Genomic DNA, 101,789 nt, shown 5'->3' on the forward strand with positions numbered 1-101,789 from the left:
TCAGGATGGAATGCCGGATGTACCAATCGAAATGGAACGCCGCTGGCATCAGGTGATGTGAGATTCGGAAATACGCGTAAATTCTGGCGGCAGAAATTTGTTCCGCATCGGTCGCTCCCCAGGACATCGCCGCGGCTGGAATCAGTCCGAATAGCGACAAGGCTCCTCCGAGGAACAAACCTCGGCTGAAGAATGCCGGACGAACGTCATCACCTGTCGCAGTTTCCTGTCCAGACGACCGATCGTCGGCAATCGATTGGGAAACTCGCCAACGTTTCGGACCTCGCTCGGTCAGCCAAAATGCAATTGCGGCAGCGACAACGGACCAGCCTCCGGTCAGCACGTGAAATCCCGCTGCCGCTCCCAGCCAAACCCAACCTCTCGACCATCGGCGTTGGACGATTTCGGCCAAGCCAAATAGCACCAGTCCATAGGCGGGAACCTTGGCCTCAATCCCACCGATGACCCACTCACCCGCCAAGTTGCCGTGCTGGATTCCAAGAATCCAAAGGACCATGACCCAGACGCTGCTCATCGGCGGCATCCGCATCGCTTGCGTCAGTCGAAGCAGCCCCGCAGCCAACAACGACCAGCCAACCAGCCTTCCAATCCAAGCGGTCACGTTCAGCGAGAGAAAGCGGGTCGGCCATCCGAACCACCAGTAGTAAGTTGCATGTGCCTTTCCCGACGAGGCAAAGAGATCGTTCGCGCACCAGTCCGGTTGCCAAAAGTTTTTGGCTTTGACGAAGTAGTGTGCTTCATTGACGCCGGGCGCCGCATCGCCAGCATAAAGAAAGCAAACGCCCATCAACGCCAGCCAGCTCCACGCCAAGGCCGATCGAGAGGGATTGTCCGTGGCTTCCAGTTGCGACGCCGGCGACGTCACGGCACCGCCCACCGAATTGCCGCCAACATGCTATTGATGCTGGCTTTGCCTTGCCAAGCCAGGTCCATGGCCGTCCCGTGGTCGACGCTGGTTCGGATGATGGGCAGTCCAAGCGTCACGTTGACTGCGTCGTCAAACGACAACGCTTTCAATGGAATCAATCCTTGGTCGTGATACATGCAAACGTAAATGTCGATTCGTTCTCGCATCGCGGGCGTGAATGCGGTGTCGGGCGACAGTGGTCCTTCGATCGTCCATCCTGATTGCCTGGCAGCCTCAATCGCCGGCAGGATAATCTGTTCTTCTTCTTGGTGGCTGAACAAGCCGTTTTCACCCGCATGCGGATTCAAACCACAAACAGCAATGCGAGGCGGCAGCAAACTGCCGCGATTTTGGTTGCGACGTTGCACCGTTTCGCCGGCCAAGTTGATCGTGCGAACCAGCGATTCGGTCTCGAGCTGCGAGGCGACATCGGCCAGCGGAATGTGGATCGTTTCAAGAACGCAGGCGATCGTGTCGCTGGCCAGCATCATGCGAACGTCTGCTGGTTTGCCGTGCACTGCCCTGCCCGCTCGATCGGCCAACAACTCGGTGTGACCGGGGAAGTCGATCCCGGCTTGATGCCAGGCTTCCTTCTGGATGGGCCCCGTTACAATCGCGTCGATGTGACCCGACACCGCGGCGTCAATTGCGTCGGTGACGGATTGATAGGAGGCTCGCCCGGTCGCGGCACTGAATTTTCCTGGGGTGAAGTCATCGAGTTCTTCTGCGGTGAGTTTCCCGCAATCGACAATCACCCCGTGCGGTGCGTCACGCGGTATTGATTGCTTTGGCATGACCAGAAACTCGGCCAGAGAGATTGTGCCGGGGCAGTCACAACCGAGTTCTTTCGCGGCCCGTTGGTAGATGGCCGCGTCGCCAAACAGCAGCGGGTAACCCAGTGACTGAACCTCCGGTGAATTCCAGACTCGAAGAGCGATTTCGGGGCCGATTCCGGCGGCGTCCCCCATCGTGATCGCCAGCTTGGGGCGCGAGCGATTCGCGTCCGTCATGGCGACACCGAGGCTTTGCCACGCGGGCCCAGTCGACCAAACATGCGATCGAGTTCATCGCGGCTGAAGAACAACGCGGTTGGCCGACCGTGTGGGCAATGGTGCGTTTCTTGGTACAAGTCCTTCTGTTCCAGCAGGCTGGTGATCTCTTCCGGAGACAGTGGATCGCCCGCTTTGACGGCGGCTTTGCAAGCGACGGTGCTGAGCAAGTGATTCAGCAAATCCTTCGGGTTGGGATCTCGGCCGGCGCCCATTACCGATTCCAAAACGGTTCGCAACATGTCGGCAGGCGGCTTGTTCGGCAGCATCGCTGGGTACGACTGAATCAGAATCGTTTCGCCACCGAAGTCCTCGATTTCCAAACCGATTCGGCTGAGCGTGTCCTTCACCTCGAGAGCCGCAGCTCGCTCGGCCGGAGTCAGCGAAACAGGTTCAGGAACCAACAACTGTTGGGCTTCCAATGAAGCGTCTTCGTGAAGCACTTTTTGGCAAACACGTTCGTAGAGCACACGTTCGTGTAGCGCGTGTTGATCGATCACGACCATGCCTTTCTCGTCTTGCGTGACGAGATAGCGCTGGTGCACTTGGAACCCAAGGTGACTCACGCTCGGTGTGGGAACGCCGGCGGCCAGAGCTGCGTCGTGCGACGAGCCGGCTGTTCCCGGATCATTCGCGTTGGAGCTACCTGAGTTGTCGCCATCCCACGGCGTCATCTCAATGCCTTCGGCGGCTGTCGATGGGCGAGGCGAATCGACACCGGCGACGGATCCCGGTGACCAAGTGTTGGGCGAAGCGAGCGGCGCGGACGGGGCTGCCATGCCTGTGGAGGCGTGCGAGCCATGGCCAATGGAGTTGGAATCGCCGAACGGTCGAAAGTCCGGCGTGCCGCTTGTTCCGCCCAGCATCTGAGTATTGGACGTCGCGGATGATCCCGATGGAGGTCCACCGGTTCGGGCCCATTCGATCACCGATTGGCGTTGCTGGTCGACTTCGTTGGGACGCATGCCCATGACCGATTCAGGCACCGTTTGGCGTTGTTCCTCTTCGCTCATGGGAGCCGGGACCGGGTTGGATCCCACGCGGTGAGTCATGTCGGTCGAAAGGAATCGCTGGCGAAGCGTTTGCAACAACCGGCTGTACACGCGTCCGCTGTCGGTGAAGCGAACCTCCAGTTTCGCGGGGTGCACGTTGACATCGATCATGTCCGCTGGCATTCGCATTCGCAGGAAGCAAACCGGATGGCGGCCGACCATCAGCATGCCTCGGTAGGCTTCTCCAAGAGCATGTTGCAGCGCGCGGTCGCGGATGTGTCGACCGTTGAGAAACAGGTACTGCATTCGGTTGTTGCCACGGCTGACCGATGGGTCGCAGGCATAACCGGTGATCTGAACGGTTTCGTCTTGGTTTTCGATCGGAATCAACGCTTCGGAGATTTCAGTTCCAAAGAAAGACTCAATGCGGTCTGCCCAACGAGGCGTCGGCAACAGGTCGAACATCTCCTTGTCGCCGTTGCGAAGGACAAAGTGAACCTTCGGGTTGGCAAGGGCCAAACGCGTGAAGGCTTCGACGATGTGCCCGCGTTCGGTTTGCGGGGTCTTCAAGAACTTGCGACGAACAGGTGTGTTGAAGAACAGGTTCCGGACTTCGATCACGGTGCCGACCGGGCATCCGCACGGACCGGGTGTTTCGATCACTCCGCCGCGAATATCGATTTGGCAGCCACCGTCTTGGCCTTCGGCGCGGCTGCGGATGGTCATTTGAGAAACGCTAGCGATCGATGCCAGGGCTTCGCCGCGAAAACCGAGGGTGCCGACGTGGAACAGCGATTCGTCGTCGGGCAGTTTGCTGGTCGCGTGGCTGGTCACGGCCAGCGGCAATTGCTCCGCCGTCATCCCGCAGCCATCGTCGCTGATCCGGATCAGCTCGACGCCGCCACCCTCGAGGCTCAGTTCAATCCTCGTCGAACCCGCATCGATGCTGTTTTCGAGCAGTTCTTTAACCACCGAAGCGGGCCGTTCAATCACCTCGCCAGCGGCGATTTGATTGACCAGATGGGCCGGCAATTGGCGGATGATGCGAGGTGGCTGGGCGGTCGTGGCGGTGGGCGTGTTCATGGCCACAACTTACCGCGCGAGCCCTGCATCGCACCAGGATCATCGTTCGGCGAAGCGGCAGATTGACCGGTTCTCGCCATGGAGGAAACGATTCGCCGAAACGGCCGGGAAATCCCTCGCAATCGGCAGCGTTGCCAAAATCGCGGCGTTTTGACTGCCCGTTTGTGGCATGGGCTTCCAGTCTGTGGTCGAGCAGCACGGTCTGGAAGCCTATGCCACATTGGTGGGCTAGGAGAGCCGTCAGTCTGTCGACGGTTTCCATCCTGGTCTGCCTCGGCGGTTGTTTCTTACCGCTTGTTCCCAGGCAAGGTACTTGCCTCTCAGACGGTCCAGCTCACCAGGGTTTTGCGAGGCCAAATCATTCTGTTCGCCGATGTCATCGGTCAGATGGAAGAGCCATTCCTGGATCGTTGTTCGGCCGTCGGTGGTGGCTTTTTCTTGCCGGACATACTTCAGCTTCCCGTCCCGTATGCCGCCCCAGACTTGAGGGTCGCGAGGTTTCCGCCAGTGCAGCGTGCGGGGTTCAGGCGGTTCACCCGAAGCGGCCAGCGACAGGACGTCGATCCCTTCCATCGCGTCTTCTTGGGCGGGAGTGATCCCAGCGGCGGCCAGCATCGATGCGGTCAGATCGAATGTGATCGTGACTTGCTGGCTGACTGTGTCTTCTGGCAAATGGCCGGGCCAACGAGCGATCAACGGAACGCGAATGCCGCCCTCGAAAGTCTGGCCTTTGAATCCTCGCAGCGGTTCGTTGCGACTCGCCGACGTGCCACCATTGTCGCTGGCGAAAATCACCAGCGTGCGATCGGTCATCCCAGATTCCTCGATCGCGTGAAGCACCTTCCCGATGCCTTCGTCCATGTGACGCACCATCGATCGGTAGACACCGGGCGGATCGTCGCTCTGTTTCCAAAGTGGTGAATCCAGCGGCAGCGGATCGACGGGAGACTGACCCGGCGGTTGATAAGGCGTGTGCGGTGCGGTGTAGGGCAAGTACAGGAAGAAAGGCTGCTCACTGTCGTTCCGGTCGCGAACATATTGCACGGCGTGATCGGTGATCGTGTCCGTGAAGTAGCCTTCGCCGCTGATCGGCCGGCCGTTGCGGAACAGGTTGTACGTGGCGACCGAATCGAGGTAGTGGTAGTAATCCATCGCACCGCCGATGCAGTACAACGCTTCCTCAAATCCATGTTGCATCGGTGAGAATTGGGCTTCGTAACCCAGGTGCCATTTTCCGAACAATGCCGTTTCATAACCGACGTCGGACAGACGCTTCGCCAACGTTGGCCTGTCGGCGGGCAAACCCAGTTCGCTGACTAAGTGCAAACGAATCGCATCGTCATAGCGTCCAACATTGCCGACTCCAATTGCACATTCCAAACCGCCCACATGTTGTTGATAGCGACCTGTTAAGAGCGCCGCTCGAGTGGGCGAGCATTCGGGGCCGTTGGCATAGGCCTGCGTCCAGCGAACACCTTGCCTGGCCAGCCGATCCAAGGTCGGCGTTGCTTGCGCGTCGTTGCCATAGCAACCCAGGTCTCCGTAGCCGAGGTCGTCCGCGAGGATCAACACAATGTTCGGGCGGTCGTTGGGATCGGCTCTCAGCGAAGTGGGGACGCAGGCATGAAAGTACAGAGCAGCCATTACCCAAACGGTGAGTGAGACGACCCGTGGATTGATATGAATGGGAGACATGTTGGAGCCTTAATGGAGTCAAACAGGTACGCAGGTGTCATCGGGTATCTGAGCCGTTTGGCGTTAGCCACAGTTTCCACGTACAACCGGGGTTAACGTCCAAACGGCTCACGAGACGGAACCCGATCGTTCGAGATCACGAACCCGGTTGGACGGATTCGCTCGGCAGCATTTCCAATCTTCGAGGCGAAACGTCCGTGGATTTGCCGGCTGGTCGTTGGCCCCGGCCGGGGCGATCTTTGTCACCCAGATCCTGACGAGCTTGTTCGGCCAATGCAGTCAGTTGAGCAACGATCTCAGGACGCGTCTCGGCAATGTTGTGCTGGCAAGCAATGTCATCCACCACGTTGAACAAGAGCGTTGTTGGTTTCTGCGAAGCGTTGAAGTGCGGGTGTCCGGGCGATGCGTCGACGGGCAGGAACATTTTCCAGGGACCGGAACGGATGGCTTGCAGTTGATCTTGATGGTAGTAGTAGAACGCTTCGTACGGCGTCTTGGCGTTGGGTTCACCAAACAGCAGCGGAGCGATGTCGTGGCCATCGAGTTTGCGATCCGACGGCAGTTCACATCCGGCTAGATTTGCAAACGTAGGCAATAAATCCATCGTGGTTGTCAGTTCGTCACACTGAGTTCCGGCGGGCACTTTACCGGGTTGCCAGACGATCGTGGGAACACGAAAGGCACCTTCGCTGGTCGTGTACCCGCGACCGTGAAGCGGCAAGTTGGAACCTCGGCTCAAGTCATCAGGATCGCGGTTGATGGGAGCACCGTTGTCGGAGGTCCAGATCACGAAGGTGTTTTCCGCGATGCCTAGTTCAACGAGCTGGTTCAGTATCTGACCGATCGACCAATCCAATTCTTCGACCGCGTCTCCCCAGGGACCGTTCTGGCTTTTGCCGCGAAAAGCGTCGCTGGAAAACGGTGTCTTGGTGCTGCCAGGCATCGCTTGTGGAAAGTACAGGAAGAACGGTTCCTCCTTGTGCTCGGCAATCCATTGCATCGCTCGTTCGGTGTAACGCTTGGTTAATCCGTCTCGGTTGCACGGGGCTTCGATGACGGTCTCGTTTTCCATGAGAGGCAGAGGTGGCCAGTACGATCCATCTCGCTCCCAAACCCGCTCGGTCATGTCGTCGGAGTATGGCACTCCGAAGAACCAATCAAACCCCTGACGGGTCGGCAGGAATTCCGGTTGATCACCCAGATGCCATTTTCCAACCAATGCGGTGGCGTAGTTCTGTTGTTTGAGAATCTCCGCGATTGTGAATTCGTCGGGATGCAAGCCATAGGGAGAGACAGGACGCAAGACCGCGCCATCGCGATCGTTCAGATGCATTCCAACTCGTTGGGCATAGCATCCGGTCACGATGCTGGCACGCGATGGGGTGCAGACGCCTGCGGTGACGCAGAAGTGAGTGAACGTTCGCCCTTCCCTTGCCATGCGGTTCAGGTTGGGCGTTCGATGCAACGTCGATCCGAAGGGCTCGATGTCGCCGTAACCGAGGTTGTCACAGTAGACGATGATGAAATTCGGTTTGGTCGGCTCGGCTGCCGTTCCGATGCCGAGCAACGGTGACGTTGTAAGCAGCGTCACGATCCATCCAACAAGCCAACGCATCAGTTGTCCTCTAGTTGGCTTTGAAACATCTCCAGCAACGCTGCGACGATTTTGGTGGTTGCTTCCTTCTCGACGTAGTTGGTTCCCAACCAAGTCTCATAGCCGCCCAAGCGATGTTGCTGCGGAGTCGGCAAGTACCCGAAGGAGCCGTTGGCGAGCTCGATTGTGAAGGTGTTTTGAAAGGGGCTGCGGTCTTTCAGTTCCAATCCCGTTTCGGTGAACGTTTCAAACGGGATCGCGGCGATTCCCAAATCGCCAATGCGAAGAGCCTGCAGTTGAATCTCCACTTCCTTGGGCCCCGCCAAAATTTTCGCGATTCGATCGGCATAGATCTCTTCGCGGCGATGGCCGCTTCTTGGATTGTCGTCGTCGCCACGTTTGATTTGCTCAAAGTGCGAGATCATCTCCGAGGTCGGTTGTCTGGTCTTCAGCGTCAACGTCGTGTGCTCGGCGGAAAGTGGCACCCAATCGCGGAAATCGATCTGCTGGTGGGCTTCGAACACGCGGCTGGCGACCTTCTCCGCAACCTCCTGCATCTTCTCGTAGGGATCGTACTTTCGCGGCGATTTGTCAGCGAAGTTGATGTTGTTCACATCGCCGCTGGTGCCATTGGAAAAGATGCCGACAAACGGTGGCGATTGATTGGTTGCCCCAAGTTTCTGTTCGATGAATTTCGCGAAGTAGCCAAAGTAGTCCGCCGAGACTTCTCCGGATCGAACGCCGCCGACGTAGTGCAGCGAATAATTTGCCAGCAGGGCGATCGGCCGGCCGTCGGGGCTCTGCACTGAGACGAAGCTGATTTCGGGATCGGTCGGACCCGCGGGGCGATCCAGTTTGGAGCTGCCGCGAGGTGGATTCATCCGGACTTGATCGGTGCCGCCAAAAGGATTGGCCAACAAGCTGGCGTCGGTGACAAACCAGCGACGGTTGAAGACTTCCGACGGTTCATCCACGCTTCCCCAACCAATTTTGGCCGGTTCCAGATTCGCCATCGCACGACGGATGCCGTCCGAAATCCGATGGGCAACGAAGGTTTGGTAATCCGTCAGTTTGTATTCGTTGGCGGTTTTCAGGTCTCCGCGAGCGGTGGTTGCCGAATGGGTGTGCGTGGATGCCAACAGCATGTTGGAGACTGGCAACCCGGTCGCATCAGACGCTTGCTGTTTGGCGAGATCGAAGACTTCCACGGGGATGCCGACATTGTCGCAAAGGACGATGGCAAGCTTGGTCGTGCCGTCATCCAACACCAGGCAGCGAGCGTGAAGTTCATCATGCACATTGGTGGCCGGGATCGGTTTCCATCCGCCGACAATCATCTCACCCAGTGGCGGCGTGATGTTGCTGGTGGCAGCTCCAGCCCGAAAGACCGGGTTGGAATCCTCGGCATTGAGAATCAATCCGCCGCTGAAAAGAAGACCGGCGACACATAGTGAGAGAAGGACTCTGTAAAAGGCAGGCCGTGGCATGCTTTGATCCTTTTGGTTCAGGGGATGAATTGGGAGGGAAGGATCGATGAACGGGCGGCAATCGATGTGGTTATAATCGAGCAGGCTGCAGGATGAACAAAATGGAGGCGGGGCCAACTTGAGCGACGTGAACTGCTCGATTCAGAGCGACGAGACAAATCCGAAACCTACCAAGCGACAGAAGACGTCGTTCGCTGGGATTCTGAAAGTCTTTTGTATTGGCAGCATCCTGGCCGTTTCTTTATTAGCGTTTCCGAGTGTGCTCCCGTTCGTTGTCGCCGTCTGGATTGTTTGGCATCTCGTTCTAGTTCGATATGATCGCCCAGCCTATTTGCCGCTTGTCGCTGGACTCGTCATCTTGCTCGTGAAGTTTCTGCCTCGCACCCCGGCATCCATAACACTTAGCGGTCTGATGTTGGCGATGGTCGTCATTCGGATGCGTATGAGCATGACGTTGCCAAGGCGTGTAACTCTCTGTACTTCACTTGCACTGATCGCGACTTGGACATGGTTTTGCGTCGAATGGCAAGTCATTCAAAATTGTGGTCGCGAGTTGACCTTTGACCCGTCTCGCTCGATCGTTTGTCTGGGAGACAGCTTAACGGACGGGATGCTACCGGATCACGGTTTCCCTGATCCGCTAAGCAAAATGCTTGAGGTTGAAGTCATCAATCTTGGAACATCCGGGATCGCAACATCCCAAGGACTCGGTCAGATGCAGCGGGTTTTTTCTCACGATCCTCAGCTCGTAATCGTTGAGCTGGGAGGTCATGATTTTTTGCAAGGAAAGAGTCGCGATCAGACCAAGGCAAATCTTTTGCAAATGATCGACCAATGCCGCCTGCAAAATGCTGAGGTGGTTCTAATGGAGATCCCCCGCGGATTTATGTTCGATCCTTTCTGGGCCCTGGAAAGAGAGATCGCCTATGAAACCGATGTTCAATTGGTTTCCGACACTTGGCTGCGGAAAATCGTGCTCATGAGCCCCTACGCTCCGCCCGGTCGATGGATGCCAAATTCTCGACTCAGCGATGATGGTATCCATAGCAATGCTCGTGGAAGCGAGATGATTGCACGACATGTCGCAAGATCGATTCGCCAGATGTACGGTGATTCCATTTTTCAAACTAGCTACCAATGAAGGTGGTTCAGCTAAACTCATTGATCGTTGGTGTCTTCGCCTCTTCCGAGAGAGTCTCGATGAAATTTAATTGCTGCGTTCTGGTCGGTCTCCTGACGACTTGCTGCTGGATCCATTTGGCTGGCCACGCTGTTGCTGGTGAATTCAACACCGTTCTGGACGTCGGCGATCCGGCACCTGAATGGAGTGATTTGCCGACCACGGAAGGCACGAATTCATCCCTGAAGGATCTGTCGGATTCGAAAGTCGTGGTTCTGGCATTCACCTGCAACAGTTGCCCTTACGCGATCGACGCGGAAGAACGCTTGATCGCACTGAGCAAGGACTACGCAGAGAAATCCGTCACGGTGATCGCGGTCAACGTCAACACGATCGAAGAGGACGCGATGCCGGCGATGAAAGAGAAGGCGAAAGAAAAGGGATTCCCATTCGCTTACCTCTACGACGAATCACAACAGATCGCTCGCGACTATGGTGCGAAGTACACGCCGCAGTTCTTTGTGCTCGATGCCGACCAAAAGATCGCTTACATGGGCGCGATGGACGACAGTCCAGATGGCCGCAATGTCACCAAGCCATACCTGCGGAATGCAATCGATGAAATCCTGGCTGGCAAACCAGTGACCGTTTCAGAGACGGTTCCGGTTGGATGCCGGATCCGGATGGAACGTCAACGCCGTTCTCGACGAGGACGCTGAGAGCGTTATTCGCAATAGGGCGTAACTGCCTCGGTTCGAGCTGCTCTCGACGAGGCAGTCGCTCAAGCCTGTGTCGGCGAAGTGAGCGTGAAGTTCAGGCAATCGCAAATGGATGCGTGAACCAGCGACTCCGAGTCGGACGCATCGATGTCTCGAACCAGCCCCTGACACCGATAGTGATCTAGCAACGGTGCGGTGCGATCTTCGTAGATGCGAAAACGCTCTCGAATGAACTCTTCGGCGTCGTCAGCACGCTTCTCGGTCTCGCCCCGTTTGCGGAGACGTTCGATCAGAACATCGGCCGAAACTTGAAGGTGCAACACGTGATCGAGTTTCAATGACGCGGCCACCAGTTGCTTGTCGAATGCACTCGCCTGCACCTGTGTCCGTGGAAATCCGTCGAGCAGATAACCAGTGCGGCTATCCGGTTGAGCAAGTCGTTCCGCAACCATCTGCAGCACGAACTCGTCCGGTGCAAAGTGGCCCCGATCGATTCGAAGATGAATCGCCTCGCCACTATCAGACTCCAAAGCTCTCAACATTCCGCCGGTGCCAATGTGAGGCACCTTGAGAGCTTTGCTTAGCAGTTCACACTGAGTGCCCTTGCCCGCGCCAGGCGGGCCGATAAAGACAATTCGCACAAAACTGCCAGGATCAAACGACGGGTGAAGTGCCGCCGCCGGCACCTTCCAGCAATCCTCGGTAGTTTCGCATCACCAAGTGACTGTCGATCTTTTGCACCAAGTCGAACGCGACGCTCACGGCGATGAGCAGACCCGTGCCACCGTAAAAACCAGCGATCGAGTAAGGAACACCCAGCGAACCGTAAACGATCGTTGGAACAATCGCGATCAAACCCAAGAAAGCAGCACCAACATAGGTGATCCGGACCATTACTTTTTCAAGGTAATCTGTTGTGCGACGACCGGGACGGTAACCGGGAATGAAGGTTCCCGAGTCACGGAGGTTGTCGCTCATTTCTTTCGGGTTGAACGTGATGGCCGTCCAGAAGTAGCAGAAGAAGAAGATCAAGCCGACGTACAACAGGTTGAAGAAGTACGAGGTCTGATCACTCATCGTCAAGCTAATCAAATTGAATCCGCGGAACAGAGCACCATCGGATGCGAACTGGCCGGCCAAGAAGCCGAACAGGACGCCAGGAATCATCAACAGCGAGCTGGCAAAAATGATGGGCATCACGCCGGCTTGGTTGATTCGCAGTGGCAAGTGTTGACGGGTGCCACCGTAGACGCGTCGACCGCGAGTGAACTTGGCGGATTGAGTGGGGATCTTGCGTTGTCCCAAGGTGATGAACACCACACCGAAGACGACAACAACAAACAGCACGACCAAGATGATCAGTGTCTCGATCCCGACCTGTCCTTTGGCCAGACCAGTCAGTTCGGTCTTCATGCCCAGCACCAATTCGTAGAGTGCCTTTGGCATCTGAGCCAGAATGCCGGCCATGATCAGCAAGCTGATCCCGTTGCCGATACCGTACTCATCAATTTGTTCACCCAGCCACATCAGGAACACGGTTCCTGTTGTCATGACCAGAACAGCCACAATCTGCCAGCCGAAGAACAATTGTTCGTTCGCATTCATGAAGTTCGGGTTGATGCTGCTTTGACCATTGGAGCCAGCCATCAGCATGAACTTCAGATACATGTAGCTCTGCACCAAGCAGATTACCACTGTCAAATAACGTGTGTATTCGTTGAGCTTCTTCCGACCAGCTTCACCTTCCTTCTTCAGCTCTTCCAGCGGTTTGTAAACGCTACCAAGCAATTGGAAGATGATCGACGCCGAAATGTACGGCATGATTCCGAGGCCGAAGATCGTCGCTTGACGAAGATCGCTGGCCGCGAAAACGCTGACCTTTTCGAAGAAGTCGGCTGCTCCGCCGCCGGCACCACTGTCCAGGTTGGTAGCGATCATCGGCAACGGGATGTGAAACCCGATCCGGTAGATGGCAAGCAGCCCGATCGTCAGCATGACCTTCTTGCGAAGTTCAGGGATCGAGAAAATGATTCGCAGCTTTTCAAACATCGATCCGTCCGTCGTCGATCGTGCAGGGTGAATTCATGTCGTCCCGCCAAGCAAAAATGGCGAGCACGCAAAGGTTGTTCTGGGCTTGGCGAAGGAAATTACCATCGCCAAGGCAATCAAACTAGCAACCAAAGCCAAATCACGGAAGAACGATTGCCGCGAAGCTTTTTCAACTGGTGCCAATTCAAAGAAAACAGGCCCGACGAAATCGCCAAGGCCTGTTGTTTTGTCGGTTAGGTGGATAGTCACAGCCACAATCGGCTGTGGCCTCTCCGGCTTACTTTTCGCTTTTGAGGGCTTCGACGCGCTCATCGGGAGTACGTTTTGGAGCCAGCTTCTCTGCTGTTCCGCCGGCAGCCGAGATCTTTTCTTCGGCTGACTTGCTGAAGCGGTGAGCTTGAATGGTCAGCTTCTTTGTCAACTCACCGTCGCCGAGAACCTTCAATTCGTCAAAGTTGCCCTTGGCGAGGTTCTTAGCAGCGAGTGCTTCGAGGGTGACGGTTTCGCCATCGTTGAAAGCATCGTTTAGCTTGCCAACGTTGACAGCGAAGATGGTCAACGCCCAGCGGTTGTTGAAACCACGCTTTGGCACGCGACGGAACATTGGCATCGCACCGCCCTGGAAGTTGGGCTTGCGGCTGTAACCGCTGCGGCTCTTGTGTCCCTTGTGCCCACGACCCGACGTTTTGCCGGTGCCGCTACCAGGACCACGACCGATGCGTTTTCGAGGGCGGTGTTTCGTAATACCGCGATGAACGTCGTTGAGTTGCATAGTAGTGATGGAATGGCTGGGGGCGGGAAACTGATCTCTAACCGTCAGTCATGCTGCCCGAGTGTTTGAATGAGTGTCTTTGCCAAAGGTATCCAAAGTCAGTCGCTTCAAAGCGATGGGATCCAAGCAATGTCTTCTTGGCGGAGGCTTTCCGCCGGCCTTGTTAGGCTTCGATCAAATCGTCTGGGTTCAAACCACGCAACGCAGCGATTTGCTCGCGAGTTCGCAGTTTGCTCATCGCGTCGAGGGTCGCTTTGACCAGCGTGACGGGATTATTGGTTCCGTAGGATTTGGTCAAAATGTCGTGGATCCCGCAGGCTTCGCAAACAGCACGAACGGCTTGTCCGGCGATGATACCCGTACCAGCACCGGCTGGAATCAAGACAACGCGAGCGGCACCGTAGCGGCCCCAAACTTGGTGAGGAATGCTGCCCTCAACCAACGGGACGTGGATCATGCTGCGTGAAGCTTGCTTTTGTGCTTTTTGCACACTTGGTGGAACTTCGTTGGCTTTGCCATAGCCCCAACCAACCTGCCCGCTGCCGTTTCCGACGACGACCATCGCAGCAAAGCTGAAACGGCGACCGCCCTTAACGACAGCCGCACAACGTTTGATTTTGACGACACGGTCCAGAAGACCGGCTTCCAAACCTTGCTCTTCGTTCTTGTTGTTGCGTTTGTTTCGTGCGTTGCTCATGGCGGACTATGTTGATTCGTTGCGATGAATGTCGCGGGATGGGAAAATTAAAACTGCAAACCAGCTTCGCGAGCGGCGTCTGCGAATGCTTTGACTCGGCCGTGGTACTTGTTGTGACCACGATCAAGCTTGACGGTTTTCACACCCGCCTCAGCAGCCTTTTCTGCGACCAGCTTACCAACCAACGCCGCGGCGTCACAGTTGCCACCAGCCTTCACTTGGTCGCGGACGCTCTTGTCACGCGTACTCGCACTGAAAATGGTCTTGCCAGCTTGGTCATCAACGACCTGGCAAGCGAAGTGCTTCAGCGTACGCTGAATGCACAAACGCGGTTGGTCGGCACTGCCTCGCAACTTGTTGCGAACATGGCGCCGGCGACGCAGGCGTTTGCTTTGGAGTTTTTTGTTCTTGTCCATAGTGACGACCCACGATGATCGTTGTGAACGGATGAAATGAATGGAAACAGCGGAGCGACGCCCCGCCAACTGCGACGGCAAACCTACTTGGTGGCCGACTTACCTGGTTTGATCTTGACCTGTTCGCCTTGGTATCGAATCCCTTTGCCCTTGTAAGGCTCAGGTTTACGAAGCGAGCGAATCTCAGCAGCGAATTGTCCGACGCTTTGCTTGTCGCAGCCCTGGATCACAACGTGAGTCTGGTCGGGGCAAGTGACCGTCAGGTCAGTTGGGATTTTGCGGTGCAGTTCGTTGGCGTAGCCGACGCGAAGTTGCAATGTGTCACCGCTGATCGATGCCAAGTAGCCGACGCCGACGATTTCCAACTTCTTTTCGTATCCGTCTTTCACACCAACAATCATGTTGGCGATGATCGCACGGGTCAGACCATGAAATTCACGCGAGGGACGATCGTCACCATCACGCGAGATGATCACTTGGTTGGTGTCACTGTCAACGGCGACCTTCACTTCAGGACGATGTTTGAACGACAGTTTGCCCTTGGGACCTTCCACATCAATGTTGCGGTCAGCAATGCTGACTTTCACACCGGAGGGGATCGCGACTGGCTTGTTACCAATGCGGCTCATGGCTGATTACAAATGTACGGGGGAATATAAATGGTTTGGCAATTGGGGCGTCAGCGACGGTCGATCACGAAACTTCGCAGAGGACTTCGCCGCCGATTTTGTCACGGCGTGCTTCGCGATCGCTGATCACACCCTTGCTGGTGCTGATGATTCGGATTCCCAAACCGCCCAACACAGGCTTGAGTTCTTTGCTGCGGCTGTACAAACGACGGCCTGGTTTACTGATTCGTCGGATGGACTGAATCACTCGTTCTCCGTTGGGACCGTATTTCAGTTCCAAACGAAGGTAGCCGACTGGTTCTTCTTCCAGCTTCTCTTCTTTCCAGTCCCAGATGAATCCTTCTCGCTTGAGAACATCGGCCAAGCCACGTTTTACGCGGCTGGCGGGGATGTCAACGAACGGACGCTCGACGCGTACGGCGTTGCGGATTCGGGTGAGCATGTCGGCAATGGGGTCGGTCATCATGGCTGTGGTTTCCCTTTAATTATCCAAGCTCACCAGCTGCTCTTACGAACGCCTGGGATCAATCCCGCATTGGCATTCTCACGGAAGCAAATTCGGCACAAGCCAAACTTGCGATACACCGAACGTGGACGACCGCAAAACTTGCAACGGTTTTCTTTTCGAGTTGAAAATTTAGGCGTGCGAAGCGCCTTGGCGACCTTGGATTTGCTTGCCACGAAAGGACCTGCGGTGTACGGATCGGGGAGCGTCTCAAGCGAGAGACATGTGACGAATTGAAATATAACGATTGGTTGGTTCCGGGAGGGGAACCGAATCAGGCCGCGCCGGCCTGCTCTTTTTCTTTGGGTTGCTTGAACGGCATGCCGAACAACCGCAACATCTCACGAGCTTCGTCGTCGGTTTTGGCCGAGGTGACGAACGTGATGTTCATCCCTTGGGGACGAACGAATTTGTCTGGGTTGAGTTCTGGAAAAACCAGTTGCTCGTTCAAGCCAAGTGTGTAGTTGCCGTTGCCATCGAAGGCTTTTCGGCTGATACCGCGAAAGTCACGGACACGAGGAAGAACGATCGAAACCAAACGGTCCAGGAACTCATACATCCGTTGGCGACGCATGGTGACCATGCAGCCGATTGGCATGCCTTCACGCAAACGGAAGCCTGCGATCGACTTGCGAGCGATGGTAGTGACTGGTTTTTGGCCAGTGATTTGGGTCATCGAATCGATGGCCAAGTCAAGGACCTTCTTGTCGCCAACAGCGGCTCCAACACCCATGTTCATGCTGATCTTCAGCAGACGTGGCACTTGGTGCACGTTCTTGTAGCCGTAAGTTTCTGTCAGAGCGGCACGAACGGATTCGTCGTAACGCTGTTGCATTCGTGGAATGTTGCTGGACATGTTAGGCACTGTGCCGCCGAGGAAGTAACGGCCAATAGGGTAAGGTGTGTGTGGTGGTAGTCGTCAATCAGCTAGCTGCTTTGGACGCCTTCGCCGGTGCGATTTGGCCGAGGCTTTCGCCGCTTGCCTTCGCGAATCGTTCTTTGCTTCCATCATCCAGGTAGCGAACGCCGATGCGAGTTGGTTTGCCGGTCGATGGATCGACCAACATCACGTTGCTCGCACTCATGGGCATCTCTTTGTTCAAGCGACCGCCCTGAGGGTTTTTTTGGCTCTGGCGAACGTGCTTCCACACGCGTGCAGCACCTTCGACGACAACCTTGTCTTTGTCGCGATCGACTTTCAGAATTTTGCCACGGTGACCTTTGTCAGCTCCGGCAATCACAATGACTTCATCGTCAACGCGAAATTTCATGGTAGTAACTTTGATCGGTAATTTGTTTGCAAATGGTGGTTGGGTTCGACGTCTCGGTGGGTGTCACCGAGCAACCGAATCAGACCACTTCGTTGGCCAGGCTGACGATTTTCATGAAGTTGTTTTCACGCAACTCACGAGCGACCGCACCGAAGATGCGAGTGCCGCGTGGGTTACGGTCTTTGTCAACCAACACAACCGCGTTGGAATCGAATCGGATGTAGCTTCCGTCAGGACGACGGGTTGGTTGCTTCACCCGAACGATGACAGCACGCACAACGGCCTTCTTCTTCACTTCGCTGCCAGGAATCACACTCTTGACGCTGCATACGATCACGTCGCCAACGGTGGCGAAACGACGCCGACTGCCGCCGAGCACCTTGATGCACATGACTTCTCGAGCACCGGTGTTGTCGGCGACATCGAGGCGGGATTCTTGTTGGATCATATCTGTTTACTTCAACGACAAAAACGTTGGACGATTGTGTGGAGGAGGTTGCGATTAAGCGTCCGTGGCGGCCGATTCAGATTCGGGTTCACCAGCGTGAGCTGCGGCCAAGCCTTCAGCCTCGGCATTCTTGCGAGCGGCACGCAAAGCAACAACGTCGACTGCGGTGCTCTTTTCAAGCACGCGGACCAAACGCCAACGTTTGAGTTTGCTCAATGGTTCCGATTCAATGATCTCGACCTTGTCGCCTACGCCCGATTCATTGTTCTCGTCGTGAACGTGACACACCGTGCGGCGGCGAATGTACTTCTTGTATTTTGGATGCTTGACCAAACGAGCGATCTCGACGCGACGCGTCTTGCTCATTTTGTCGCTGGTCACAATTCCGGCTACGACGCGTTTGGGCATGGTGCTAGTTGGACGTGCAGTGAATGAATGGGTGAGGTTGAGTCGTCAATTAAGCTTGCGGTTGTGCAAGCTGACGTTCTGTTTGGATCGTCTTGACACGAGCGATCGTTTTTCGGTTCTTCTTGATCTCGCTGGGCGTATTCAAACGCTCGGACTGAGATTGGAAACGCAAGCGAAACAATGTTTCGGCGGCTTCCTTCGCAGTCGCATCGAGCTGTTCGTCGCTCATTTCGCGAAGTTCGGTCAGTTTGGTCATCGAATTAGACAAAGGTCAAAGGGGATGAATCGTACATAGGGTCAGAATGGTTTGGATTGTTTACCAGTCGACTTCTCAACCCCAACGAACGGAACAATCGATGTTTCGATCGTTCCCGTTGTTGACGTATGTTGAAGTGTCGCGGGCAATCCTTCTCATCGACCCGCCAATCAGTCGGACCGCTAAGCGATCACGCAGAGCGGCGTTCGACAAATCGGACTTTGACCGGCATCTTGCTCGCCAGACGTGCAAAGCACACCTTGGCTTGTTGTTCGGTCACGCCACTGAGTTCGTATAAAATGGTTCCCGGCTTCACAACCGCGGCCCAAAAGTCAGGCTCCCCTTTACCTTTACCCATCCGTGTTTCCAGCGGTGTGCTAGTCACAGACTTGTCGGGAAAGATTCGGATATAGAGCTTGCCTTGGCCGCGAACGTATTGCTGGGCAGCGATCCGTCCGGCTTCGATCGTCGTAGCTTTGATCCAGCCAGCATCCAGTGATTGGATACCGTAGTCACCAAAGACGACCGTATTGCCGCGAGTCGCGTTACCTTTTATACGACCTCTTTGGCTTTTTCGATGCTTGACCCGTTTGGGCATCAGCGCCATCGTTGTCGTCTCCGTAAGTACCTTGGTTAATCCACACTTGAATCCCGATGTGCCCCTGTGGCGTCATCGCTTCGGTGAATCCGTAATCAATCTTGGCTTGTAGCGTGCTCAATGGAATCGAGCCAGCACTTTGCTTTTCGCGACGGGCCATTTCGGCACCGCCCAGTCGACCGGCCATTTGGATTTTGATGCCCTTTGCACCAGCGTCCATCGTCTGTTCGAGCATTCGTTTCATTGTGCGGCGGAAGCTGGATCGCTTTGCCAATTGCTGCGAGATGTCCTCAGCAACCAGTTGAGCTTGCAGTTCAGGGCGTCCAACTTCTTCCACTTTCAGGTTGATGCGACGTCCGACCAGGTTCTGCAGTTCGGCTTGCAGGATCTCAATTTCCTGTCCCTTCTTGCCGATGATCAGACCTGGGCGAGCAACGTAAAGCATCACCCGAACTTCATCGCGAGTACGTTCGATCTCGATACGATCGATTCCCGCGCTCTTGTATTGTGACTTCTTGGGGTGCTTGGTGATGAATTCGCGAATCTTGCGATCTTCCACCAGCAGGTCCGCAAAATCCTGCTTCGAGGCATACCAACGACTTCCCCAACCACGGGTGACGCCGGTACGAAACGCAATCGGATTGACTTTTTGACCCATGGGAGAGTGCTGAGTGCTGAAGGCAGGGAGTTAAATAAACGGTGTTGTGTTTGGTGTCGTTTGGATGCTTGAGGATTCCCTCAGGCGATCATCAACTAAACATTTTCGATGTGTGTCAGGCCCACACGAATGTGGCTGGAACGTTTTTTGATCATGAACGCCATGCCACGAGCACGAGGCTGAATGCGTTTGAACATGGGGCCGCCGTCGACGCGAACGTCGGTGATGACCAGTTCTTCGATGCGATGGCTGCGTCCGCTGTTTTGATCAGGGTCCTGTGCGTTTCCGACAGCACTTTTGATCACCTTCTCAAGCATGCGAGCACCACGTTGGGGCTGATACTTCAGGGTGTCCAATGCTTCGTCGGCAAACATGCCACGAACCAAATCGGCAACCAGACGCACCTTTTGGGCGCTGATGCGGGCGTTCTTATGATATGCGTTGAATTGAGACATGTCTGTCGCTAAATCGTTTGACTCGTGAAATTCACCAACCGTATGGTGGGACGCTAGTGATTAGCGTTTGCCCTTGCCGCCGTGACCCTTGAAGGTCCGCGTGGGAGCAAACTCACCGAGTTTGTGACCCACCATGTCTTCGGTCACCAACACTTTGATGTGCTGGCGGCCGTTGTGAACCATGAACGTGACGTTCACGAATTCTGGGACGATCGTGCATGATCGTGCCCATGTCTTGATCGGTTCTTTCGAGCCTGTTTCGGCTGCCTTCTGAACTTTGAAAAAGACTTTCGGGTCAACAAAGGGACCCTTCTTACTGCTTCGACTCATGATTTTTTACCGGAGTTGCCGCTGAAAGGGTGGCCTACTTGTGGAGTTTCAACTGACCGTAGCGACGACTCTTGCGTCGGCGAACGATCGACGAGTTGCTTGGTTTACGTTTTTGACGTGTACGGCCGCCCTTAGCACTCTTGCCCGATGGGCTGACTGGGTGACGTCCACCTTTGGTTCGGCCTTCACCACCACCGTGCGGGTGATCGATTGGGTTCATGGCGGTACCACGAACGTGAGGTCGACGACCCAACCAACGTGAACGACCAGCTTTACCGAGCACAACATTCATGTGGTCGCTGTTTCCGACCTGTCCGATTGTTGCACGGCAAGCACTTGGAACGCGACGAACTTCGCCGGATGGAAGCAACAACTGAGCCCAGTCAGCTTCGCGAGCTTGAAGGGTCGCTTGTGTTCCGGCCGAGCGGCACATCACTGCTCCGCGGCCAGCACGCATTTCAATGCAGCAAACCGAGGTTCCCAGTGGGATGTTTTTCAGTGGCAAGCAGTTGCCGACCACTGGAGGTGCGTCAGGTCCGTTTTGTAGTTTGTCGCCCGCGGCAACTCCCGAAGGAGCGATCACGTAGTGCTTTTCGCCATCGGGGTACTTCAGCAGTGCGATACGTGCGGTGCGGTTCGGGTCGTATTGAACCGAATCGACCGTTGCAACGGCACCGTCTTTGACACGACGGAAGTCGATGACGCGGTATTTCTGTTTGTGTCCGCCACCACGGTGACGCGAAGTGATTTTGCCCTGGTTGTTCCGTCCGCCGGTCTTGGTCTTTGGACGCAGCAAGGAACGTTCTGGCTTGTAGCCAGGCGTCAGTTCCTTGAAGTCGCTAACCGACGCGTTGCGTCGGCCGGCGCTGGTCGGCTTGTAGATTCGGATGCCCATGAGTATCGCTTTTTCTTGCGAGCTGTTTCTGTGCGGGGAAGTGTTGCGTTGAGATTGGTGTCAGATCTTTGGCGAACCAAGAGATCTTCACAGTGTCCTAGAAGAAGTCGATGCGATGGTCTTCGTGAAGCGAGACGATTGCTTTCTTCCAGTCGCTGGTTCGTCCAATCTTGTATTTGAACCGGCGGGCTTTCCCTTTGCGGGTCTGGGTGCGGACTTTCAGGACTTTGACGTCGAACAAATGTTCAACAGCCTTTTTGACATCCAGTTTGGTGGCGTCGCGGTGGATTTGGAACGCGTATTGGTTGTTCCGTGTGGCGCGGTGCACACCTTTTTCGGTGACGAGCGGTTTCAGCAAGACCTGGTGGGGTTCCAGTTCAATCTTGCGTTCAACAGGTTTGGGTGGTTGGATCGCAGACATATCAGGCCGCTGCCTCCGCTTCGTTGGTGTTCTGGGTGGAACCGGCGAATGTGCCGTCTTTGACTCGGTCCAGTGCTTCTTGTGTGAAGAGCACTCGTTTTGGAGTCAGCAGGGTCAGTGCGTTCAGTTGGCGAACGGGTTCGACCGTTACGCCACTGATGTTGCGTCCGCTCTTGTAGATGATTTGGTCATCGCCAGCGGTTGCGATCAAAGTCGTGGTGTTCGCCAATCCGAGGTTTTTCAGGATTTGAGCGATTTGGCTGGTCTTAGGGGCGTCCAGCTTCAGTTCGTTGATGACAACGATTTCGCCATCGTCGATTCGCGAGCGGATTGCCATGCGAGTGGCGATCTTGATCGCTTTCTTGGGCAGGCGATAGCTGTAGTCGCGAGGTTTGACGGTTCGTGCAACACCACCACCACGGCGAACGTTGGTTCGCTTGGAGCCGGCACGTGCGTTGCCGGTGCCCTTTTGGCGGTACATCTTCTTGTTGGTGCCGCTGACTTGGCCGCGGGTTCGTGTGTTGTGCGAACCTTGGCGTTTGTTGGCTTGGTACATAACCACCACGTCGTGCAGCAATTGCTTGCTGACTCGGTTGGCGATTTGTTCGGTATCGATCTCGTACTGACCGACTTCTTTGCCGGATGCGTCGAGGATAGGTAGGTTTGCCATGATTGTATTCCTCAGCCGACTTTGTTGGTTTGACGAATCGAGACAAAGCCGCCGTTAGGCCCAGGAACCGCACCGCGAATCATCAGCAGGTTGTTTTCTGCGTCGACGCGAACGACTTCAAGATTACGGGTGGTGACTTTGGCGTTGCCGTGCTGGCCAGCCATTCGCTTGCCTTTGAACGTGCGGCTCGGCGATGCACTCATCCCGGTACCACCGGCGTGACGGTGACACTTCTTGACGCCGTGGGTGGCACGTTGTCCAGCGAAGTTGTGTCGTTTCATGACACCGGCGAAGCCGCGTCCCTTGCTGGTGCCGGTGACGTCAACCTTTTTGACATCGTTGAATTGCTCAACGGTGAGGGTGTCGCCGACGTTTGCTTCGGATGGTCCGCGGAATTCGCGAACGAATCGTTGTGGTTCGCAATCTGCCTTGGCGGGGGCTTCGATGCCTGCGGCCGAGCGTTTCTTTGAACGCTTGCTTTCGATGGTTGCAACTTGACCACGCTCACTGCGTTTTGCCAAGCGGCGTGGTTTGTCTTCGAAACCCATTTGAACGGCTTCATAGCCGTCGCGGTCTTTGCTGCGTACTTGGAGCACGTGGCAAGGGCCAGCTTGCACGACCGTGACGGGAACAGCGGTTCCGTCTTCCAGGAAGATCTGAGTCATCCCGATTTTACGGCCAAGGATAGATGGTGACATAACAGTTCCTGCTCGCGGTTAGCGAGCGATGTGCGATTCGTTAGGAGTTCCGAGACCTTCGAGGCGATCTGTTCAAGTGATCGGCGGACGCCGAGCCTGAGTGATTTCGCCGCGACATCCGACCATGCGGAAAACCGTGACCAATTCGTGTGTGTGATGGGGTAACTTGAGTCGGTCCCCGGTGAGGTGGCGTTTTGCCGTGGGGTCCGATCTTGTTCTGACTGGGAGGCCGGTTGAAGACTGGTTTTGCTAGCGAAGTGATTCGCCGTCGCTCAATCAGTGAAGGCTCTTTGTCAGTTGAGTGCCGGGGTTGCGAAGTGCGATTGTCGACCGGTCAGCGGGCGGACGCCTTGATCTTGATATCGACACCAGCCGGCAGGCTTAGCTTGTTGAGTGCTTCAATCGTCTTGGCAGATGCCTGAACGATGTCCACCAAACGCTTGTGCGTTCGGATTTCATATTGTTGACGAGCCTTCTTGTTGACAAAGGGGCTCGACAGAACCGTGTATCGTTCGATTCGGGTCGGCAAAGGAATTGGGCCATGCACAATGCTGGCGGTTGCTTTGACGGTGTCGACAATGTCGCGGGCACTCTGGTCCAGCACGGCATGGTCGTACGCTTCCATTCGAATGCGGATGACTTCGCTGGGGCCGGTTGACACTGCTTACTTCCAAGTCGGGAACGAGAAAACGAGTCCATTCCTCACAACAACTTTGCTGTGGGGAGGCGAGAATGTACGGTTGACGTCATTGAGCGTCAACGGCTTTTGAACAATTGATGAAAAAAAGCCGTTGATTTTGCCGGGATTGATCTTGGCAGCGACTTGTCGCGACCCAATCCGTGCTAGGAAGCTTGGAATCGCGTCTTTTGCGCTCTCTGTCTTTTGTGTTTTCGATTCGCCAAGGCAATGGTCATCGACGCGATTGATCGATCCCTTGAGTCGGTGTTGGTTGACTTGCTTTGAATAGGCAAGGCAAATTGGGTGGAGCGGGTTTGTTGGTTTGCGTTCGTTGGTCTTGTTTCGGGGTGGGTGGTTGATTGGGCGTTGATTTTGAAGGCGATTCGCCTTCTTCGTCGGCCGGCGGTGGAGCCAGTTGTATTGGTAGGAGCGAGCCGCGGGCGATCGTCGGGTTGTCCAGTGATTCTTGCGGTTTGGGTGTTCGTGTGATCGTGGCCGCCTGGGTGTTGGTCGGCGGTGGTTTGCTGGGTGTTGCCCGTTCTTTGTCGCCCGCATCGGCCGGGCTCGGGACGCATCAGCAGTTGGGTTTGCCGCCGTGTTCGATGCGGATGTTGTTTGGCCTTCGCTGTCCCGCTTGCGGCATGACGACTTCTTGGAGTTGGTTGACGCGAGGGGATCTGGTTGCCTCCGCCTCAGCAAATTTGTCCGGGATGTTGCTGGGTTTGTTTGTTGTGTTGTTGCTTGTGTTGGGGTTCAGGTTGGTTTGGTATGGCCGCAGTTTGTCTTGCCGGGTGAACTGGTGGGTGGGTTTTGGTGTCGTATTCATCGGTGTTCTCAGCGTCGCTGAATGGCTGGTTCGGTTGCAGTTCGATTGAATTTCGAGCCAAAAGTTTGATTCCCCCTACACGAATGTGGCGGATGCGTGTGAGAATGCGGCCCGCGTTGGTCTTTAGAAGGCCGGCGGTTTTCGTTTATTTCCTGGCAATTTCCACCTTGGCGTCAAAATGAGTGACACCTTCAATCCCGACACGCCCAATATCGACGCGCCCGCAATCGATTCGCCCACGACGGATCCTGAGCCAGCAGAATTCGAAGTGAAGATGGCGTCGCGGGTCGACCGTTTGCCTCCATACATGTTTGGTCGCATCAACAACCTGCTGTATCAAAAACGGCGTGCTGGGGATGACGTGATCGATCTCGGGATGGGCAATCCATCGGATCCGCCTGATCCCGTTGTTGTTCAGAAGCTGAATGATGCAGCGGCTGATATCGGTAACCACGGTTACAGCAAATCAAACGGGATCACGAATCTTCGTCGCGAGGTGGCTAGCAAATACCATCGCAAATATGGCGTGCGATTGGATCCGGAAGGCGAGATCATCGCTTGTCTGGGAAGCAAGGAAGGTTTCTCGCACATGTGTTTGGCTCTGATGGGGCCTGGCGATACAGCGATCATTCCATCGCCCTACTTCCCGGTTCACATGTATGGCGTGATTTTGGCGTCGGGCAATGTGGTGGCGTTGGATGTGGCGGATCCGGACAAGTTTCTGCGGAACGTTGCCTACACGTGTGAGAATCTGACGCCTCGGCCAAAGGTTTTGATCGTCAATTACCCGCACAACCCATCGTCGGCCGTGATCGAAGCGGACTTCTTTGTTGAAGTCGTTCGTCTGGCGAAAAAGTACGGCCTGATGGTGATTCATGACTTCGCTTACGCCGATGTCGCGTTCGACGGTTATGTGCCGCCGAGTTTTCTTTCCGCTCCCGGTGCCAAGGACGTGGGCGTTGAGTTCACGACGATGAGCAAGGGATACAACATGGCCGGTTGGCGTGTTGGTTTCTGCGCTGGCAACGCGGATATGGTTCGCGGTCTGGGCACGATCAAGGGCTATTACGACTACGGCATGTTCCAGGCGATTCAAATCGCTGCGATCGTGGCTCTTCGGGAAACGGAAGCGACCGTTGCGAAGCAATCTGAGGTCTATCAAAGCCGGCGCGATGTGCTGGTCAGCGGTCTGCGTCGGCTCGGTTGGAATGTCAATCCTCCGAAGGCGGGCATGTTCGTTTGGGCCGAGGTTCCCGAGCCTTGGAAGAGCCAAATGAGCACGATGGATTTCGCGATGATGTTGCTGGAAGAAGGCAATGTGGCGGTCAGTCCAGGCAGTGGTTTCGGTGCCGCGGGGGAGGGCTATCTGCGGATGTCTTTGGTTGAAAACGAGCACCGGTTGCGTCAAGCGGTTCGTCAGATCGGAAAGTGTCTTGCAGCCGGAAAAGCGGACGCGGGGCCTGTCGCTTCGTCGGCTTCGTAGTTCAGTCGACGGTTCGTGTTCATTAGGCTTGTTAGTCAGCTGAGTTTGACGGTCAGCCGTGTTTGTCGGCGTTTTCTGGTCGTGATTGGTTCTTGAGGTAGCATCGAGATGCGTTTGGGTTTGGCTCTGAGAGCGTTTTGGAAGGCAATGTTTGATCGGCAGGTCGCTGAGCGTGTCGCGTTGGCTCTGGATGGCGTCGATTTGACGCCTGATTCGTCGGCGCAGTCCACGCCGGCTGCCTTGGAACAAGCAACCGCGACCGCGAAACCGGTTCGGCAGGAGCCGGTGCAGAGCGACGCGATTGCGCTTCTGGGGGCGCTTCAGAGAGACGGTCGGCTGGTGGATTTGATCCACGAGAACCTGGATCAATATGGTGATGATCAGGTCGGTGCCGCGGCGCGACCATGTTTGAAGCAGTGCCGCCAAACGCTGGATCGGTTGTTGGCGATCAAGCCGCTGGCTGATGCTGAGAACGGCGGGTTGATCCCGGTCGAAGAAAATGCGTCGTCTGCTCGTTTGCGCTGGGTGGGAGAGGCGTCCGGGGCTTCGCAGGGGAAGGTCGTGCACAGCGGATGGGTCGCTACGCAAGTTCAGTTGCCCGCCTGGTCAGGCCGTTCCGAGGATGCGTTGGTGATCGCTCCGACTCAGGTTGAAGCTCCCTAGTTGTCCGGCCTGTCAAGCTTCGGCTTGGCGGGAGTTCGGTTATTGCCGGTCGCCGTCCGCATCGCGCTTGCGGAAGGCCCGCAAAGGCTTGGGCTCGTGTGAATGCCGGTGTGCTCCGTAGTGGCCCCAGGCGGTCGCTCTGCCGCCTGGTCGCCAATCGTCGTTCTAGTACTGGAAGCTGTCGGCGTCTTCTTTGGGGGCTGCCTGGTAGCCGTAAGGTTCCATGCTGCTTCCCGCTCGGCCTTGGCTGAGGCTTCGCACGGCTCCGGAGTAGCCGAACATCTCTTTCAGTGGAGCGTGTGCCGTGATCACGGTCATGGCTCCGCGGCTTTCCGTTGATGCGATGATGGCGCGTCGTTGTTGCAGGTCGCCAACGATCTCGCCCATGTAGTCTTCCGGCGTGGTGACCTCGACTCGCATGATGGGTTCGAGAAGCACGGGGCCGGCGGCTTGCAGGCCGCTTTCGAATGCATCGCCAGCGGCAATTCGAAATGCGACTTCATCGCTGCCTTCTTCAGCCATTTCCGCGTCCAGGACATCGATTCGGACGCCCGACAGCGGGAATCCGGCGATCATGCCACCGCCTTCCGCTCGGTCGCGAATTTCGTCGATCGCGGCGCTGCGGACTGCGTTGGGCAAGCCGACGTCTGGTGGAAGTCGGTCAAAGACGATCACTGGATCGGACGGGTTGTCGGTCGGGCTGATCTTCACTTTCAGCCGAGCAAACATCTGCGTCGAGCCAACCACGCGGTTGCATTGGCCGACCAGTTCGGCGTTGCCGCCGATGGTTTCGCGGTAGTTCACGCGAGGCTTGTAGAACTTCACGTTCAGGCCAAAGTCGCGAGTCAGGCGGTGCTGGATGACTTCGAGGTGCAGTTCGCCCATGCCGCTAATGATCGTCTGGCCGATCTCTTCGTTGTCGACCGCCCGGAAGGTTGGGTCTTGGCGGCGGAGCATGTCGAGGGTTTCTTCCAGCTTCTTTCGGTCCGCCGTGCTTTCTGGTTCGATCGCCATCGAGAGCACTGTTTCGGCGAATTTGATGCTGGGCAGTTCGATTGTTTCTTTGGTGTCGCAAACCGTGTCGCCGGTGATGGCGAATCGGGGGCCAATCACACAGCAGATATCGCCGGCGCCGACGGAATCGACTTGCCCGTCGCGTTCCTTTTTCGAGGCGTGGATTTGCCAAATTTGGGCGACGTTTTCCTTTTTATCTCGGTTGGGGCACTGCACGCGGGAGTTTTGTTTTAGCTCGCCGCTGTAGATCCGAATCCAATAATTGTCGCCCGTTTTCGCGGGCAAAATCTTGAAAACGAGGCCGCAGAATGGCTCTTTCGGGTCTGGGTTTCGAGAGAGTGTTTTGTCGGGTTTCTTTGGGTCGTGGCCTTCGACCGCTGGGCGATCCAGCGGGCTGGGGAGAAAGTTTCCGACGCCGGTCATCAGTGGCTGCACGCCAATTCCGTGGAGAGCGGAGCCACAGAACACGGGCTGGATGGTTCGGTCAAGGCAGCCTTTTCGCAGAGCTGCCAGGATCACATCGCGAGGGACTTCTTTGTCTTCCATCGCCAGTCCCATGGCTTCTTCGCTGAGTTCGTAGACCGCTTCCAGCATCTGCTCTCGCCAGATCGCAGCGTCGTCGGCCAGTTCTTCCGGCAGATCAGTTTCGGTGATTTGCTTGCCTTCGGTCTCCGGGTCGAACTGCAGGAGTTTCATGTCGACCAGGTCGATGACGCCGCGGAACGGATTGTCGACGTGGGCTGGGCCTTCTCCGACGGGCAGTTCGACGGCAACGGGTCGGCCGCCCAGTCGAGGGCCGATGTCGTTGAAGACGGTCTCGAAGCTCGCGCCTTCGCGATCCATCTTGTTGATGAACACGATACGAGGGACCTCGTAGCGATCAGCTTGTCGCCACACGGTTTCGCTTTGGGCCTCAACGCCTTCGCGGGCGGAGAACACCACGACGGCCCCGTCGAGGACACGCAGGCAGCGTTCGACTTCGGCGGTGAAGTCAACGTGGCCGGGGGTGTCCAGCAGGTTGATGTTGTAGTCGCCCCAGGCGTACTTCACGCAGGCGCTGAAGATCGTGATGCCGCGTTCTTGTTCTTCGGGGTCATCGTCGGTGTCGGTGGTGCCGTGGTCAACTCGTCCAACTCGGTGTTTTGCGCCGCTGAGGTAGAGCATTCGCTCGGTGACGGTGGTTTTGCCAGCGTCGATGTGGGCGATGATCCCGATGTTGCGAATCTTGGATATGTCGGCGGCCATGGCGGGTCGGTGCGTTGGGAAGCGTTTTGGGGCGGGTGCGCAAAGAAAAATCGCGATCCGGCAGAACCGAATCGCGACCAATTGTGAACGTTAGAGGGCATCGCGCGTAGCGGCTGAAAATCAATTCAGTCGTTCGCGGCGGATCACCATGCGAAGTGAGCGAATGCCTTGTTGGCGTCAGCCATGCGGTGCGTGTTTTCGCGCTTGGTGTAGGCGGCGCCTTCCTTCTTGAAGCCAGCAAGCAATTCGTCGGCCAGTTTCAAGGCCATTGGGCGGCCCTTTTTGTCGCGAACAGCAGCCAGGATCCAGCGGATCGCGAGGCTTTGTTGGCGAGCCTTGTTGACCTGCATTGGAACTTGGTAGCTGGCACCACCGACTCGCTTGCTGCGAACTTCGATGTATGGCTTGATGTTTTCCAAGGCCGCTTCGAAGACTTCGATAGGAGTCTCTTCACCTTCGTGGCGTTTGCCGATCTCTTCCAGGGCATCGTAGAAGACTCGCTGTGCGGTGGTCTTCTTTCCGTCCAGCATCAAGCAGTTGATGAATTTGCTAGCCAGCAACGAGTGGTGCCGCGGGTCGCCGATGAGTTGCGAGCGGCTGGAAGTGATGCGTCCCATGAATGTCTGATCGAGCTACGAAGGGAAGTGAATGATTTGGAAACGACAGATGCCGAGAAGTGAAGGGCTGGGCCTTACTTCTTGGCTCCGTAACGGCTGCGGGATTGCTTACGGCCGTCAACACCCAATGCGTCGCGTGAACCGCGGACAACTTGGTATCGAACACCGGGCAAATCGCGAACACGACCACCGCGAACGAGCACGATCGAGTGCTCCTGCAGGTTGTGGCCTTCGCCGGGGATGTAAACGGTGACTTCTTTGCCGTTGCTCAATCGAACCCGGGTGATCTTCCGCAAAGCCGAGTTTGGCTTCTTGGGGGTCATGGTCCGGACTTGCAGGCAAACACCCTGTTTTTGAGGGCATTTCTCGAGAACCGGCGACTTGCTCTGGCTCTTTTTCTGCTTCCGGTTTTTACGGACGAGTTGATTGATCGTTGGCATGAAAACAATGCAATTGGACGGTGATGTGTCGCGGCACGCAACTTGGGCCGAGATTTTTGCAAGCGGCGAAGTATGGCGGCTGTGCCATTCCTGTCAAGGCCGAATTGCGGGTGAAATGCATTCGTGTGGCATTCTGGGGTGTCTGTCGACACTTCCCATGTCCCAAATGCGGCGCCAGAGTTTCGTCAGTCGCGTGGCTTCTGAATGATCTCTTTTCGTCTGGCGATGAAATGTTCCCCAGTTTTCTTCGTCATGGCAAGCGGATTTCACATGGAAAACGCCCTGCTTGTCGGACGATTGCTCTACTCTGGTTCTGATGATTTTCTTTCCACTGCCTCCTCAACCGTGACGCCTGTATCTCGCCGCGTGAAACAGCCCAACGAAACATTTTCGTCACCGTCTTGGCCGATTTCGATCGGTGCTCCGGTTTGGTCCTGCGACGGATGGGGCGACTTGGTCTATCCCAAAAAGACGCCTCGGACGGAGTGGCTTTCGTGGTATACGCGAACGTTCAATACGGTCGAAGGAAACAGCACGTTTTATGCTGTCCCAGGTGAGCAAACTTTTCGCGGCTGGGCCGAGCAAGCGGCCGATGGTTTTGAGTTCTGCTTCAAGTTTCCCAAGCGGATCTCGCATGACAGCATGCTGCAGCACTGCGACGACGAGGTGCGAGAATTTCTGGCTCGGTTGCGAGTGATTGCAAAAGCCAATCGGTTGGGACCGACGTTTTTGCAACTCGGGCCAAACTTTGGCCCTGATCGATTGCCCATCCTGGCGAAGTTTCTTCGCCGTTTGCCGCGTGAATTGCAGTGGGCGGTGGAGCTTCGGCATCACGATTGGTTTGATTCGGCGGACAACGAGGCACGCGTGAACGATTTGCTGCGTGACCTTCAGATCGACAAGGTCACATTTGATAGCCGGCCTCTGTTCCAATCACCGCCTGAAGATGTGATCGAAGAAAAGTCACAGGCGAGAAAGCCGCGAACGCCAGTCCGACAAACGGTCACGGCCCAGCGGCCAATGTTGCGAATCGTGGGACGCAATCGCGTCGAGCTTGCCGATACATTCTTGGATCAGTGGCTGCCGATCTTGGTCGGCTGGCTGAAGGCGGGTTTGCGACCGATCGTGTTCACGCACACGCCTGATGATCGCTTGGCACCGCAGTTTGCTGAGTCGTTGCTAGCGAAATTGGCCGATGCGATGCCGGGTGTGGACTTCACCCTGCCCCGCCCTCCACAATCTCCCGAACAATTGTCGTTGCTGGATTGAATCGATCCGTACGACGTTTCCCCAACTGGCTTCTCCCCGCAGGCTTTTCCCATGCAACATCTGGATGTTCGAATTCACGACAACGTGGCGACCGTTTTGATTGACCGGCCGGAAAAGCATGGTGCTCTCAGTCCCGGATTGTTGTTTGATCTCAACGAAGCTCTCGGCGATGTGCACCAAGAAAAACGGGCACGGGCGGTCGTTCTGTCATCGCGAGGCGATCATTTTTGCTCGGGAGTCGACCTGCAAGTTTTTCAACAGATCGCCGACTTGCCAGAATCGGAACGGATGCAGCAATGGTTCGAATATTGGCGAGCGGTTTCGGAAACCTGCGAGAAGATGCTGCGGTTCCCAAAGCCAATCATCGCGGCGGTGGATGGAGCGGCGATCGGGGCGGGGTTCGCGTTGATGTTGGCATCCGATTTGTGTGTGGCCAGCAATCGAGCCACCTTTGCCGCCGATGCCGCTCGACGGGGGCTGGTCGGTGGAGTGACGACCGCGTTGTTGTCGTTCCGAGTCGGTGCGGCGGCCGCTGCCAGGCTGACTTTGGCTGGTGAAACGATCGATGCGAACGAAGCCCAGCGATTGAATTTGCTGTGCCAATCGCCGGTGGCGTCGGATCAAGTTTGGGTGGCGGCCAGCCAGTGGGCGGCTCGTTGCAGTGAAGGACCCGCCGAAGCGGTGCAAGCGTCCAAGCGATTGCTCAATGAAAGCGTCGGTGAAGCCTTGCTGACTCAGATTTCCGCGGCGGCTGCGGACAGTGCGTCGGCATGCACGACGGAATCCGCCGCCGAAGGTGTTTCCGCTTTCCTCGAAAAACGCAAGCCGAGCTGGCCGTAAGTTGGCTGGAGTCGTGTCGGCTAACCGTACCTTGGGCTTCCAAGCCCGGCGAAACCATCTCTTCCGTCGGGCTTGGAAGCCCAACGTACAAATTCAGCCTGCAAACTACGAACGTTTGCGGTAGCAAACTCGGTAGACCGGGATGCCCATCTTGCGACTGCGTCGTTCGAAGTGGGTGTGAAAGTCCAAATCGTGCGTGGATTCCCGCTGGGTTTCGGGCAATGGCACGCCGAGTTCCGGTGCGATTTCCGCGATCAATTCCACGGTCAATTCAAAGTAATCCAGCACGTCCGTCCAGAAGTGCAATCGGCCGCCGACGCGAAGGCAGCGGCTGAAGTTGAGGATGTTGTCATGGCTGAGAACGCGGCGTTTGCGATGTCGCTTTTTCCACCAAGGATCGGGGAAGTAGACGTGCACCCCGTCGAGCGATCCATCCTCGATTCGTTTGCCTTCGTCGGTGACCGCGAACAGCGGCGTGGCGTCGCCCGCCAGCATTTTCGCGTTGGCTCGTTCGCGTTTGGCCAACCTGGCGGCAGCGTGAGCGGCGTATTTGCGAGCGATTTCGATCCCGAAGTAGTTGTGTTCGGGACGACGATCGGATTCGGTTTGAATGAATAACCCTTTGCCGCTTCCGACCTCAATTTCTAGCGGCTGGTCGTTGCCGAACAGCGTTTGGCTGTTGATTGTCGCTGGTAAATCCTCGGGCGTTTTCAGCCAAGAATCCAGGTCCAATGCGGGGTTGGGTTTTCGGAGGGCGGCGCGAGGCATGCAAAGAAGCTGTTGAGGGAAAGGCGAAAGACGGTGTGCCGTCATCGTAACGCGACGCAAAATCTCTACAATCTTCCCTTCCCGCTTTCCGCCGACTCGATTTGCCCCACCCCCTTTCGGATTCCAAGCCCGCATGGCTGCGACAACTAACAATTTTGACGGCCTTCGCGTGGCCGCTCTCGAGAGCCGACGGGCCGACGACATGACGCGGCTGATCTGCAAATTCGGTGGCGAAGCTTTCGTTAGCCCATCGATGCGAGAGGTGCCGATTGAGCCCAACCGGGCAGCAATTGACTTCGCCTATCGCATCATCACCGGTGACATCGGCATCGTGATCTTGATGACCGGCGTTGGGTTTCGGTATCTGCTGAAAGCCACCGAGAAGCATGTCGAACAGCAACGACTGCTCGATGCTCTCAGCGATATCACGACGATCTGTCGCGGTCCGAAACCGGTGGCGGTGATGCGAGAGTTTGGGCTGAAGCCGACTCACCGTGTGCCCGAACCAAACACTTGGCGTGAGTTGCTGCAAACGATCGACGCAGGGATTCCCGTTGCGAACCAGACAATCGGCATTCAGGAGTACGGCGTCAGCAACAAACAACTGATCGCCGGTTTGGAAGCTCGCGGCGCGATCGCCGAATCAGTCAAAGTCTACGGCTGGGAATTCCCCGAAGACACTCAGCCGCTGAAGGCGAACACGCTGGCGCTGGCCGCAGGCGAACGAGACATCTTGCTGGTTACCAGTGCTCATCAAGTCGTCAACATGCTCCGCATGGCCGAGGAGCTTGGTGTCAGCGATTCGCTTCGCGACGGATTGTCCAAGACCGCGATCGTGTCGATCGGTCCCACGACCAGCGACATGTTGCGAGAACATGATCTGGCTATCGCGATGGAGCCATCGCACCCAAAGATGGGGCACCTCGTCAGCGAGTCAGCTCGCGATGCCAAACGTTTGGTCGACGAAGTCCGTTCCAAATCGCCCACTTCTGGATCGTCTGCCTCTGTCACGGTGCGGGCGGATGATTCCAATCTCATTTCTGCTAGCAAGACACCTATGCCCGCCATCGACAATCACCCCTCCCAGTCCAGTTTGTTCATGCGTGCTTGTCGCGGTGAGCCCACGCCCCGCACACCGGTTTGGATGATGCGGCAGGCCGGTCGCTACATGCAGGAGTACCGCGAAGTTCGTTCGCAGCAAACGTTTTTGGAACTTTGCGCCAATCCCAAGTTGTGCAGCGAAGTGATGTGCACCGCGGTCGAAAAGCTGGACGTCGACGCGGCGATCATCTTTTCGGACTTGTTGCCAATTTTGGTCCCGATGGGATTCGATTTGGAATTCGTCAAAGGTGACGGCCCAGTCATCCACAACCCGGTTCGTTCGGCGGCGGACGTGGATCGAGTCAAAGGCCTCGACAACCCGCAGGACCTTGGCTTCGTCTATGAGACGGTCAAGCAAACGCGAGCGGACCTGCCCGAAGGCATCCCGTTGATCGGATTCGCCGGTGCTCCGTTCACGTTGGCCAGTTACGCGATCGAAGGCGGTGGCAGCCGACAATACAGCAGCACGAAAGCTTTGATGCGTGCCGCCGATGGTGGCTGGGCCGCGCTGATGGATCGTTTGACCGACGCGATCATCGTCTACTTGAACGAGCAGATCTCCGCGGGAGCCCAGTGTGTGCAATTGTTTGACAGTTGGGCTGGTTGTTTGTCGCCAGGCGACTACCGCGAATTCGTGTTGCCATGGATGAAACGCATCTTGGAAGGCGTGACTCCCGGCGTGCCCTTGATCAACTTTGCAACCGGCAATCCGGAGTTGCTTCCTCTGCTGCGAGGCGATCGCCGCACGGTGGTGGGAGTCGATTGGCGGATCGAACTGGATGTGGCTTGGAAACGCGTCGGGCATGACATCTCCGTTCAAGGCAACTTGGACCCGTCGGTGTTGCTGACCGATGCCAAGACCATCCGCGCGGCTGTGCAAGATGTTTTGGACAAGGCCGGCGGTCGACCCGGACACATCTTCAATCTCGGTCATGGCGTGCTGCAACAAACTCCGGTTGAAAATGCCATTGAGTTGGTCAAAGCCGTGAAAGAACTTTCGGTGCGAGATGATTTCTCAGCCGAGGATGGTGGAATGGATTCGTGAGCGAACCCTCTCGTGTTGTTTGCCCGTTGTGCCCGCTGCACTGCGACGATGTCGTGGTGAACACGGACGGATCGGTTCAAGCAAACGGGTGCGAGATCGCTGAGTCCGCCGGTTCGTTGATGAACCAAGTGGCTCGCGCAGACGAGGCGACGTTGGCCCAGATCGCTGCCTGTGAGCAACCCATTCGCGTGATCACTTCGGGCGTGGATCTGGTTGCGGCCCGCCAATTGGTCCAGTGGCAATCCGACGGTGCGATCGAAGTTGAAATCGAAACGGATCCTTCGGTCCAGGCCATTGGAACGGTCACACGTCGTGATGGAATTGTTGCGGCGACGCTGTCCGAAGTCGTCACGCATGCCGATTTGGTTTGGTTGATCGGCGAAGTCGATCCGGCTTGGCCTCGTTTGGAAGAGAAGCTGCGTCTGGAGTCCGCGGGTTCCGGTGCAACGATTGGCAAACGACAGTTGAAGCGTTGGGAGCGATGGACCGCCGATTTCGCTGGTCGGATGCATCACGCGATCGAGCACCCGGAGGCGAACGAAGAAGGTTCCGAGTTTCAAGCGCGGGCCAACCATTTTCGTGATAGCCAGTACGCGGCGATCGTGATCGGTCCCGGAGCGTTTGACGCGGACGAAGCGGAGATGACCGCCGCGATGGTGGCGCGAATCATCCGCCGCCGCAACGAGTTGGCTCGGTGTGTTGGCGTGACCTTGGATCCCGCCGCGACGCTGCGAAGCGTTCATGCATGGCGGACTAATGAATCGCTTGTGCCGATGATGTCTGATTCAGAGATCGATTCCGCTCCGGTGATTCGTTTGGTGGGGATTGGCCATCGAACGTCCGGCGATCGTTCGGTCGATTTGCAAATTGGCGGGCATGACCCTGGGGTGGAACTTGCCAAAGCGTTCTTGCCCGCGAGTCCTTGGACAAACTCCATGGTCATCCGAGGCGACGGATCCGTGACCTTGCCACTTCAAGAGCCAGTCGCTCTGTCTGTCGAGTCCCCCACCGCCATCGAGCAACTCAAAAAGGTGCTTCGAGAGTAGAACAGTTGTCCCCAACTGTTCCGCCTCGCAAGGTTCACTACGAGGTTTGTTTCGAACTGTTTGGGCTTGGAATGGGTGGGCCGGACGCTGGGATGTTGGGCCTCGCACACGGAACATTTGGGGACAAATGTTCTACTCTGAGTTGGTAGAACAGTTGTCCTCAACTGTTCCGCCTCGCAAGGTTCACTGCGAGGTTTGATTCGAACTGTTTGAGTTTGGAATGGGTGGGCCGGACGCTGGAGTGTTGGGCTTCGCACACGGAACATTTGGGGACAAATGTTCTACTCTGGGGGATTCGAATTCGTACGCTCCCAGTACAAAAACTCGCCTGGACGCAGGTTGGCTTTGGCTGGGTTGTCGAAAATGTATTGCTGCAAATAGCGGAACTGTTCGGGACTGCGGATGATGTGATCGAATGGCTCCGGTTGCCAGAATGGTCCGGAGGTTCCCAAGGCTTGGTTGATTTGGCGGGCTGAGTAACGCATCCAGCTTTGGCTGACGACACTGAGGTTTGATTCTGGATCGAACTGCACGATGGCATGGACGTGATTGGGCATCACCACCAATCGATCCAGTTCATACTTGGTTCCCCTATGGAATAGCAAAGTTTCTCCCACGATCTTGGCGATCTCAGGATCGCGAAGCACGCAAGCTCCATGGCACGCGTCGAGTGATCGATGGAAGAGTTGGTCGGATCGTTTTTGGAACTCGCTGCGTTGATTGGGAGCAAGTTGCTCCATCATTCTGTCGTGAGTCATCAGATGACGAGAGACGGTTGATTGAGCGAGGCCAATCGGCAGGTCACGTATGCGCAACCAGTCTTCGAGTTCACGCTGCCAGCGTTGAACCACTTCGGCTGGCATCGAATCCGCCGTCCGGAATGTGACGAAGATCGCAGCCCCCGGTTGAAACCAGTGAGGGAGGTTCCGCTCGCTCACGAGAAGCTCTGCACAGGGATCAAAGCTTTGAAAAACCGGCTGTGGCTCATCTTGGTTCATCAACGCAGTTTAGCGAACGAGGCGTTCGCCAAGGTGGATTCGGGAACGCATTCTCTGAAAAACGAGTTCCCCAGAGTAGAATAGTTGTCCTCAACTGTTCCGCCTCGCAAGGTTTGCTGCGAGGTTGGTTTCGAACTGTTTGAGTTTGGAATGGGTGGGCCGGACGCTGGAATGTTGGGCCTCGCACACGGAACATTTGGGGACAAATGTTCTACTCTGGTGCCGCGCCGCTTTCGGATCGCTGTTTGAGGTCGTTTAGCATGGCGTGCCAGAAGTCTTTGTTGTCGTCGGTTGATTGTTGGTACATCGACAGATTTGGCAATGACTTGACCAGACGCTCGAGTCGATCGTGGGCCTGTTTGGGTTGTTCGACGTGAGTGGTGTAGACGGATGCCAGTCCTTCCTGGAGACGTTGGCGAAGAAACGTCAGCGGACGAAGCCATTCGGCGTTCTGGCTGGCTTGGTATTGGCGATCCATTTCTTGGAAGCTTCGGTCGAGATGAAAGGCGATCAGGGAAGGAGCCTCCGGATCGATCGTCGCTAAGCCTTGGACCACGTCGTTGAAAGACGAACCGTCCATCGAGTACCAATTGAAGCGAGGATGGGCCAGCGTTTCCGCTGCGAACTCAATCGGGAACTGAACACGCCCTTCCCTTCGCATCTCGGTGGCGGCGAGATAGAGCTCGGTGGGCAAAATCCAATCCGGTGGATTGGGGTTGGTGTGGGCCTGGGGGCCACCACCGAAACCGCCCATTGAAAACCCGTAAACCGCGTTGGGATCGGAGTAGTCCCATTTGGTCTGCCCTGTCGCGGGATCGACCTCTCTTCGTTCGTATTTGGCGACGGCATCATTGACCTGCTCTTCGACATAGTCGGCAATCCAATCTGGAGCGGCAATATGCGGGCCGCTGTCCTGAAGGATCCGAAGGGCTGTTGCCCAAGCCATTTCCCGACTGGCACTCGCTTCTTTGGCGGCATTCCAGGTCTCATCGCTGACCTGAGAGGACAGCTTCCGCAGTTCTTCGGACGCTGTGCCGAGTCGGATGAGAAGTCGTTCAACCTTGGCTCTGTCTTCCTGTCTTTCAGCGGATTTTGCGAAGTACGTCGGGGCGGTCTCTCGTTGCTTGAGATAGTCGGTGTTGGCATCCATTCCGGATACGTACTGGCCCGTCACGTATTGGTTCAGAAGCAAAATGGTGGCGGATTTTGATCTCTCGTTTCCGTGGGCCAGGTATTCTCCAAGCGGCTCCAGCCCGGGAGTTGGTAGGAAGTGGGGGTAGACTTCCGTGAGATAGCCCATGAATCGCGGGTCGGAGGGGCCTGTCACGTTGAACACATCGCTGTGTTGATTCGGAGGTCGTTCAACCAGGATCGTTCCGTGTTCACTCGCACGCGCGAGTGTTAGCTTCGCAACTTCAGCTCGACGGGGAGAGTTGCGAGAGAGTCGTTCCGCAGCGCGCATTGCCTGTCCAACCGAATCAATTTGCTGCTCGTTTTGAAGGATTCCAAGCCAAGCATCCAGATTCTTGCCGTGGTAGACGATTCCGTTTGTTGGGTCCGCTACAACTGGTTCGGATTGTTCTGCAACACTTTGTGCAAGAGCCACTGACCTTGGCTCACCGTCGTCCTCCTCCACCGCAACCTTGGTGTCTTTGCCGTCTGTGGTCACCGTCACCAGACCCTTGTCGGTTTTGATTTGAATCACGACCGTTGCGAGCAAGACGGCTGCCGCGAACCATCCCAGCGGACCCATCCATGCGGTCCAGGTGTGTTTGCCGTTGCCCGGTGGCGGCGAAGCGGGATTCGTTGCCAGTGGGAGCGATGGTGTGATTGGTGCATCGGATGCAGGTGTCGATTCCGCTCGCTTGAGCAACGCTTTTAAGTTGGCTTCGCCGGACCAGGTCGCAAGTCGCTCGGCAACGATTGATCCGCTGGGACGCTGGTCGGGTTGCCGGTGCATCATTTGACCGACGAACGATTCCAATTCTGTTTCGACCGACGGTTGAAAACTGCTCAGCGGAAGCGGAGTCGATCGATTGGACTCGCCCGTGATCGCCAACACTCGTGCCGCCAGGCCGCCTTCGTTTGCATGCGGCCAACGGCCTGAGATCAGACGGTACAGGGTCGCGCCGAGCGAATAGATGTCCGACGCCGGTTGGACTTTTCGGCTGTCGAGCAACTGTTCGGGCGACATCGCAGGCAACGTACCCATCAGGTGTCCCACCGTTGTGAGTCGGTCGTCCGTTGCTAGCGGATCGTCGCCCGCCAGGACCAAACCCAGGTCCAATAGTTTGACGGTTCCGTCTCGCGTGAGCATCAAGTTCGACGGCTTCACATCGCGGTGGATCAATCCCGTTTCATGCACGTGCATCAATGCCACGGCGGACTGGCGAGCGATCTCGCAGGCGTCCGCGACCGGCAATGATCCCAGTCGATGAGCGATCTTGCCGACGTCCATGCCGTCCAAGTATTCCATCACCAAGTAGTGCCAACCAGAATGAGTTCCCGCATCGGTCGCACGGACGATTCCTGGATGTTCCAACGACGCGACGGTTGTCATTTCTCGATCGAAACGATCCAACCAACCTGGTTCCATCACTCGGTGAGGCGGCAGCAACTTGATCGCACATTGCCGTTTCAGTCGGTTGTGGCGAGCCAAGCACACCATCCCCATGCCGCCCTGCCCGAGCTGCCCCAGAATCTCGTACGGACCGATTTGGTCGATGGGAAGATCTGCGGCAGCATGGGGAACCGGCACGTTTGCGGTCATCAATTGAGCGACCGCGAATTGGCAGGCGGACTCAGCCAGCACGGAATCTTCCTCTGAGTCCGCATTGGCAATTGGAGACAACGCGTCCCACTTTTCCGGGATGCGTGACTGGCATTGCTCGCACTGATCAACATGCTTGGATGCTGAATCGAACTCGTTACTGGAGAGTTGTCCGTCGAGCAAGCGGTTCAATTCTTCGATGCTCAGACAATCGGTGCTGGTGGCAATCATGACGGGCTTTCGGTGCGAGGGATCGATTGGTTGACCACACAACGCTTGGATTGGGCGGCGATTGGACACCTCAGCGATGAAAATCTTCCAATTCTTTTCGCAATCGTTGCAGCACCCGTGAGCGAGCCTTGTAGACCGTCCATCGACTGACGTTCAGTTCGCCTGCCACCGTCGCGGGATCGCAGCCTTCGACGGCGGTCCGCCAAAACATCTGCCAGGTTTTGGGATCGGTCGATTGCCTCAGGACTTGCAGCATGCGGTTCTGAATCGACTGCACATCATCGGCGAGTTCGCTGGGCGGATCAGAGCTTTCTCGCTCGGCCCACTGCAGCGCTTCGCCATCGAGCACGATCGGAGAACGTTGGTTGGCACGTTGGCGATCGCGAAGTTTGTTGCGAGCGATCGTCCACAGCCATCCGCGAAAAGTGGCGCCGGTTTGGTCCAGGTTGAACCGCGGGAGAGCCTTGGCGACCGCGAGAAACGTTTCTTGCATCACGTCCGCAGCGTCGGCCGACTGGGCCCCGCATCGGCGGATCCATCGGTAGACGATCGGACCGTAGACCTGGACCAGCATCTGCCAGCCCTCATCGTCGCCGTACCGGGCCCGTTCGAGCAAGGATGGATGAGTCGATGGTTCCTCGACGGCGTCGAGTTTCATGAGGTGGCCTGATGCATGGGACGAACGAGTTTGCGAGAGCCGAACCGGCATCCCGCAAGCGTTTCTCCCAAGATAGCAGCCAGATCACTCGGCAAGTGGTGGAGGCCTTCTCACCCTCCGCATCCACCACAACCTCCGCACCCGCCTCCACATCCCGCATCGCCCCCGCCACCGCTGAAGTCGAAACTGCTGCTGCCGTCTCCGCTGCTCCAATCAATCCATCCGGTCGAGTTCGATGCTTTTTGGGCAGCCTGGATTTCTTCCCCGTACAACATGTCGTTGGCGAAAAGTTCCGAGGCATCGGTGAGCACGTAGGCCGCGACCGCGGGACCCCAACACGCCAGGGAGGGCAACTCATCCACATCGCCACCGTCGCTTTGGTGAGCTGACTTCAACCCCGTTTCGGGATAGCTTCGCTGCGATCGTTCTTGGACCGATTTGCCCAGGGAAGTCAAACGCTCACGACCCGCCATGTGAAACGCGACCGCGAACCCGACGGTCGCGATGACCATTTCTAAAATGAGAAACCCAATCGGGCGATCGTTTTGGATTCCCTGCATGCACCTGAGCCCACCAACGACCAACAAAATACCAGCCACCCCCAACGCACCCACGTGAAAACGCTTGCGTTGTTCGGATGATCTCAGCAACCCCGATTCACGCATTTGCGATTCGGCATTGGTTGCGGTGGAATGGATTGCCACCAGCAATCGTTGGAACGATTGCGGAGCGTTGCTGGAAGCCAGGTAGTCAGTGGTCACCTTCATCGCGCTGGCAGCAACCGGATCATCGTCATGCTGGGCCTGCAATGCACCACGATCAAGGATCGTGAATCCATGTTGATCGCACTGGACGATGCCGCGCTTTTGCAATGCTACCAAGGTTGTTTGCAGCAATCGTTTCTTGCCTCCCGCTAGGATCGACAGTTGTCCCCAGCCAACTTTGGGAAGAGCGGAAGGATTGTATGACCAGCCGTTGCTGATGTGAAACCAAACCAACAGGTAGACAAAGCCGACGACGATTGCCGCACCATACAACGCCAAGAACGTTGGTCCGTCCAAGTTGAACGGGAACAGCGCCGCGAAAGGTGTCGCTGCCAATCCTGCGATCGCGAGGTGCGACCCTTGCAATGATTTGCCGGTCAAGTTCGGCTTTGGAATCAGCCAGAACTTGCGTCTGTCAATGCGAAGCGACGCGATCGATTGAGCGAAGCGTTCTTCCGTTGGCGGCCAAATCTCCACCGGGGCTTTGCCAAATGCCCGCTCATAAGATGCAAGCGTTTGTTCGTATTGATCTTGGTATCGAGCACGTTCTTGGGAGCCACCTTTGGTTGGGCCGTGGTGAAGCGGTGATGGCAGGACTGCTTGGCACAGGTCCACCCAATAGTTCTCGGTGTAGACCAAGTGTTGATGCCAAACTTGATCGACCGCGTCCGATGGAGTCACACTGTGACCCGCGGTGGCTGCCAGATACAGAAACCTTCGGTACTCGTCGATGCAGTGACGGGCGTGTTGGATGCTCCAATCGTTTTCCCGGGCCAATCGTTGCGAAAACGAGAGACCGCGAGTGGGCGGATCGGCGGTCCAATCCGCTGATTCGCCTCCAATCGGAAAATGAAGAATTTTCTGCCACAACGCGTCATTCGTGACGTTTTCATGCATTGTTTTCATCATTGAGTTCCTCCAACACAGAAGGGCACGTGCCCAACCCAAACGAGGCGCTGCCGAACCGATTTTTGCAGATTGGGAATGCACGGTGAACGCTCACCGACATGGGAAACACCGGCTAAGATGTCCGCAAAAGGATTGCGATTGACAGGTGTTTTTGGTGCCGGTCGCAAGTTGCCCCGCCGAATCGAGGAAGTTCCATGTTTGCCTGGAAAGATCCATTCTTTCGCCGATTGTTCGCCGCTTGGTTGCTTGGTTCGCTCATGACAACGTCAGCGTGGACGCAGTCGCCAAGCGAGGAATTATCAGTTGGACAGGACTCGACCGCCACGGTTGCGTTGACCTCTGATATGGCGGATCAGTGGGCGAATTTGGTGCTGCATGGCGTCGACACGGAGTTTCCAAACAAACTGTCGCTGGTCTATTCCAACCCCGATCAAATCGGCACGCCCAAAGAACACTTTCCGGCGTTCTATGGATGTTTTGATTGGCACAGCAGTGTGCACGGTCACTGGGTGCTGGTGCGTTTGCTGAAGCAACATCCCGAGATGCCCGCGGCCACCAAAATTCGCGAAACGTTGTCTCGGCATTTGACAGCTGAGAACTTGAAACGCGAAGCGGAGTTCTTTGCTCGCGACGAGAACAAGTCCTTCGAACGCATGTATGGCTGGGCTTGGTTTCTGCGTTTGGCGATGGAGTTGGATTCGTTCGACGATGAAGATGCGGTTCGGTGGCGTGGGGCACTTGAACCGCTCGAGGAATTATTGGTTGAAAGGATCACCGCTTACCTGCCGCTGTTGACGTTCCCGATTCGAACGGGCCAGCATCCCGACACCGGGTTTGCGCTGGGGCAAGTGTTGGACTACGCGAGGTCTCGTGACCTGGACGACTTGGAACAGTTGGTGATCTCGCGGGCTCGCGATTTCTATTTGACCGACATCGATTACCCGGTTCAGTACGAACCGTCCGGTCACGACTTCTTCTCGTCGGCGTGGAACGAGGCGGACTTGATGCGGCGAGTGCTAACGCCGGAGGAGTTTTCAGACTGGCTGGACAAATTTGTTCCGAAGCTGAGACAGCAACTCACCGATGGGACGATCTCACCGGTCAGCGTCAGCGATGTCACCGACGGCAAACTGGTTCACCTCGCCGGGCTGAACCTCAATCGAGCTTGGTGTTTGCAATCAGTCGCGAATCATTTGCCGGAGCAGCATCCTTTGGTAGCCGCCATTCGAACCAACGCGAGAGAACATTTGGTCGCGGGATTGGCTTACATCAACAGCGGTCACTACGAAGGCGACCATTGGTTGGCCACGTTTGGGTTGTATGCGATCAGTGGCGTCGGCCAATTGGGACCGAACCAATGAAAACGATCTCCAAGTCCAATCGTCGTTGGTGGCGACCATTGGTCTCGATTGGTAGCGGAGTGCTGTGTTCGTTGTTCTTTTTCGCAGCGATGTATTTAGGGGGGCAGACCGCATTCGAATTTTCTCGGATGGTCAGCGATGCGATGATGTTGCGTGAGGGTGGCCCGCGTTTGGGGGCACGCAAACTTTCAGGCAACGTGGTGTTGGTGTCCTTCGGGACTTCGAGTGCGGAGCGATTGGGGAAGAAGCCCGACCTCGAGACCGACCGGAAACTCTACGAGAACCTGATGAACGCCGACGCGAAAGTGGTGGCGGATTTGCGAAATTTGGTCTGCACAGATCCGGATGATTTCGAAGCGAGTGTGCGGCCGACTTTGGATTTGATTCAACAGGTTGCTCCAAAACGCAATTTGGTTCGCGATGTTTATCTGACATTGGATGTCGATTACAAAGTTGTGGAGAGCTACAACGATTGCATCGTACATCACGGGATGAGTTTCAAGTCACCAACGATGGTCAGTCGTCATTCGCGAATCTTTCCGATCGCGATGCATGACTACTTCGCACTTCGCGAAACGACTCCGTTTTGGGTCGTGCAACGGTTAACAGACCAGCCCAACGGTGGCCAAACGGGTTTCTTCAAGCGACTTGATGAGGCTGGATTGGTTCAGCACTGGTTGAACATCTTTCCCGAGATGAGCAATCTGCTGCAGCTGGCAAGCGGAGAGGAGACGATCACACCCAATCCACAATTGGCCGACTACCAGGTTGGGCTCAATAAGGTCAATTGGATCGGTTTTGGAAGCGAATTTCCAACCGTCTCACCGGCGGGTATTTGGGTCGATTATGGGTTCAATCCAAGCGACCTGACTCGGTTGGAATACGGCGATCTGGCTGAAGGCGATTTCGATCCGGAATTGGTTCGCGGCAAGGCGGTGCTGATCGATTTGGAAATGTCTTTTGTGCCTTCGTCGGATCGATACGACATTCCCATTCGCGATCGTCAGGCGGACGCACTGGATGTCACCGGCGTCGCGATTGAAACGCTACTCAATGGCATCACCATGCAAATGGCAGCATGGTACGTGACTCCTGCCCTGTTGATCGGATTCAGCGTCTTAGCTTGCGTGATCGCGGCCATTTTTCGGGCGCGTTGGGCGTTGCTGTGCGTGGCGTTGTTGTTATTCGCATACCTTGCAATCTGCACGTTCGCCTTTCGCGGCGGATGGTTTCTCGACATGGCCTTCACGCCCGTTTCGATTTTGGTGGCGGGAGTGCTGGGGGTCGGCATTCGATACTTCGAAGAGATCCGATGGCGACAACGAATTACCGATTTGTTTGGTCGTTATGTGCCGCGGGCGGTGGTTAATCAATTGGTCCAGCAGTCCGAGTTGCAATCGATCGTGGTCGGAGGTGTGACTCGCGAAGTGACTGTCATGTTTGCCGACATTCGCGGATTCACGCAGTTTTCTGAACGACTGCAACCGGAAGACGTTCTGGAAGAACTCAATGGGTTGCTGGAGGTGATGGTTCGTTGCACTTTTGCGGAGGAAGGCACGGTCGACAAGTTCATCGGGGATGCAATCTTGGTGCTGTTCAACGCACCGCTGGACCAAAACGATCATGCGGAGCGTGCGTCCCGTGTTGCTTGGCGAATTCAAGAAGCATTGCGTTCACACAAGAGTGGTTTGTCGATCGGCATCGGTATCCACACCGGGCAGGCTGTCGTCGGTAACGTCGGCACGCCGCAGCGGATGGAATACACCGCGATCGGGAACACGGTGAACGTTGCGTCCCGGTTGTGCGATCGAGCCTTGGCGGGCGAAATCGTGGTTTCCGGCGAAGTCTCGCAACAACTCAGTGATTCGTTTGTGCTGGAAGCGAATGAGCCAATGCAGGTCAAAGGAATCGCCGAGTCATTGGCGACCTCACGATTGGTTGGCTTCGAAAGCGTGGCTAACGAATGAGAATTCGATAGCTGTACGCAAACAGCAGCAGCCCTGCGACCGCGAGGTCCATTCGCGAAATTTGTTGGCTGGTTCCTTTCAGTCGCAACCAGTCGAGCAGGCGACCGGTTGGGCATCCTAGTCGGCAGTAGGCCATCGGAACAAAGCAGGCGATCGCGAGCGTGCTGATCGTCCAGGCGATCGCGGACAATGATGCCAAGTGCCAAAGGTAGCCGTGAAATGGCTCGACAAAGGAAACGTCGGTGGCGGGGCGAATGAGCAAGGCGAGGTAGACCAACAGCAGAGTTACCGCGGGCAAGAATCCCAACGGCTTGGAAAGCCACGATGGGAGGTTCCACTTGCGACGTGAGTTGCTTTTGGGGCGGATCAACTGTTGGGCCGCACCATGGGGACAAAGGTGGTTGCAGTAAGGATTGCCCCGCCGCGTTGGCGGGATGATCACGGAGACGATCGCGAGAACGACCAAACCCAAGGCGAGTTGCCAGGTGACTCCCGAGGTGGCCCAGCCGGCCAGCAGGGCCAGTGACAGCAAGTTGCCAGCGTACAGGCCGATGACCAACCAGACGGCGAAAAGCCACAAGCGACGTAGCCATGTTTGCCGCATCGCTCCGAAGCGAATGAGCAGCGGCAACAGGACCAACGCGACGAGTGTGGCGATGTCCGCGTCAGACAGTCGAGTCGTTTGGATCGATTCTTGGAGGGTATGCAGTTGCTTTTGAAAAGGCGTTTGCCCGAGCGTTTTCCATTCCTCATCCGCCAGCAATTCGGTCGCGAATCTTGGCAGCGTGTAGGCGACGGCCATGCTGGTCATTGTGGCTCCGGAGACGCCTTCGACCTCTTCGGCGGGAGGATCGAAAGCGGCGAGTTCTTCCAGCGTTAGGCCTTCGAAACGTTTCCAGAACGAACGTTCTTGGCGGACGTAATCGACGTAGGGTTCGTTGTCGAATGAGTGCCGGATCTTGGGTCGCAAGAGTCGATGTTCCAGATCCAATCCGATCAGCGCGCTGGTCGGACCTTGGTAACCGATCTCGTCATCGACCAACGCGCCGGTTCGAACCAGGTATCCAAGCTTCGTTCCGCTTTCGTCCTTCACCACGGCCATGCGATTGCCATGGATTTGGGAGGCAGTGGGAAAGAAGGTTTGGGCCTCGGCCAGTGTCAGAGGTTCTGGGAAGACGAGCGAACCAGTCGCGACGCCCAGTCGGCTGAGGATGCCACCTGCCATTGCCAAACTGGTCAGCGTTGCACCGGAGACGCCATCGATCTCGGGAACGCTTCCGTCTGCCAGTTTGCCGCCCCAGGTCAGGCCTTGGAATTGCTTCAAGAACTCGGGAGAGTCTTTGACGGCGTCGACATGCTCATCGGTGTCATGGCTCTGCAGGACGGCAATCGAGCGGACGATGTTTTGTTGGTCGAAGAGCAACAACGCTTCCGTCGGTCCGCGATAGCCGACCGATCCGTTGGCTTCGGGCAAGGTCCTGGCAACGGAACCAAGCGGGATTCGATCGGCATCCAAGATTGCCCATCGACCACGATGGTCCGTCGTGTCGGCGATGGTGCGAGCGGCGGGTTCCACACGTTGGATTTGATCCAGCGATGGTTGAGACGCCACTTCGATCCGTTGATGCGGCGACGGTAGACAGGCCAGCAACCCGATCAGCATTCCAATCCGGATCGCATGCACCGCGCGTCCTCGCCAAGCCGTCCGCTGCCCGGGCGTGGTTCGTTCGTGAGAGCCGTCTGCGATGGGCAGGCTTCGCCCGGACTGTTCGAGTGTTAAGGGGGCAGCGATTTTGATGTCCGCTAATTTCTGGCTTGAATCAACAAGTCACGTTTTCTCAAGTTGGTTTTGGGAAGTGCCGTTCGCGTGAGGGACTATACGACAAAACATGTGTCTTGAACGCAGCGGGCCCCCTCACCCGGATCTCGCTGGACGCTCGGTCCGACCTCTCCCCCAACTTCGTCGGGGGAGAGGTGACAGGCGAGGAATCGGAAACGCAGTAATAGCGTAACGCTGCGTCGGTATCGAGTTTGATCAGCCTCGGATTGGCTCAAGGTTGTTTGACCCATCCGATCGCGTCGAGGTGCACCGTGCCGCCCGAGTCTTTGGCGGAGAAGTCGACGGTCACTTCGGCGCCCGCGGGCAGGAAGTACTTACCGGCCGGAATCGCACCGCCTTGCGTGTCGCGTTGGTTGATCCGAACGGTTTGCGGTTCTTGGCCGGGCGCGGTCACGGTGATGGCTAGCTTCGTGGCACGATTCTCATGAGGGGCACTGTAGATCTGCAACTCGTACTGACCGGCTTCCTTCAATTTGGTTTGGAAGGTGGCGGTCGCGTCGGAGTTGGCCGATGCGTAGCGGTATTCCCAGCCGACGTAGCCCTTGAGGCCTTGTCCCTTGGCCCATTTGCCTGTCGTCTTGGCTTGTCGATCATCGATCACGATGCCGGGCAATTTCTCGGGATCCAAGCCTGACATGGGGCCGTACGGGCCGGCTTTTTCCATCGCGTCATCCGGGATCACGATGGTTGCGGAAGGCGTGCTTCGGCGAGCCTTGCCAGGCAGTTCGAGCAGTTCCAGCAGGTCGTCCAAGTGTTCTTCGTAGATGTCGCGAGGAGTGCAATCGTTCAGTGTGCAAAGAGAGGCGGCTTTGCCAACGACCTCGCCCATCATGCCGCACGTCTTCATCACGCGGACGGTGCCGAGGGCTTCGTGGGTGACGCTGATGCAGCGACCGGCCATGAACAAGTTGTCGACGTTGCGGCTGTAGAAGCAGCGATACGGAACGGGGTATCCGTAAGAACGATCCACGCGGCGGTCGTGCACCGCGATGCTGATGAACGGGTTCTCGGGGAACTTGGTGGCGTATTCCTTTTTGGGGTAGTGCAAGTCGATCGACCAAGTGCTGGGGACGCAGCCATCCGGAAATTCGCGTTTGCTGACGATGTCCTCTTGGTTCAGGACCACGTCGCCGAGCAGTCGGCGACTTTCTCGAGGGCCACCGATGTAAGCCACCCAGGTCAATTGAGCGTTGGGGTGATCGGCGGCACCGTCACCATTCTTCATCGCGTTGAACGCACCGTAGACGGCTCGCAGGTTCCAGTCGCGGATCGCTTCGGCGTCGCCGAGTGGATCGATGTCAAAACCACTTTCCCAGAACCATTGACCATGGTGGTCACGTGGGTACGGGAAGTCGTCCATGTTCAGTGGCAACGCCCAAGGCGTGGCGGGGAATTCAGGAGCCTGCTCGACTTCGTCCCATCGCCACATGTTGCTCATGCCCATGCGGCCTTTGTCGGTGATGTCCAAATCCGCGTTGGCCCATTCGCCGATCCATCCATGGCCGGTGCAGTCGACGAAACGGTCGCCGGCAACTCGCAGGTCTTCGCCGGTTTTCGTGTTCAAGGCCAGCACATGTTCGATTTGCTTGGTTTCGCTGTCGGCTTTCATCTTCACCGCATAGGCGTGATGGTTCAGCAACAGATCGATGTTCGGTTCGGCTGTGACGATCTCTTCTTTTTGCTCGTCACCGAACTCTTCGTAGGTGCCGGGTGACTTGGTGGCTTTGTCAGAGAACTCTTCCACGATCTCGCCGATGCGAGGGAACTTGCCGCGACGGATGTTGCCCATCGCCCACACTCGCACTTCGCTGGAACCGTTGCCGCCCAAAACGCCACGGTCTTGAATCAATGCCACGCGGCATCCCATTCGAGCCGCTGAAATCGCCGACGCCATGCCAGCGTAACCGCCACCCACGACGACCAAGTCATAAGGACCTTTGGTGACAGGTTGCTCGGGAAGGCCCAGTTTGTCACGACGCCACGGCGACAAGACGTCGTCCACGGCAGGCGGTGTTTCGTCCAGTTCGGTGGTCAGATAGATGCAATCGCAACGACCATCGAAACCGGTTTGATCTTTCAGCGACAGTGTGTGGTCACCCTTGTCCAACGAGACCACGCCACCGTCTTGCCAGTCCCAGTTGGCATGTTGGGTGCCAAAGGTGGTGTCGAGTTTTTTGCCGTCGACGTGGAGTTCGAATTTTCCCGGGGAAGGCGACGCGTCCCAGCGACGAACCCAGTCAATCGTGCGAACCCAGACCCGGTACTTGCCGGACTCGGGGATCGCAACGTTGGTGGTCGCATCATCGACCGGTTGCCCCAGTCCATGAGCGATCAAGTACGGCGATCCCATTTGCTGGATGAATTGGGTGTCCAACTTCCATCCGCCATGCGTGTCAAAACTCTCAGCTTCGACAAACACATCCGCCGCTTGCGCGGTTGCGGTCGCGATGGTCACGGAGGCCAACGCCGTCAACGCGATGCGAAGCCAAACGGGGGCGGATTGGCGGTTCGAATACGATGGTCGGGAGCTCTGGTGGGAATGCATTCCAGGGATCGCTTCTCGTTGTGGGGTGGGTTTGCAAGGTGGGATGGGGAACCCGATAGCATAGCCAAAGGTGACATTTTGTTCGCCCGTCTCGAGACCTGCAAACAAGAATTTTCCGCCCCGAGCGAGGCTCACTTCAGAACTTTGGTTCTCGTGATTGGCCAGCGAATTACCGGTTCGTTTTGGGATGAGAGCAGTCTTAATCCTCGAATTTGAGCCAGCCCTTTTCCTTCACTGACGTCCAATCGCAATCGATAGATTTTGGTGGCTTCACCGAGGGAGATTGTGTGCGAATGCCATTGTCCATCGGATTCAATTTCGATCGGGATGTGTTGGCCCTTGGGTAGGGACTGGTCAGGCGTGGTTGTGTAGAACACTTCGCCGTTGCCTTCAGCTTCGCTCAACAGATCGAACGCCAATCGATAGGGTCCCGGTGGAATGTTCTCCGGCAGACGATCAATCGCGATTCCTGGATCGTCACCAGTGAACGTAAGATGCAATTCGGATTCGCGTCGTTCAAGCTGCGTGTTCTTGCGGGCTCGGATGGGACCGTTTGCCCTTTTCGAGGTGTTGGCTTTTGACTTGGGTGTCTTCTTGCGGCCGGTGCCGCCTCGAACATTGTTTTGGGGATCAACGGAAAAATCCGTCCACTCAGGGTGAGTGGCTGTCATCGAGACCGGGTTGTCTGACGGAACTCCGAACTTGGGATCGAAGGTTTGAGTGTGCAGGACCTCCTTCGCTATTTCGTTCCACTTCAGGGCCATTTGCGTCAGGCGATCACGATTCTGATGAGCGAGGTTGTGCTGCTCCGTCCGGTCGGTCGCGATGTTGTAAAGCTCCCATGGGCCTTGGCGGAAGCTCACGATCTTCCAGTCGCCGTCGCGAAGGCCGCGGTCGGACGAAAACAGCAAGTGAATGGGTTGCTCGCGGTTGATGGTTTTGCCTTCGAAAATCGGCAGCAACGATTGGCCCGAAACCGGTCGCAGATCACGATCGGCAAAAGTCGTTGGGATGGTGCTGCCAGCGGCATCGGCGATGGTCGGCAGAATATCGATCAAGTGAGCCGGGCTGCGCTCGATGCTGCCAGCCTTGGTTTTCAGACCCGCTGGCCAATGAACGATGGTCGGCGTGCTGATGCCGCCTTCGGTTTGATTCTGTTTGTACAACCGGAAGGGTGAATTGCGAGCCCATGCCCACCCGGTGGAGTCGCTCCAAGAGACATCGCCACTGGTAGGTTCCGCTTCGATCTTCTGGCTGACTCGATCGTACGGGCAAGCACCGTTGTCGGAAACGAACCAGATCAACGTGTTGTCAAGTTCGCCGGTCTCATCGAGATGTTCGATCAACCGGCCGACTTCTTGATCCACGCGATCGATCATGCCCGCCAACGCAGTCATGCGTTTGTTTTCAAACCCCTGGCGTTTCTCTGATAACGTCTCCCAAGCAGGGATGTGCGCGGGTCGCTCGCTCGGTTGTGATGTCTTCGGCAACAGGCCCAGTTCGTGTTGGCGCTGGACACGTTGCTCACGGATTTTGTCCCAGCCTTCGTCGTAGCGGCCTTTGTACTTGGCGTAGTCTTCCGGCAAGGCTTGCAGTGGGGCGTGCGGCGCATTGAAGGCGAGGTAGAGGAACCACGGATCGGTGGTCTGTTCGGCTTCGTTCAAGAACTGCATCGCATAATCGACATCCGCGACGGTGGTGTAGAAGTCCTTGTCTGGAACGATCCACGGTTCGCCGTTCAAACGGAATGTGTTGTCGCCGCGAAAGTAGTTGCAGGCGCCGCTGAGGTGACCAAAGTAGCGTTGGAATCCAAAGTCAGTGGGCTGTTTGTCGAGGTGCCACTTTCCCGACATGGCGGTGAAGTAGCCATCGGCTTGCAACACTTCGGCGCTGGTGACGGCATGCGACAAAGAGGTGTCGCCGGCGGCGATGCAGTATTGACCGGTCAGCAACGACACGCGGGAGGAGTGGCATTTGGCGGTGTTGTAGAACTGCGAGAAACGCAATCCGTTGGCTGCCAAGCCATCCAAGTTGGGTGTTTCGATCTCGCTGCCGTAGCACCCCAGATCGGAATACCCAAGGTCATCGACCATGATCAACAGCACGTTGGGACGCTGTGGTGGAGTGTCCTCGTCTGCACCGTGGGCGAAATTCGCGACGCTGAAACAGAGCATCAGGAGTGTGGTGCAGGAGATTCGCCGAGCGTTCATTGCGTGTTTTCCTAGGTCGTCGTTCATTGTCTTCGTCGGCATGTTAATCTGAGAAGGATCGTGGCACCCCTGCCGAACTCACTTGATGCCCAAAGATTAGAACCGAAATATGAACCTCGCGAGGCTGGTCCCATCTCAAACATCGTCTCGATTCCTCCGGTCTTTCCCGCGTTGGGCTGGGGCGTTTTGCTGGATCGTCGTGAGTTGCCAAATCGTCTCAGGGGACGAGTCAAACAACGCCGATTCATCCGTCAGCAGCGAGGCACTCCGACCCAACATCATTTATGTGATGGCCGATGACCTTGGATACGGCGACCTCGGGTGCTACGGCCAAACTCGGATTCAGACGCCGCATCTGGATCAAATGGCGGCAGATGGAATTCGATTCACCGATCACTACGCCGGACACACCGTGTGTCGCCCTTCTCGCTTGACGCTGTGGACGGGCAAGCATGTTGGCAGCACTGGATTGATTGGCAACGCGGCTCGCAATTTGACGGGGGAGCAACCGACCGTGGCCTCGTTGCTATCTCAGGCTGGTTATGCCACCGGTGGGGTCGGCAAATGGGCGCTCGGCAATGTGGATGTTCCCGAAGAGATCGAGAACCCAGGCCATCCGCTCGCCAATGGATTTGATGCTTGGACGGGCTACATGAACCAATCCAATGCCCACAACTATTACCCGCCGTTCCTGTGGAAAAACTACAAGCAGAGTTTCTATCCCGGCAACGTGATCAGCACCGATCCGATCGCTCGCGGTCGCGTTGCAGTCAAACGAGAAACTTATTCGCACGACGTGGTGACGGATGCTGCGTTTGATTTCATTCGCGAGCATCAGTCCGATTCTTTTCTATTGCACGTTCATTGGACGATCCCGCATGCCAACAACGAAGGCGGGCGATTGAATGGCGACGGAATGGAGGTGCCGGACTATGGCATCTACGCCGATGAAGGATGGCCCAACCCAGAGAAAGGTTTCGCGGCGATGATCACTCGGATGGATCGAGACATGGGCCGCATGATGGCTTTGTTGGCGGAGCTCAATCTGACCGAAAAGACGCTGGTGATCTTCACGTCCGACAATGGGCCGCATCATGAGGGAGGCCACAGCGATTTGTTCTTCAACAGCAGCGGTCCGCTTCAAGGCAGCAAGCGTTCGATGCACGAAGGTGGCATTCGCGTGCCTTTCATCGCGAAATGGCCGGGGACGATCGAACCGAATTCGATCAGCGATCACCCTTCCGCGTTTTGGGACTTTTTGCCGACCGCGTGCGAGTTGGCTGGTGCGGAACCTCCAGCAGACATCGATGGGATTTCCTACTTGCCCGCTCTGCTGAATCAACCTGAGAAGCAAACCAAGCATCGCTATTTGTACTGGGCCAGCAGCGAAGGCCCGACCTCGGTTGGGCTTCGTTCAGAAAAATGGAAAGCGGTGAACTATCCCGGCGGAACCAAGAAGCGACGCAGCGGAAATGGCAAGCCAGTTGTCAACGAGGATGGTTGGAAACTGTTTGATTTGTCGTCTGATCCGGGGGAGAAAAACGATGTTTCAAAAGAACATCCCGAGGAGCTGGAACGATTGGTCGAAATGGCTCGCGAAGACGGGCTGTTTTGAGGGGATGCCCTCGTTGAGCCGGGTTTGGTGGATTTTTTGCTGCGCGATCGGCGGTCGCAATTAGGATGAAATCGGAGACGTCGCGAATAGCAGCGACCTTCTCCGATCCCACCTGTTTTGACCCACCTTAGAAGATCGACACCATGATGAAGAAGACTTCGACGGCCGCATTCACGCTGGCCCTTTCATTCGCCGCACCCGGTTTCGCGGGCGATTGTTTTCGCAAAACCACCTGTGCCCCCAAGTGCGTGACCGCTCCCGCGTGTCCCACCGAGGTGACGAACTGTTCATCAGTCGCCGGTGGCATGACTGCTCACGACATGGGCGGAATGGACAATCCCAGCGAACTGAACGTCGCGTTGACGACCGAGCTGGTCGCATTGCGAGCTGAAGTCGCGGCGGCTAATCAATCGTTGGAAGAGAAAGACGCTGCGATCGCGGAAGCAAATGAGAAGGTCGCTTCATTGGAAGAGCAGATTGCTGCCTTGAAAGCCGATGTCGCAGCCCAAACTGAGCGAGCCAAGAAGGCTGAGAAACAGTCTGACGACGCTCGGGAGCTAGCCCAGCAAGTTGAGACGATCGCTCAGCAACAACGCAAAAAGCTTCAGCAAGAAGTCGAAACATTGAAGAAGGACATGGAAGCTCAAACGAGCAAATTGCAACAGCAGCTCACCAGCGCGAAGGCCAGCTTGGACAAAGCCAACGCGGCTTTGGAAGAGGAACGCAAGCAACGTGAAGAAGAGCGTCGCCAGCAAGAACAGAAAGCTGCAGCGAGTGCGAAGGACGAAGAGGAACCGTCGGACGCATCGGATGAGGAAGCTGCAAAATCAGAAGATTGAAGTTTGGGTTTTGAAGGAATGTTCGGCGTTGGTTGACGCAACGCCGAACATTCATATTCAAGCGGTAGTCGTGTGAGCGAGTTCCTGGGAATTCAACTCAAAATCAGTTGCTGCTCTCACGCCGCATGGTCGTGGATCCTTCAATGTTGGTGTGTCCCATCGCGAGAGTGTTTGGTAGCCAGCTGTTTTCGGCGATTGGGATGTAAACGTTGACTGTGACCAATTCCACTCCGGTGGAACCGTCGCTCGTGAAATCGACGGTTGAGCTGCCGCCACTGATTCCCATCAAACCAAGTTCTTCCTCCACTCGAGAGGAAATTTCGCTCGTCGTTGCCGATGGCTTGATTGCAACTCGAGCGCCCTCGCGGGTGGCATGAATCGCACTGTCACGAAGCATGCTGAGTCTTCCGAGTTCGATCAGCCCGAAGGTCAAGAAGATCATCAACGGAGCAATGAATGCGAATTCGACGGCCGCAGCGCCATGACGCAACAAAGACGGTCGTCGAGATGTGCTGGCAGTGCATCCCGTCTTCTTGCGAGGGCCTCGTTCCCGAGAGACTTTCGACTCGGCGCGTCTCCGGCGGGCAGGTCTTCCTTTCAATGAACGTTTCATGAGATCAGTCCACCAACATTGCAGGAGAGTACAAAAACTCGCTGTGGACATTGCCTGCGACGTCGAATTCGCACCCTCTCGCAATCATCGGGGTGGGCTGAATCGTCAGGTGCTTCTTCTTCATCGGGCCGGTTAGCTTCACGCTGAGGATTCTCACGCCTTCCCACCGCACGATCGTGTAATTGGCGTTGTTGCCGTTGCCTTGCACCTTGCGGAAGATCGGAATGATCCTTTTCTCACCGATGATGGAGCTGAGTTCGGCTTTGATTCCCGCACTGATTCCCGTGTCGCCGTTCAAGGACAGTTCGCCGTGTTCATCAAAGACCAATTCACGTCCCAAAGCATCAAAATCATCTTGCGAGATTCCATAGAGAATCTGGCGGCGAAGATCGCTGGTGCTGTTGTTGGATGATCCAATGTCGACCGTTCCACGATTACCAGGAGCACCGGTTCCCGTTGGATAGAGTGAGCATTCGTGGAAGCCGTCGCTTCCTTCCACGACCGATCCGTTGAAGTACATCAAGTCGTCAGAAGTTTGTTTGTCACTGACCAGTTGCCAAGTTTCCTCATCCAGAGCAATGGGCAAGATGTCAATCTTGGTTCCATTGTTCGGTGGACGCTTGAACCCGCTGATATTGTGTTGGAATGCTGCAGTCACGCTTTGACGAAGAGATTGCGATTTTCGACCAGTCAATCCAGCCAGCTGCAACGGAAGTTCGCCATGAGCCGAGTTTGTCAGATGTAGATTGACGCGGACCGCGTTGGCAGACGCCCAATCATTCATTGGCTCAAAGACTTGAGTCGCATGATCGTAAGATCCAATCTCGACCGCGTGATCGACTGAGCCAACATGAGCCTGGATTTGTCCGATGTGATTGGCTGAGCTGATTCGGTCTGCTGAAGACTTTACCTGGCTGACGCCGTCGTGGTCCCCGTTGACGCGAGCGTCATACAACGCCCAGGCTCCCGCGAGTGCAGCAGAATCGGCGGACCTGGAAAGTTCTGTTCTCGCGGTGTTGATGTAGGCGAATTCTGAAATGACCGCCAGAACTGTGAACAACGCGACACAGAGAATGAGGCCAAAGATTCCCGCGGCGCCGCGTCGGGATTCAGGTTCTTGAATGCAATAGCGGAGTTGGATGATCGATTTGGATGACATTTGATTTCAACTGGATGATGGCAGAACGCGATGGTTGGAGACGAACGGATGATCTTCTGAAGATTCGTCCACTGTGCATTGGCACGATACGTTGATCCGATCGTTCGATCACGAATTGATCGATGTCGGTGTCAGATTGACTGTGATGACTTGGTCACTGCCATCCTCAAAAACGACCCGGATAGTTTTCAATCGAATCGAACGAACACGATTGGCTCCGAATCCGATGTCGACATTCGCGAGGCTTGTATCGGGGTGATATTTCATCAGGCCATCACCGCTCTCATGTGGCATTTCAACCAAGTAGTCAGGGCCTCCAAAGGCTCCCCAATCAGCCGACTCACCATTTTTGATCGCAAAAAGATAGCGAGAGTTCTTGACGGCCATGACGGTTGTCCATCGGATGCAGTCGTTGCTCGCTGACCAGTTTTGAAAGTCTCCACCACGTTCGTGGTCGACCGCCTTGTCGTTGACCGCGGCAGTGACGCGGAACCCACCGCTTGAATAGGTTGCATCCGCCGCGTAGTTCAGTTGCAACTCGAAGTAGCGAGATTCGTCGTCTCGGTTCGGAAAGACGAAAAACGATACTTGTGGCGAATTGATGTCAGGCTCGGGATCGCCCAGAGTCAGTTCCCAGTTTTCTTCGATGAAGTAGATCGATTTACGATCGTCTGCAGAGACGTCGCTTGGGGTGAGTGAAACCCATAAGCCCAGCAGGCTCGCGAGGAGTAGCTTTAAAAGGACAAGTTCGTTCCGCATGGTGTGCGCCTTCGGTGTGAGCAGGAAATCCCCCCCGCTCGATGTGACAACCACATCTTCTCGCGATGTCGATAAGCATCCAGGGCGGTCTGGCAGTCCAAGTTTTTCAACATGGATCCATGACTTTGCGTCCCACGTTTACACGCGGTTTGCCGTTTTCTTGAATGTCGAATCGGAAGCCCACAACTTCGCTAATAAGAACACTAGGTCACGAATGAGCAGGTGGGCTTTCGTGAGCCATCCCCGGTTGCAAATTGTGCGACTGCGACAGTGGTTCGCCCGCTCGTGCCGGTTGAAACGATTTTGCGGCGGAATGGGCGGTCTTTGGTGCTCGAGGCCAGCGGGGCAAAGGTGTGATGAATCGTGGGGAACACGGTCATTCGGAATGGTGTATCCTGTAACGCCCGCCTCTGCCCCCACCTTTTGATCGACGGTTCTGTAATGAAGAGTCCGTTCGCCCCGCACTTGTTTGACAACGTCATCGCTCAATCAAACCGCGATCGATGTTGTTCGATCGCCAATCGTTGGCTGACCGCTCGATGGATGCTGGTTTTTTTTTGGCTAACCATCGGTTGTGCAGCGATGGTTTCCGCGGATGAATCGAACGAAGAATCCTTTGACTTCTTCGAAGCTCGCATTCGTCCGGTTCTGATCAAGCATTGCTATGAATGCCATGCGGAGGATTCGGAAGACCTCGGCGGTTCGTTGCGTTTGGATGTGAAGGACGGATGGGAAGTTGGCGGTGACAGTGGGCCGGCCATCCGACCTGGCGATCCCGCGGCAAGCGAACTGATGGCGGCGATTCGTTACGAGTCCTCCGAGATGCCACCCTCGGGAAAGCTGCCCGACCACGTGGTGCGAGATTTTGAAAAATGGATTCGCGATGGTGCGGCTGATCCAAGATTGATGGATGAAGAGGAACAGCTCACAAGTTCTCAGCCAAAGTCATTCGACTGGGAACAGGCTCGGCAGTTTTGGGCGTTTCAGCCTCCACGTGCGAGCGAGTCGCCGGTTGCGTTTGATTCTGATTCCGCGATCGATGCCTACCTGCAACGACGCTTGGACGCGGAAGGTTTGACCGCGACTCCGATCGCAAGCCCGAGTGTGCGGTTGCGACGTTTGGCGTTTGATCTGACTGGGTTGCCGCCTGATCCTGAAACGCTTCGGCAATTTCAAGCGGATCCCAGCGACGCACATTGGCGGCGATTGGTGGATCGCTATCTGGCCAGCACGCAGTTCGCGGAACATTGGGCGAGGCACTGGATGGACGTGGCTCGCTATGCCGACAGCAACGGCAGCGATTTCAATGCGACCCATCACGACGCTTGGCGGTATCGCGATTACTTGGTGCGGTCGTTTGCCAACGACATGCCGATCGACCGGATGATTCGCGAACAGATCGCGGGTGATTTGATGCCGGCGTCTTCCGATGAAGATCGACGTGACAAGTTGGTCGCCACCACATTCTTGATGATCGGCACCAAGATGCTGAGTGAACGCAACAAGACCAAGTTGCGGATGGATGTGGTCGACGAGCAACTCGACACGGTCGGACGTGCTTTTCTTGGCATGACGTTTGGTTGTGCTCGCTGTCACGATCACAAGTTTGATCCCATCACCACGCGAGACTACTACGCGATGGCGGGGATCTTTCGCAGCACGCGAACACTGCATGGCGAGTCGCAGCAATACGTCAGCACTTGGAAGAAAACTCCGCTTCCCATTTCAAAGAAGCACAAGGAGTCCATTCGCGAACACGAAAAATCGCTGCAAGGCCTCGATCAAGAGATCAAAGCAGTCGAGGCTGAACTGAAGGTTCTGGCAGAGAAGACGGAACTCGAAGGCATCACGATCGATGATGTCGATGCCGTTCGTGAAGGTCACTGGGTTGAATCGACGTACAAATCTGGGTTTGTTGGCAAAGGTTATGTGCACGACGAAAACCGAAACAAAGGCGAGGCGTCGATCCGGTTTGCCGCGGTCTTGCCCAATGCCGGACGGTATGAGCTTCGGGTTCACTACAACTCCAGCGGCAATCGGGCGTCGAATCTGCCTATCGTGGTGCAGTTGAACGACGAGACTCACAATCTGGTTTTGAATCAGACGGTTCCTCCGACGACGGGCACTTACAGCGTGCTGAAGGAGTTTGACTGCGAGGCGGAAACCCGGTCGCAGGTCACGCTTTCGAACCGTGGGACGGATGGTTATGTGATCGCCGATGCCGTGCAGTGGGTTCAGGTCGATGGCGAAAAGGACCAGGGTGAATCAGACGCGGCGATCGAACAAAGCATCGCGATGCGAACCACGTTGACTCAGACACTCAAGCAACTGAAGTCACAACGAGCCGATTTGGTCGCCAATGCTCCGCCCCCCGTTCCGACCGCGATGGCGCTGGCCGATTTACCCATCGATGAGCAGGAGGATTGCCCGATTCATATTCGGGGTGAGGTCAGCAATCTGGGCGACATCGTCCCGAGAGGCATTCCGCAGGTCTTCAGCGAATCCACCACCGCTTTTGAACCCTTGGAAGGAAGCGGTCGGTTGGAGTTGGCACAGTGGTTGACCGATCCTGATCACCCGCTGACCGCGCGGGTCAGTGTCAACCGAATCTGGATGCACCTGATGGGCGAAGGACTGGTGCGGACCGTCGACAACTTCGGCGTTCGTGGTGAGAAACCAACTCATCCCGAGTTGCTGGATGCGTTGACGATCGACTTTGTACGCAACGGTTGGCGTCAGAAGCGTTTGATTCGAAACATCGTTTGCAGCGACGCGTATTCACGATCGATGGTTTCGGATGACGACCCGCGAGTCTCACTCGATCCTGAAAACCGACTGCGAGGTCGGGCCGTTCGCAGACGCATTCCCGCGGAAGCGATTCGCGATGCGATGTTGGTTGCTGCCGGCACGCTCGACCCCAGCGGTCGTGAAAACTTGATGGATAGCTATGCCACCTTGGTCAGTCAAAACAACGCCAACTCCAAAGCGACCACCAAGTTTGGGCTGGATGATCCAAAGCGAACAATCTACTTGCCATTGATTCGATCCGAAGTGCCACCGTTGCTGGCGAATCTTGACGCGGCGGATCCGGATTTGTTGGTTGGGAAACGACCGACAACGAACGTGCCGGCGCAAGCGTTGACGTTGATCGGCAGCCCCGAGGTACGTCGATGGGCGATGCAAACGACGAAGCGAATGATGAAAGAGACAGCCGACGACACGCAGCGTGTCCGGTGGGCCTGCGCGGTGTTGTTCTCTCGCGACCCTCGACCGGTCGACGAACAAATCTTGCACGCTTGGTTGGAAAGCGATGTGGCGAAGGCCATGTCGAGCGACGAAGAACGTTATCGCGAATGGATCGCGGCGATGTTTGCGAGCACCGAATTTCGATTTTTGGATTGAGGCGAAACTGATGAAACTGAACCGTCGAGATTGCTTGGTCCAATCGACTTGGACGACTGGAGCGTTGGCTGTCACCGCGTCGGCGATGCCCGCGTCGAATGTGTGGGCCAATGACTCGGGTGTGCAGACGCCTGTGCAGCATCACGCGGCGAAAGCCAAGCGGGTGATCTTCTTGTTCATGCATGGCGGACCGTCGCATGTCGACACGTTTGATTACAAGCCGCGGTTGATCGCCGACAACGGAAAAGATTTGCCGTTTGAGTTGCCGCCTCAAATCAGTGCCAAGCCAACGTTGCTGGCCAGCCCCTGGAAATGGTCGCAACACGGTGAGGCTGGGTTATGGGCAACCGATTTATTGCCGGAGATGAACAAGCATCTGGATTCGCTGTGCGTTGTTCGGTCCATGCACACTCGCGGCCAATCACACGGCCAAGCGGTCGGAATGGTCAACACGGGCAGCGACAACTTTGTCCGCCCCAGTGTTGGTGCATGGATCAGTTATGCATTGGGGGCCGGGCATCCGGATTTGCCGGCTCACGTCGCGATCGCACCCGCGACCGCCCATGGTGGACCTCGCAATTATGGGGCCGCGTTCTTGCCGGCCAAGCATCAAGCGACCGTGGTCGGCAAAAACGGTCAGATTGGCGATGGAAAGATCGCCTACTTGGATGCGGCTGAGGGATACCAGTTTGACTTGGTCAACCAGATCAATCGAGGCCATGTGCAATCCGCAGGGCGGGACCGAGCGACCGATGGTGCCATCGAGGCGGTCGACTTGGCCAATCGGATGCGAGGCACCGCGCCGGAGGTAATGGATTTGTCGGAGGAAACCGAAGCGACCAAGAAACTGTACGGGATCGATGAGAAGACGACCGACTCGTTTGGACGCAGTTGTTTGATGGCGCGTCGGTTGGCGGAATCCGGGGTTCGATTCATCACCGTCAGCAGCGGCCAAGTGTGGGACCAACATGGCAACTTGAAGAACGGTCACCAGAAAAATGCAGCCAAGACGGACCTGCCGATCGCAGGATTGTTCGCGGATCTGAAGCAACGCGGGCTCTGGGAAGACACATTGGTCGTGTGGGGCGGCGAATTTGGACGGACGCCCGTTGTTCAGGGAAGCAATGGTCGCGACCACAACCCGCAAGGATTCTCAATGGTGCTGGGCGGTGGCGGGATTCGCGGCGGAATCACGTACGGAGAGACCGATGACTATGGCTACTACGCGGTTCGCGATCGCGTTCACATGCATGATTTGCACGCGACCATGCTGCATCAACTTGGAATCGACCACGAGTGTTTGACGTATCCCTACGCTGGTCGCGATTTTCGACTGACGGACGTCCACGGGCGGGTGGTTGGCGAAATTGTTGAGTCCTAAACTCGAGTCCTGAGATGGTTGGCTAGTTTTGGGATCGGCTGGTAAGTTGGCGGTCATAGAAGACCGAATTCGAACTTGCTGGCTTGATTGAACCGAAATGAACGCTTCTGAATCTCGCTCTGGTGCTCATCGGCCCAGTGGCAAAAAAGGCAAAAAGACCACGGTGGCGGGGATCGTTCTCGCGGTCGTCGTAGGGGGCTACACGCTGCTGCGGCCATCGATCAACGAGGCAACGGGGTGGAACTTGCCTGCGTTGCCCGGCAAACAGGTCGCCAAGGATTCGGTTGCGGACAATTCACCTTCACCTGTTTCTGAAAAAAAGAGCAGCTCGCGTTCGGTCCCAAAGCAAACCGAATCGGCGAAACCCTTAACGCCTCGAGTTGAAAGTCCAACTCGATCGGAACGGGACGAGTCCGCCCAGTCGCCCGGACCGCTTGCGTCCAAGATGACTCGCGGCGATCCACAGTCGGGCACGTCGGCAGTCTCCAATGCGGACAAGTCGGATTTGGAGTACGGCCTGCTGAGAGAAATCAGCCCGGACCGGTTTCTCTCTCCCGCCGGTGTGCTGTACACGCCTGGAAGTGCCGAAGGCCATCGCCTCGAACATCTTCGTCGTCACACCGAGGACCAACCCAATCGCTCCGGCAAACACGGCGTGTTTGATGGCGACATGGAAGGTGCCCTGGTAACGATCGATAAGGCGTACGAGAAGGCACAAGCGAATCAACGGACGACCAAAGAAGTGGATGGCAAGCGAACGATCTACACCGTCGACATGGGAAAACGAGTTGGCTTTGTAGGTGGACGCGACGGGCAGAGAAGTCGCAACCCAATGGCCCGGCGAGTGCGTTTGGTGCTGGAAGGCAATCGCTTGATCACCGCGTTTCCGCTGTAGGTCCCATTCCGCATTGTTGAATCAACATGCGAAAATGCCACTTTGAAATCAATCTTCAATGGCACAACCCGAATCATTCCGTTCTTGTTTGGAAGTCAATTCTGTGACTCACCCCGATTCCAATTCCGATGTTCGACACAGCGTTGGTTCGTGCCCGATTTGCGAACAAGGTTTGTGCTCCATTCGTGCGTGTGGATTGGTCGACGACAAACCTTCACACGGTTTGGTGGTCTGCGACGAATGCGAAGCGATCTGGTTGCAACCCAATGTCCAGGGCGTGCACATTTATGCCGATGCGGAAACACCCAAGTGCCCGATCGATCAATCGCCGCTGTACCACGGCAACAATCGCTGGGCGACTCTGGATGACATTGACCGATTGGGATGGTCCGATGCCGTGAATCCCGATCTGACGTATCAACCGGATTCGGATGATTCGTAAGCCGGAATTGCAAACTTCGTTCTGGCAGCCCCCAGTAGTTGCGACCGGATGAACGGCGGTTTGACTTTGTACCGCCCTGCTCTGCCCTGCCCTCCCCTGCCCCATTTTACATCTTTCACTTTTGGAAACTTGACCTTGTCGGAAATCTCCTTTGACCCGATTCTCGCCTCCGGTGCCGACCCGGTTCAGGCTGGTGTGGCACTGAAACAGTTGGCAGACGATCCAAACTTGACCGGCCCCATGTTGGTGGACGCACTCGCGGAAGACTCATCGCGTTTGATGGATGCGGACCCAGCGATCACGGGTGGCTTGCTTCGATTGATTCACCTGAAAACGTTGAGGGCTGAGGGCGATCCACTGTCGGAGATTGAACCCGCTGCGTTGGGAAAAATCATCGAATCGCTTTCGCCGGAAGTTTCCAATCGGCACCTGATGCTTCAGTTGTTGGCGATGCGCCGGACACCGGAATCGCTGGGCGTCTTGGTCACGCAGCTTGGGCAGTCACCGCCAAAGGGTTGGATGGCGGCGGCGCAGATCCTGAGCCCGTTGATGCAGCACAATGATTGGCAGATCAGCGCGGTTTTTCCCGCTCTGTTGGATTCAATTTCGGAGCCTTCTTTGGCGGCACCCATTTTGGATTTGGCGGGTCACATCACTCGAACGGGTTTGGTCAACGAACATCCTGCCAAGGGACGCATTGCATCGCTGAACGCTTTGCTCGGCCACGTCGCGGGACGTCTGGCCAAGTTCGAAGAAGACCCTCGCAGCTTTGGGACCGAGGTGGAGCAAGTCCAAGCGGTTCTGGGCGAAGCGGTGGCGCTAGCGGTGTCGCTGTGCGATGCCATTGGATTGATTGGCGATGAAAGCTCCATCGGTGAGTTGAACAAAACCTTGGATCTGAAGCATCGCCGAGTCCAATGTGAGGCCGCGGGGGCTCTGGCAAAGTTGGGCGTCGATTCTGGCAAAGAACGCTTGGCAGAATTGGCGGGCGAACCAGCCGCTCGTTTGCGAGCGATCGCTTACGCCGATGAGTTGGGACTGGAAGATTTGATTGACGTGGAACACCGCGAGCCACGTGCGATCGCGGAGGCGGAGATGGCGTTGTGGTTGACTCAGCCACAGCAGATGGGCGTGCCACCGACTGGAGTCGAGGTAGTGGATTCTCGCCGGATGCTGTGGCCCAGCTTTGAAGATCCAGTCGACGTGTTCTTGGTCCGCTTCGAATACAACTTTGGCGAAAAACAGTACAGCAACATTGGGCTGACGGGACCGACCGTCTTCGCCATCTCATGCGATGTCGCGGACTTTCCACCCGAAGACATCTACGCGATCTATGCTGGTTGGCACGCGGATCACCCAGACATCTTCACCGTGTCGTCGAAGGAGTTCAACGAAGCTCAGCGCCGGATTGTTGAGCCATTGCAGACCTACTTGGAACGGGTCGGGTATGAAGAGGTGAAAGTCGACCGGTTGGGATTCTTCTTGGATGAAACGGCGGCGGTGTTCACCGCGGTGCGGAACGAGAAGGAGTGCGTTGTCGTGACCGATGGTTTGGAAACGATTGATTTGCCCACTGGCGGAAGACTGCGTCCGCCCCAGCCCGAGGATTTGTTTCACCTTTACAAGGGCCGCAAGATGTTACGAACGTTCAATCCCAACGGCATTTCGGAGTAGTTGAACGATGAGGCCATTTGGTACCGGAACGATCCAGGAAACACAAAACCAACTGCGACATGAATTCAGTGAATTCGCGGAGCAGTGGCAGCGGACCAAATCGGTGTGGCGTGACGAACCAGCGCGTCAGTTCGAAGAGCAGTGTTTGGCCGATCTGGCCCCGACGCTCAATCGAGTGTCCTCTGCACTTCAAACCTTGGTCGACGCGATTCATCAAGCCGACCGGGTGTTGAAAGACCCCGAGGAAATGTCTGGTTGATCATTTTGACACGTAGGGCATATTTTGATTGCCGTCTCTGTCGATGCTACAACGAAGGTTTAGGTTTGCTGCTAGCGAATCATTTTCATCAATTGTGTGACACAAATCTCCGAAATGAATTGCACCTGTCCAACAGGTGTTGACTCGCAACACGGCACGAACAATTTCTTGATTGATGTACGTCATCTACCGAATTACCTATCCAAATGGTAAGATTTACATTGGGCAAGACAGGACCAACAACGTCAATTATTTCGGCAACGCCAATAGCAAATTGATTGCGGAAGACTTTTTACCTTTAGCGAGGCAGTCGTTCACTGTGACCCGCGATATTCTTTGGTCGTCACCTGTTGCATCAGCTTCAGAATTGACACAAAAGGAAATCGAATTCATTCGGAAGTTCAGTTCCAATGACCCGAAAATCGGTTACAACCGCTGGCCGAAATTTCGCGAGGACAAAGTGACTCCGTAATCAACAAGGACTTGACTTCACGCCCATGCGACATTTCAGGATTGTTCTATTTTCCGTAGCTTCATGCGTTGCGACTTCAAACGCGAGCGGTAGCTGAAGCTTAAGTGACTTGTTGATCAGGCGGGTGCTGAGCAGCGTGATGGAGGGTGCCGAATGACGCACCTAATCGCCTCTGAGCTATGCTTCTGACTTCTTCTCTTTAAAGAGCAATCCTTGAATTGTTGGCTGCATGATTATAGCTCCGTTGTTTTGCGACGGAATTTGCAAGTCACCGTTTCTAAATCGAAATCCATGATGAGACTGTTGTTGATCCGAATGAGGTGAATCGTACGGCACAGGGCGTTTGGGCATCTCATGCCTTGGTTGAAGGTCTGGATGTGGACGAAGAAGTGTTTCGGCCAATTTAGCGGGCTGCTGATTTGATGAGCCGCACCGCGTTGGCGGCGGTTGGTCAGACGGCAACCGGCTAACGTCCTTCGCTAATTTTTGTCATCCGGCATACGACCAAATCAACAGCCCGCTGTGCGACTGGTCTGGTCATGCAGCCCTCACGACGCGTTCCCAAAAGTAGGCTTTTTCTCTAGTATCCTGGCTGCTTTGACGATTTCCGTTCGGCGAACGACGGCCAGGACATGGATTTTTTCCGAACCTTCACTTTGACGATCCGCTTTTCAACATGGCGGTGGTCCTCACCGCCGGTGTGCTCGGTGGAGAGCTTTTCGCGCTGATTCGACTTCCAAAAGTGACTGGTTGGATCGCTACCGGAATCTTGCTTCGTCAATTGCGGCTGCCGGGGATGGACACGGTTCTGGATCCCCAAGCACTGGACCGGTTTGGTCCCTACATGAATTTTGTGTTGGGGTTCATCGCGTTCACGGTGGGTGCCTCGTTGTACTTTGGCAGTTTGCGAAACACCGGCAAACGGATTGGTTTGCTGCTGTTGGGCGAGGCATTGATCACACCGACGTTGGTCGGTTCGATGATGTACTTTGGTGGGATGTGGCTGGATTCTTCCATGTCTTTGCCGCCCGCCGCGTTGTTCGCCGCGATTGCAATCGCAGGTGCTCCCGGGACCACGGTGTTGGTGATTCAAGAAGCGCGAGCACGCGGGATTTTGACTCGCACGTTGTTGGCGGCGATCGGTTTGATTGACATGGTCGCCGTTGCGGTCTTCGTCTTCATCTCAACGTTTTTGGCGGATGAGTCCGGTTGGGTTCACGCACTTGAGAGCGTTAGCGTCCAGTTTGCCGTGACGCTTGCGATCGGTGCGACTTGCGCGCTGCTCGCGATCGTGATGGTTCGTACTTTGGTCAGCCCCGCGTTTCTTGGGCCGTTGATGGTTGCGGTCGTTTTAGGAGCTTGGGGGGCTGCGGCAAGCTTTGGTACATCGGGTGGAATCCTGGCGTGCACATTCGCTGGGATCACACTGACCAATTCTCGCCACGATTTGGTGCGATCAGGGGAAGCGTATCTGAACTCGATTGGTGGAGCGTTGTTTGCGCTCTTCTATACCTTCGCGGGGATGAAGCTGGATTTCACTCAGATACCGCCGGTCATCGGTTTGGTTGCGCTGTACTTCTTGGCTCGTTTGTTTGCGAAATCGATCAGTGCCTACACCGCGATGAGCTTGTCCGGGGCGACCGACAACGTCCGCAAGTATCTCGGGATGTCATTGTTGCCGCACGGGGGCGTCGCGGTTGGTTTGATCATTCTGGTCGGGAGCGAACAATCGGGGTTCTCCGATGAAATCAAGTCGATGGTGACAACGGTCGGTTTGTCGGCTCTTGCGATCAATCAGTTGCTAGGCCCCAGTGCGACGCGGTTCGCTCTGACGCAAACGGGCGAAGCTCGCAAGGATCGACCGCGATTGTTGGATTTCTTGCAAGAGAACCGAATCATGGTTGATTTGGATGGTGACACCGAGGAGATTTTCCAGAAGCTCACGAACCTGCTTTATGCCACGACACCAATGAGCACGCCGCAAGAAAAATTCTTGGAGTCGGTGCGAGCCCGTGAATCTTCGCAAACGACTTGTTTGGGAACAGGACTGATGATTCCCCACGCGATCATCGATGAACCGGGCGACAACGAAGTCAAAGGCGTTTTGGGAATCAGCAAGAAAGGCATCAAGCTCAACACACCCGATGGACGCGCCGTGCATGCGGTGCTGTTGTTGGCCACTCCCGAATCAAGCCGAAAGCGTCATTTGGAAATTCTTTCGGCGTTTGCGACCGCGATCACGCGAGACATCAACATTCGCGAGCAGTTGTATCGCTCTCGCAGTGCGGCTCATGCCTACGAAGTGCTTCACGCTGATGATCTCAACGATGTGAATTACTTCCTCGAGGACGCTCAGCATCGTGCCGGTTTGTTGGAACAGGATGAGGAAGCAACATCATGAATCAACCTAAGCCCGATACCCAGTGCGGTTGCCCGGACGTGGATCCCGCTCACGCCGTTCGCGTTGCTGTGATCACGCTCAGCGACACGCGTGGCAAAGCAGAAGACCGCAGTGGCGATCGGATCGTCAGCTTGCTGGAGGAAGCTGGTCATGCCGTCGCGAAACGGATGATTCTGAATGATGATTCCGAACCGCTTGCGAAGCTGTTGAGCGAGCTTGCCGAAGACGATTCGCTCGATGCCGTGATCACAACGGGAGGGACCGGCATCGCGCCGCGAGACATGGCGGTCGATGTCATTGAGTCCATGTTGGATGTGACGTTGCCCGGATTCGGGGAACACTTTCGTGCCATCTCGATTGCCGAGATCGGTCCCAAGGCGATGCTCAGTCGCGCCACCGCGGGGCGGATGAAGTCCAAGGTGGTGTTCGCGTTGCCGGGATCAACGGGGGCGGTCACGACTGGGATGAACCAGTGCGTGCTGCCGATTCTCAGACATGCGGTGTCGCTGGCCTCACGCTGAATCACTGCGTTCAAACCACCGGCTGCTATCTGCAATCCCATGGGGAGATAACTCGCGCGAGCCTACACTCTTTCGAAGATCGAACATTGAGCAGCCCGGCGAACACCCACACGGCTCACATGGTTATGGCCGCTCCTGCCCGCTTGCTTAGCGAGGCACCAAGAAGCAACTGAAGTGGTCACGGGAAAGTTGTGTCAGCATCGAGCGGGCTTGCTCGGCGTATTGCGGGTCCAGTTCCGCGGCGAGTTGAGCGTTCTCGGCCGCAAGCGATGTCTTTTGATGTTCTTTGTAGCTGGTCGCCAGCAGAAAATGATTTTCGGCGGTGGGGGCCAGTTGCACGAGCGTTTGGTAGGCCTGCTCTTCCAAACGCCGATCACCCAATTGCCGGGCTGCGAAAGCGATGCCCTTGTAGGCACTGATCATCGCGTTGTTCTTCGCGGGGCTGTCCGGTTGTCGTTCCCAGTGTTTCAGCGAACGCTCGTAACCTCGCATGCTCTCGGCAGGTTGTTCCAAACGCTGTTGGCACAGTCCATAAAAGTCGAGGCTGATCGGATGGAAATTGCGACCGGACATCATCGGTCGGATCCAGCCGAGAGCCTCGTGGTTGCGGTCGAGCTGAACGAGGGTTGTGATTCGCCGTCCGATCATCGCGAGAGTCAGATTGCGAGGCATGGGTTGTTGGATCTCTGCTTCCAAGCGAGCCTTTTCATCGCGAAGGTTGCTCTCCAAGGTTGCCAGGTCCGTGTTCGCAGCGGTCAGGCTGGGATTGAATCGACGCAATTGTGAACAATGTTTCCAAGCCAGAGCGACGCGGTTGCTGGCCAATGATTCGTTCAGCTTTTTCTCGAGCGATTCCGCCGCGGAATGCGTGTAGGTGGCGGGAATCGCAATTGTGGCTGTACCAAACAACAGCCACACCCAAGCCGGCAAAGCTTGCTGACCGCCCTGCCCTGCCCCGATCGCAGGCTGTTCGAGCTGCGCCGGCGGTTGCGGCGAAGCGATGGCGAAGCAGAGGTTCGCGGCGGCAAACGCGGTGAGACAGGACAGCAATGCTCGAGCGATGGTGATTGCGAGCAGACTGCTCGACAGTGAAATTCCATGACTCGCGACTGCCAGGCAAAGGCCCCCTAAGAACAAGCAAACACCCAGGGCGATCGCGGAGGAACGAGATTTCTTGGCAACTCGTCTTGCTGCGGCGAAGCCAATTGGCAAGGAGGACAACATGGAGATGGCGTAGATGTCTTCGCGGCCAAACCACTCCAGGTGTCCGCTCGGATCGAGTAGCAAGTGACGAATGGCCGCTAAGACGGCGATCACCGTGGGCGGCCAGAGAAGCCAGTCTGCCGGCAGGTTCTTCCTCGGCGTGTTGTTTGGTTGCGTCATGCGGCACCCGTGGAGGAAGCGGGCGCGACTCGTTTGGGAGACTTCCACAGCAGGCCGTCAAAGCAGTAGTGCCAGAAGGCAACGACCAGGTTGATCAGCACCCAGGATTCAAAAAAACCACGAGAAAGCAGGTAGTTTCCTAGGCCGATGACAAGGACGAACATCACCAGGAACAACATCCAAATTTTGGAGAGGCGTGCCAGCGGATTGTTCGCTTTCTTGGATCCAGGCTTCCTCATCGACCAAGTCACAATGGACATGTATTCCATCGAATGGAAAATGGCGGAGGCGAGTGCGAGTTGGATGACCAGTTGGCTGTTTTGGTAATGAGCGGCCAACAGTAACGCGGTGAAGAGGGACATCACGCTGAGCAGATACAGCATGCTGCCCAAGGAGTGGTTGCCAAGCTTCGCGAATCGATGGACGGCGGAAACGGCAAACGCGAAAGGAATCAGTAGCATCCACCAATCCAGAGGTTCCACTCCAGCGAACGAGGGAAACGGTCCTTCGGGCCAGCCAAATCCTGCGGCACGGGCGATCGTGTAAAGCAGGAATCCGCGGAAGAAGATTTTTTGAAACAGCGGCCCTTTGCGTTGTACCAATCGATTCAGCGAATTGGATGGGTTGGTGCCCGCACCGCTTTCCGCGTTCCGGTCAAACGGATCGGACGACTTGGCGGCTTGTTTGGAGGATGCTTGGCGTTGGTAGATTCGAAAGATGCCGTGATGCTGTGACGAGAAATGCCAGGCGTTCCAGATGTAATCGATCATTCCGAGGCAAAGTAGTGACCCGGTTCCCATCTGCAATCCAACGCAGACGGTCAGGATCGCGAGGGCCAAAGCAGCAAAGAGCCACCGGCGGTCTTGGGCCTTGTGGTGATCGACGGAGACCAGAACGATCGTGATCCATCGGTGTGGCGCGGTGATGAAATAAATTTGCCAGAACAGCAGGCCTTCGTGTGTGGTCGCTCCACCAAAGACATCGACGAAGACCAGCAACGGCCAAAACAAATTCGCGATGAAGATGAGGTCGATGAGCGGCGAAAAAAGGAACCCGCTTTTCGCGTCGGTCGGGGCATTCGTTTGCGATGTTTCTCGCAATCGAGAGGCAGGCGGATCCATTGCCGGACGAGTGTTTGGTGACTGGGTGACGACGCTCATGGAGATGCCTCCGAGTTGGGCTCGGTCGCGTGCGAAGCGGTGCCCTCAACGACGCGAATCCAGTGATCGCGAAAAGCAATTCCTTGGGTCCAGGGCGTCAGTGGCATGTGGCATTCGATGCAGTCTCCCGTTGGGGCTTCGGGGCAAATTGTCGAAGCCTGCGGTTGATGACAGCTTTGGCATTGCTTGATGTATTGCGGGCGATCATGCGAGGTGGTGTCGTGTGGATCGTGGCAAGTCGAGCAGGTGAGTTCACCGGACGATTGCAGGTAGCATTCGCTTTTCTTCAGTCCGTAGGGCTGGAAACGAGCACGTTCGGCGGCGGTGGAATCCTTTGAAACGGAACGCTCGTCGCGATGACAAGCACTGCAGGTTTCCATGTGTGCGCTGGCATCGTGTTGATCGATCATGGGTTTGCTTTGTTCAGGCAATCCGCGACCTGCAAGAATGACATGTTGCTTGCGTGGGCCATGACAGCGTTCGCACCCGACATTTGCAATCATGGTTTGGGGCGTCAGGGGCAACGGTGGAGGCGGGACTACCGTGGAGTGGCATCCAATGCAAGAACGCACATCCATGGCATCCATGGGGCGACCAAAGCATTCGGCTGTGCCTTCACGGAAAGTCTCGTATTGATCGTGATCGGGAGTCACATTCAGTTGGTCGTTGCCTAGGAAGGATGACCAACGCATCTCGATACCGCGAGAACCATCCTTTTGAATCGCGATGGGAGTTTGGGCGTGGGTGCCTGAGCCCAACAGCCAGTTGACGGCGACCGACACGCGTGCGGTTTGCGTGTTTGACGGTGCGGGCTCATTCGTGGTCGCCCTTCCCTGCCCCGTCGAGGTGCTGACCAAAAACTGGTTCGCATTTTGAGTGAAGCGGAACGTTTGCTCACGCAGCGAATCTTCGTATTCGCCTTGTTGCAAAAGTCGCTGAGCCAATTCGGAGTCCACCATTGGTGTGGCGGTTCGCGAATGACCGGACCGAAGGTGGGCTTCGTATTCAGCCGGATGGCAAGCCTGGCAGGCTTGGTCCCCGGCAAACTGAGTGGAGACGAATTGGCTCCACTGCTTCGCCGCTTGGGAGATCGACGCGCCGGAGGTGTTGGGAGGCTGCGTTCGCCGTGCGTCTGATGGCGGCGCAGGTTCGATCGACATCAGGTCACGTGCGACGCTAGCCGCACAGACTCCAATGACCAAAAGCATCAAGAGCCCCAGAAACTGGAGGCTCTTTGCAGAAAGAATCTTCGAGAACAAGGGATGCCTTGAAAAGCGATCAACCCAAAGGAGCGTCTTTGATTTTCCATTCCTCACCGACGCGTTGCAGCACCCAGTTTTGGGTGGTGGTTCCAACGTCCGAAGCCTTTTTGGCGCGGTCCGCAGTGGAAGTTGCAACGACACCACCGAAGATTTTGACAGGGACTGTCAGTTGGTCGCCATTGACTTCTGCTTCGCCGGCAATTTCATAGCCACGTTGAGCGTAGTCTTCGCGGTTTTCAGGAGCCGTTCCGTCAACGAACGCGGTGGGGAACATTTTAGGGTCGCCAGCGATATCGCCGAGGCCCAAGACGCTCGCAAATGCGTTTTGCTCAAGGGTTGCTTTTGGTGGAGCCGAGGATCCACAGCCGATGCAGGTGAGCAACGCCAGAACAGGGAACAGTTTGATTAGGTTTGGAAGGTTCATCTGGTTTGAAAATGAGGTGAGAGTGTTCAAGAGATTGGGAACTCAGTCCTCCCCTCGCTCTGAGGGGAGATCGTGCAGTTTGTTGATGCAAGTATTTATGCTGCTTTCTCGCACTAAACCTCTCCCGAAACGAAGTTTTGGGGGGGGGGGCATGGGAGGTGGCGAGGATTGCCCTCCCCCGGAAATCTCGCTGGACGCTCGTTTTCCGACCCCTCCCGCTGCGCGGGCGGGGTTCGCAAGACGTCACAAACACAAACCTCAAAAACTTCACGACCTCTGGGAGAGGAGAGTTGGAAGGCGTGCAAGAAAGTAGTTTGGGCCGTTAGGCGAGAGTGCGACGAAGCATCGAGGACAGTTTCGCCGCGTCCGATCGATCAGGGCATTTCGAAGACTTCGCTGTTCTTCGCCGTCGCCAGAGGATGCCAGACGTTCTCTTTGTCCACCGAGTCGGTGATGAAGCGAACGGAGCTGTCAGCCATCAGGATGTTGACTCCTCCGGTGTGGTGACTGCGAGCGGCGGCCCAGATTTCAGCGGTGTCGCGTTGTTCCAAGCAAGCCAAGTAAGGGTTGAGCTTGTCTTCTGGAATGGTTTCGTCGCACGCGGCGAGCACGTCTTTCTCTTTGCTGTTGGGGCTGGTGAAAGCCGAGAAGATCGTGGCACCCATGGCAGGCGACATCCAGGTACCACGGATGTCGGTGCTTGAGTTGTGGTTGAGGATTTCGCTCATTGCCATGGTGTTGCTCATGCCGTCGAGGAAGTCTTCGCTGCCCATGCCGTTTCGGTTTTGGAAGCGGTCGCCAGCAATGCCGTCTTTGATGATCACGTCTTGGTGAACGTAGTAAGTGCCGAATGCACCTGATGTCAGGTCGCTTTCCCACGACAGCATGTCACCCGATCCCCAGTTGGCGGCGTAGTTGGAACCCTTTGCAAGTGATTCCAGTCCGTAGCTTCCGTCTGAGAATTGGTTGGTCACTCGAGGTGCCGAAGGGCAGGAAACGAAAGAGCCCAACTGTTCGCGGCCGATGTGTTCGAATTCAGCGTAGTATTCGCAGTGATCACAAGGGTTCATGGTGTGACCCGTGACGGAATCTTCGCAGCGGGTGATCAGTTCCCAGACACCGGGTTGTTCCATGTAAGGGAACAACATTGGCAACCAGTGCCATCCCAGTTCGTTCTGACCGTGCTGCCAGCCACCGGTTTTGAAGCGGTTGCCGTTTTCGTCATAGTTGACGTTGCCTGGCGGGAACGAACCGAATGCGGCCATGTGGTTGTGCAGGGCGATGCCAAACTGTTTGAAGTTGTTTTGACACTGCATACGACGAGCGGCTTCACGGGCGGCTTGGACGGCTGGCAAAAGCAGACCGACGAGCACACCGATGATGGCGATCACGACCAAGAGTTCGACCAGTGTGAAACCAGATCGCTTTGCGGTCCGTTGATCACACATGCGTGGATTTTGGATTTTCATTGGGTTGTTCTGAAGTTCTCGAGAGGAAGAATGATTGAGATATTCGGATGAGGGTGCCTCCGGAGAACCAAGATCTTTGAGTCCCCGAAATCGAGCGCGGGGATTAAAACAGAAAGCGTGACGGACGTTGTTAACGTTCGGTGAAGTAACTGTGTAAGTAACGCGATGTTTGAGCGTGGTCGGGCTCAAGGTCCTCGTAGCCGGTCTGAGGCGGTTTTCTGGCCCCTAAGCAGGTTGCGAGAACCGAAACAATTTTTGCGTCCATGCAACACCCTCGCTTGAAAGCTGGGAAATGAAGACCGGTGCGATCGACGAACGGCACGGTCCGGTAGCGAACAGCAACGAGGAAGATCCCCCCGAATCGAGCGGTTTCGGCCCATTGGGGCGAATGGTCTTCCCTCAGTGGAGTGGCGAGAGCCATTTTCCTCAACGCCGGAGAATCTTAGGGCTATTGAGTTTGAGTTGCGTTCGGTTGGGCTCGCATCGCTCTTGCGAGGTGGCCAAGCGAAGGACCGTCTCAGCGGCCGCGCATAAAAAATCACCGACATATGTGATGTGTCGGTGATCAATGAATTTGGAGCGAGCTGCCCGAGGACAGTCACGCAAGGATCAGACAGGGAAGCCGACCGGAGCCGGGATGTTTCCAAAACTGGATGAGTTGGCAGCGACCATTGCCGCGAGTCTTGACTCAGGAGCGTGAGATTTGCATCCGAAGAAACCACGCTTTTGAATCACCGTTGCAACCTCTGGTGGCACGTGTTTCTTCCAATCGTCGTCTCCGGATTCGATCATCTTCAAAACTTCCCGAGAGAACGTCGAAAGGTGTTCTGGGTTGTAAGCGTGCAGTTGTTCGATGCAGCCTTTGCCAACCAAGTAGTCGTAGAGTTTTCGCAGTTCGGGCGCGATCTCTAGATTCTCCACGGTGGTCAGTTCACCAGTCTCTCGATCCATCAAAGGATAGACGTAGAGTTTCAAATCGTTTTTAAACATTCGTCCGAACGACTCGAGAATGCCGCCATCGAGTTGGGTGTAGTACTTTTCTTCGAACAGTTCATGCAGACTGCCCGCACCCATCGTGATCGCGATTTTCTTTTTGGTGTATTGCGAGAGATAAGCCGCCAGGCGGTAGTACTCGAAGTAGTCCGAGATCAGCACCGTCATCCCGCAGGCGGCGAGTGTGTCGACGCGAGCGAGGAAGTCTTGCAGGTCGATCTCGCCATTGGCGCGAAGGTTTCGCATCGTGATTTCGGCGAGCGTCACGACTTGGTCTGGATCGACATCGTCTTCTTTGCGGAAGCTCTTTTGTGCAGCTTGGATCATGTCCATGTTCACATGAGTGACAGGACGGTAGCTGCCGCGTTCAACCAAGATTGGTTTTTTGTAGAGCACTTCCGCGGGTTGAAGGACTTCGCCATCAGCCGAGAACATGGCTGCTTTACTGAGTCCGAGTTGCACCAATCGAAGGCTCATCACGCGGTTGTCGACGTGTCGAAACGCGATGCCCGAGAATTCGATCATGTCGATCTCGATCCGCTGCGTGCTGAGGTTGTCCAGCAACGATTCGATCAGCTGATCGGGTTCGTGATTGAGGAAGAATGCACCGTACAACAGATTGACGCCAACGATACCGAGGGCTTCTTGTTGGGCCGCGTTGTTGTTGTCCAGCATTCGGACGTGGATGATGATCTGGCTGTCTTCATCTCGCGGATGAGCTTGGAAACGAATGCCCATCCAACCGTGGCACTCGTTGGTTCCGTGATAGTTGCGAGCCGAGACCGTGTCAGCGAACGCGAAGAATGCGGTTGAATCGCCGCGTTGTTCTTTCAGACGCTCGATGTTCAGTGTGTGTTCGCGGGTCAGCATGTCTTCCAAACGTTGCCGGCAAACGTAACGTTGGCATTCGCCATAGATCGCATCGCTGACCGCCATGTCATAGGCCGACATGCTTTTGGCGATCGTGCCGGCGGCGGCTCCGACGCGAAAGAACCAACGGACGACTTCTTGTCCAGCGCCAATTTCGGCGAACGAACCGTAACGTCGCGGATCCAAGTTGATTTGAAGTGCTTTACGCTCGGTCGATGGACGTTCGTTGGTCATGTTGTTTTCCCGTCTGGAAGAGTTGCCCCAAAATCACAACAACATCTAGGTGACAATTTCGGGACTTCCAAATGCTTTTTTTCGGTCGGGCAAACCAGGCGACGCGTGCCGGCTGTTTGGTCGTTGCAATCGCTACAAACCGGGAATTTGGCGTGTGGCGACTGTCCAAACGGGTGGCTCGGAATGGTTCTGCGAGACCGGCGTGAGAAGCGTTACAATGTGGGATTGGCACTTTGAGTGTTGTTCGAGGCCCGTTCAGGTGATTGAGATGAAAACGAAGATGATGTCACGACGATGGTTCGCGAGTCGTTCAGCCATGGCGATTGGCGGTGCGGCGATGTGGACGACGCCCGGTTTGTTTGCCGAAGAGCTTTTGAAGCCAACGCCGCCGTTGACGGAAGGGCCGTTCTATCCGGATCGATTGCCGCTGGACCAAGACAACGATTTGATTGTCATCGGTGATCACACGACGCCGGCCGTTGGCGATGTGACTCACCTGACCGGTCGCGTGTTGACCGCGGCGGGCTCTCCGGTTCGCAATGCGACGATTGAAATTTGGCAGTGCGATGCCAACGCGGTCTATCTGCATTCGCGTGACAGCGATGGAAAGAAAGAGCAGCAAGACAAGAACTTCCAAGGCTTTGGACGTTTTGAAACCGCCAGCGACGGCGGGTACCGCTTTCGAACAATCAAGCCGGTGCCCTACCCCGGTCGGCCCGCTCCGCACATTCACATCAAGGTCAAACAGGGCGACAAGGATCTGTTGACGACTCAGTTGTTGATTCGTGGTCACGAAGGCAACAAGCGAGATGGCGTGTTTCGGCGAGTAACGGATCCTGCCAAACGCGAATTGTTGGTGGCGGATTTCAAGCCGATGAAAGAATCGAAGATCGGCGAATTCGCTTGTCAGTTCGACGTGATTTTGGGGCAAACGCCCGCCGACGGTTGAAATGCCGAAGATACCGCCTCGAACGAGTTGAAAACTGGGGCGATCCGCCGATCGCCGTGAGTTGCCAATCGCCGTGAGTTGCCAAGAAACGGGTGGTTGGGTAACAAAGTCGGAATTGCCGCGGTCGGCAATGAACCAGGTCAATCGTCGACCGCTGTCATCGCCACCGTTTTAGAACTCGTCGAGAAGGCGTCGTCGTTGAATTTCCCGTTGTTGTTTCGTTTTTTGGGAACGATCTGCCTGTTGATTGGCGGATCGATGGCGTTCAGCCTGCCATTTGCATTTCCGAGCGTTGCCGACCGAACACATTTGCCTCCCGCGACGGAATTTGAATCCGCCGCGGCGAGTGGTTTGTTGGCGAGCATGGCGATTTGCTTTTTCGTCGGAGCCTTCTTTCGTTTCCTGGGACGCGGTCATCGCGGAGGGGGAGAACTGTATCAGAAAGAAGCGATGGCGATCGTTGGGCTTTCGTGGGTCAGTGCGACGGTGCTCGGTGCCCTGCCCTATTACTTGAGCGGCACGATGATCGCGGAGGGTTCTCCGATCACGTTCATCGAAGCGATGTTTGAATCGCAGTCTGGTTTTAGCACGACGGGCGCGACGGTGCTGACTGATCTGGAAACACCCGAATTGGTTCCGCACTGCATTTTGTTTTGGCGGTCCTGGACGCACTTTTTGGGTGGGTTGGGGATCGTTGTTTTGTTCGTGGCGATCCTGGGACAAGGTTCGGCCGGCAAAGCGATGATGCGTGCCGAAATGCCGGGGCCCACCAAAGACGGCAGCATGCCTCGAATGCAGCACACCGCGTTGGTTTTTGCCGCGATCTATGTCGGGCTGAACATGTTGTTGACGTTCATCTACATGTTCGAAGGAATGAGTTCGTTCGATGCGCTCTGTCACGCATTCGGGACGATGGCGACAGGTGGGTTCAGCACATACAACCGATCGCTGGGTGGATTCGACAGCCCGTTGATTGAATACACGACGGTGCTGTTCATGATTCTCGCGGGGACCAACTTCACGCTGCTGTATCTGATGTTGTTGGACATTCCGCGACGACCGCTGACGGCCGCTCGTCGATTGTTTCAAGACGTCGAGTTTCGGACGTATGCGTTGGTGATCGGCGTGGTCACGCTGGGCGTCGTGATCTTCGGATTGCGAGCTGAAGACGAGGGGTTTGGAACGCTTGCCAAAGGCGTTCAAAATGGATTGTTTCAAGTGGTGTCAGTCATCACGACGACCGGCTATGGAACAGCCGACTTCGACGAGTGGAATAACTTTGGCCGCGGGATTTTGTTGTTGTTGATGTTCGTCGGCGGTTGTGCAGGCAGCACTGGCGGGGGAATGAAGGTGATTCGTCACGTTTTGTTCTACAAAATCCTGAGATTGGAGATTGAGCGCGCCCACCGTCCACGTGTTGTTCGGCCTTTGAGAGTGAGCGGTGTTGCCGTCGACGACCCTCAATTGGCACACAATATCCTGCTGTATTTTTGCATGGTGTTGGCCATTTTTGTGATGTCTTGGTTGGCGTTGATCACGTTTGAACCCAACTCGACTTGGGGTGTCGTGATGACGGATACGCCGCCCGAAGAAGTGATCGAGGAATCCGCCAAGGCGGGGAAATCGGGCGAGGAGATCGTGGTGGTGGATCATTCTCAGGCCGGCAAGAAGTTGTTGCACGGTACCTTGGATGAGAAGTTGCTTGACTGCGCGAGTGCGGTCGCGGCGACATTGAACAACATCGGACCGGGTTTGGGCGTCGTGGGTGCCACGCGGAACTACGCAGGGTTCAGCCAAGGTGCCAAGTTGTTGTTTGTATGGCTGATGATGCTGGGACGAGTCGAAATCTTCAGCGTGCTATTGCTATTTGTTCCGTCGTTTTGGCGAAGGGTGTGACACGATGACCACAACGAAATCAAACGCAATGCTCCGTTCCTTTGATCGTGATCCGGCTGCAATCATGAGGTTGGTTTTGGCTTTCGTTGTGACCGCGATCGCACTGCTTCAATGCCAGCAGGCGATTGCGCAGTCGGATGTTGGATCGGGGAAGCGTCGCGGTGTGCTGATTGAGTTCAAAGAGGACATCAATCCGCTGAGCGGAGCGTTGTTAAAACGCAAGTTCGAAGCAGCCGTGGAGTCGGACGCCGACGTGATCATCCTCGATATTCAATCTCCGGGTGGGTTCACCTCGGTGACGTTTGAGTTGATGGACATGGTGTTGGAAACCAAGGATGTCGAAACAGTCGCTTACATTGAAAAAGATGCCATCAGTGGCGCCGCTCTGCTTGCGCTATCAACCGACACGATTCTGATGCGTCCTGATGCACGGATGGGTGATGCAGGTGAAATCGTGATGGGCGAAGACGGCGCGTTTCGATACACACCAGCGAAGAGTCGCAGTGTGCTGGCCCAAAAAGTTCGCGACACTGCCGAAGCCACCGGACGCCCGCTCGCTTTGGCGGAGAAGATGACGGACAAGGACATGGTTGTTTATCAGGCGACCAATAACGAGACCGGCGAGAAGCGTTACCTGTCCGACAAGGACTTGGCATCGCGTGAGGATGCCGATCAATGGGAATTGAGTCCGCCCATCCGCGAGGCTGGCAAAGAGATGTTCTTCACGGTCAACGGTCGCCGTGGTGTTGAATTGGGGATGGTCGATCAAACCATCGAGGGCCGAGATGAGTTGGCGAAGGTGCTGAATCTGCAGGAACCAATCGTCGAGATGGAACGAAGTTGGACGGATACGTTGGTGTTCTTGCTCAACAGTCAGTTCGTCACGTTCTTGTTGCTGTTGATCGGGTTGGTTGCACTCGCGATTGAGTTGTCTGCACCCGGAATCGGCATCGGTGGTTTGACCAGTGTGCTGTGCTTTGGGTTGTTCTTCTGGGCACGTTTTTTGGGAGGAACATCGGGTTGGTTGGAAGTGATTTTGTTTCTGACGGGGATTCTTTTCATCGCCGCTGAGGTGTTTGTCATTCCTGGGTTCGGCGTCGCCGGAATCAGTGGATTGGCGTTGTCGCTCGGAGCATTGGTGATGGCTTCCCGGCGGTTTGCACTGCCCGAGAATGAAATTCAGTGGACATCGCTGGCAACCGACATGATGACGGTGATGGGCGCGTTCCTCGGTTTTTTGGTTTGCTTGGCCGTCATGGCGAAGTACCTCGGGGATATACCCGGATTGAGTCGATTGACCCTGCGCCCGCAAGTCATGGTGGCCGCCGATGGTGGTGCCAGTGCAACGCTGGTCAGTGGACCGGCATGGCAGCGAGTTGAGATCGGTGACACGGGGGCGGCGATGTCACCGTTGCGACCGAGCGGCAAGGTGCAGTTCGGCGATGATGCGGTCGATGTTGTCACGGAGGGAGACTACATCGATCCGGGGACCGAGGTTCGCGTGGTCAACAAGCAAGGAGCTCGGGTCACGGTTCGGAAAGTTTAAGCCCAGACGCGGGTTCGTTCTCGGGGTGAGTCGGCGCCCATTTTTCGTAGGTGCTCGCGACCCAGCTCGAGAGCAGGAACCAAGGGATCAACGCCGCCAACCAGGTCGACGTGATCTGGTTCGATGTCATTCGGGAAGCGAAGAACAGCAACCCGATCGCAACGGCCGCTTCGATCACCGGTTTGACCACCCCTTTGATCAGCAAGATGGTTTCGTTGCGAATGTCTTGCGGCAGAATCGCGTAGGCGGATGTCATGCCCGGATCGTAAAGCGATCGCTTCAGCACGGTCAGACCCTGTCCAAGAGTGAACAGCAGAATCAAAACCGCTTGGGATTGATTGATCAACGCGATGAGGCCAAGGACGCTGAGCAGCAGCGGGTAGGCACAAAGCGGCATTCCAATGCCAAACCGGTCGAGCAGCTTGGTCGCGACGGTGAACTGCACCAAGACAATCAAGATGTCGTTGATGGCGTAGAAGCCGGCGAAGTAGGTCAGCAGCTGGGCTTCGGCGAGCAGGTGATCACCCGCGATGACTTTCCATTGGTAGTCGACCATCGTGACCGCGAAAACGTTGAACGCGATGAGGCTGACCAAACCGTATCGATAGCGAAAAGCCGATGGGCTGGCCGGGATGTGTCTGATTGAACGAATCCCGTTGCGCTCCGATTTCTTCAATGAGCTGATTTCAGAGTGCGGTTTGATTTCGGAAGTGGCTTTCGCGGCAGATGCCTTGGGGATCCATCGCAGCAAGACAATCGTTGCGGCGTCCAAGCCGATGATGATCTTCAGCCAACTTGTGTCTTCAAGCGTGGAGGCTCCGAATCCCATCGCCGCTCCCATCGCGATTCCGGCGATCGGAGCACCGGCGGCAACTAGCACAAACGGCCGTTTGGAGGTTGACGATGCAAACGCATTGTTGACCAACGTCGTGGCATAAATCGTGTTGACGCAGCCCCTCACCTCCGCGATCACGTACAAAGCACCCAGCAATACAAACGAGTGGTGCTCGACCGAAATCATTACGCTCAGCCATCCAGTGATGGACGCCAGACCGATCCAGCTGCCGAAGACGCTGTAGCGAGCCGGGAAGCGTTGGTTGACCAAGTGAGTGATGGCGGAGACGGCGATCACGGTGACAGCGGATGCTGCAAGCGCGACCGGCAACGCATCGGATCCCATCCGCGCGATGAATAGGCTGACGCCCAGTGCCCTGGCAACCGAATAGGTTGCCGAGGTCAAGAAGGTGAACCCGATCAGGGGGATCAGCGTTAGGCGAGGCGGTTTCAAAACGGCAGTGAGCCTCAGTGAGCTGGCCTCGGTGAGTTGAAAGGGGCTGATCTATGTTAATCGCCCGTCCACCTCTCGTTGAGACCATTCGCTACGGCGGGTATTCATTCGACGCCCGCGAAGCCCCATAACTCGTCCTTCCTCGCAATCATCGATTATGAACGTACGCAGGGACGTAGTAGATAATGCGGTTGCGATGTTGGTATTGTCCAAAGTTGCTGTCCCAAGCTGGACGCAAGTTCGGGTTGCTTGCCCAGTAGGAAGCTTCCAATCGAGCTTGGCGTTGACGCGATGCTTCCAAAGCTCGGGCTTGACGCAGTTGCATCGCCATCGACGGCATTTCCTCCGCAGTCGAACCAGGTGCGTGAACGAGTTTGCGATCCGATGGGCTGTTCACCGGATCGGATCCTGCATCCGCAACGGCAGGCGTCATCGGCGGCAATGCTAGCCGCTCAGCATTCCGTTGCGGTGTGTCTCGCTGTGGCGATGCCGAAAAGAGATCGTCCAATCCCTGTGCCGAAGCAGCTGGGGCCAAGGTTGCACTGATCAACAAAGCAAACAGATATGGGACGGTCGATTTCATAGATAAACCCCGGCGAATGGACTGATTTCGGTGGTGGTATCGTCCTGCGGTTGATGCCGTCTGATTGGGGATCGGGCAAATCCCGCTAGTTCGGAAGGCCGCCGCGTGGCTGGAGCCGATTTTGATTGACCGAACGGACACGGGGGATTGCACTGTGAAAGCAGTCGTGACAGCTGCATCCATCGATGATTTTTGGGTAGGAAATTAGGTTTAGGCGGGTTGCAAGGGTCGACTAGTCGCCACGAATCGTCACTTGCGATGGAATCTTGCAACGACAGGGTGCATTTTGTGAACGTTTTGCTAATCTAGAGGTTGGAAACCGAATTCGGGTTGCCGAATCGATATCAAGTTGTCCCACCTTCTTCCTTCCCGAGTCACCATGATTCAACAAACTCTTCGTTGCGTATTCGCACTTGCATTGCTGGCCACGACCGTCGGTTGCCCACCGCCAGCTCCACCGGCTGATGTTGATGTCGATACCGACACCGCTCCAGTTGTCACCGACAACGCTACCGGCGCCGCTGAAATGCCTTCGGACAACGTGACTGGCACCGCAGAAACTCCCGAAGTAGAAGCTCCCGAAGCGGAAACTCCCTGAGTTTCTGATTCACTGGAATTGAAACCAGAGGAATGAATTTGGTCACACTCGACCAAGTTGATTTGAAAACACTCGCTCGGCTCGCGGACGCTTTTGTTCGTGAGCCGTTTGCGTTCCCGGTCTGCTTCGCTGTTACCGGAACGCTCGGTGCGGGCAAAACGCGATGGACGCAAGAGCTTGCCAGAGCCATGGGGCTGAACTCGTCAGAAGTGACCAGTCCCACCTTCACCTTGCTGCGAACCTACCACGCGGAACAGCACACGCTTCATCATGTGGATGCGTATCGTGTTGGTGATGAAGACGAATGGTGGGAACTGGGATTGGAAGAGTGTTACCAAGAACCCGGTTCATGGACGGTCATCGAATGGGCGGACCGGTTTGCTGATGCGATGCCGCCCGAAGCGATTTGGATGCAAATCGAAATCGTTGCTGACTCACCAGAGTCCGGGACTCGCGAAATTCAATTCCGTTGCGCTGACCCAGATCGTTGGAAATGGGTCGAGCGTGTTCTGAAACGTCTTCATGCAACTTCGTAAGCAACGCAGTGAGAACGTTGCTTCCGTGCTACTCACCGCGATGCCCTACAGCACGCCTTTGGTGCTTGGGATCGCATCGCTGCGAGGGTCGCTTTCAACGGCCATGCGGATCGCTCTCGCGGTGGCTTTGAAAACACATTCGCTGATGTGGTGCGCGTTGCTGCCGTGATGCAATAGAACGTGCAGGTTGCACTTCGCATTGACGGCGAACGATTGCCAAAAGTGTTCGACCAGTTCGCTGTCGAACGTTCCGATCTTGGACGCCGCGATGGGAGCGTTGTATTCAAACGCATAGCGTCCGCCCATGTCGACGGCCGACGTGACCAAGCACTCATCCATTGGCAGCGTGAAGTGACCGTAACGACGAACACCTGCGCGATCACCGAGGGCTTGATCGACAGCGGTGCCCAAAGCGATGCCGATGTCTTCGGCGGTGTGGTGATCATCGACATGCAAGTCGCCTTTAGCTTCCACGGTCAGGTCAATCAACGCGTGCTTTGCCAGCAGGTCCAGCATGTGGTCGAGGAATCCAATTCCCGAGTTGCGTTTCCCTGCGCCACTGCCATCCAGGTTGACCGCCAGCTTGATGTCCGTCTCGCCGGTTTTGCGTTCGAGGCTGACTTCGCGCGACGAGTTGGAATTGGAAGAGGTCATGTTGAGTCCGCTCGGGCGGGAAGGGAAAAGTTGAGAGACTGCATCGCGCGTTCGATCATTAGCAGGCACGCATCGATTTGGTCGTCCGTGCCAACACTGATCCGCAATCCGTCGCCCCAATCCGGGAAGTCCATGTATCGGATCAGGATCTGACTTTGTTTGAGGTACTGGTGAATTTCCGCGTGTTTTCCTTCGGGGTGACGGCACCACACGAAATTGGCGTGCGACGGTGTCACGTCGAACCCAAGTGCTCGCAAGCGATCGGTCATTCGTTCGCGGGTGACGTTCATCTTGGCGACGACATCGGCCAGCCAATCCTGGCAGCCCATCGCGGCGGTTGCGGCGGCAATCGAAATCGCGTCGCAGTTGTAGCTGTCCTTGATTTTCGTCAGTTCGGCGATCACGTGCGGTTGTGCGACCAAGAAGCCAAAGCGAATGCCAGCCAACCCGTATGACTTGCTGAGCGTTCGGGTGACGAAGATGTTTTCGTCGGATTGAACCAGGTCGAGACAGTTTTCTTCGGCGAAGTCCGCGTAGGCTTCATCGACGACTAACGGGCAGTTCAGCGAATTGGAAAGTTCAGCAATCTGAGTTTTGGAAACGATCGTTCCGCTGGGGCTGTTCGGATTGGGCAGCAGCACCAGTTTCAGGTCATCGCGATTTTCGCCAAACGATTGTGGCAGTTCCCAAGGTTCGTTGAACGGGACTTGTTCCCAGTTGGCACCTTGGATGTCGGCGAGCGTGCGGTACAGGATGTAGCTTGGGTAAGGCAGACGCAGCGATTCGCCCTCGCCCACAAAGCCGCGAACGAGCAGCGTCAGGATTTCGTCGCTGCCGTTTCCTGCCAGCACCCATTCTGGTCCGGGCAAACCCAGGGCGTCGGCGGCGGCTCTTCGGAAGGAAGTCGCCATCGGGTCGGGATAGCGATTCAGGGGGCCGGTCGCAGCGGATTGGATCGCAGAAACGACCGGGGCCGGAGGCGGGTAGGGATTCTCGTTCGTGTTGAGCTTGATGAATTTGCCCGGCGGAGGTTGTTCCCCCGGAACGTACGGTTTCATCTTGGAAAGCGCGGGACGGTATTGCAACGAATCAACTCGAAGAAGAATGTCAGAAGGGCCGACGATATGCGGTCATTGTAGTCATTTCACGACAACATCCCATTCCGGGCGAAGCCGAAATGGGATGTTGGGTTGGGCGTGGTGGAGTTTGATTGACCGCGAACGGGTCATCGAGGTTCACCGATTCGGAAAGAACGGTTGATTGAACGATGGTGAGCTGACAGCCGCGGGACGCTGTGCGCCAGATGGACGAGTGCTCGGGGTGTTCGGCGGATTCGTTGATGGAGGCGGAAGAGCGTCCTTCTTCTGGATGTCGCTGAGATTCCAACGTTTTCCGTTCAGGCCGTCGGAGGGATTCCAGCTGAGACCAGGAACAAACATCAGCGACGCGATGCTGGGGCCATTGATCGACGCGGTGCCCCATTCGGTTTCGACCGTGATGAGTTTGACGTCCGTTGCTCCGGTGATCGAATCGCCATTGAGCATCACGACAGTGGTCGTTGCATCGTTGGCGGATGCGAAACGGATGCCGGCAACTTCGGAGAGTGGAATGCTGGCGGTGCCGAACGAGGTCTGCATTTGCAGCTGGGTCGTGTCGGTCAGCGTGCCTTCGATTTTTGAATCGTTGACCAATCCAACCGTTACGCTGAGCGGCCGTGCCTTGGACGACGAGCCAGCGTCCTTTACCGGAGCTGCTTTGGTTGGTTCGGCTTTGGCGGGAGATGCCTTGGGAAGTTCCTCGTCTTGGGCGTGGGCCGAAACGGAAACCACTGCCAACGCGGCGGCCAACAGAAGGTGGAAACAACTGCGTTTCATCGGGAAAACTCCGAGAAGATTTGAGCGTAATGGAGCCCGCTCCCTCCACGGGTGCGGGCCAATCATAGGTTAACCGATCAGCGGAAGGAGAGAAGGCAGTCCGCCAGTCAAAACTGGCGGATTGCTCCGTTGATGATCGTCAAATCTGCCCATTTGGTGCGACCCGCCTGAACGCTGCAGTTGCATTCAGGTTGGCGGATTCACTCCGCGAGCAACCCATCCATCGTCGAAACGAGCGATTTGACCGCGTCGACACTGTTTTGGAAGGCCTTGGTTTCTTCGTCGGTCAGCGACAATTCGATGATGCGTTCCACACCACCGCTGCCAAGGACGACTGGGACGCCGACGTAGTAACCGCCCACGCCGTATTCGGATTCGCAGTATGCGGCGACAGGAATGACTCGCTTTTTGTCTTTGACGATCGCTTCGACCATTTGGGCACAGGCTGCGGCGGGAGCGTAGTAAGCGCTGCCGGTCTTCAGCAACGAAACGATCTCGGCTCCGCCCTTGCGAGTCCGGTCAACGATTTCGTCCAAGCGTTCTTTGGAGATCAGTTGTGTGACGGGGATGCCGCCGACGCTGGTGCAGCTTGGGATCGGAACCATCGTGTCGCCGTGGCCACCCATCAACAACGCGCTGATGTCTTCGACGCTGACGCCCAATTCCATTGCCAAGAACGTGCGGTAGCGAGCGGTGTCCAAAACGCCGGCTTGGCCGATGACTTTGGCAGGTTCGAAGCCGGTGACTTTGAACATCTGCTGAACCATCGCGTCGAGCGGGTTGCTGACAACGATGATCACTGCGTTAGGGCTGGTGGCTTTGATTTCTTCGGCAACGCTGGTCACGATTTTCGCGTTGGTGGCCAGCAAATCATCGCGGCTCATGCCAGGTTTGCGTGGCAAGCCAGCGGTAACGACGATCACATCGCTGTCGGCTGTGTCGGCGTAGTCGGTGGTGCCGACAATGTTCGAATCAAACCCCATGATCGGCGAGGCTTGCATCAGGTCCAGAGCCTTGCCGCGAGGCATGTCTTCGGTTCGGGGAATGTCCAGCAGGACGACATCGCCGAGTTCTCCGGCCGCGCACCAGTGAGCACAGGTGGCACCAACATTTCCGGCTCCGACAATGGTGATTTTAGCGCGACGCATGGGGACTCTTGGGGGTAAAGGAGAGCAGGGACGGGCGGGTGAATTGTCCGCTTATGGTGGCATCCATCGACGGAGCGTCAAGAGGGCGCTGGTGCGACGATTGTGACCACTCAAGCGGGTGATTTGGCGCCGCGGGGAACGTTGCAGTGTTCGCGAACGGTCGGTGGCTGAGATCGGTTGTGGCTTGTCCCAGCGGTGGGGTCCCCGAGGATTCGAATACCAAAGAGGGACGGTTGTGCCCGGGAGCGACGAGAGAGTATGTCGCGACCGCGAAAAGTCGCGGGAAGAAAAAAACGAAGCCAGTCTTGCTTCATGCAAGACTGGCTTCGCTCTGTTACCAATTCAAATTGTTACCCGACGCGAACAGTCCTTGTTGGCGACCGGAATTCAAGTTCATCAATGCACCTTGATTGCGTGAGAGAAATCAAGAAGCACCGTTGGGCAACATGAATGAAGGGAGTGACGTCCGTGTCAATCAAAGCAATGAAGCTAAGACGTGGAGTCCAAACCGTCTCCCATGAATCGTTCACAATCGTTGTGACGAACAAAAAAATGGCGAGGCCCTTCGCCATCATTCAGTCAATGGAAAATAGCCGAGTCAATCAAATGACGTCGGACGGCGGCCCCGCTTGCCAAGGGGAAACGTCGAAGAAAGTGTGGGGCGATCGGTGCTTGGCAGACTGTAGAGGAACTCTGGCAAACCGCATCGAACACACTCCGTGAGAAGAGACAAATCATCGACCACAATCGGTTGAACAGAACGTCCAATGCAACCGCCTCACAAGCGTGGTGAGGGGATCGAAGATGTGTGGGTCAAGCGAGCGAAAATTTGGCGTGGTGAACCATCAATGTCAACAACAAAGTCATCAAAAAATCATTCGCGTTGACCGGTCGATTGATTTGACATTGGAAATTGCGACTCGTTCGAGTGAAGTTTTTTTTGTCAACCAACTTCGAAAGCAACTCAACGCCATTCGTGATTGCGACGTCGCAACATCGACGATGCGAAGTGTCGTATGATGTGCGTTAACAGGTTTCCCTTTCTTGGTTGCGGACAGGTTGTTCCACGGATCAGCACGACGATGTCTCGTCATTGCCGCAACACCCGGTGTACGCAACGTGAACGAATTGAACGCGTCTTCCGATGTTGTGTCGGACGAATCTCAAACGCATTCGGATCCCGCATCATCGGGTGTCGATTCAGCCATTGATCCGGGTTACTGGTTCAGCGACGAGTACGTTTCGCGAATGCGGCAGACGCTTGGTCCGGATGCTTGTCGTGCGCTGTCAATCTATCCACTGCCAGAAGCGTTTTGTTTGTCAGTGATCGTGCCGGTCTACAACGAATGTTCGACCGTCCAGTCGGTGCTCAACTCGCTGCGCAACACCGGTCTGCCGATGCAGATCATCGTGGTCGATGACGGATCGAACGATGGATCAGGGGAAGCCCTTAAGCAGTTTCAGGATGAACATCAGGTCTCGTTGCTTCGCCATCCCGAAAATCGCGGCAAGGGTGCGGCGATACGCACCGCCATCGAAGTCGCACAGGGCGACGTTATTGTCATTCAAGATGCCGATAGCGAGTACGACCCAGGTGACTTTCGCGTGATGTTGCAACCGCTTTTGGCGGGTGAAGCCGACGTGGTTTACGGTACTCGATATGGCCATTGCGATCGTCAGGTTTCGCCGTGGTGGCACCAAGCCGTCAACGGCTTTCTGTCTTGGTTGGCCAGCGTTGCGATTGGTCCACGACTGAGTGACGTGGAGACGTGTTACAAGATGGCTCGCCGCGAAGATTTCTTGGACATTTTGCCGAAGCTGAAAGAGAACCGGTTCGGAATCGAGATCGAACTGACTGCGCGTTGGGCTCGCAAAAATTTGCGTTTCACGGAACGGCCGATTCGCTACCACCATCGTTGGTACGACGAAGGCAAAAAGATTGGGTGGCGTGATGGTGTCGCCGCCCTCGGGTGCATCTTCCGTTACGGATTGCTTCGCCGTTGAGCTTCATCTTTGAAGAGGCGCAGTGTCTGATCGTGACTCGCTGGCTGTTTGTGAATCGTTGTGGGTTTGCACGCGGATGCTGAGTCGGTGTCACTTTGCTGAGGTTGTGTCACCCGGACGGCGAGGGGTTTCCCGCAGTTTGTTTGATATTTGATGGCTGAACGGGCGGGCCGGAATGAGCTATCAAGTTTCACGATGTTTGGTTTCACGTTGATTCAGCCGCCGATGACGAGTTTCACGGTGGTTGAACCCACCGAAATCGTTCATTGAGCTGATGATTTCAAGCCTGTTTCGATCTGTTCTTTTGCGGGATGAGTTGAGTATGGTCGCAATCGTGAAACGGAGACTCGACGAGGTCTCAAAAGCCAATCGCAAGATTGTCTACAGCGGACACCAACCATGGTTGGCAAGGTACGCAATGCCTCGTTGAGTAAACGTTTTCGTTGACCCAACACATGCAGTGCGAAGGATTCGCCGAATGCACGAACGGACGATGCGAGCCGTGGCTCGAGGTTTGTTCGTTGCCTGCTGCGCGGGTCCGACCTGTGTGACTTTGCTCATCATCCTGGTGATGTGGTCGCCGTGGTATCACCGTCGTTGTGTTCTCGCGACCGAAGCGGCTCTGGCATTGCAGACCGGATTGGATGTTCGCATCGGTTCTTTGGAACGCATCAACCCGACGACTTGGCAGCTTGGTGATGTCCAACTGCGAGACAACGAGACGAAGCAATCGATCGGTCGGGTGCGAATTGTTTCATGGGTTCAAGAAGACAATCGAACCGTCGTGCGATTGAGCCAGCCGGAGATTCGAGCAGAGTTTCTCAATGACGTTTGGGATTTGGTTCATGACCGGTTCTTGTGCCGACCGGAACACACGTTGAATCCGATCCGTTTGGCGGCCGACGACCTGACCATTCAATCGGCTCATTCGCAGATCACCATTCGCGATTTGGATGGAACGATTCTGCCGGACGAGAAACAAGTCACCGCAATGCTGAGTTGCATGTTGGCGGGCGAGCGTCCCGACATCGAACCGATGGAAATTGAAATCACGCGGCGTCGCGACGAAGGCTTGCCTCGAACGACGGTTTCGTTGCGAACCGGCGAGCTCAACGCTCCGCTCGCGTGGTTGGCCGGCTATCACACCGCGTTTGAAAAGCTGGGCGGTGACGCGACGTTCCACGGAGCGGCAAAGCTTACTCAGGTGCCGAGCCGAGATCGTGGCGGGAACGCTGGTTTGGAGTGGATGTTGGATCTCAGCAGTGCCCGGATCGAAAACATCGACCTGGCGCGGATGACGGAATTCTTGCCTCATCGTTTGGCCGGCCAAGCATCCTTGCAATTGAATCGTTGCCAAATCGTGCCCGGTGGCATGGTCGATGTGGATGGTGTGATTCAAGTTGCTGGCGGTTATATCTCCGCTTCGTTGCTACCGCGATTGGCAGAGGATTTGGGATGCCAATTGACCACCGCGGTTCCGGAAGATTTTCAGTTTGACTTGATTGCCATCGACTTTGATTTGTACGACGGCAAGCTCGCGATGGAAGGCTTGTGCAACGGGCAACGCGGGTTCGAAAAGATGCCGCCGGGAACGATGTTGTGCGCCGGCGGCCAGCCGATTGTGGTGACCGGTCCACAGCAGATCGCGGCGACACAGTTGATGCGTCTCTTTGCGGCTCCTCACAGCGTGTCGGTTCCGGTGTCCGGGCAAACGCTGGAGATGCTTTGGTTGTTACAGCCGCCTCGTGGTCCGCTGACGTTGAACGATACCGTTGGCGGCATCCCGGGTGTGCCTCGTTTCGGCGAGTCGGGACATCCGGTGAATGAGGATCCGCCTCGGATCTCAGGTCGTATCAGCGGTTTTCAATCCGCTCCCGCGCCAAACGGCACGCCTCCGCAGCGTGCGTATTGGTGAGCAATGACGCCGGTCATTGCGTTGCCGGTGACAATCGCTTCAACGATGGGTCCGTTGCATTGCTGCCGAGGATCACTCGGTCAGCCAATGCATCGTTGCTGTTGATCGAGTCCACGTTTTGCGTGATCCGGTAGATCCCACCCAGGCAAGCCGCAGACACGATGAAGCAACATGCGGTCCAGTAAGGATGGTAGGCCGGTCCGTTGGCGGTGCTCAGGATCAGTTCGTTCAGAATCGGCAGGTCCAATTCCGCGACGCGTTGCAATGACACCGACAGTGCGTTGTTGCAAAAGTGAATCGCAATGCCTGGCAAGACGCTTCCGGTTCGAAGAGCAATCCAACCGAGAAGCAAACCCATGAAGGTGGCCGAGATCGATTGTTGAAGCACACCGTGCGAGATACCAAACATGAGCGCGGTGACCAGCACTGCACGCAATGGATGCCCGCCACGAACGAGTCCGCCAAAGATGAATCCGCGGAAAGTGATCTCTTCGCAAATCGCCGGGACGAACGCCATCAGCAGAATCACCGACGTCCAAGGGGCCGATGCAATTTGTTGCGTGAACGGCAGCATTGCTTCGGCGGCTTGATCGCTGAGCGGATACATCGTGCTGATCCATCCGGCCAGCTGGATGTAAAGCGGGTGCAGCATGACGCAAAGCACGCCGATGACTGGCCAAGTTTGCCAGCTAGGAAGGCTGAGCCGTAAGCTGGTGCGAAGTGACGTAGTCAGCATGATCGACATCAGCAAGGTCGGAGCCAAGATCAATCCAAGTTGTGGGATCAAGACCAACGTTGCGATTCCGGCCAGCGTGGTGGGCATCTCGGTCACGGCCAGTTTGCCAAAGAACAAACCAACCAGGACGACGGCACCACATCCAAACGCGACGGTGGGTGTGGCCGCCAGTTGACGGTCACGCCAAAGGTGTCGGAACCACGCACCGAGTTCCCATTGGTCGCCATCGCCGAACAAGACCGACTCGGATTCGAATTGGCGTCGAGCCCATTGGACCGCCATCCACAAACAGATGCCCGTGACCAACGCAACCGTTGGAACGTAGGTCAACGCTTCGAACATGTGTCCTTCGACCAATGTTCGAACCAACAAGAACATGCCGGTGACTGGGATCAAGCTGGTGCCAAGACTCAGCGTGGTTCCCGGCAACATGGGTAGCAGCACAAGCGGCAGGGTGAGCATCATCAAAGGCATCAGATAGTACTGCCCTTCCTTGCTGCTGCGAGCCATCGCGGCGACCGCGAGAGCCAACGCACTGAACAATGCAGACAAAGGAATGAGAGCGACGAAGAGCCACAGCATCGGAATCAACGGCGGCGTTCCCATCGATCCACCGGCGGGGCCGATCGCGATTTGATTGAAGACGAACGTGCTGGTGACCAGCATCGAGCAAGCATTCAAGATTGCAGTCATCATGCTGAACGACATGACAGCGCCCAGCTTTCCCCAAACGATTTCGCTTCGCAGGGTGGGGCTGCAGAGCAGTGTTTCCAAGGTGCCGCGTTCTTTCTCGCCCGCGACCAAGTCGATCGCCGGATAGAACGCGCCGGTCATCGCCCAAATCAGCATGATGAACGGAAGCAGTTTGCTCCAGAAAGCGGCTTCGCGAGTTCGTTCCGGTGCGATGTCGACGTCACGAACTTGAAATGGGTCCAATACCGAAAGCTCCATCCCAGCGGATGACAATCGATTGCGAACCCAGGTTCCTCGCCAGCGATTCAAAATCGATGCCATGCGTTCTCGGGCAACCAAGGATTGATCGGACGCAACGTTGTAGAAGAGTCCGATCGTGCCCTGTTCATTTGGATGCACCGGATTGGCGCCCGACAGTGGCGTCTCAAAGCAGATCACACAGTCATAGATGCCGTCGCGAACCCAGGTTTCGCTTCGTTTGCTGAGGTCGCCGGTGCGTTCGAGTTCGCTGGTGCGATAGGTCGTCACGTTTACATTGCGAACATCCTCGGAAACCGCATCGGCGAATCGATACTGCGGCAATGCCTTTACTGGTGCATCTGATTCCTCTTCAGCCTCCTTCTCAACGAGCAGTGGAGGGATGTCTCCAGTCGCGGCCGACTGAACATGTTCCATCCCGATCACACACACCGAGATCGGATGCTGTTGAGTGAACTGAGCGATCTGAAGAAGCAGCATCCCAACGATGGGATACAGCAAGATTGGAAGGACGATGATCGTGAATAGTGTTCGACGGTCCCGCAGTTGATCTCGCATCTCACGCGCGTAGATCAGTCCGATGGTTTCGAGTCGTGGTCGGTTGACTCGTGCGGCTCGTTCTCGTTTTTGTTTGGATGATTCGCTCATCGAACAACCTCCGTGGTGGCGAGCGTTTCAGTTGTGGTTTGGTAGTTGCCCGACATTAAATTTTGTTCGTTGGATTCTGCGGTTTCGTGCTCGCTGAGCAGTGAGAAGAACAGCTCTTCGAAGTTTTGTTCTTCGTGGCGGTCCACCAGTTCGTCCAGGGTGCCCGAGTCCAAAATCCGCCCGCGGTGCATGATCGCGATTCGATCGCACAACCTTTCAACTTCGCTCATGATGTGAGTGGAGAAGATCAGGCACTTTCCAGCTTCTCGCAATTCGCGAATCACTTCGAGCAAGTTGCGGGCGACCAGCACGTCCAGACCAAGAGTTGCTTCGTCAAAGATCAACACCGGTGGGTCATGCACCAAGGCTCTCGCGATGGAAACTTTTTGCTGCATGCCAGTGGACATTTTGCTGCCCGGCACGTCGCGAAATTCATTCATGCGAAGCTGGCTGAATAGCTTTTCAAGGCGATCATTCAGTTCGTCTCGTTGCATGCCATGAAGACGACCGAAGTAACCCACCATTTCCCATGCGGTCATTCGGTCGTAGATCGCCGTGTTGTTGCTGACAAATCCAATGCGGCGGCGAACTTCGGCTGGTTCGTGCGAGACGTCGTAGCCATCGATCGTTGCGATGCCCGAACTGGGACGCAGCACGGTCGACAAAATTCTCAACACGGTTGTCTTGCCAGCACCGTTTGGGCCAAGCAGTCCAAAGATTTCTCCGGGTTGGACACAAAACGAAATGTGGTCAACGGCCAAGAAACGTCCCCGGCGAAGATCTTCGTAGGCCTTCGTCAGGTGTTGGACATGAATCATGAGGTATCAGCCAGTCGCGGTTGCAAACGATCAATCGGAGGTCCGCGCACGGTTCATGCGGGTTCCTTTGGGAACCGTAACTCTCAGCTTGGCGCGAGGCGACGTTCCAGGGTGCGAATGCGTGCTGCAGAAGTCAAACCGATGACGCGATGAGCGGTTTGTTGGGGCTGGTCCGGTCAATCCGGTTGTGTCGGTGGACCGTTGGCTGGCGATTTGGCAAAGAATGCAAAGCGATTCGCAGTTGCCTTTGGTGCAGAACACCGCGTGGCCGCTTCGACAAAAAGTATCCGGCCCGAATTTCAATCGTGCCTTATTCGCTTCGCAGTACCAGTTGCTCGGTCTCGATGGAGACACAGATGCCTCCGGGGAAGTGGCCGCCATGGTCGATCCCGTCGTCAGCTTTGTCGGCCGGGGTGGCTCCGCTCGAAGTGTGCCAACTCGATCGATCGTTGATCAAACCGGAGAGACGTTGCCAGTGCTGCATCGTCATGGAACCGCGAGACCAACCGAGGCGGTCCCATGCCAGTTGGCTGGCCGCGACGATGACCGGTCGTTCGAACATCCAGTCGCAAGTGGTGTCTGTATCAACCGTTCCTCTTTCAGGATTGGTTGATTGCGACAATCGTTGAGTGCGAATGATCCAGCGGTCGTCGCTGAAATCCGTGAACGCTTCCAACCACCGCTCGGCCAGTCGCCTCATCATTTCGTTCAACTCGTGTTGCAGCGTCCCGGCACGATGAATTGCCTCGACCGCGTTTGGGTATCGGCTTTCGATCAACGGCAGAACGTCGTGGCGGATCCAGTTGCGGGTGTAGACGGTGTGCTGGTTGCTGGCGTCCTCCCGCCACGTTTGACCAATTTCGCGAAGGCCGGCTCGCAGGGTGCCGCGGCGAACTTGCAGGAGAGGCCTGCGAAGAACGATGTCGGTATTCAGTTCGGAAACCTCCGCGATTCCCGCCAATCCGAGCGGGCCGGTTCCGCGAATGAAATGGTGCAGCATCGTCTCGGCTTGATCGTCGGCCGAATGAGCCACGGCCACGTATCGGCACCCGTGTTGCTTGGCGGTTCGTTCGAAGAAATCTCGGCGGATCCCCCGAAGCGTTCGTTCATCGCTCGGCGGACCGGTTGTGGCAGACTCGCTCGGCTGAGCAACGTGATGAACGACGAGAGGCAGTTGCAATTGTTCGCAGAGCTGACGAACAAAAGCTTCGTCGGCATTTGATTCTTCACCGCGGAGCCCGTGATTGCAGTGTGCCACGACGAGCGGCGCAACGGGTTTTGCCGCGGCTTCGTTTGCCGGGGCCAATGCGTTGGACTCCTCCGCCCAGAGTTCCGCCAGCAGGCGAATCAATGCGACGCTATCGGCACCACCGCTGCATCCGACCAATGTGGCGATGTCCGACGATCGGCCGTGCCGGTTTGGCCACGTCGACCGAATCGCATGACGCAGGCGGTGCCAGTTGGGCGATTCGTTGGGGGTGGTTGGAAGCACGTCGCCGATCATTTGGTGGTTGGAAGCGTCGAAGGGGGCTCGTGTCCGTTTCCTGCGTCAGTTGGGTCGGTTACACTCGCGATTCCGTCTTAACACCACCGCTTTCAATCCCGTGCTTCGCATTGGACGTTTTGCTCATGTGGCTGATAATTTATCTGCTGTTCACTCGCTTAGCGACGGTTGGCGTCCCTTTTGCCAACCCAGTTTCGCTGCGATTATGTGTGATGCAAGGCGTCCTGCACCCGCTCGACCACTGGTGCACGCCTGGGATGAACAAGCGGCTTCGAGAATCTAATGAATCCGCAACTCGCCTCCACAATCCTCTATTGCCTATTCTTCTTTTTCCTCGGTATTGCCGCTGTTCTGGCCTTCATCCAGCGTCAGGCCGTCAAACGCCGAGAACGGCTTGATGCCGAAGCCGAAGCGGTTCTCGAATCCGCTCGGCGCGAAGCTGAAACAAGAGGCAATCAAATCATCGTCGACGCTCGCGAAAAAGCATTGGCTATCAAGGCTGAAGCGGATCGTGAAGTGGCGGCCATGCGCGAAACAGAACAAATCCGTGATCGCAAACTCGACGCTCGTGAAGACCAACTCGCGTCGGGACAAGAGTCGCTGCGCAAAGCTCAACGCGGTTTAGAAAGCAGCCAAACGCGACTGGCCGCGCAAATGCGGAATCTGACCGAGCAACGTGCCGAGCTGGATCGATTGGTCCAGGAAAGTCAGCGGTCACTCGAGAAGGTCAGCGGAATGACTCAGGAGGAAGCCGCCGAGAAGTTGATGCAATCGTTGCGTCAAGATCTGGAGCACGAGATCGGTTCGACGGTGCTCAAGCACCAACGAGAGTTGGGCCGACGTGTCGACGCTCAAGCTCGCGAAATGTTGCTGACCGCGATGCAGCGATACGCTTCGGTGCACACGGCGGACACCACGACCAGCACGGTTGGGGTGCCAACGGATGACATGAAAGGCCGCATCATCGGTCGCGAAGGCCGAAACATTCGCGCTTTTGAAAAAGCCACCGGTGTGGACCTGATCATTGACGACACTCCCGGTGTGGTCGTGGTCAGCGGCTTTGATCCGGTCCGCCGTGAGGTCGCTCGCATGTCGCTTGAGAAGCTGATCGCGGACGGTCGGATCCATCCTTCCAAAATTGAAGAGACGGTGGAACAAGCCGGCAAAGAGATCCAGGCGTTTATCTTGCAAAAGGGGCAAGAGGCGGCTGGCGAAGTGAATGTCTCAGGGCTTCACGATCGTGTGATCGAGATGCTCGGACGATTGCATTTCCGAACCTCGTACAGCCAAAACGTTTTGCGGCACAGCGTCGAAGTCGCGTTCTTGGCCGGCATGATGGCCGAAATGATTGGACTGGATGGCGATCTGGCACGTCGTTGTGGATTGCTTCACGACATTGGAAAGGCCGCGGACCACGAGCTCGAAGGTGGGCACCCGAAGATTGGTGCCGACTTGCTTCGTCGCAGCAAAGAGAACGATGAAGTGGTGCACGCGGCCAAGGGGCACCACGATGAAATCGTGACGGAGTTTCCCTACACGATGTTGGTCGCAACCGCGGATGCTTGCAGTGCGTCCCGGCCGGGGGCCCGTCGCGAATCGCTGGAACGCTACGTCAAGCGAATGGAAGAATTGGAATCGATCGCTCAGCGATTCGATGGTGTGCAACAGGCCTACGCGATCTCGGCCGGGCGTGAATTGCGAGTGATGGTCGGCAGCCAACAAGTCAGCGACGAACGAGCCGCCGCGATCTGTCGCGACATCGCATCGACCTTCGAAAAGGAACTGACCTACCCCGGTGAGATCAAAGTCACCGTGGTCCGCGAGGCTCGTTTTACCAACACAGCCAAGTAAGCCCTCGTGTTGCCGGCCCGTACGACTGACTTCCAAGTCCGTCGAAGTGATTCCTCACTCCTTTTCTGCTCGGCCTCTGACTTTCTTCGTCCCGGTAGGGAGGTCAGATGGTAGCCGAGGGTTGCTGCCTAGCATCATACCCCCGGAAAACATGTTTCGCAGTCCAGGCTGACGCCAATCGACTCATTCCAGAAGACTCCCGGCCGATCCGTTTCGACGGCCTCGGAAGGCCATCGTACGGTCTTTCGTCGTGTCCGGCGGCCTCGTTGGGCCACCTTACCTTCAGCTTGCCATGGGGATGATTTGGCTGAGGATGATCGTTGTGACCAAGCCTCCGACCGACAGTGTTGCCAACAGCGGTGTCCAGCTTCGAAGCGATTCGCTTTCGGTCAGTCCGCCCATTTTGGTGAACACCCAGAATCCACTGTCGTTCATCCAGCTTCCCATCAGCGATCCACTGCCGACGGCCGTCGCAACGTAGACCAAGTGAAACGGAGGTTGTTGTCCGCCCAGGATCGCGGCCATCATTCCGGCGCCGATGATCATGGCAACGGTGCTGCTGCCTTGGGCGACTTTCAAGACAGCCGAGATCGACCATGCGAGCAACAGGATCGCCAATCCGGCAGCTTCGCGGCCTTCAAAGAATTGTTGGATTGTGTCCGCGATGTTGGTCGCGCTGAGCATCGCCCCAAAGGCGCCCCCGGCGGCGGTGATCAAGATAATGACGCCGCCACTCATCAGCGATTCCTCGACATCAACGCCGACTTCTCGCCACGACAATTGACGGACGATTTTGAAGGTCAGAATTGCCGACAACGCTGCCAACAGCAGTGCGAAGTTTGGGTTGCTCCATAGACCCAGTGAATTGGCGGTCTTTCGCATCGAACTGTCCCAGCGATGGGCGGCGAGCAACTCTGGGTAGGCCGCATCCAAAAGAGCACGGTTCATTCGACGGCGATCAACCGGTTTCATTCGAAGTTGGTTGGCAGCCATCAATTTGCTGCTGACTTCGGGGATATCGACATCGTCAAAGGCGTCGGCATCATAGAAATCGGGATCAAGCAAAGCGTCGTTCATCGCGGCGACGAACAAGGCTTCTTGTTCAGGTGTGGTCGGTGGTGTCTTCAGCGTTTCGCGTTGCTCGTCGGTCAGTTTGGTGCTGCCGACCAACCGACCAGCGGGTGACATGGCGCTGGCGTCGGTGAATTTTTCGCTGAGCAGTTCGAAGCTCTCGATGTCAGCTGCGGTGATCGCGGCACGATCTTCTTTGTCGGCCAGCGTTGTGGCCAAGGTGCCTGCACCAATCAATGCGACTGGCAGAATGACTGGCAGCATCGAAGCCCAAAGCGACGGCAATTGTTCTTCGGCCAATGGTTCGTGCTTGTCTTCGTTGGCACCCAGCGGTCGCATCGGGACCGGCATCTTTTTGTCGACGATGATCGAAAACACGAGGCCGAGTATCGCCGATGGGATGGCGACGGCTGCACCGACGGCCATCATCATTCCGATGTCCACACCCAAAATCGCGGACACCAATAGCGGGCCGGGAGTTGGTGGAACCAAGGTGTGTGTGATGGCTCCGCCGGTGGCGATGGCCATCAGGTATCGCAGGTAGTTGGCCTGCGTTCGTTTGTGAAGGCTGCGAGCCAGCGGTACCAGAAGATAGAAAACGGTATCGAAGAAGACCGGCACAGCGAGAATGAAACCGCTGACCATCAGACCCAGCGAGGCTTTTTTTTCACCAGTGACACCGACCGCGGTGCGAACGATCCGGTCGGCTGAACCGCTGTCTAGCATGCACTTGCCGATGATCGCCGCCATGGCGATGACGATACCGACGCCACCCGCTGAACCTCCAAAGGCCGAGACGACGGCTTCCATCCGTGATCCCGCATCGGCTCCGGATTGGAATCCAACCAACAGGCTGACGAAAAGGGCTGAGATGATCAAAGCCAGGAAGGCGTTGAGTTTCAGCCCAATGATCATGGCCAAAACACTGACGATGCCTGCCAAAACCATCCAAATGGGAGTCATGGAAATGGATTCGGTGGCTTGTGAGCCAACCTCGGCGGCGGCCTCGGCAGCGTCAAGGTCGCCCGAGAAAATCACGAGCGAGAACAAACCCAAACAAGCGGCCAAGCGTTTCATCGCCGGCCCGTTATCCCAAGGCATCATCCGATTCGTTTCCAATGTCGATTGTGAAGACCAGAGTTTTGGGGGGCAGTGCGGTCTGTCCGCCCAACTTTCGGCCGCCGTGTCTTGCGATTCGTTTCCTACGATTCGACCGAACGCCAGATAGTAACAGAAACCATCGCAGAGTTTGGGTTTCGGGCGTCGTTCGCGCCGTTTCAGAGGATTGCTACCATGACCGGCATCACGGTTTTTGCTTTTGACGACCCGTTTTCTCTCCTTGTTGATCCAGCTATCGCTATGACCGATTTTCGAACCGAACGCGACTCGATGGGCGAAGTCCGCGTGCCGCAAAACGCTTACTACGGTGCCCAAACTCAACGCGCGGTCGAGAACTTTCCTGTCAGCGGCTGGCAGCTTCCGCCATCGATGATCGCCGCGATGGGACGCGTCAAATTGGCTTGCGGGATCGCCAACCGCGATCTCGGAAAGCTGACGGGATCGGGCAAGAACCCGCTCAGCGATGGTCAAGTCGAATCGATGTTGTCTGCCGCCAAAGAAGTGGCCGAGGGACAGTTGGCGGATCAGTTCCCCGTGGACGTGTTCCAAACTGGCAGCGGCACCAGCAGCAACATGAATATCAACGAAGTGCTGTCCAACCGCGCGATCGAAATCGATGGCGGTGACCGGATGGCCGAGGAAAAGTCGATCCACCCCAACGATCACATCAACATGGGGCAATCGACCAACGACACATTCCCCACCGCGATTCACGTTGCGGCGGCTTACGAAATCGAGAATCGTTTGCTGCCCGCTTTGCGCCGCATGCACGAATCGCTGACGGAAAAAGCTCAGGCCTGGGACAAGATCATCAAGATCGGACGAACTCACCTGATGGACGCGACGCCATTGCGTTTGGGGCAAGAGTTCGGCGGATTTGCTCGTCAAATCGAATTGTCGATCGCCCGAGCCGAGGCCGCCCGAGACGCGGTGCTGGAACTGCCAGTCGGTGGTACGGCGGTTGGCAGCGGCATCAACACGCACCCAGAATTTGGTGCTCGCGTCGCGGCCAGTTTGTCGGAGCAAACCGGCATCGCGTTCATCGAAGCGGTCAATCACTTCGAAGGCAACGCCAACCGCGATGGTTTGGTCGACTCACACGGTGGACTGAAATGCGTCGCTCAAACGTTGCTCGGTCTGGCGAACAATATTCGCTGGCTGGGAAGCGGGCCTCGTTGTGGTTTCTATGAAGTCAAATTGCCGACCCGCCAGCCGGGAAGCTCGATCATGCCCGGCAAGGTCAACCCGGTGATGTGCGAGTCGTTGATGCAAGTCGCCGCCCGCGTGATCGGCAACGACACCTGCATGACGGTCAGTGGCGGCTGCGGCGGCAACTTCCAACTCAACATCATGATGCCCGTGATGGCTCACACCATTTTGGAATCCATCGAGTTGCTGGCCGGTGGCGTGACCGCGTTCATCGATTTCTGCTTGGATGGCATGGAACCCAACGAAGAAGCTTGCGAAGCCTCGGTGGAGCAGAGTCTTTCGATGTGCACCAGCCTGAACCCGTTGATCGGCTACGAACAAGCCGCGGCGCTGGCCAAGGAAGCGTTCAAGTCCGGCCAAACGATTCGCGAGCTGTGCAAAGAAAAAGGAATCTTGGCCGACGACGTTCTGACCGAAGCGTTGGATCCTTGGAAAATGACCGAGCCACAAGCGTAGCTCCGATCTATCCAACCTGTAGCTCGGCGGTCCCGCCGAGAAGAACCAACAACCCAAGTACGATGGCCTCCCAAGG

General features: G+C 56.2%; 89 protein-coding genes, 1 pseudogene and 1 riboswitch. Of the genes and pseudogenes, 31 read left to right on the forward strand and 59 right to left on the reverse strand.

The window, feature by feature from the left end:
* The 6 genes and pseudogenes from RE6C_RS27060 to RE6C_RS27085 all read right to left on the reverse strand — a co-directional run.
* A pseudogene (locus RE6C_RS27060) lies at nucleotides 1–898 on the reverse strand (DUF6798 domain-containing protein); the annotation flags it as partial.
* A complete protein-coding gene (gene pdxA / locus RE6C_RS27065) occupies nucleotides 883–1,938 on the reverse strand; it encodes a 4-hydroxythreonine-4-phosphate dehydrogenase PdxA (protein ID WP_008661840.1) in 1,056 nt (351 codons plus the stop codon). The pseudogene RE6C_RS27060 and the gene pdxA, both read right to left, overlap by 16 nt.
* Nucleotides 1,935–4,052, reverse strand: coding sequence for a DNA mismatch repair endonuclease MutL (gene mutL, locus RE6C_RS27070; RefSeq protein ID WP_039963602.1), 2,118 nt, complete (start codon nucleotides 4,050–4,052; stop codon nucleotides 1,935–1,937). The genes pdxA and mutL overlap by 4 nt, the downstream gene beginning before the upstream one ends.
* 240 nt (nucleotides 4,053–4,292) lie before the next feature.
* Nucleotides 4,293–5,747 carry a sulfatase-like hydrolase/transferase gene (locus RE6C_RS27075; RefSeq protein WP_039963603.1) on the reverse strand — a complete coding sequence of 485 codons (1,455 nt, stop codon included), beginning with the start codon at nucleotides 5,745–5,747 and terminating at the stop codon, nucleotides 4,293–4,295.
* A 136-nt stretch (nucleotides 5,748–5,883) separates the two neighbouring features.
* The gene (locus tag RE6C_RS27080) at nucleotides 5,884–7,362 is read right to left on the reverse strand and encodes a sulfatase family protein (RefSeq protein ID WP_008661847.1); all 1,479 of its coding nucleotides are present in this window, start codon (nucleotides 7,360–7,362) and stop codon (nucleotides 5,884–5,886) included.
* Entirely contained in the window at nucleotides 7,362–8,759 is a 1,398-nt protein-coding gene (locus RE6C_RS27085) for a neutral/alkaline non-lysosomal ceramidase N-terminal domain-containing protein (protein ID WP_008661848.1), read from the reverse strand. The genes RE6C_RS27080 and RE6C_RS27085 overlap by 1 nt, the downstream gene beginning before the upstream one ends.
* Nucleotides 8,760–8,955: 196 nt before the next feature.
* Between RE6C_RS27085 and RE6C_RS27090 the strand changes: the two genes are divergently transcribed.
* Both RE6C_RS27090 and RE6C_RS27095 read left to right on the forward strand, forming a co-directional pair.
* Nucleotides 8,956–9,969, forward strand: coding sequence for a GDSL-type esterase/lipase family protein (locus tag RE6C_RS27090; RefSeq protein WP_236618570.1), 1,014 nt, complete (start codon nucleotides 8,956–8,958; stop codon nucleotides 9,967–9,969).
* Nucleotides 9,970–10,028: 59 nt separating this feature from the next.
* Nucleotides 10,029–10,667 (forward strand): thioredoxin family protein, encoded by a 639-nt coding sequence (locus tag RE6C_RS27095; protein ID WP_236618560.1) that lies wholly within the window; start codon nucleotides 10,029–10,031, stop codon nucleotides 10,665–10,667.
* A gap of 62 nt (nucleotides 10,668–10,729) precedes the next feature.
* On the opposite strand, the gene RE6C_RS27100 is transcribed toward RE6C_RS27095, so the two are convergent.
* The 23 genes from RE6C_RS27100 to rpsJ all read right to left on the reverse strand — a co-directional run bounded on the left by RE6C_RS27100 (nucleotide 10,730) and on the right by rpsJ (nucleotide 23,504).
* Nucleotides 10,730–11,308, reverse strand: a complete 579-nt coding sequence (locus RE6C_RS27100; RefSeq protein WP_008661853.1) for an adenylate kinase family protein — start codon at nucleotides 11,306–11,308, stop codon at nucleotides 10,730–10,732.
* A gap of 13 nt (nucleotides 11,309–11,321) precedes the next feature.
* Entirely contained in the window at nucleotides 11,322–12,716 is a 1,395-nt protein-coding gene (secY, locus tag RE6C_RS27105; RefSeq protein WP_008661854.1) for a preprotein translocase subunit SecY, read from the reverse strand.
* A 33-nt stretch (nucleotides 12,717–12,749) separates the two neighbouring features.
* The gene (locus RE6C_RS32580; RefSeq protein ID WP_173401840.1) at nucleotides 12,750–13,028 is read right to left on the reverse strand and encodes a hypothetical protein; all 279 of its coding nucleotides are present in this window, start codon (nucleotides 13,026–13,028) and stop codon (nucleotides 12,750–12,752) included.
* Nucleotides 12,994–13,488 (reverse strand): 50S ribosomal protein L15, encoded by a 495-nt coding sequence (gene rplO / locus RE6C_RS27115; RefSeq protein WP_008661856.1) that lies wholly within the window; start codon nucleotides 13,486–13,488, stop codon nucleotides 12,994–12,996. Before rplO ends, RE6C_RS32580 begins: the two co-directional genes overlap by 35 nt.
* Nucleotides 13,489–13,651: 163 nt before the next feature.
* Nucleotides 13,652–14,185, reverse strand: coding sequence for a 30S ribosomal protein S5 (rpsE, locus tag RE6C_RS27120; protein WP_007326813.1), 534 nt, complete (start codon nucleotides 14,183–14,185; stop codon nucleotides 13,652–13,654).
* 47 nt (nucleotides 14,186–14,232) lie between these two features.
* Entirely contained in the window at nucleotides 14,233–14,601 is a 369-nt protein-coding gene (gene rplR / locus RE6C_RS27125; RefSeq protein WP_008661857.1) for a 50S ribosomal protein L18, read from the reverse strand.
* 83 nt (nucleotides 14,602–14,684) lie between these two features.
* Entirely contained in the window at nucleotides 14,685–15,230 is a 546-nt protein-coding gene (gene rplF / locus RE6C_RS27130; RefSeq protein ID WP_008661858.1) for a 50S ribosomal protein L6, read from the reverse strand.
* Between the two features lie 64 nt (nucleotides 15,231–15,294).
* On the reverse strand, nucleotides 15,295–15,696 hold the full coding sequence (gene rpsH / locus RE6C_RS27135) for a 30S ribosomal protein S8 (protein WP_007326810.1): 402 nt from the start codon (nucleotides 15,694–15,696) through the stop codon (nucleotides 15,295–15,297).
* A 29-nt stretch (nucleotides 15,697–15,725) separates the two neighbouring features.
* Complete coding sequence (locus RE6C_RS27140; protein WP_007326809.1) at nucleotides 15,726–15,911, reverse strand: type Z 30S ribosomal protein S14; 186 nt, start codon at nucleotides 15,909–15,911, stop codon at nucleotides 15,726–15,728.
* 98 nt (nucleotides 15,912–16,009) lie between these two features.
* Nucleotides 16,010–16,591 carry a 50S ribosomal protein L5 gene (gene rplE, locus RE6C_RS27145; RefSeq protein ID WP_008661860.1) on the reverse strand — a complete coding sequence of 194 codons (582 nt, stop codon included), beginning with the start codon at nucleotides 16,589–16,591 and terminating at the stop codon, nucleotides 16,010–16,012.
* A 67-nt stretch (nucleotides 16,592–16,658) separates the two neighbouring features.
* The gene (rplX, locus tag RE6C_RS27150; protein WP_008661861.1) at nucleotides 16,659–17,006 is read right to left on the reverse strand and encodes a 50S ribosomal protein L24; all 348 of its coding nucleotides are present in this window, start codon (nucleotides 17,004–17,006) and stop codon (nucleotides 16,659–16,661) included.
* Between the two features lie 79 nt (nucleotides 17,007–17,085).
* Entirely contained in the window at nucleotides 17,086–17,454 is a 369-nt protein-coding gene (rplN, locus tag RE6C_RS27155; protein WP_007326806.1) for a 50S ribosomal protein L14, read from the reverse strand.
* A gap of 54 nt (nucleotides 17,455–17,508) precedes the next feature.
* Nucleotides 17,509–17,862 (reverse strand): 30S ribosomal protein S17, encoded by a 354-nt coding sequence (gene rpsQ / locus RE6C_RS27160; protein ID WP_008661862.1) that lies wholly within the window; start codon nucleotides 17,860–17,862, stop codon nucleotides 17,509–17,511.
* Nucleotides 17,863–17,911: 49 nt separating this feature from the next.
* The gene (gene rpmC, locus RE6C_RS27165) at nucleotides 17,912–18,118 is read right to left on the reverse strand and encodes a 50S ribosomal protein L29 (protein WP_007326804.1); all 207 of its coding nucleotides are present in this window, start codon (nucleotides 18,116–18,118) and stop codon (nucleotides 17,912–17,914) included.
* 190 nt (nucleotides 18,119–18,308) lie between these two features.
* Nucleotides 18,309–18,716: a 50S ribosomal protein L16 gene (rplP, locus tag RE6C_RS27175; RefSeq protein ID WP_261340135.1), complete on the reverse strand. Its 408-nt coding sequence runs from the start codon at nucleotides 18,714–18,716 to the stop codon at nucleotides 18,309–18,311.
* On the reverse strand, nucleotides 18,664–19,374 hold the full coding sequence (rpsC, locus tag RE6C_RS27180) for a 30S ribosomal protein S3 (RefSeq protein WP_007326802.1): 711 nt from the start codon (nucleotides 19,372–19,374) through the stop codon (nucleotides 18,664–18,666). The genes rplP and rpsC overlap by 53 nt, the downstream gene beginning before the upstream one ends.
* A gap of 95 nt (nucleotides 19,375–19,469) precedes the next feature.
* Nucleotides 19,470–19,829: a 50S ribosomal protein L22 gene (gene rplV / locus RE6C_RS27185; protein ID WP_011121604.1), complete on the reverse strand. Its 360-nt coding sequence runs from the start codon at nucleotides 19,827–19,829 to the stop codon at nucleotides 19,470–19,472.
* A gap of 60 nt (nucleotides 19,830–19,889) precedes the next feature.
* Nucleotides 19,890–20,159 (reverse strand): 30S ribosomal protein S19, encoded by a 270-nt coding sequence (gene rpsS, locus RE6C_RS27190; protein ID WP_007326800.1) that lies wholly within the window; start codon nucleotides 20,157–20,159, stop codon nucleotides 19,890–19,892.
* A gap of 34 nt (nucleotides 20,160–20,193) precedes the next feature.
* Entirely contained in the window at nucleotides 20,194–21,054 is an 861-nt protein-coding gene (gene rplB / locus RE6C_RS27195) for a 50S ribosomal protein L2 (protein ID WP_008661865.1), read from the reverse strand.
* Between the two features lie 97 nt (nucleotides 21,055–21,151).
* Nucleotides 21,152–21,475: a 50S ribosomal protein L23 gene (gene rplW, locus RE6C_RS27200; protein WP_008661866.1), complete on the reverse strand. Its 324-nt coding sequence runs from the start codon at nucleotides 21,473–21,475 to the stop codon at nucleotides 21,152–21,154.
* A gap of 1 nt (nucleotide 21,476) precedes the next feature.
* Entirely contained in the window at nucleotides 21,477–22,145 is a 669-nt protein-coding gene (rplD, locus tag RE6C_RS27205; RefSeq protein ID WP_007326797.1) for a 50S ribosomal protein L4, read from the reverse strand.
* Between the two features lie 11 nt (nucleotides 22,146–22,156).
* Nucleotides 22,157–22,843, reverse strand: coding sequence for a 50S ribosomal protein L3 (gene rplC, locus RE6C_RS27210; protein WP_081605768.1), 687 nt, complete (start codon nucleotides 22,841–22,843; stop codon nucleotides 22,157–22,159).
* 334 nt (nucleotides 22,844–23,177) lie between these two features.
* Nucleotides 23,178–23,504, reverse strand: a complete 327-nt coding sequence (gene rpsJ / locus RE6C_RS27215; RefSeq protein ID WP_007326795.1) for a 30S ribosomal protein S10 — start codon at nucleotides 23,502–23,504, stop codon at nucleotides 23,178–23,180.
* 470 nt (nucleotides 23,505–23,974) lie between these two features.
* Here rpsJ and RE6C_RS29645 point away from each other — a divergent pair, with 470 nt between their 5' ends.
* From RE6C_RS29645 to RE6C_RS27235, 3 genes are all read left to right on the forward strand, one after another.
* Complete coding sequence (locus RE6C_RS29645; RefSeq protein WP_236618561.1) at nucleotides 23,975–24,397, forward strand: DUF2752 domain-containing protein; 423 nt, start codon at nucleotides 23,975–23,977, stop codon at nucleotides 24,395–24,397.
* Nucleotides 24,398–24,526: 129 nt separating this feature from the next.
* On the forward strand, nucleotides 24,527–25,831 hold the full coding sequence (locus tag RE6C_RS27230; protein WP_008661872.1) for an aminotransferase class I/II-fold pyridoxal phosphate-dependent enzyme: 1,305 nt from the start codon (nucleotides 24,527–24,529) through the stop codon (nucleotides 25,829–25,831).
* 108 nt (nucleotides 25,832–25,939) lie between these two features.
* Nucleotides 25,940–26,494 (forward strand): DUF2760 domain-containing protein, encoded by a 555-nt coding sequence (locus RE6C_RS27235; RefSeq protein WP_008661874.1) that lies wholly within the window; start codon nucleotides 25,940–25,942, stop codon nucleotides 26,492–26,494.
* Between the two features lie 165 nt (nucleotides 26,495–26,659).
* Here the strand turns inward: RE6C_RS27235 and fusA are convergent, their stop codons facing one another.
* The 3 genes from fusA to rpsL all read right to left on the reverse strand — a co-directional run bounded on the left by fusA (nucleotide 26,660) and on the right by rpsL (nucleotide 29,810).
* The gene (gene fusA, locus RE6C_RS27240; RefSeq protein WP_008661875.1) at nucleotides 26,660–28,834 is read right to left on the reverse strand and encodes an elongation factor G; all 2,175 of its coding nucleotides are present in this window, start codon (nucleotides 28,832–28,834) and stop codon (nucleotides 26,660–26,662) included.
* A gap of 62 nt (nucleotides 28,835–28,896) precedes the next feature.
* Complete coding sequence (rpsG, locus tag RE6C_RS27245; protein WP_007326864.1) at nucleotides 28,897–29,370, reverse strand: 30S ribosomal protein S7; 474 nt, start codon at nucleotides 29,368–29,370, stop codon at nucleotides 28,897–28,899.
* A gap of 74 nt (nucleotides 29,371–29,444) precedes the next feature.
* Nucleotides 29,445–29,810, reverse strand: coding sequence for a 30S ribosomal protein S12 (gene rpsL, locus RE6C_RS27250; protein WP_007326865.1), 366 nt, complete (start codon nucleotides 29,808–29,810; stop codon nucleotides 29,445–29,447).
* 270 nt (nucleotides 29,811–30,080) lie between these two features.
* On the opposite strand from rpsL, the gene RE6C_RS27260 reads away from it, so the two are divergent.
* Nucleotides 30,081–31,079 (forward strand): DUF72 domain-containing protein, encoded by a 999-nt coding sequence (locus tag RE6C_RS27260; protein WP_236618563.1) that lies wholly within the window; start codon nucleotides 30,081–30,083, stop codon nucleotides 31,077–31,079.
* Nucleotides 31,080–31,130: 51 nt separating this feature from the next.
* Complete coding sequence (locus RE6C_RS27265; protein WP_008661878.1) at nucleotides 31,131–31,919, forward strand: enoyl-CoA hydratase/isomerase family protein; 789 nt, start codon at nucleotides 31,131–31,133, stop codon at nucleotides 31,917–31,919.
* A 105-nt stretch (nucleotides 31,920–32,024) separates the two neighbouring features.
* Here RE6C_RS27265 and trmB read toward each other — a convergent pair whose 3' ends face one another.
* Nucleotides 32,025–32,687 carry a tRNA (guanosine(46)-N7)-methyltransferase TrmB gene (gene trmB, locus RE6C_RS27270; protein WP_007334207.1) on the reverse strand — a complete coding sequence of 221 codons (663 nt, stop codon included), beginning with the start codon at nucleotides 32,685–32,687 and terminating at the stop codon, nucleotides 32,025–32,027.
* Nucleotides 32,688–32,820: 133 nt separating this feature from the next.
* On the opposite strand from trmB, the gene hemE reads away from it, so the two are divergent.
* Nucleotides 32,821–34,833 carry a uroporphyrinogen decarboxylase gene (gene hemE / locus RE6C_RS27275; protein ID WP_008661880.1) on the forward strand — a complete coding sequence of 671 codons (2,013 nt, stop codon included), beginning with the start codon at nucleotides 32,821–32,823 and terminating at the stop codon, nucleotides 34,831–34,833.
* Nucleotides 34,830–35,879: a molybdopterin-binding domain-containing protein gene (locus RE6C_RS27280; protein ID WP_008661882.1), complete on the forward strand. Its 1,050-nt coding sequence runs from the start codon at nucleotides 34,830–34,832 to the stop codon at nucleotides 35,877–35,879. The genes hemE and RE6C_RS27280 overlap by 4 nt, the downstream gene beginning before the upstream one ends.
* 281 nt (nucleotides 35,880–36,160) lie before the next feature.
* On the opposite strand, the gene RE6C_RS27285 is transcribed toward RE6C_RS27280, so the two are convergent.
* The 4 genes from RE6C_RS27285 to RE6C_RS27300 form a co-directional block, all read right to left on the reverse strand.
* Entirely contained in the window at nucleotides 36,161–36,817 is a 657-nt protein-coding gene (locus RE6C_RS27285; protein WP_236618564.1) for a transposase, read from the reverse strand.
* 271 nt (nucleotides 36,818–37,088) lie between these two features.
* Nucleotides 37,089–39,878, reverse strand: a complete 2,790-nt coding sequence (locus tag RE6C_RS27290) for a serine/threonine protein kinase (protein ID WP_052035048.1) — start codon at nucleotides 39,876–39,878, stop codon at nucleotides 37,089–37,091.
* Between the two features lie 70 nt (nucleotides 39,879–39,948).
* Complete coding sequence (locus tag RE6C_RS27295) at nucleotides 39,949–40,536, reverse strand: RNA polymerase sigma factor (RefSeq protein ID WP_008661886.1); 588 nt, start codon at nucleotides 40,534–40,536, stop codon at nucleotides 39,949–39,951.
* A gap of 110 nt (nucleotides 40,537–40,646) precedes the next feature.
* Nucleotides 40,647–42,209 carry a TIGR04222 domain-containing membrane protein gene (locus tag RE6C_RS27300; RefSeq protein ID WP_039963612.1) on the reverse strand — a complete coding sequence of 521 codons (1,563 nt, stop codon included), beginning with the start codon at nucleotides 42,207–42,209 and terminating at the stop codon, nucleotides 40,647–40,649.
* 194 nt (nucleotides 42,210–42,403) lie between these two features.
* Between RE6C_RS27300 and RE6C_RS27305 the strand changes: the two genes are divergently transcribed.
* Complete coding sequence (locus tag RE6C_RS27305) at nucleotides 42,404–43,570, forward strand: DUF2891 domain-containing protein (protein WP_039963614.1); 1,167 nt, start codon at nucleotides 42,404–42,406, stop codon at nucleotides 43,568–43,570.
* Nucleotides 43,567–45,537 (forward strand): adenylate/guanylate cyclase domain-containing protein, encoded by a 1,971-nt coding sequence (locus tag RE6C_RS27310; RefSeq protein ID WP_008661897.1) that lies wholly within the window; start codon nucleotides 43,567–43,569, stop codon nucleotides 45,535–45,537. The genes RE6C_RS27305 and RE6C_RS27310 overlap by 4 nt, the downstream gene beginning before the upstream one ends.
* Here RE6C_RS27310 and RE6C_RS27315 read toward each other — a convergent pair.
* The 3 genes from RE6C_RS27315 to RE6C_RS27325 form a co-directional block, all read right to left on the reverse strand.
* The gene (locus tag RE6C_RS27315) at nucleotides 45,527–47,221 is read right to left on the reverse strand and encodes an FMN-binding protein (RefSeq protein WP_008661898.1); all 1,695 of its coding nucleotides are present in this window, start codon (nucleotides 47,219–47,221) and stop codon (nucleotides 45,527–45,529) included. The two genes, RE6C_RS27310 and RE6C_RS27315, sit on opposite strands and share 11 nt — an antisense overlap.
* A gap of 367 nt (nucleotides 47,222–47,588) precedes the next feature.
* Nucleotides 47,589–50,057 carry an FAD-dependent oxidoreductase gene (locus tag RE6C_RS27320; RefSeq protein WP_008661899.1) on the reverse strand — a complete coding sequence of 823 codons (2,469 nt, stop codon included), beginning with the start codon at nucleotides 50,055–50,057 and terminating at the stop codon, nucleotides 47,589–47,591.
* A complete protein-coding gene (locus tag RE6C_RS27325; RefSeq protein WP_008661902.1) occupies nucleotides 50,054–52,174 on the reverse strand; it encodes an arylsulfatase in 2,121 nt (706 codons plus the stop codon). Before RE6C_RS27325 ends, RE6C_RS27320 begins: the two co-directional genes overlap by 4 nt.
* Nucleotides 52,175–52,331: 157 nt before the next feature.
* Here RE6C_RS27325 and RE6C_RS27330 point away from each other — a divergent pair, with 157 nt between their 5' ends.
* Both RE6C_RS27330 and RE6C_RS27340 read left to right on the forward strand, forming a co-directional pair.
* Entirely contained in the window at nucleotides 52,332–53,747 is a 1,416-nt protein-coding gene (locus RE6C_RS27330; protein ID WP_008661904.1) for an arylsulfatase, read from the forward strand.
* 143 nt (nucleotides 53,748–53,890) lie between these two features.
* Nucleotides 53,891–54,586 carry a hypothetical protein gene (locus tag RE6C_RS27340; protein WP_236618565.1) on the forward strand — a complete coding sequence of 232 codons (696 nt, stop codon included), beginning with the start codon at nucleotides 53,891–53,893 and terminating at the stop codon, nucleotides 54,584–54,586.
* A 103-nt stretch (nucleotides 54,587–54,689) separates the two neighbouring features.
* On the opposite strand, the gene RE6C_RS27345 is transcribed toward RE6C_RS27340, so the two are convergent.
* The 3 genes from RE6C_RS27345 to RE6C_RS27355 form a co-directional block, all read right to left on the reverse strand.
* A complete protein-coding gene (locus RE6C_RS27345) occupies nucleotides 54,690–55,199 on the reverse strand; it encodes a TadE family protein (RefSeq protein WP_236618566.1) in 510 nt (169 codons plus the stop codon).
* A 4-nt stretch (nucleotides 55,200–55,203) separates the two neighbouring features.
* Nucleotides 55,204–56,358 carry a Tad domain-containing protein gene (locus RE6C_RS27350; RefSeq protein WP_008661908.1) on the reverse strand — a complete coding sequence of 385 codons (1,155 nt, stop codon included), beginning with the start codon at nucleotides 56,356–56,358 and terminating at the stop codon, nucleotides 55,204–55,206.
* A 108-nt stretch (nucleotides 56,359–56,466) separates the two neighbouring features.
* Complete coding sequence (locus RE6C_RS27355) at nucleotides 56,467–57,117, reverse strand: hypothetical protein (protein ID WP_008661909.1); 651 nt, start codon at nucleotides 57,115–57,117, stop codon at nucleotides 56,467–56,469.
* Between the two features lie 80 nt (nucleotides 57,118–57,197).
* Nucleotides 57,198–57,281: riboswitch (cyclic di-GMP riboswitch) on the reverse strand.
* Nucleotides 57,282–57,558: 277 nt separating this feature from the next.
* Between RE6C_RS27355 and RE6C_RS27360 the strand changes: the two genes are divergently transcribed.
* The 9 genes from RE6C_RS27360 to RE6C_RS27400 all read left to right on the forward strand — a co-directional run bounded on the left by RE6C_RS27360 (nucleotide 57,559) and on the right by RE6C_RS27400 (nucleotide 68,564).
* Complete coding sequence (locus RE6C_RS27360; protein WP_008661912.1) at nucleotides 57,559–60,519, forward strand: DUF1553 domain-containing protein; 2,961 nt, start codon at nucleotides 57,559–57,561, stop codon at nucleotides 60,517–60,519.
* Between the two features lie 10 nt (nucleotides 60,520–60,529).
* Nucleotides 60,530–61,900, forward strand: a complete 1,371-nt coding sequence (locus tag RE6C_RS27365; protein WP_008661914.1) for a DUF1501 domain-containing protein — start codon at nucleotides 60,530–60,532, stop codon at nucleotides 61,898–61,900.
* A gap of 97 nt (nucleotides 61,901–61,997) precedes the next feature.
* On the forward strand, nucleotides 61,998–62,795 hold the full coding sequence (locus RE6C_RS27370) for a hypothetical protein (RefSeq protein ID WP_008661915.1): 798 nt from the start codon (nucleotides 61,998–62,000) through the stop codon (nucleotides 62,793–62,795).
* Between the two features lie 58 nt (nucleotides 62,796–62,853).
* Nucleotides 62,854–63,237, forward strand: a complete 384-nt coding sequence (locus tag RE6C_RS27375; protein ID WP_008661916.1) for a hypothetical protein — start codon at nucleotides 62,854–62,856, stop codon at nucleotides 63,235–63,237.
* A gap of 129 nt (nucleotides 63,238–63,366) precedes the next feature.
* Nucleotides 63,367–64,911 (forward strand): HEAT repeat domain-containing protein, encoded by a 1,545-nt coding sequence (locus RE6C_RS27380; protein WP_008661918.1) that lies wholly within the window; start codon nucleotides 63,367–63,369, stop codon nucleotides 64,909–64,911.
* A 7-nt stretch (nucleotides 64,912–64,918) separates the two neighbouring features.
* Entirely contained in the window at nucleotides 64,919–65,170 is a 252-nt protein-coding gene (locus tag RE6C_RS27385; protein ID WP_008661921.1) for a hypothetical protein, read from the forward strand.
* 175 nt (nucleotides 65,171–65,345) lie between these two features.
* Nucleotides 65,346–65,642 carry a GIY-YIG nuclease family protein gene (locus RE6C_RS27390; RefSeq protein WP_008661923.1) on the forward strand — a complete coding sequence of 99 codons (297 nt, stop codon included), beginning with the start codon at nucleotides 65,346–65,348 and terminating at the stop codon, nucleotides 65,640–65,642.
* A 676-nt stretch (nucleotides 65,643–66,318) separates the two neighbouring features.
* Nucleotides 66,319–68,043: a cation:proton antiporter domain-containing protein gene (locus RE6C_RS27395; protein WP_008661925.1), complete on the forward strand. Its 1,725-nt coding sequence runs from the start codon at nucleotides 66,319–66,321 to the stop codon at nucleotides 68,041–68,043.
* On the forward strand, nucleotides 68,040–68,564 hold the full coding sequence (locus RE6C_RS27400; RefSeq protein ID WP_052035046.1) for a MogA/MoaB family molybdenum cofactor biosynthesis protein: 525 nt from the start codon (nucleotides 68,040–68,042) through the stop codon (nucleotides 68,562–68,564). The genes RE6C_RS27395 and RE6C_RS27400 overlap by 4 nt, the downstream gene beginning before the upstream one ends.
* A gap of 147 nt (nucleotides 68,565–68,711) precedes the next feature.
* Here RE6C_RS27400 and RE6C_RS27405 read toward each other — a convergent pair whose 3' ends face one another.
* The 6 genes from RE6C_RS27405 to RE6C_RS27440 all read right to left on the reverse strand — a co-directional run bounded on the left by RE6C_RS27405 (nucleotide 68,712) and on the right by RE6C_RS27440 (nucleotide 76,359).
* Nucleotides 68,712–69,947, reverse strand: coding sequence for a tetratricopeptide repeat protein (locus RE6C_RS27405; RefSeq protein ID WP_039963618.1), 1,236 nt, complete (start codon nucleotides 69,945–69,947; stop codon nucleotides 68,712–68,714).
* Nucleotides 69,944–71,107 carry a hypothetical protein gene (locus RE6C_RS27410; protein WP_008661929.1) on the reverse strand — a complete coding sequence of 388 codons (1,164 nt, stop codon included), beginning with the start codon at nucleotides 71,105–71,107 and terminating at the stop codon, nucleotides 69,944–69,946. Before RE6C_RS27410 ends, RE6C_RS27405 begins: the two co-directional genes overlap by 4 nt.
* Nucleotides 71,104–72,315: a cytochrome c3 family protein gene (locus RE6C_RS27415; RefSeq protein WP_008661930.1), complete on the reverse strand. Its 1,212-nt coding sequence runs from the start codon at nucleotides 72,313–72,315 to the stop codon at nucleotides 71,104–71,106. Before RE6C_RS27415 ends, RE6C_RS27410 begins: the two co-directional genes overlap by 4 nt.
* Before the next feature lie 70 nt (nucleotides 72,316–72,385).
* Nucleotides 72,386–72,793: a hypothetical protein gene (locus RE6C_RS27420; RefSeq protein WP_008661931.1), complete on the reverse strand. Its 408-nt coding sequence runs from the start codon at nucleotides 72,791–72,793 to the stop codon at nucleotides 72,386–72,388.
* Nucleotides 72,794–73,167: 374 nt separating this feature from the next.
* Entirely contained in the window at nucleotides 73,168–74,262 is a 1,095-nt protein-coding gene (locus RE6C_RS27430; RefSeq protein WP_008661932.1) for a DUF1559 domain-containing protein, read from the reverse strand.
* 609 nt (nucleotides 74,263–74,871) lie between these two features.
* The gene (locus tag RE6C_RS27440) at nucleotides 74,872–76,359 is read right to left on the reverse strand and encodes a hypothetical protein (RefSeq protein ID WP_008661934.1); all 1,488 of its coding nucleotides are present in this window, start codon (nucleotides 76,357–76,359) and stop codon (nucleotides 74,872–74,874) included.
* Between the two features lie 259 nt (nucleotides 76,360–76,618).
* Here RE6C_RS27440 and RE6C_RS27445 point away from each other — a divergent pair, with 259 nt between their 5' ends.
* From RE6C_RS27445 to RE6C_RS27455, 3 genes are all read left to right on the forward strand, one after another.
* Nucleotides 76,619–77,308 carry a dioxygenase family protein gene (locus RE6C_RS27445; RefSeq protein WP_008661938.1) on the forward strand — a complete coding sequence of 230 codons (690 nt, stop codon included), beginning with the start codon at nucleotides 76,619–76,621 and terminating at the stop codon, nucleotides 77,306–77,308.
* 96 nt (nucleotides 77,309–77,404) lie between these two features.
* Nucleotides 77,405–79,204, forward strand: a complete 1,800-nt coding sequence (locus RE6C_RS27450; RefSeq protein ID WP_008661940.1) for a TrkH family potassium uptake protein — start codon at nucleotides 77,405–77,407, stop codon at nucleotides 79,202–79,204.
* Nucleotides 79,205–79,208: 4 nt separating this feature from the next.
* On the forward strand, nucleotides 79,209–80,750 hold the full coding sequence (locus RE6C_RS27455) for an NfeD family protein (RefSeq protein WP_008661943.1): 1,542 nt from the start codon (nucleotides 79,209–79,211) through the stop codon (nucleotides 80,748–80,750).
* Here RE6C_RS27455 and RE6C_RS27460 read toward each other — a convergent pair.
* Together RE6C_RS27460 and RE6C_RS27465 are read right to left on the reverse strand one after the other, a co-directional pair.
* Nucleotides 80,731–81,990, reverse strand: coding sequence for a hypothetical protein (locus RE6C_RS27460; protein ID WP_236618568.1), 1,260 nt, complete (start codon nucleotides 81,988–81,990; stop codon nucleotides 80,731–80,733). The two genes, RE6C_RS27455 and RE6C_RS27460, sit on opposite strands and share 20 nt — an antisense overlap.
* Before the next feature lie 196 nt (nucleotides 81,991–82,186).
* On the reverse strand, nucleotides 82,187–82,621 hold the full coding sequence (locus RE6C_RS27465) for a hypothetical protein (protein WP_008661946.1): 435 nt from the start codon (nucleotides 82,619–82,621) through the stop codon (nucleotides 82,187–82,189).
* 379 nt (nucleotides 82,622–83,000) lie between these two features.
* Between RE6C_RS27465 and RE6C_RS27470 the strand changes: the two genes are divergently transcribed.
* Nucleotides 83,001–83,219 carry a hypothetical protein gene (locus tag RE6C_RS27470; RefSeq protein WP_008661947.1) on the forward strand — a complete coding sequence of 73 codons (219 nt, stop codon included), beginning with the start codon at nucleotides 83,001–83,003 and terminating at the stop codon, nucleotides 83,217–83,219.
* A gap of 32 nt (nucleotides 83,220–83,251) precedes the next feature.
* Complete coding sequence (gene tsaE / locus RE6C_RS27475; RefSeq protein WP_008661948.1) at nucleotides 83,252–83,755, forward strand: tRNA (adenosine(37)-N6)-threonylcarbamoyltransferase complex ATPase subunit type 1 TsaE; 504 nt, start codon at nucleotides 83,252–83,254, stop codon at nucleotides 83,753–83,755.
* A gap of 45 nt (nucleotides 83,756–83,800) precedes the next feature.
* Here tsaE and hisB read toward each other — a convergent pair whose 3' ends face one another.
* The 4 genes from hisB to mdh all read right to left on the reverse strand — a co-directional run bounded on the left by hisB (nucleotide 83,801) and on the right by mdh (nucleotide 87,431).
* Entirely contained in the window at nucleotides 83,801–84,409 is a 609-nt protein-coding gene (hisB, locus tag RE6C_RS27480; RefSeq protein WP_008661949.1) for an imidazoleglycerol-phosphate dehydratase HisB, read from the reverse strand.
* Nucleotides 84,406–85,494: a histidinol-phosphate transaminase gene (hisC, locus tag RE6C_RS27485; RefSeq protein WP_008661951.1), complete on the reverse strand. Its 1,089-nt coding sequence runs from the start codon at nucleotides 85,492–85,494 to the stop codon at nucleotides 84,406–84,408. Before hisC ends, hisB begins: the two co-directional genes overlap by 4 nt.
* A gap of 150 nt (nucleotides 85,495–85,644) precedes the next feature.
* Nucleotides 85,645–86,283 (reverse strand): hypothetical protein, encoded by a 639-nt coding sequence (locus RE6C_RS27490; protein ID WP_008661955.1) that lies wholly within the window; start codon nucleotides 86,281–86,283, stop codon nucleotides 85,645–85,647.
* 200 nt (nucleotides 86,284–86,483) lie between these two features.
* Nucleotides 86,484–87,431, reverse strand: a complete 948-nt coding sequence (gene mdh, locus RE6C_RS27495; RefSeq protein ID WP_008661957.1) for a malate dehydrogenase — start codon at nucleotides 87,429–87,431, stop codon at nucleotides 86,484–86,486.
* Between the two features lie 1,119 nt (nucleotides 87,432–88,550).
* Here mdh and RE6C_RS27510 point away from each other — a divergent pair.
* Nucleotides 88,551–89,435, forward strand: a complete 885-nt coding sequence (locus tag RE6C_RS27510; RefSeq protein WP_008661962.1) for a glycosyltransferase family 2 protein — start codon at nucleotides 88,551–88,553, stop codon at nucleotides 89,433–89,435.
* A gap of 478 nt (nucleotides 89,436–89,913) precedes the next feature.
* Nucleotides 89,914–91,350 (forward strand): hypothetical protein, encoded by a 1,437-nt coding sequence (locus RE6C_RS27515; protein ID WP_236615480.1) that lies wholly within the window; start codon nucleotides 89,914–89,916, stop codon nucleotides 91,348–91,350.
* Nucleotides 91,351–91,363: 13 nt separating this feature from the next.
* On the opposite strand, the gene RE6C_RS27520 is transcribed toward RE6C_RS27515, so the two are convergent.
* From RE6C_RS27520 to tilS, 3 genes are all read right to left on the reverse strand, one after another.
* Nucleotides 91,364–93,685 carry an ABC transporter permease subunit/CPBP intramembrane protease gene (locus RE6C_RS27520; RefSeq protein WP_008661965.1) on the reverse strand — a complete coding sequence of 774 codons (2,322 nt, stop codon included), beginning with the start codon at nucleotides 93,683–93,685 and terminating at the stop codon, nucleotides 91,364–91,366.
* Nucleotides 93,682–94,503 (reverse strand): ATP-binding cassette domain-containing protein, encoded by an 822-nt coding sequence (locus tag RE6C_RS27525; RefSeq protein WP_008661967.1) that lies wholly within the window; start codon nucleotides 94,501–94,503, stop codon nucleotides 93,682–93,684. The genes RE6C_RS27520 and RE6C_RS27525 overlap by 4 nt, the downstream gene beginning before the upstream one ends.
* 310 nt (nucleotides 94,504–94,813) lie before the next feature.
* Complete coding sequence (gene tilS / locus RE6C_RS27535; protein WP_236618569.1) at nucleotides 94,814–95,995, reverse strand: tRNA lysidine(34) synthetase TilS; 1,182 nt, start codon at nucleotides 95,993–95,995, stop codon at nucleotides 94,814–94,816.
* Between the two features lie 294 nt (nucleotides 95,996–96,289).
* Between tilS and rny the strand changes: the two genes are divergently transcribed.
* Entirely contained in the window at nucleotides 96,290–97,858 is a 1,569-nt protein-coding gene (gene rny, locus RE6C_RS27540; RefSeq protein ID WP_007331426.1) for a ribonuclease Y, read from the forward strand.
* A 282-nt stretch (nucleotides 97,859–98,140) separates the two neighbouring features.
* On the opposite strand, the gene RE6C_RS27545 is transcribed toward rny, so the two are convergent.
* Nucleotides 98,141–100,033, reverse strand: coding sequence for a GntP family permease (locus RE6C_RS27545; RefSeq protein ID WP_008661974.1), 1,893 nt, complete (start codon nucleotides 100,031–100,033; stop codon nucleotides 98,141–98,143).
* A 255-nt stretch (nucleotides 100,034–100,288) separates the two neighbouring features.
* Here RE6C_RS27545 and RE6C_RS27550 point away from each other — a divergent pair, with 255 nt between their 5' ends.
* Complete coding sequence (locus RE6C_RS27550; RefSeq protein ID WP_011121489.1) at nucleotides 100,289–101,713, forward strand: class II fumarate hydratase; 1,425 nt, start codon at nucleotides 100,289–100,291, stop codon at nucleotides 101,711–101,713.
* The last annotated feature ends 76 nt before the right edge of the window (nucleotides 101,714–101,789 follow it).

Origin of the sequence: Rhodopirellula europaea 6C, assembly GCF_000338295.1 — a bacterium.
Taxonomy (GTDB): domain Bacteria; phylum Planctomycetota; class Planctomycetia; order Pirellulales; family Pirellulaceae; genus Rhodopirellula; species Rhodopirellula europaea.

Excerpts from the sequence above, each read along its gene's own strand:
- RE6C_RS27075 (WP_039963603.1), bottom strand. The coding sequence starts at position 5,747 with ATGTCTCCCATTCATATCAATCCACGGGTCGTCTCACTCACCGTTTGG.
- rpsE (WP_007326813.1), bottom strand. The coding sequence starts at position 14,185 with ATGAGCAACGCACGAAACAAACGCAACAACAAGAACGAAGAGCAAGGT.
- RE6C_RS27405 (WP_039963618.1), bottom strand. The coding sequence starts at position 69,947 with ATGACGCAACCAAACAACACGCCGAGGAAGAACCTGCCGGCAGACTGG.
- RE6C_RS27295 (WP_008661886.1), bottom strand. The coding sequence starts at position 40,536 with ATGAAACTCGACGCCGTCGAGGAACCATCGACTCATCCATCCTTGCTC.
- RE6C_RS27365 (WP_008661914.1), top strand. The coding sequence starts at position 60,530 with ATGAAACTGAACCGTCGAGATTGCTTGGTCCAATCGACTTGGACGACT.
- RE6C_RS27470 (WP_008661947.1), top strand. The coding sequence starts at position 83,001 with ATGATTCAACAAACTCTTCGTTGCGTATTCGCACTTGCATTGCTGGCC.
- RE6C_RS27310 (WP_008661897.1), top strand. The coding sequence starts at position 43,567 with ATGAAAACGATCTCCAAGTCCAATCGTCGTTGGTGGCGACCATTGGTC.
- RE6C_RS27490 (WP_008661955.1), bottom strand. The coding sequence starts at position 86,283 with ATGAAACGCAGTTGTTTCCACCTTCTGTTGGCCGCCGCGTTGGCAGTG.
- rpsG (WP_007326864.1), bottom strand. The coding sequence starts at position 29,370 with ATGGGACGCATCACTTCCAGCCGCTCGCAACTCATCGGCGACCCGCGG.
- RE6C_RS27290 (WP_052035048.1), bottom strand. The coding sequence starts at position 39,878 with ATGATTGCCACCAGCACCGATTGTCTGAGCATCGAAGAATTGAACCGC.
- RE6C_RS27340 (WP_236618565.1), top strand. The coding sequence starts at position 53,891 with ATGATGAAGAAGACTTCGACGGCCGCATTCACGCTGGCCCTTTCATTC.
- tsaE (WP_008661948.1), top strand. The coding sequence starts at position 83,252 with ATGAATTTGGTCACACTCGACCAAGTTGATTTGAAAACACTCGCTCGG.
- RE6C_RS27550 (WP_011121489.1), top strand. The coding sequence starts at position 100,289 with ATGACCGATTTTCGAACCGAACGCGACTCGATGGGCGAAGTCCGCGTG.
- RE6C_RS27235 (WP_008661874.1), top strand. The coding sequence starts at position 25,940 with ATGCGTTTGGGTTTGGCTCTGAGAGCGTTTTGGAAGGCAATGTTTGAT.
- RE6C_RS27440 (WP_008661934.1), bottom strand. The coding sequence starts at position 76,359 with ATGACCAACGAACGTCCATCGACCGAGCGTAAAGCACTTCAAATCAAC.
- RE6C_RS27465 (WP_008661946.1), bottom strand. The coding sequence starts at position 82,621 with ATGAAATCGACCGTCCCATATCTGTTTGCTTTGTTGATCAGTGCAACC.
- RE6C_RS27375 (WP_008661916.1), top strand. The coding sequence starts at position 62,854 with ATGGCACAACCCGAATCATTCCGTTCTTGTTTGGAAGTCAATTCTGTG.
- RE6C_RS27095 (WP_236618560.1), top strand. The coding sequence starts at position 10,029 with ATGAAATTTAATTGCTGCGTTCTGGTCGGTCTCCTGACGACTTGCTGC.
- RE6C_RS27300 (WP_039963612.1), bottom strand. The coding sequence starts at position 42,209 with ATGATGAAAACAATGCATGAAAACGTCACGAATGACGCGTTGTGGCAG.
- RE6C_RS27350 (WP_008661908.1), bottom strand. The coding sequence starts at position 56,358 with ATGTCATCCAAATCGATCATCCAACTCCGCTATTGCATTCAAGAACCT.
- rplF (WP_008661858.1), bottom strand. The coding sequence starts at position 15,230 with ATGAGCCGCATTGGTAACAAGCCAGTCGCGATCCCCTCCGGTGTGAAA.
- RE6C_RS27430 (WP_008661932.1), bottom strand. The coding sequence starts at position 74,262 with ATGAAAATCCAAAATCCACGCATGTGTGATCAACGGACCGCAAAGCGA.
- rplC (WP_081605768.1), bottom strand. The coding sequence starts at position 22,843 with ATGTCACCATCTATCCTTGGCCGTAAAATCGGGATGACTCAGATCTTC.
- rplE (WP_008661860.1), bottom strand. The coding sequence starts at position 16,591 with ATGTCCAGCAACATTCCACGAATGCAACAGCGTTACGACGAATCCGTT.
- rpsQ (WP_008661862.1), bottom strand. The coding sequence starts at position 17,862 with ATGCCCAAACGCGTCGTAGCCGGAATTGTGACCAGCGACAAAATGAGC.
- RE6C_RS27230 (WP_008661872.1), top strand. The coding sequence starts at position 24,527 with ATGAGTGACACCTTCAATCCCGACACGCCCAATATCGACGCGCCCGCA.
- rplX (WP_008661861.1), bottom strand. The coding sequence starts at position 17,006 with ATGAAATTTCGCGTTGACGATGAAGTCATTGTGATTGCCGGAGCTGAC.
- RE6C_RS27420 (WP_008661931.1), bottom strand. The coding sequence starts at position 72,793 with ATGAACCTTCCAAACCTAATCAAACTGTTCCCTGTTCTGGCGTTGCTC.
- rplN (WP_007326806.1), bottom strand. The coding sequence starts at position 17,454 with ATGATCCAACAAGAATCCCGCCTCGATGTCGCCGACAACACCGGTGCT.
- RE6C_RS27305 (WP_039963614.1), top strand. The coding sequence starts at position 42,404 with ATGTTTGCCTGGAAAGATCCATTCTTTCGCCGATTGTTCGCCGCTTGG.
- RE6C_RS27455 (WP_008661943.1), top strand. The coding sequence starts at position 79,209 with ATGACCACAACGAAATCAAACGCAATGCTCCGTTCCTTTGATCGTGAT.
- hisB (WP_008661949.1), bottom strand. The coding sequence starts at position 84,409 with ATGACCTCTTCCAATTCCAACTCGTCGCGCGAAGTCAGCCTCGAACGC.
- RE6C_RS27265 (WP_008661878.1), top strand. The coding sequence starts at position 31,131 with ATGCAACATCTGGATGTTCGAATTCACGACAACGTGGCGACCGTTTTG.
- rpmC (WP_007326804.1), bottom strand. The coding sequence starts at position 18,118 with ATGACCAAACTGACCGAACTTCGCGAAATGAGCGACGAACAGCTCGAT.
- rplB (WP_008661865.1), bottom strand. The coding sequence starts at position 21,054 with ATGGGCATCCGAATCTACAAGCCGACCAGCGCCGGCCGACGCAACGCG.
- rplW (WP_008661866.1), bottom strand. The coding sequence starts at position 21,475 with ATGTCTGCGATCCAACCACCCAAACCTGTTGAACGCAAGATTGAACTG.
- RE6C_RS27400 (WP_052035046.1), top strand. The coding sequence starts at position 68,040 with ATGAATCAACCTAAGCCCGATACCCAGTGCGGTTGCCCGGACGTGGAT.
- RE6C_RS27390 (WP_008661923.1), top strand. The coding sequence starts at position 65,346 with ATGTACGTCATCTACCGAATTACCTATCCAAATGGTAAGATTTACATT.
- RE6C_RS27395 (WP_008661925.1), top strand. The coding sequence starts at position 66,319 with ATGGCGGTGGTCCTCACCGCCGGTGTGCTCGGTGGAGAGCTTTTCGCG.
- RE6C_RS27345 (WP_236618566.1), bottom strand. The coding sequence starts at position 55,199 with ATGAAACGTTCATTGAAAGGAAGACCTGCCCGCCGGAGACGCGCCGAG.
- rpsH (WP_007326810.1), bottom strand. The coding sequence starts at position 15,696 with ATGATGACCGACCCCATTGCCGACATGCTCACCCGAATCCGCAACGCC.
- RE6C_RS27515 (WP_236615480.1), top strand. The coding sequence starts at position 89,914 with ATGCACGAACGGACGATGCGAGCCGTGGCTCGAGGTTTGTTCGTTGCC.
- RE6C_RS32580 (WP_173401840.1), bottom strand. The coding sequence starts at position 13,028 with ATGAGCGCGTCGAAGCCCTCAAAAGCGAAAAGTAAGCCGGAGAGGCCA.
- rplP (WP_261340135.1), bottom strand. The coding sequence starts at position 18,716 with ATGCCCAAACGGGTCAAGCATCGAAAAAGCCAAAGAGGTCGTATAAAA.
- rpsS (WP_007326800.1), bottom strand. The coding sequence starts at position 20,159 with ATGAGTCGAAGCAGTAAGAAGGGTCCCTTTGTTGACCCGAAAGTCTTT.
- RE6C_RS27545 (WP_008661974.1), bottom strand. The coding sequence starts at position 100,033 with ATGATGCCTTGGGATAACGGGCCGGCGATGAAACGCTTGGCCGCTTGT.
- RE6C_RS27410 (WP_008661929.1), bottom strand. The coding sequence starts at position 71,107 with ATGAGCGTCGTCACCCAGTCACCAAACACTCGTCCGGCAATGGATCCG.
- rplO (WP_008661856.1), bottom strand. The coding sequence starts at position 13,488 with ATGCAACTCAACGACGTTCATCGCGGTATTACGAAACACCGCCCTCGA.
- rplV (WP_011121604.1), bottom strand. The coding sequence starts at position 19,829 with ATGTCTCAATTCAACGCATATCATAAGAACGCCCGCATCAGCGCCCAA.
- RE6C_RS27525 (WP_008661967.1), bottom strand. The coding sequence starts at position 94,503 with ATGATTCATGTCCAACACCTGACGAAGGCCTACGAAGATCTTCGCCGG.
- rpsL (WP_007326865.1), bottom strand. The coding sequence starts at position 29,810 with ATGCCAACGATCAATCAACTCGTCCGTAAAAACCGGAAGCAGAAAAAG.
- RE6C_RS27520 (WP_008661965.1), bottom strand. The coding sequence starts at position 93,685 with ATGAGCGAATCATCCAAACAAAAACGAGAACGAGCCGCACGAGTCAAC.
- pdxA (WP_008661840.1), bottom strand. The coding sequence starts at position 1,938 with ATGACGGACGCGAATCGCTCGCGCCCCAAGCTGGCGATCACGATGGGG.
- secY (WP_008661854.1), bottom strand. The coding sequence starts at position 12,716 with ATGTTTGAAAAGCTGCGAATCATTTTCTCGATCCCTGAACTTCGCAAG.
- trmB (WP_007334207.1), bottom strand. The coding sequence starts at position 32,687 with ATGCCTCGCGCCGCCCTCCGAAAACCCAACCCCGCATTGGACCTGGAT.
- hemE (WP_008661880.1), top strand. The coding sequence starts at position 32,821 with ATGGCTGCGACAACTAACAATTTTGACGGCCTTCGCGTGGCCGCTCTC.
- RE6C_RS27260 (WP_236618563.1), top strand. The coding sequence starts at position 30,081 with ATGGAAAACGCCCTGCTTGTCGGACGATTGCTCTACTCTGGTTCTGAT.
- RE6C_RS27080 (WP_008661847.1), bottom strand. The coding sequence starts at position 7,362 with ATGCGTTGGCTTGTTGGATGGATCGTGACGCTGCTTACAACGTCACCG.
- rplD (WP_007326797.1), bottom strand. The coding sequence starts at position 22,145 with ATGGCAAACCTACCTATCCTCGACGCATCCGGCAAAGAAGTCGGTCAG.
- RE6C_RS27355 (WP_008661909.1), bottom strand. The coding sequence starts at position 57,117 with ATGCGGAACGAACTTGTCCTTTTAAAGCTACTCCTCGCGAGCCTGCTG.
- mutL (WP_039963602.1), bottom strand. The coding sequence starts at position 4,052 with ATGAACACGCCCACCGCCACGACCGCCCAGCCACCTCGCATCATCCGC.
- rplR (WP_008661857.1), bottom strand. The coding sequence starts at position 14,601 with ATGGACAAGAACAAAAAACTCCAAAGCAAACGCCTGCGTCGCCGGCGC.
- RE6C_RS27415 (WP_008661930.1), bottom strand. The coding sequence starts at position 72,315 with ATGCTTTTGGTCATTGGAGTCTGTGCGGCTAGCGTCGCACGTGACCTG.
- RE6C_RS27385 (WP_008661921.1), top strand. The coding sequence starts at position 64,919 with ATGAGGCCATTTGGTACCGGAACGATCCAGGAAACACAAAACCAACTG.
- rny (WP_007331426.1), top strand. The coding sequence starts at position 96,290 with ATGAATCCGCAACTCGCCTCCACAATCCTCTATTGCCTATTCTTCTTT.
- mdh (WP_008661957.1), bottom strand. The coding sequence starts at position 87,431 with ATGCGTCGCGCTAAAATCACCATTGTCGGAGCCGGAAATGTTGGTGCC.
- RE6C_RS27360 (WP_008661912.1), top strand. The coding sequence starts at position 57,559 with ATGAAGAGTCCGTTCGCCCCGCACTTGTTTGACAACGTCATCGCTCAA.
- RE6C_RS27325 (WP_008661902.1), bottom strand. The coding sequence starts at position 52,174 with ATGCCGACGAAGACAATGAACGACGACCTAGGAAAACACGCAATGAAC.
- RE6C_RS27370 (WP_008661915.1), top strand. The coding sequence starts at position 61,998 with ATGAACGCTTCTGAATCTCGCTCTGGTGCTCATCGGCCCAGTGGCAAA.
- rpsC (WP_007326802.1), bottom strand. The coding sequence starts at position 19,374 with ATGGGTCAAAAAGTCAATCCGATTGCGTTTCGTACCGGCGTCACCCGT.